Origin of the sequence: Streptomyces sporangiiformans (assembly GCF_005768555.2) — a bacterium.
In the GTDB taxonomy this organism is placed as follows: Bacteria; Actinomycetota; Actinomycetes; order Streptomycetales; family Streptomycetaceae; genus Streptomyces; species Streptomyces sporangiiformans.
On record NZ_VCHX02000070.1, the window covers coordinates 1 to 81,226 of the forward strand.

Consider the following 81,226-nt stretch of genomic DNA (forward strand, 5'->3'; position numbering starts at 1 on the left):
GCCCTGCGTACGCAGCAGGTGCTGGCGTACGAGACGGACGTGACCGCCACCGTGGACCCCTTCGCGGGCTCGTACGTCGTCGAGAAGATGACCGACGACGTGGAGGCCGCGGCCATCGAGCTGATGACGAAGGTCGAGGACCTGGGCGGCGCGGTCAACGCCATCGAGCACGGCTTCCAGAAGAACGAGATCGAGCGCAGCGCCTACCGGATCGCGCAGGAGACGGACGCCGGCGAGCGGGTGGTCGTGGGCGTCAACCGCTACCAGCTGGATGAGGAGGAGCCGTACGAGCCCCTCCGGGTGGACCCGGCGATCGAGGCCCAGCAGGCGGAGCGGCTGGCGAAGCTGCGCGCTGAGCGCGACCAGGGTGCGGTGGACTCGGCCCTGGCCGCCCTGAAGAAGGCGGCGGCGAGCGAGGACAACGTCCTCTACCCGATGAAGGACGCGCTGAGGGCTCGCGCGACGGTGGGCGAGGTGTGCAACGCGTTGCGGGAGGTCTGGGGGACCTACGTCCCCGCTGACGCTTCGTAAGCCGGAAACCCCTTGGAAGGAGCCCCTTGTGCTGCTCGAACCCCTCCGTGTCGTCGTGGCGAAGCCCGGCCTGGACGGCCATGACCGTGGTGCCAAGGTCATCGCACGTGCCCTGCGGGATGTCGGAGTCGAGGTCATCTACACAGGACTTCACCAGACACCCGCGCAGATCGTAGCCACCGCCGTACAGGAGGACGCCGACGGGATCGGTCTCTCCGTCCTCTCCGGCGCTCACATGACCCTGTTCACCGAGGTCGTCGAACTGCTCCGCCAGGCAGACGCCTCGGACATCACCGTCTTCGGGGGAGGGATCATCCCCGAGGCCGACATTCCCCCTCTGCTGGAACGAGGAGTGGCCGCCCTCTTCACACCTGGCACCTCCACGCAGCAGGTCGTCGAGTGGGTGACGACGAAGATGCGACCGCAGCGCGGTGCGCGCGTCACCGGCGCGACGGTGGGCTGAGGGAGGGCTGTCCTCACCACCGGGCTGCTGCGGCCGGCGCCGGCACCATTGGCGTCTGGCCGGCCGGTGGCGGGATGACCTGTCCGAAGTTCGTCGGAAACCCTCACTGGAACAACGGGAGACTGCAGTGACAGCCGATCTGGTCGCCGCGATCGAATCGCCGGATGTGGTGCCGTGCGACTTCGCGTCCCTGCCGGTCCCGGAGTCGTACCGAGCGGCCGTGCTCTACAAAGACGAACAGCGCATGTTCGACGGCATCCCGGTCGCGGACCGGGAACCCGCCAATGCCTTCCCTGACCAACCCCTAATAGCCCCTGACATGCGGTGCCCCCGGGCAAGATCGAGCCTGCGCACACGGGGCCGGAGGCCGGACCGTTCCCAAGTATTTGCGCGTCGGGGGTTACCTGACAGGTCGTAACGCTCTTGTCCCCGTATGTACCGTGAAAATGGAACACCTTGCATGGTGTGTGCGGTCGACAGGGCATTCGTCATCGGACGGAGAATTGCGGGACTTTGAAAAAGAATCACCGCCGAGCGCCGCGAGGACGGCGAGCGGGTTATCACAGAGTGTCGCCCGCCTCGTGCGCGTCATCGGCGCCGCCGGACTGCCGCTGTGCAGCGCCACACCACCACGGACCCGGCCGCCGCGAGGGCGGCGTCCTGCATACCGACCACGGCGCCCTCGCACGAGCCGGGCGTCCGCCGACGCCTGCCGCCAGGCGTGGGTGATCCAGAGCATGAGCGCCGTCGGCAGCTCGGTGGACAACGCGCTCGCCGAGTCCCTCAACGCGACATGCAAACGGCAGACACTCCAGGGCCGCAGGTCCTGGGCCGACGAGCGCGAAGTCCGCCTCAACCTGTTCCGCCGGCCGCACCGCTACAACACCCGGCGCCGCCACTCCAGCCTCGGTCAAGCCCCTCCTGCCGCCTCGCCCACACCGAAGCACAGGCCGACCACGCCGCGGTCGGGTGAGGAGCGGCTGTACCGGGCCGGCGCGGCGCGCGGGTAGTTCGCAGTCAGCGCTCTTGGTGGAGGGCTGTGGTGAACCAGGTGTAAACGGGGGCGAGAGTCGGGGATGCAGGCCATCCATTGATCGTCGCCAGGAGTTGCCAGTAGCGCGCGGCGTGTGGGTCGGCGGTTACCTGCAGGCGGGCGAGAAGCCATCGGCGCAGATCACCCTCGCCGGCACGCTCGAATGCGTGGCCGTAGAGGCCGCTCAGTGAGTCGGCAAGGGGTGCGGTTTTGGCGGAGGCTGGGAGAATGCCGGCGGATACGGCTTCGTCGATTCGTTCACGCATCGCTTGGTTGAGACCGTCGTGCAGACCGCTGACGTCCTGCTGGGAAGGCTCTTCCGCCTGGTCCTCAGCGATGCGTCGCACCACCGCACGGAAGTCTGCGTTCTGGCAGAGTTCGGCGAGTTCCACCCAGGCCCCGACCTGTTCAGGCGTGGGATCGTCGGGGAGTTCGGGCATGACGGATCGCATCAGGGTCACGAACTCGGGGTTGGCATCAAGGTCCCTGAAGGTGTCGTCGATGAAGTCGGCTACCAGCCGGCGTCGTTCGGCCTGGGAAAGCGTTGCGAGTCGGTGCATGAGGTCCATCTCCATGGTGGTGGGGCCGCGTCTGGCGACGGCGCGTAGTACTGCCCGGCGCAGGCGGAGGGTCTGGATCTGTACATCCAGGGCGTCGGCGTGTGCTTCCGCGACTTCCGGTATGGATGCCTCCCGGTCCAGCACCTTGCGCACGGTCGCCAGGTCGAGCCCGAGATCGCGCAGCGTGCGGGCAAGGTCCAGGCGTGCGAGTGCGTCGAGGCCGTAAAGCCGGTAGCCCGCCGGGCTCCGGTCGGTTGGCGGGACGATGCCCTGGTCGGAGTAGAACCGGATGGTCTTCACCGTCAGTCCGGTCCGGCGGGACAGTTCTCCGATGGAATAGAGCGTGTCGCTGTCCATGCCCCCCAGCTTGATGTCTCCCCCCACGGGAGACTCAAGCGGGGGCCAGGACTTGCCGCGGGGCTTTTTGTGGGAGGGCCCCAAGACCGCGTAGTCAGGGCCTGCCGATTGTTGGCTCGCCGTCTTGATCTGTGGCGTCGGCGTGATGACTGAAGCGAGGCGAAGTCCGCGGGAGCCGGTCGACGAGGGTGACGCCAGGGCGCCGACCGGTGTAGAGGCCGGCTGCGGGGACCTTCTGGCGGGTCGCCGCCGCGCCGCCGGTGCAGTCCTCTTCGCATGTCCGGGGACCTCAGTTCGGCACGGACCGTCATCCCTGCAAACATCGGTGCGATCGTCCAGTTCTCCGTCTTGTTCTGTTTCTGTTCTGTTCTGTGCTGACCTGGCTCGTCGTCTTCGTTTTTGTCGAGAGGTGAGTCTCTCCTCGCGTCGAGTCAGCCCTGTCGTTCTGGCCGGCCCGGCCGTGCGCGCCGTCCGAACAGCAGGCCGCGCGGTTCGGGTGGCGGTGGGGTGCCCCGGCGCAGGGGCCAGGCGAGGATCATGCCCGCCAGAAAGCCGGCCACGTGGGCCAGGTAGGCGACGGTGCCGGCCGCGGAGACGCCCGCGCCGGACGAGTACACCGCCTGCAGGACGAACCAGGAGCCCAGGACGATCCAGGCCGGCAGGCGCAGCGGCAGGAAGATCAGGAACGGCACCAGGACCCAGACCCGGGCCTTCGGATACAGCACGAGGTAGGCGCCCAGGACACCGGCGATCGCGCCGGACGCGCCGATCAGCGGGTCGTCGGAGGTGTTGTTGGCGAGGGCGTAGACGTACGCCGCCGCGTAGCCGCATGCCCCGTAGAAGAGCAGATAGCGCACGTGCCCCAGGCGGTCCTCGATGTTGTTGCCGAAGATCAGCAGGAAGAGCATGTTGCCGAGCAGGTGCAGCCAGCTGCCGTGCAGGAACATCGCGGTGACGACCGACAGCGGGGGCGACTTGTCGTAGTCGGGCGGACCCACCACACATCCCGGACCTTGCGGGCCCAGGCCCACGTCGCCGGTCGGCACGACGGGCGGCGTCTGCTGGTGGATCATCTCCTGGGGCACGGCTGCCCACTGGTCCAGGAACGCCTGTAGGCGGCACAGCTGTGCCAGACCGCTCTCGCCCGTCAGTGAATCGACCACGCCCGGGGTGGCCAGGAAGACCACGAAGTTGGCGCAGATCAGCGCGTACGTCACGAACGGTGTGCGACGTACCGGGTTCACGTCATGGACGGGGATGACCACGAGGGTCTCCTGCCCGCGACACGGCCCTTCTGAACGGCGCTGAACACGACAGCGGGCGCGTGCGTATGTCTCGGCAACCGCCCGTGATTCCAGCAACACGTGAGGAACAGGTCATGAACGACCGAGTCACTCCGCCGATGATCGCCACGCCGGATGGCGAGGCGGAAGTCGCCATCGTGCTCAGACTGCCGTGGGAGGACGTGGCCGCGCTCGGCCAGGAAGCTGGTCGGCTTGCCGCGAGCATGCAGCGGCCGGTGACCCTCGACGAGGCCGCGAGTCACCGGTTGCGCAGCCGTCAGCCCGGTACGCACGCGCGGCCGCAGGCGGCGCCGCAGCCGCCGCAGGTGTCGTCCGTGTCGTCCCTGCCGCGCTCCCCGGGAGAGCAGGCGCGGCAGGCCATAGAGAAGATCAACGGCACGGCTCCCGGGACCGCTCAGGGAGCCTGAGGCGCCCTGAGCGCATCCGGCTCAGGTGTCCTTGGGCTCGGGGCGCCTGGGTCGGTTGTCGTGCTGCACGCGCGCGTGGCCGGCGCGGAGGGCCACGCGCGCGTGCGACTGCCTCCGGCCCGTACCGGGAGGGGGTTCGCATTTCGGCTGCGGGTCGGTCGTGGCTGGTCGCGCAGTTCCCCGCGCCCCTAAAGGGCGCTCAGCCGCAGTCGCCGGCAACACACCCCAAGGCGCGCGGTCACCGCCGGAGGCGTACCGCTGTTACCGCCTTGCGGGCCGCCACCAGTACCGGGTCCCAGACCGGGGAGAACGGCGGGGCGTAGCCCAGGTCCAGGGTCGTCATCTGTTCCACCGTCATGCGCGCGGTCAGCGCCACCGCCGCGATGTCGACGCGCTTGCCCGCCCCCTCGCGTCCGACGATCTGCACTCCGAGGAGCCGCCCGGTGCGCCGCTCGGCGAGCATCTTCACCTTCATCGGCGCGGCGTCGGGGTAGTAGCCCGCGCGGCTCGTCGACTCGATGGTGACCGTCTCGAACTGGAGGCCGGCCCGCCGCGCGTCCTTCTCCCGCAGCCCGGTGCGGGCGATCTCCAGATCGCAGACCTTGCTGACCGCCGTGCCGACGACGCCCGGAAAGGTCGCGTACCCGCCGCCCACGTTCGCACCGATCACCTGCCCGTGCTTGTTGGCGTGCGTGCCCAGCGCGATGTGCCGCCGGCGGCCCGAGACCAGATCGAGGACCTCCGCACAGTCGCCGCCCGCCCACACGTTCTCGTACCCACGCACCCGCATCGCCTGGTCGGTGAGCAGCCCCCCGTAGTCGCCCAGCGGCAGCCCCGCCGCCTTCGCGAGCGCCGTTTCCGGCCGTACGCCGATGCCGAGGACCACCACGTCCGCCGGGTACTCGGCGTCCTCCGTGGCGACCGCGCGCACCCGGCCGTCCTCCCCCGTAAGGATCTTGGTGACCTCGGCGTCGTTCACCATCGTGATGCCCAGGCCCTCCATGGCCTCGTGCACCAGACGCCCCATGTCGGGGTCGAGCGTGGCCATCGGCTCCCGGCTGCGATTGACCACCGTCACCTCGTACCCGCGTTTGATCAGCGCCTCGGCCATCTCCACGCCGATGTAGCCCGCGCCGACCACGACCGCGCGCCGGCCCTGCGTGCGGGCCAGCGTGTCGATCAGCGTCTGTCCGTCGTCGAGGGTCTGCACGCCGTGCACACCGGGAGCGTCGACACCGGGCAGCGGCGGCCGGATCGGGCGGGCGCCCGTCGCGATCACGAGCTTGTCGTACGACGTCCACTCCTCGGCCCCGGACTCGAGGTCACGGGAACGCACCCGGCCCCCCGCCACATCGAGCTCCGTCACCTCCGTACGCATCCGCAGATCGATCCCGCGCTCCCTGTGCTCCTCCGGCGAGCGCGCGATCAGCTGGTCCCGTTCGGCGACGTCACCGCCCACCCAGTACGGGATGCCGCACGCGGAGAAGGAGCTGAAGTGGCCGCGCTCGAACGCGACGATCTCCAGCTCCTCCGGGCCCTTCATACGGCGCGCCTGGGACGCGGCGGACATGCCCGCCGCGTCCCCTCCGACGATCACCAGTCGCTCTCTCGAACTGCTCGTACGGCTCATGCTCATACGAACACGCTACGAGGGCGCCGCATTTCAGTCCCGTTCGCCGCCCTCTTCCCGCACGGGCGGAGCGACCGGCAGGGAACCGGCGCCCGCACCCGCGGGCGCCGTGGCGGGACGGCGCGGCAGCCGAGTGCGCAGGAAACGCGTCCACAGCAGCAGAAGCAGGGCCGCGCCCACCACGAAGGGCAGCACCGCGCCGAGCGCCAGCGCGATCCAGCGGAACATCGTGACGAACGCGTTCCAGCCGCCCGCGAGCGCGTCCACGAACCCGGGGTCCTCGTCCTCGGCCGTCTTCTTCACCGGGGTCTCGGACAGCGACAGGGTGATGGTGGCCAGGCTCGTCCGGTCCTTCAGGGACACCTGCTGGGCCAGCAACGACTCCAAGTTGGCCTGACGGCTGCTCAACTCGCCTTCCAGGGTGACCACGTCGCTGAGCTTGGTCGCCTGGTCCATCAGCTCACGGATGCGGGCCACGCTGGCGCGCTGCGACTTGATGCGGCTCTCCACGTCGACGACCTGCTCCGTGACGTCCTGCGCCTTCGCCTTCCGGTCTATGAGCTTGCCGGAGCCCTCCAGGTCCGCGAGTACCTCCTCGTACTTGTCCGAGGGCACCCGCAGCACCACCCGCGAGCGCTCATGGCCCTTGGCGTCGCGGTCCGTGGTCTCGCTGCCGACGACGCCGCCGGCGTTCTCGACCACGGTGCGGGCCTCGTCGAGAGACTTCGGCACGTCCTTGACCTGCACGGTCAGGGACGCCGTGTGGATGATGTGGGCGGTCAGCTTCGGCGGGGCGGCGGCATGGTCGCCCTTGCCGCCGCGCGCGTCGCTGCCGGACTGCGCGCCCGCCCCCGCGTCTTCTCCCTGCGCGGCGGCCTTGTCGGCCGATCCCGAACTGGCGCCGCTGTCGCTCGCGCCGGTGCACCCCGTGAGGGCGAGGCCAACGGCCAGCAGCAGCGCCGAGAGGGTCTGCACAGGTCGTACGAATCGGTGCCTGGACGTGGTGCCACGTGTCTGCATGTCGGCGTACCCCCGAGGGTGTCGTGAAGTCTGACGCTCCTACGACGCCCGAGCGGTTCGCGGCGTTGGACGAATCCGGTCCCGAAGAGGTCACGGTCGGGACTCGTCCCGGACACCGGCACCCGGGATGGGGCTCGGGGCGTGGTCTGAAACAGTGGAGGCATGCACGCAGACACCCATACGGGCACGGGTCATGTCGTCGTCATCGGGGGCGGCATCGCCGGCCTGGCCGCCGCCCACCGGCTGCTGGACGGCGGAGCGCGCGTAACCGTCCTGGAGGCCTCGGACCGGCTCGGCGGCAAGCTGCTCCCCGGCGAGATCGCGGGCGCGCGGGTGGACCTCGGCGCCGAGTCGATGCTGGCCCGCAGGCCCGAAGCCGTGGCGCTGGCCCGCGAGGTGGGCCTCGACGCCCGGCTCCAGGCGCCCGCGACGGCGAGCGCGTCGATCTGGACGCGGGGCGCGCTGCGGCCCATGCCCAAGGGACACGTCATGGGCGTCCCCGCGGACGCGTCCGTCCTCTCCGGAGTCCTCTCCGACGAGGGGCTGCGCCGCATCGAGCGCGACCGTGACCTGCCGCGCACGGAGGTGGGCGACGACGTGGCGGTGGGGGAGTACGTCGCGCGGCGGCTAGGCCGCGAGGTCGTGGACCGCCTGATCGAGCCACTGCTGGGCGGTGTGTACGCGGGCGACGCCTACCGCATCTCCATGCGCTCCGCCGTCCCGCAGCTCTACGCGGCGGCCCGTACGCACACGTCGTTGACGGAGGCGGTCCGCGAGATCCAGGCCCGGGCTGCCGCCGCCCAGCAGACCGGGCCGGTCTTCATGGGCATCGAGGGCGGCGTCGGCCAACTGCCGCTCGCGGTGGCGGAGTCGGTGCGGGCGCGAGGCGGCGAGATCGTCACCGACTCCCCTGTGACCGAGCTGCGCAGGGCCGAGCCGGCGCAGCCGCGCGCACTCTGGCGCATCGTCGCAGGCGGCCGCCTCCTGCACGCCGACGCCGTGATCGTCGCGGTCCCCGCCCCCGCGGCCGCGTCCCTGCTGCGCGCCGAGGCGCCCGCCGCCGCTGCCGAGCTGGCCACCGTCGAGTACGCCTCCATGGCCCTGATCACCCTCGCCTACCGGCGCGGCGAAGTCCGCCTCCCCGAAGGCAGCGGTTTTCTCGTGCCGCCCGTCGACGGGCGCACCATCAAGGCGTCGACGTTCGCGTCCCAGAAATGGGGCTGGATCGCCGAGGAGAACCCCGACCTCGTCGTGCTCCGCACGTCCGTGGGGCGGTATCAGGAGACCGAGGTCCTTCAGCGTGCCGACGCCGACCTGGTGGACGTCTCCCGGAAGGATCTCCGTGCGGCGACCGGTCTGGACGCCGAGCCCGTCGAGACGCGGGTGACGCGCTGGTACGACGGACTTCCCCAGTACCCGGTCGGGCACCACGCGCGCGTGGCGCGGATCCGCGAGCACATCGCCAAGCTGCCGGGGCTGGCCGTGTGCGGAGCGGCGTACGACGGCGTCGGTATCCCGGCGTGCATCGCGAGCGCGAACGCCGCCGTGGACCAGCTGAGGGGCGACCGCGGCGGACTGGACGAGTTGATCATCAACCCGGTGCAGAGCTTGCACGGCGGCGCGGGAGAATAGCCTCATGAGTGACGACGCCCCCACCACCGGCCCCGCCAAGATCCCGAACAAGGGCAAGCTGGCCAAGGACCTCAACGAGGTCATCCGCTACACCCTGTGGTCCGTCTTCAAGCTGCGAGACGTCCTCCCCGAGGACCGCGCCGGCTACGCGGACGAGGTGCAGGAGCTCTTCGACCAGCTCGCCGCCAAGGACGTCACGATCCGCGGCACGTACGACGTGTCAGGGCTGCGGGCCGACGCCGACCTCATGATCTGGTGGCACGCGGAGACGGCCGACCAGCTTCAGGAGGCGTACAACCTCTTCCGCCGCACCAAGCTGGGCCGTGCTCTGGAGCCGGTCTGGTCGAACATGGCGCTGCACCGGCCCGCCGAGTTCAACCGCTCGCACATCCCGGCGTTCCTCGCCGACGAGACGCCCCGCAACTACGTCAGCGTCTATCCGTTCGTGCGCTCCTACGACTGGTACCTGCTGCCCGACGAGGACCGCCGCCGCATGCTCGCCGACCACGGCAAGATGGCTCGCGGCTACCCGGACGTGCGGGCCAACACGGTCGCCTCGTTCTCCCTCGGTGACTACGAGTGGATCCTCGCTTTCGAGGCCGACGAGCTGTACCGCATCGTCGACCTCATGCGGCACCTGCGCGCCTCCGAGGCGCGTATGCACGTGCGCGAAGAGGTCCCGTTCTACACGGGCCGACGCAAGTCGGTGGCCGAGCTGGTCGCCGGGCTCGCCTGACAGTCGCGGGCGCTCAGCCTGTTACCGCGCGTCCCGCGGTGCGCTGGGCGCCGGTTCCGGGCGCGGTGCGCATGCCGCGCGCCGCTCCGGAAGCCGGCCCTCCAGCAGATACGCCTCGAGGTGGCCGTTGACGCACGCGTTGCCGCCGCCTCCGATACCGTGCGTGCCCGCCGCCCGCTCGGTCACCAGTACCGAGCCGGACAGCCGGCGGTGCAGCTCCAGCGCCCCGGCGTACGGCGTGACCGCGTCCCGCTCGGCGGCAAGGATCAGCGTCGGCGGCAGCTCACCCGGTGATGTCCGTACGTCAAGAGGCTTCTGGTGGGGCACCGGCCAGTACGCGCACGGCAGGTTCGTCCAGACGTTGTCCCAGGTCGCGAAGGGGGCCACGCGCGCGAGGCGCGTGTTGTCCCGGTCCCAGACGCGCCAGTCCGTCGGCCAGGAGGCGTCGTTGCACTCGATGGCCGTGTAGACGGCGTTGCCGTTCTCCTGCTCGGTCACCGCCTCCGGATACGGCCCCGCCTGCTGGATCAGCGGCGTGGGATCGCCCCGCAGATACGCGGAGAGCGCCAGCGCGCGCTGCGGCCAGTAGTCGTCGTAGTCACCGGCCTGCCGAAACGCCGCCTGCAACTGCCCCGGACCGACCTTGCCGCCCGCCGGCTCGGCGGCGAGCCGCGCCCGCGCCTTCTCGTAGCTGAGCAGCACCTGCTCGGGCGTGCTGCCCAGTCCGTACACCTTGTCGTGCCGGGCGACCCATGTGCGGAAGTCCGCCCAGCGTCGTTCGAAGGCGGCCGACTGGTCGAGGCTGTTCCGGTACCCGATCCGCTCGGGGGCCGGGTTCACCGCCGAGTCGAAGACCATCCGGCGCACGTGTGAGGGGAACAGCGTCGCGTACAGGGCCCCGAAGTACGTGCCGTACGAAGCGCCCATGAAGGTCAGCTTCCGTTCGCCGAGCGCGGCGCGCAGGACGTCCAGGTCGCGCGCGTTGTTGAGCGACGAGAAGTGCCGCAGCCCGCTGCCGGAGCGCTGCAGGCAGCCGCGGGCGTAGGTCTTCGCCTGCGCGATGCGCTCCTTCTTGTACGACTCCGAGGGGGCCGTCGGCAGCTGCGAGGGCCCCTTCAGGAGCCGCTTCGGGTCCTGGCAGGACAGCGGCGCGGAGCGGCCCACCCCGCGCGGGGCGTAGCCGACGAGGTCGTACGCCGCCGCGATGCGTTTCCACTCGGGGAGCAGGCCGGCCAGCGGGAAGAACATGCCGGAGGCGCCGGGACCGCCCGGGTTGAAGACGAGCGAGCCCTGCCGGGGGACCTTCAGCGCGTCGTTCCCGCCGGTGGCCCGTACACGGCTGACGGTCAGTTCGATCTTCTCGCCGTCGGGGTGCGCGTAGTCGAGCGGCACCGTCACCGTGCCGCACTGGAGACTGCCCGGGGCGTCCTGCTCCTCGGAGCACTTCCCGAAGCGGATCCCTTCGGCGGCGGCGCGCGCGGCGGCGACGGCCACGCCCTGTCGCTCTGCCGGGCCGGGCAAGGGCTCGGCACTGCCCGCGGGAGCGGCGACGACGGCGGCGGCTGTCATGACCAAAGCCCCGGCGACCCCGTAAAGCGCGGCAGCTCTCATCGCGTATCCCTTCGGCGCACGGCGCCAACACCAACACCAACGACAACGACAACGCCAACAAAGGGATATTTCTTTTGATATGGGGCAAAGTAAAGCACCGGTCTGCCGGTGTCGTTTCCATGACCCCGATGCCCAGCTAGCGGTGCGGCTCCCGCGGCGTTCCGGCCGGCGCTGTCCGTGAGCTCGTGCCCGAGTCCTTGTCCTTGCTCGCTCCCTGGCTCTTGTCCTTGCTCTTGCTCTCGCCGGTGCCGGGGGCTTTTTGCTGTCCGGTCTTCTCAGGGGGTGGGCTGCTCGCGGCCGGCGGCAGCGAGTAGCTCGGTGAGGGGGACATCGGGACGGCCGGACTGGGGGAGGACGTCGGGCCGGGCGGGGCGGGGGAGCTGGTCATCGGCGGAGTGCTCGCCATGGCCGCGTCCTGGGCCAGGGCGTCGAAGTCGACCAGCCCGGTGGCCTCAAGGACCGTGATGTGGTCCAGGACCGTGATGTTCGCGTCGTCGGCGAGAGCGCGCACCAGTGAGTTGCGGGTGTGCGCGCGGACCTGGGCGACCAGGCCGAAGACCTTGCCGTGCGCCCTGCGCAGGATGTTCGCGAACTGAACGTTGTACTCCTCGCCCCGAGCCTCACTCAGCGTGCTGAGCCATTCCCGCTGCTGCTCGTTGGGCTGGTTGGGCAGTTCGAGGCTGAGTCGAGCGGCCACGTCGCGCACGCGGGCGTCCAGGAACGTGTGGCCCTCGATGAGGTGTTCGCCCGCCGTGCGTACGGTCCGTGTCGTGCCGCGCTCCTGCGCCTGCTGACCGGCGGGCAGCTCCCACAGACCCGCGAGCCGTACCTTGGTGATGAAGTCCCGGTCCTGGGCGGACAACGGGCCGAAACGCGTCGGCACGGTGTCGGCGTTCAACGTGTCCAGGCCGGTTCCTGAACGGTCCGAGTACGACCACAGTGGAAGGAACAGGGCCACGAGGGTCGCCGCCAGACCCGTGATGATGAGCCCGGTACCGCTGAAGACCGCGCGGATGTTGATGGATCGCATGGTGCCTCCTGTTGCGGCACCGCACGTTAGTGGGCTTTGGGTGCGGCTTGGCACCTTAATCCCAGGAGTACGCCAACTGAGGTAGGGCGTTGGACGGCTGGGACGAGAACGCGCTCGTCGGTTCGTGCACCGGGTGTTTGCGCAGGTGGAAGGCGGAGTAGCGGCGGGCCATCGGTGTTGGTGCGGACTGGCGTTCGACCGTGGCGGGCTGGATCTCCGCCCGTGCGCGGGCGCGCGGACCGGCGAGACCGGGGCCGCGCTGAGCAGGCAAGTGGCTTGATTTCTCGTACGGTTGGGCGTCTGTATCGCTCGAGTGAGCGATATCACCTGCCCCCGACGGCAGTTACGCCTCCGTCGAGAGCCCCTCGACACCTGCTTCGTTGTGTGCCTTCGGCACCGGAGGCGGCTCAACGCCTCAGCAGGACCCGCCGGGTGGCGCGCGCCAGCCGGGCCGCCGGGCGCCGCGACAGCGGGGCGGGGCCCGAGCGCTCCAGCCACCAGTCCCGTACCTTCCGGTGTACGTCCGCGTCTTCGAGCCGGCCGTCGAGGAGCAGATATTCGGCGAAGGCCATCGCGTCGTGCCGGTAGCCGTCGGTCATGGGGTGACCGTGCGTATACGCCAGAAACGCCGTCCGGTACGTCCCCGCCAGGATCTCCGGCAGCTCCGGTGCGACCTTGGCCACCACGTCGGCCCGCTTCGAGGCGAGTGCGCGCGCCTGCACGGCCAGCCGCGCCCGGTCGAAGCCCTCGGGCACCGGGGTCCCGGCGACGAGCGCGGAGAGCAGCGCGGCCTGCGCGAGGGCCAGGCGCTGACGGGCGGGCTCGGTGCCCGCCTGCTGCGATGCGTCTTGGGTCTCTTGGGTCTCTTGGGCTTCTTCGGCCTCGTCGGGCGAGGGAGACGGCGCGTCGGCGGAGGCCTCGGATGCGGCGTCGCTGGAGGCTGCGGTTGCGGCGACGCCGCCCTTCTCCGTGGGAGCCCCCTTCTCCACTGTCTCCCGTATCGCCCTCAACTCCCGCTTCAGCTCCGCCGGTTCGGGGAAGTTCTCGTCCCGCTCCAGGAGCACTCCCGGCGGGCGTACCCGGGACGCCAGGTCCGCGAGGATGTCGAGGACCGCCGGAGGGACGGCGTGGGCGTGGCTGTCGTGCCAGACGCCCTCGCGTTCGAAGCCGCCGGCGACATGGACGTAGGCGATGGCCTCGACGGGGAGCTCGTCGAGGGCTTTGGCGGGGTCCTCGCCGCGGTTGACGTGGTTGGTGTGGAGGTTGGCCACGTCGATGAGGAGGCGTACGCCGGTGCGGTCGACCAGTTCGTACAGGAACTGCCCTTCGGTCATCTCCTCTCCGGGCCAGGAGATCAGTGCCGCGATGTTCTCCACGGCGAGCGGTACGGGCAGCGCGTCCTGCGTGATCCGGATGTTCTCGCACAGGACGTCGAGGGCGTCCCGGGTGCGCGGGACGGGCAGCAGATGCCCGGCCTCCAGCCGCTCGGAGGCGGTGAGGGCGCCGCCCGCGCGGACGAACGCGATGTGCTCGGTGACGAGGGGCGAGCCCAGCGCCTCGGCGCGCTCGGCAAGGGCGGTGAGGCGACCGGCGTCGGGCCGCTCCGCACCGCCGAGGCCGAGCGAGACACCGTGCGGGACGACGGTGACCCCGCGCTCGCGCAGGCGCACCAGCGACTCGGGGAGATGTCCCGGGCACACGTTCTCCGCCACGGCCTCGACCCAGTCGATGCCCGGCATGCGCTCGACGGCGTCGGCGATCTCCGGCCGCCATCCGATTCCCGTACCCAGGTGCTGCATCGTCCCCTCCTTCACCACGGTTTCACCAGGACGTGTATGTCGTCTCCTTCGACGGTCCTGTAATCCGGTGACCGGGTCATGGCCCCGGGACGTGGAGCCGAACCCATCGGCGGGGACGTTCAGAGCAACATTTGAGGTTCCGGCAGGACCGCCACGGCTGCCGGGAAGCCCCACTTGGCCAGCACCAGGGGATACGTACGGAACGTTGCCGATGTTCAACCTGAGGTTCAGCCGTTGTCGGCAACGCGAACTCCCGGTCTTGCACGCCCGGTTGACGGAAGGCGGCGAGTGCCGCCATCGCCGCGCCCCGGTAGGTCCGCAACGGTTCGCTCATGTCGTCCGGCTCGCGCCAGTGCGTCAGGTCCGCGCCCGCGCCCCGGGCGGCGGCCGCGAATCCGCGCTTCGGCAGCCTATCCGTCCCGCCGGTATCGGCCCTGCGCTCGACGTACCGAGAAGACCTAGACCCGTGGAGTGGTGGTGCCGGTCGGCTCGAAATCGGCGAGCATCCGTTCAAGTGCCTGCTGGTCCGGGCCGACGAAGGGGTTCGCGCCCGGGGCCTCGCTGATCGTCTCGAGTATCCGCCCCGTCAGCCCGAGCGCCGGCGGCAGGTGGGTGCTCAGGACGGCCTCGGGGGCCATGGCCCGCAGGGGCTGGATCGTGGCGAGGTACTGGTCCTGGTCGACCATCTGGACCCATGGGCTGTCGACCGTGGCCCACAGCAGTTGCCCGTCGCGCAGCTCCTCGGCGGGTACGACGGCGACATCGTCGGCGACGGCGAGTTCCGGGCTCGGCAGTGGGGCGCCGAAACAGTCGGAGCTGAAGCAGGTCGCCGATCGGTCGTCGTAGAAGCCGACGGTGGCGGGGTTGTCGAACAGCGGCGGCCGGAACGCCATGAGGGTGCGGTCGCCGACGTCCAGGGTCTGGCCCGGGTTGACCAGGCGGACCCGGTCAAGGGGCAGGGGCCGCTCGGTGGACATGATGCCCGCGCCGATGAAGGTGGTCACCACGCGCGCCCGCGGTGCCGCGGAGAGTAGGTCGAACAGCCCGCCGGTGTGATCGCGGTCGGGGTGGGTGAGCCAGATCCAGCGGACGTCGGCGGGGTCGAGGACCGAGCCGAGGGAGGCGACGAAGTCCCGGTCGGGGAGCCCGAGGCCGGTGTCGACGACCACCGGCTGGCTTGCGTGCAGAACGAAGGCGTTGACGGGGAGGAAGCCGATCCCCGGCACCTCGATGAAGTCGCTGAGTACGGTGCTGTCGCGTCCGGCCTTGTGAATGCTCATGGCGAGTCTCCGGTGAGTCCTCCCGGGGGACGGTGCGGTATCGCGGCCGTCCAGAGAACCGCGGCGGCGGTCGGCCTCGCGCCCCGCACGCCACGGGTGGACACGACTACGGAGCCGCGGTGCCCATGCATCCAGGATGTGCTCGTGCGGCCGCCCACGCACCCGTAAGCCTGTGCGGGACGCCAAGCACGGAGGGCCGCTGAGGCGGCGGCGGGCGGCGGACAGGGGCACCGCGGCAGTCGTGCGTGCGGGCCATCAGTCGGTGCCGAGGCCGTCGATCAGGCGGTTGAGGAACCGGGCGAACGTCGCTTCGGGGGCGAGAGGGCGTCCGGGCGCGGAGAGGACTTCGGCGAGTTCCGGGTGGTGGCCGTCCGCGGCGACAGCGGCAAGGTAGCGCGCCTCGGCCGCGGCCCGGTCGGGCGACTGGGCGGCCGCGGCCTGCGTGATCTCGTGGGCTACGTGCCCGGCCACGAAGGCGGTGAGCTGGGCGAAGACCTCCAGCTTTGCCGCACCGTCCAGCCCGGTCGGCCGCAAGGCGGCGAGTGCGTGTTCCAGGAAGGCCAGGGAGTTGGGGCCGAGGCTGCGGCGGGTGGACAGAGCGGCGGGCAGCCAACGGTGCCGCAGCATGAGGGCGCGCTGGAGGTGGGCGATGGTCTTCAGGTCTCCGCGCCAGTCACCGGTGAGGGTCCCCGCCGTCGGCAGTTCGCCGCTGACGTGGTCGACCATCAGTTCCAGCAGCGTCTCCTTGTCGGGGGCGTAACTGTAGAGCGACATGACCCCCGCTCCGACCCGCGCGGCGACCCGCCTCATGGTGACCGCTTCGAGGCCTTCCGCGTCCGCCAGGGCGACGGCGGCCGCCGTGATCGCTTCGCGGCTGAAGGCGGGCTTGCGGCCCCTGCGGGACTGGCCGGGGCTCAACCAGAGCTGTTGAGGGTCGACGCCCGTGGCGCCGGACCCGCCATCACGCGTCACGGTCTTCGTGCTCCTTCTCCCGATCACCGAGGCCCTTGCGTGTGTCATCCAAGCATCCTCTATTCTCGTACTGTGTACGAGAATAGAGGAGAGGGACGAGGAACCATGGCATCACGCACACACGACGCTGTGCCGAGCCCGGTCTGGGCACCGTCTTCCAGGAAGCCGCCGCTGTCCTCGCGGATCATGAGAGCGATTTGGCGCGGTCTCCCGGCCAAGCGTTACGACGTCGGCTGGGAGCCGGGACTGGTCGTGCCGGCCGCCGACGGCAGCCCGTTGATCACGGACCACTACTTCCCCCGGGCAGACGGCGATTTCCCCACCCTCCTGGTGCGCTCGCCGTACGGCAGGGGCCTGCCGTGGTCGCCCCAGTACGGCTTGCTCTTCGCCGAACAGGGCTTCCACGTGGTCCTGCAGAGCTGCCGCGGCACCGGCGGCTCAGGGGGTGAGTTCGATCCGTGGCGCAACGAGGCCGCCGACGGACAGGCCACGGTGTCCTGGCTGCGCGAGCAGCCCTGGTTCAACGGAACGCTGGGGACGATCGGCCCCAGTTACCTGGGATACGTGCAGTGGGCGCTTGCCCTGGACCCGCCGCCGGAGCTGAAGGCGATGGTGGTGCAGGTGGGTCTGCATGACCCCTACGCCCTGTTCCATGCTGACGGTGCCCTCCGACTGGAGAACGCCCTCGTGGTCGGCGTAGGCATGGCGTACCAGCACCGGGGGATCGCACCCTTCGCGAGGGCGGTGATGCGCCTGCAGCGCCGACTGCGCGGCATCAGCACCGCGCGGCCGCTGCGCAAGGCGTACCTCTCCGCCTTCGGAGACGAAGTGCCCTGGCTGGACGACGTGATGACGCACCCGGACGCCGACGACCCCTACTGGAGCGGTGTGTCCCTGGCCGGGGCGGCCGAGCGGCTGAGCGTCCCCACCAGTCTGATCACCGGCTGGCACGACGCTCTGGTCGACCAGACCTTCGAGCAGTACGACCGACTGCGCCAGGCCGGATGCGACGCCGCCCTGCTCGTCGGCCCCTGGACCCATACCTCCGCACTGCAGCAGGGCTGGCCCGAGGTTTTCGCCGAGAGTCTCGCCTGGCTGCGCGCGCACCTGTGTGCCGATCGCTCCGGACTGCGCCCCACCGGCGTGCGCGTGCACATCGGCGGCGAAAACGCATGGCGTGACCTCGACGACTGGCCGCGCTCCCCGGCCACCGGCTCATGGTTCCCCACCCCGGACGGGCATCTCACCCGAGAGGCGCCCACGAACTCCGCCCCACTGACGTCCTTCCGTTATGACCCGGCCGACCCCACCCCGTCCCTCGGCGGCCCGCTGCTCTCCCGCACCGCCGGCCCCCGGGACAACAGCGCCCTGGAGGCCCGGGACGACGTCCTGACGTTCACCGGCCCCCCGCTGGCCGAACCCGTGGACATCCTCGGCCCGGTCTCGGCGCGGCTGAGTATCTCCACGGACACCGGATACGCCGACGTCTTCACCCGCCTGTGCGATGTGGATGAGCAAGGCCGCTCCACCAACGTCTGTGACGGGCTGGCTCAGCTGCGGACGGTGGGGCAGGCGCCCTCGGAGGTCACCGTGCCCATGAGTTCCACCACCTACCGCTTCCTGCCCGGGCACCGCATTCGCTGGCAGGTCAGTGGAGGTGCCCATCCGCGCTACGCCCGCAATTCCGGCACCGGAGCGTCGCCGGTCGACGCCGTCGACCTCACACCGACACGCATCAGCCTCCATGCGGACTCGGCATTGATGCTCCCCCACGGTTCCTCGAGTGCGGAGCCCTTCGGCGTTGGACACCCGGACGCGTAGGCGGCGCCCGCCGCGGTCACGCGCCCCGCAGCGCCGGATGGTCGGCGACCACCGTGCAGGAGCCCGGTGCGATCTCCGTGAAGCCCGCGTCGCGTACCAACGGCAGGCCGCTCGTGGTGAGTTGGGACCAGTGGGTGGGGTTCGGGGTGCGGACGGCGAGGGGGAAGCCGGCGTCGCGCCAGGCCGCTCGGGCCTCGTCCGGGAGTTCCCACCACGCCAGTTGGGCGCCGTGGCCTGCCTGGGCCATGGCCTTGCCGGCCGACATGTCGACATCGGGGCTCAGCCACAGCACGGGGGCCGTGGTGTCGGCGTCCGCCGGTGGTTCCGGGTCGTCGAGGTCCGTGCCGGAGACCTGGAGGCGGGCCAGGTCCTTCGGCCAGCCGTTCAGGGGGACGGGAGGAAAGACACGTACCTCCGCGGACTTCCCCGTCACCGTGATGCCGGGCAACGCCTCGGCCCGCCGCCACTCGGCGCCGCGCGCCCGCCGCACCACCTTGCGGATCCGGGCGTCCTGCCAGTCCCGCACGGCCTGCGCCCAGTCGCCGTCCCCGAGCGACCGCTCGTCGCTGAGCATCACCAGAACCGCACGGGCCGCGGTTTCGAGAGCGTCCGTGCGGGCCGGCGGCTCGTTCCGCTCGATGCGGACCACGAGCGGCAGCACGAACTGCGGTGCCTCGTCGCGGGTGGTCGCCTCGTGGCGAAAGGGGCTGTCCTCAGTGCGGGGCCCGCCGCCATGGGGGTCCCCCCTGTTCGAGCGAAGCCGAGAACTTGGGGGAGTGGTCGTCTCGTCGCTGCTCACGCCCTCCAGTCTGCCAGGCGGAAGATCGGTTCCGCCGCGCGCGGCCGAACGCACGCGCGAGCCTGTCCCGGGCCGCGCCCGCCGGGCCGCCGCGACCTGCGCGCTCACCACGCGCCGGACCTGATCACCCCGAGCAAGCGGTGCGCTCCGCCTCCCGCCACTCGCAGACGGGGCAGAGCGTGATCCCCTTGTACGACTCCGGGTACTCGGTGGGCTCGCGGCACAGGACGCACTCGGCGAAGGGCGGGCCGCCGTCGGGCGATGGCTCCGGCGCCCCGGTGGCGCGGCGATCGCTCATCTCCTCGCTCATGACTCCAGCGTAGGCCGGTGGGCCGGCAGGCCGGGCGGCGACGGACGTGGACCTGCCCAGGCCGATCGGTCCGGCCTGGGCACTGGTGTCCTTGATCGCGGTGCTACCTGTGCCAGGGGCCCGTCACCGCGAACGTGGTGCCGGGCGTGTAGCAGTTCACGTACATCGTCCTGCCGTCGGGGGAGAAGGTGACGCCCGCGAATTCGCCCCACTCCGGCTTTTCGGGAGTGCCGATGTTCTGCCGGTTGCGCGCCATCGCGTACACCTCGCCGCGCCGTGTCACGCCGTAGACGTGCTGCGCGCCCTCGCCGTCCTCGCAGACCATCAGGCCCCCGGTGGGCGCGAGGCAGATGTTGTCCGGCTCCTCGCCGGGCAGCTGTACGTCGGTGTCGGGGCCGAAGACGATCACCAGGGTCAGTCGGCGCGCACCCGGGTCGTAGCGCCAGATCTGGCCGAAGTGGTCAGCCGCCGACCCCTCGGCGCTGCGGGCGAAGGACGAGACGAAGTACACGCTCTTCCCGCCCCAGTAGCAGCCCTCCAGCTTCTGGGCGTGGGTGATGCCCTTGGGGCCGAAGTCCTGCAGACGGATGGGGGTTTGGGCCGCGAGCGGGTCCGGTACGTCCACCCACTCGATACCGTCGAAGGTGGCGCCCGTCTCCTGGATCGTGGAGAGGTCCGGTACGCCCGGCACGCGCATCGCCTGGAGCCGCCCACCCGCACGGAGCGAACCGCGGCCGCCCTCGGGCTTCTTGGGCAGGAAACGGTAGAACAGGCCGAAGGGCTTCTGGAAGGCGTCCTCGGTTTCATAGACGATGCCGCGCCGCGGATCGACGGCGATCGCCTCGTGCTGGAAGCGGCCCATCGCGGTCAGCGGTACGGCCCCGGTGCGGTGCGGGTCGGCCGGATCGACCTCGAAGATGAAGCCGTGGTCCTTGGTGTAGCCGTTCGTCCCGGCCTTGTCCTCGGTCTCCTCGCAGGTCAGCCAGGTGCCCCAAGGGGTGGGCCCGCCCGCGCAGTTGACGGCCGTCCCGGCGATCGCGACGCGTTCTGCGAGTACCTTCCCGCGCTCGTCGAGCGTCAGCGTCGTACAGCCGCCCTTGCCCATCGGGTCATAGGTGAGCCCCTCGACCGTCGGGACCTGGAGCTTCGCGGTGGCACGGTTCTCGTGGTTGCGAACGAGGTGGACCCGGCGGTGTCTGCCGACAGAAGCCCCGGCAAAGGCGGCCATGCCGTCGTGGTTGCTGGGCACCGGGCCCTCACCGGAGCGGAGCTCGTCGCCCTCACGCGACAGCACCCGGTAGCGGAAACCTTCCGGCAGGTCGAGCAGGCCGTCCGGGTCGGGAACGAGAGGGCCGTATCCGGAGTGGCCCAGCGCCGCTGCCGTGCCGGCGAAGAGTTCGGACAGGGCCCCGGAGAACGCGATGCCCGCTCCCAGGGCACCGGAACGGGCGAGCAGTTGCCGTCGTGTGGCGGACATGGAGCAGCCTTCCTGTTGGCGGACAGGATGTTGACCCGCCTGTGTGTATCACGCGGCCAGGACGGCGTGAACCACGCGCGTAGCGTGGCGCTCTCACTGATCGTCGGATGACGTGGACCGTGGGGGAGTCAAGGGGCTGACCTGATCCTCCATGACAGGTTCTTCGACGATCGGTTCTTCGATGACCGGTTCCTCCACGATCGGTTGCTCCACGGCAGGTTCCTCGAGAACCGATTCCTCCAGGACTGATTCCGCCAGGACTGATTCCGCCAGGGCCGATCCATCCGCGCCGGCCCGCTGTTCCGCGTCGGCCCGCTGCTCCGCGTCCCGCGGCTTGTCGGTCTCCAGCCCCTGGTGCGCCCGTTCCAGGAACCGCAGCAGCTCCACCGGGAAGGGCAGTACGAGCGTCGAGTTCTTCTCGGCGGCGACGGCCACCACCGTCTGCAGAAGGCGGAGTTGGAGCGCGGCGGGCTGGTCGGACATCACTCCGGCGGCCTGCGCCAGCTTCTTCGACGCCTGGAGCTCGGCGTCGGCGTTGATGATCCGGGCACGGCGCTCACGGTCGGCCTCGGCCTGCCGGGCCATCGACCGCTTCATCGTCTCCGGCAGCGACACGTCCTTGATCTCGACCCGGTCGACCTGCACGCCCCAGCCCACCGCCGGACTGTCGATCATCAGCTCCAGGCCCTGGTTGAGCTTCTCGCGGTTCGACAGAAGGTCGTCGAGGTCGCTCTTGCCGATGATCGAGCGCAGCGAGGTCTGCGCCATCTGCGAGACCGCGAAGCGGTAGTCCTCGACCCGGATGACCGCGTTGGCCGCGTCGACCACCTTGAAATAGACCACCGCGTCGACACGCACCGTGACGTTGTCCCGGGTGATGCCCTCCTGGGCGGGCACAGGCATCGTCACGATCTGCATGTTCACCTTGCGCAGCCGGTCGACGGCGGGGATGACCATCGTGAAACCGGGCGGACGCGGCTCTCCGAGCAGACGCCCGAGGCGCAGGACCACACCCCGTTCGTACTGCTTGACGATCCGGGCCGCCGCCGCGACGTAGACCAGCCCGGCAATACCGACCGTCACGCCCGCGGCCACCAGCTCCTCAACCATGATGACGACCCCCTGCCCTTCGCGCTGCCAGAGCTGTCGTTCGAGTCGCCGAAATGTCCGACTGTGAACTTGTTATCACAATATGCCTGGCCCGGGGCTCCGGTCGAGCCTCGGGCCAGGTGTGGGGGCGGGTGCCGCGGCGGATATCGGGCGTGCCCGCCAGGGACTCAGGGCGGGCTCGCCAGGAGATCGCCCTGAGTCCCGGGGTGACTACGGCGTGGTGACCTTCACCGGCTCGGTCGCGCTGTGCCGCTCGGCCCAGTTCTCCAGGGCGGTACGGCAGGCGTGGTCCAGGTGGTGCAGGCCGGACATGTCAAGCTCCACCGGCCGGTCCTGGGGCAGCGACTCCAGGTTGTCGAGGATCTTCGGCAGCCGCAGGAAGGTGGCGTTGCCGGACAGGTACGCCTGCACCGGCCCCGCTCCCTTGTCGATGACCTCCAGCTTGATGTGCGAGGCCTCCCAGGCCGTCTTGGCGATCGCCAGGCCGAGCCCGATCAGGACGCCCTCGAACATGTTCACCGCGACGATCGACACGGCCGTGACGACCAGGATCAGCGCCTCGCCCCGGTGCTCGCGCCACATCGCCGCGATCTCCCGCAGCGGGATGAGCTTCCAGCCCGCGTGGACCAGGATGCCCGCGAGCGCCGGCAGCGGAATGTAGGCGAGCGCGGCCGGCAGCAGGACCGCGAACAGCAGCAGCCATGCGCCGTGCATCACCCGGGACGCCTTGGTCCGCGCCCCCGCCTGGACGTTCGCCGAGCTGCGCACGATCACGGCGGTCATCGGCAGGGCGCCGAGCATGCCGCAGACGGTGTTGCCCGCGCCCTGGGCCATCAGTTCCTTGTCGTACTCGGTCCGCGGCCCGTCGTGCAGCCGGTCCACGGCGGCGGCGCTGAACAGCGACTCCGCCGAGGCGATCAGGACGAAGGCCGCGACCGTGCCGAGCACCGCCACATTCCCCAGTTCACCGAAGGCGTCCATCCCCGGCGGCTGGAGCGAGCCGAGGAGACCCTGTACCTCGACGGTCGCCACCGGCAGTGCGAACACCAGCGTCACGAGCGTGGCGAGCGCGACCGCGGCGAGCGGCCCCGGCACCGTACGCACCCGCTTCGGCAGGCGCCTCCACAGTACGAGGACGGCGATGGTGCCGGCCCCGAGGCCGAGCGAGGCCAGCGCCTCGGCGGATCCGGCGGCGTCGGCGAGCATCGCCGGCAGTCCGCCCAGCTTGGCCAGGCCCGAGGCGGGTGCCTCCATGCCCGCCACCGAGTAGAGCTGTCCCGCGATCAGGACGAGCCCGATGCCGGCCAGCATGCCCTCGACGACGGCCACCGAGATGGCCCGGAAGTATCGCCCCAACTTCAGGGCGCCCATGAGAACTTGGATCAGACCGGTGGCCAGCACGAGGACACCGAGCACGGGCAGTCCGAACTCGCGTACGGCCTCGAAGACCAGCACGGTCAGGCCCGCGGCCGGACCCGAGACCTGCAGGCTGCTGCCGGGCAGGAATCCGGTGACCAGTCCGCCCACGATGCCGGTGACCAGGCCGAGTTCGGCCGGTACGCCGGAGGCGACCGCCACGCCCACGCACAGCGGCAGGGCGACGAGGAAGACGACGAGCGAGGCGGCGAAGTCCTGCCGCAGGTGAGGGAACTTCATCCGGTTCTCTGAGAGGTTCGAGCTGGTCTTCGAGCTGTTCACGGAATCACTCATCGGGGCGCTCACAGCGTCGTGAAAGCGTCGGAGTGCACGTCATGGGCCAGTACGGATCCGGTGTGGATCTCGTAGAACCAGCCGTGCAGGCGGAGTTGACCGTCTGCCAGGCGCTGGGCCACGCACGGGTAAGAGCGGAGCCGCAGCAACTGGGTCAGTACGTGGGCCTGAACGGCGTCGGTGACGGTCGGGTCCTCAACCGTGCCTTCCGGACGGGGCGTCGCGTGCGCGAGCCAGTCGCGCACGGCGGGCACGGCGGTCAGGTCCTCGTCGCGCACCAGCGCGCCGACGGCGCCGCAGTGGGAGTGGCCGCAGACGACCACGTCGCTGACGCCGAGAACCTCCACCGCGTACTCGATGGTGGCCGCCTCGCTCGTGGGCTGCCCGGAGGCGTACGGGGGGACGATGTTGCCCGCGGTGCGCAGTTCGAAGAGTTCACCGGGCCGGGCTCCGGTGAACAGGGCCGGGACGACCCGGGAGTCGGAGCAGGTGATGAACAGGGCCTGCGGGGACTGGCCTTCGGCGAGGCGGGCGAACTCCTCGGGGCGCGCAGCGGACTGCTTGCCGAAGGAGCGTGCGTGATCGATGAGGGGCTGCATGTGTCAGTTCCTCCTGGCGCGCCTTGTTGGCGCGTCGGTGTACAAAACGGAGCGCATGCGGGCACGCCGACAGGACCCCCACGTCGACGCGCTCGGCGGACGTGGCGTGGTGAGGGTAGGTCGTGGTCGGCTGGGGCCCGACGGTCACATCAGCAGCGGAAGACCTGAAGTGCCGCTGCGGAATGGGCGGCTGATGATCTGGTCGTGCGGAGAGACGCGGCGCCCACCGTGTGTGAAGTGCCCCCGTCGGTGATCGTGGGATCCCGGGTCAGCAGGGGGCGCGTGGGCGTCTGGGGTGTGGAGTCCGCGGAGCGCTGCCGGTCGCGGACCCTGAAGGGCGGCGTCTTGCCGTCGAGATGCTTGTTCGTACCGCAGCTGACCGATTCGGTGTCGACCGAGCTCTTGGTGCTCTCGGCGGCACGGGCCTGGGTCTCAGATGCGGTGCGGTCCTCGGACGAGATGACGTGGGTGGGGTGTGCGGACGCGAAGGAAACGGTGGGAGCGAACAGTTGCAGGGCCAGTAGGACGGCGGCGAGAAGGACGCCCTGCGTCCGGGCCGTCGTGCCTCGTAACATGTGCCCCCTCTCGGTCGCATCCCATCAGTACTTCTCTCGTCAACACCTAGGTTAACCCGGGAAGTTGTTTGCAGGGTTAACTTAACGTTTCACCCTGAAGAGAACCTGAAGCAGGCTGAAGGAAGCTGAAGCGGGGCCCGGGGGCCCCGAAGCGGAGGGCGTGCGGTTGGTCCGGGCGATCCGGGAGATCAGCCCTTCACCAGACCCTTGGCGTCGCGTGCCAGCGCGGTGAGCCGCGAAATCGCCCGGAAGTACTTCTTCCGGTAACCGCCGTTCAGCATCTCCTCGCTGAACAACTGATCGAAGGGCCGCCCCGAGGCGAGCACCGGCACTTCGCGGTCGTACAGCCGGTCGGCGAGCACGACGAGCCGCAGCGCGGTCGACTGGTCCGGGACCGGCTGCACGTCCGTGAGGCAGACCGCCTTGAGCCCGTCGGTGAGCGCGCCGTACCGGCTGGGGTGGACGCGGGCGAGATGGTCCAGCAGATGCGGGAAGTCGTCGAGCGAGGCGCCCGCGGTGGCGTACGCCGCCTTCGTGACCTGCTCGTCGGAGTACGGCGCGGGGGCCTCGGGCAGCCCGCGGTGGCGGTAGTCCTCGCCGTCGATGCGCAGCGCACGGAAGTGTGCCGACAGGCCCTGGATCTCGCGCAGGAAGTCGGCCGCCGCGAACCGGCCCTCGCCGAGCTTGCCGGGCAGTGTGTTCGACGTGGCCGCGAGCGCCACGCCCGCCTCGACCAGCTTGCCCAGCAGAGTGGACACGAGGACGGTGTCGCCGGGGTCGTCGAGCTCGAACTCGTCGATGCACAGCAGGCGGTGGCCGCTCAGCGTCCGCACGGTCTGCTGGAAGCCGAGCGCGCCGACCAGGTTCGTCAGCTCCACGAACGTGCCGAAGGCCTTGAGCGCCGGCTCCGCCGGGGTCGCGTGCCACAGGGAGGCGAGGAGGTGCGTCTTGCCGACGCCGTAGCCTCCGTCGAGGTAGACACCGCGGGGGCCGGCCGGCCGGCTCTCCGGCTTGCGGGAGAACCAGCGGCGCTTGCCGGCACCGGTGGCGTGCGCGCCGCCCAGACCGGCCGCGAAGTGGTCGAGCACCGTGACGGCCTCGGTCTGGCTGGGCTGGTTCGGGTCCGGGATGTACGTGGCGAAGCGGACCGAGTCGAAGCGCGGCGGCGGCACCATCTCGGCGACCAGCCTGTCCGCGGGGACGTGCGGCTCACGGGCGCACAGGGACAGTGGGGACTCGTCGGCTATCGGGTCGGTCGCGGAGGCGGCGGTGGAGGTGGGCACGGTTCCCCACTCTACGGGCCGTGCAACACTGCACGATATGCGACGCCTGTTCCCTGTGACCGACGAGACAGTGGCCGGGGCCTCCGGCGGGGCCCGTGGCAGGGACGCGCTGGACGACGCCACGGACCGTGAGTGGGGGCTGGAGGAGCTGGCCGAGGCCTACGCCTACCCCGACGTCCACGAACCCTGGCTGCGCGCCAACATGGTCTCCACTCTCGACGGAGCCGCCCAGCACGAGGGTCACTCGCAGCCCATCTCCAGCGAAGCCGACATGCGGATCTTCGGCACGCTGCGAGGGCTCGCGGACGTGGTGCTGGTCGGCGCGGAAACGGTACGCCAGGAGGGATACCGCCCGGCACGCGCGCGTGAGGCATTCGCCGCGCTCCGGGAGGCGGCCGGGCAGGGGCCGGCGCCCGCCATCGCCGTGGTCAGCGCGAGCCTCGACCTGGACTTCGCGCTTCCGCTGTTCACCTCCCCCCTGGTGCCCACGCTGCTGCTCACGGGAGCCGCCGCCGCGCCCGACCGGATCGCGGCCGCCGAGAAGGCCGGCGCCCAGGTGGTGATCGCCGGGGACGGCATGGGTGTGGATCCCGCTCGGGCCGTACGCGCTCTGGGCGACCTCGGTCTGCGCCGGCTGCTGACCGAGGGCGGGCCGCGCCTGCTCGGCCAGCTGGCCGCGTCCGAAGTCCTGGACGAGCTCTGCCTGACGATCTCCCCGATGCTCACCGTGGGCGACGCGCAGCGCATCGCCGGAGGGCCCGCGCCGGCCGTACCCAAGAGGTTCGAGCTGGTCTCTCTGCTGGAGGAGGCCGGGTTTCTCTTCAGTCGATACCGTCGAACCTGACAAAACGGACCTGTCGCTACAGACCTGTCACTACGGACCTGTTATTACGGACCTGCCGAAGGGGCGCCTGTCGTGTTCACTAGCGTATTGATGATCGAGAAGGCCCTGACGTCCGCCGACGTGGAGTTCGTCACCACGTTGCACGGGGACGAGAAGGTCGCCTTCCACGTGCTGCTCCAGCCCCGCGGCGACCAGGCGGACCGGCTGCTGCGGGCCATCGACGACGTGGCGCTCGGCGAGCTGGACGAGGCGGCCCGCGAGCACGAGACGCCCGAGGGCGAGGAAGCGGCCAGCCAGGGGCAGCAGGCCCTCGAAGTCTCTCTGGTCGCCCTGCGTGCCTCGGGCAGCCAGGCCGAGGGGCGGCTCATCGAGGACCACCCGCTGGACGCGCTGAAGTCCCTGGTCGACGAGAGCGACGCCGACGAGGTGATCGTGCTGACCGACCCCCACTACGTGGAGGAGTTCTTCCACCGCGACTGGGCCTCGCGGGCGCGCCACAAGGTGGGCGTACCGGTGCTGAAACTCTTCTCGCACAGCAAGGTGTAGCGGTGGCGCTGCCGCTGGGCTGGGCCGTGGGCGACGTGGGCGCTGTCGTGGTTCGTCGGGTGCGGGATGTGTGTGGCTGGTCGCGCAGTTCCCCGCGCCCCTTGCGGGGCGACCCCCGCCCCCTTGCGTGGGCGGTCGCCCCTCGGCACGGAATAGGGTGGGGGCGCGCTCTTTCCACGAGCGCCAGCCTCGTCGTATCGGATCTTGGGGAGAAACACGCATGGCAGCCGGCCTTCCTACCGCCATGGACCGACCGCACTTCATCGGCATCGGCGGCGCCGGAATGTCGGGCATCGCGAAGATCCTCGCCCAGCGTGGGGCCAAGGTGGCGGGGAGCGACGCCAAGGAGTCCGCGACGGCCGAGGCACTGCGGGCACTGGGCGCGACGGTGCACATCGGGCACGCCGCGGACCATCTGGCCTCCGACGCCAGCTGCGTCGTCGTCTCGTCCGCGATCCGCGCCGACAACCCCGAGCTGGCCCGCGCAGCCGAGCTCGGCATCCCCGTCGTCCACCGTTCGGACGCCCTCGCCTCGCTGATGCACGGCCTGCGCGCGATCGCGGTGGCGGGCACGCACGGCAAGACGACGACGACGTCGATGCTCGCGGTGTCGCTGTCGGAGCTGGGACTGGCCCCCTCCTACGCGATCGGCGGCGACCTGGACGCCCCCGGCTCGAACGCGCTGCACGGTGAGGGCGAGATCTTCGTCGCCGAGGCCGATGAATCGGACCGCAGCTTCCACAAGTACGCGCCCGAGGTGGCGATCGTGCTCAACGTGGAACTGGACCACCACGCCAACTACGCGTCCATGGACGAGATCTACGAGTCCTTCGAGACGTTCGTGGACAAGATCGTGCCGGGTGGCACGCTGGTGATCGCGGCGGACCACGAGGGGGCGCGCGAGCTGACGCGGCGCGTCAGGGCCGGTGACGTCAGGGTGGTGACGTACGGCGAGTCCGCGGACGCCGACGTACGCATCCTCTCGGTCACCGCCCAGGGTCTGAAGAGCGAGGTGAAGGTCCTGCTGGACGGCGTCGAGCTGACCTTCGGGGTCTCGGTCCCCGGCCGGCACTACGCGCACAACGCGGTGGCCGCGCTGGCCGCGGGCGTGGCGCTCGGCGTGCCGGCGGCCGAGCTGGCGGTGTCGCTGGGGGCGTACACGGGCGTCAAGCGCCGTCTCCAGCTCAAGGGCGAGGCGGCCGGCGTGCAGGTCATCGACTCGTACGCGCACCACCCGACGGAGATGACCGCGGACCTGGAGGCGATGCGGGCGGGTGCCTCCGGCCGCATCCTGGTGGTCTTCCAGCCCCACCTCTTCTCCCGCACCCAGGAGCTGGGCAAGGAGATGGGCCAGGCGCTGTCCCTGGCGGACGCCTCGGTCGTCCTGGACATCTACCCGGCGCGCGAGGACCCGATCCCGGGCGTGACGAGCGAGCTGATCATCGAGGCGGCGAGGGCCGCGGGCGCCGATGTGACGCCCGTCCACGACAGGGCGGACATCCCTGCCGTGGTCGCGGGAATGGCCGAGCGGGGTGATCTCGTTCTCACCATGGGCGCGGGTGACGTGACGGACCTGGGCCCGCGGATCCTGGACCGCCTGTCGGCGTGAGCGACTGGCGAAGCAAGCGACTGCCGAAGTAACCGTCCGCCGAGGGAAGGGGCTGGGCTTCATGTCGTACGACGTCGAAAAGCCGGACGAGCAGTGGCGGGCGGAACTGACCCCGGCCGAGTACACCGTCCTCCGCCAGGCGGGCACGGAGCCCGCGTTCACCGGCGAGTACACCGACACCAAGACGAAGGGCGTCTACTCCTGCCGTGCCTGCGGCGCCGAGCTCTTCACCTCGGAGACGAAGTTCGCGTCCCACTGCGGGTGGCCCTCCTTCTACGACCCCAAGTCCGCCGACACCGTCGAACTGATCGAGGACCGCTCGCACGGGATGGTGCGGACGGAGGTGCGCTGTGCCAGGTGTGGCTCTCACCTGGGCCATGTCTTCGAGGGCGAGGGTTACCCGACGCCGACGGACCAGCGGTACTGCATCAACTCGGTCTCGTTGCGGCTGACCCCCGATGAGGGCTGACCGGACCGGTCAACGAAACCACCGTCATTTCACCCGTTGAGCTGGAGAGATCGACAAGCCGGCGGACGGCGGCCCCCAAGGGGCGCCATAGAGCGCCGCGCACGATGCCCTGCCCCCGGCGTGCACCGGGCACGAGTGGGGCAGGGCACCGTGGAGTGCTGTGAACCTGCTGGGAAGCGCGAGGAACGGAACGGTCAGTCCCGGTACATCCGCGGCTCGTAGGCGTACGCCGAGCGCTTGCCGGCGGCGGCGAAGTTGTCCTCGACGGCGGCCCGTTCGGAGGCGTCCGGGTCGGGGTTGGTGCAGCCGACCCCGGCCGAGGAGCCGGACATGAGGCTGCTGCACGGGCCGGGTTTCACGTCGGGCAGCCCGAGAATGTGGCCGAGTTCGTGCGCGGCGATGCGGGTGGTGTCGTAGCCGTCGTTCACCGCCTGCCGCCCCATCCACACGGTGCCGTTGCCCAGGCTGGTGGTTTGGGCGCGCGGCCAGCCGTCGTCCGCGAGGATCTCGATGTTGGCCTCGTCACCCGCGGCCACCGGCTCCAGTTGGACGTTGGCCACGCTCTCGTTCCAGACCTCCGCACCGCTGCGGACCGCGTCGACGAACTCCGCGGCCCCCTCCGTTTCGTACGTTAAGACGACCGCGGCGGTGGCCGCCGGAGACGCGGGCGCGGCCGAGGCCGTGGCCTGACCGATGGTCCACGACAGCGCCACCACCAGCATGGTGATCAGCGCCCGCGCGGCGTTTCTGAGTGTCACGGTGATCCTCCTGTGGGGGGAGAGTGTGCTCATCATGCCCATGACATGATGCCGGTCCTCTGCCCCTCCCTCGCCCCTTCCAATCCGTCCGCCGTTCACTCGGCGCGCTGTTGGGGGGCGGCGCCTGGCCGTGACGACGGTGCGTCCCGACGCCCTTTACCCCGGAGGTAATTGAAGGCGCATGCGCTTCGGCGGCAGCCTCCTCGTCATGTCTGCCCTTTGGATAGGTGTCGTCGCCCTCTTCTTCCTTGGCATGGGTTTCTTCGGCCTCATCGCGCCCGCTGCGCTCATCCGGCCCTTCGGTATCGAGCTGACTGCCCCGGAAGCACGTGCCGAGGTCCGCGCCGTCTACGGCGGGTTCGGTGTCGGTTTCGGAATCCTGCTCGGCTGGGTGGCTCTTGGTGCTTCCGGTGATCTGCGACGGGGGATCGTGCTGGCGGCCGCAGTGGCGCTTGCGGGAATGGCTCTTGGGCGGCTGGTGGCCCGTGCAGTGGAGGGTCCGTCGGCGTTCTATCCGGCGTGGTTCTATTTCTGGGTCGAGGTGCTGGGAGCTGGGCTGCTGGTCGCGTCTGTTCTCGGGTGACCTCAGAGCCACATCTTGAAGCGGAGCCCGGGCACCTCGGAGAACGCATACGGGCCCTGCCCGGTGAGGACGTCACACACGGTCCGGTCGCTGTGGTGGGTGGGGCGGCCAGGGCCCGAGAGCGGGCAGCCCCTCCGCCGACACCGGTGAGACCGCGGGCGTACGTCCGGCCAGCCAGGCCGCCAGGTCGCGCACGCGTCCGGTGACCACCGTGCCCGGCGGCCCGTCGCCGACGGACCATTGGCGGCGCACGTCCTCGGCACGGACGCGGGTGCCTGCCGGAACGCGGCCGAGCAGGAAGTCGATGGCGTGTACGGCCAGGTCCTCGGGCCAGTCGTCCGGCCGCACGCCGAGCTCCAGGTCGACCATGTGGATCCATGCCTCGCGCCAGCGTGCGAAGACGGTGGCGGCAAGGTCCGCGTTACGGAACGTGACCGGACGGCCCCAGTCCATTTCGACGGCCCGTGCCCAGGCTGCCTCCAGCCCGGCCGCGTGTGCGGCGAGTTCCGCGCGGTGCTCGGCGGCGCTGCGGCCCGCCGTGGCCTCGATGATCGCGTTGCGCTCGTCCACCCCGCCGTCGTAGCCCGCTACGAGTTCACCACGCAGGGCATGCTCCGCGAGACGGGCGAACATTCTCGCGTTGTCGGTGAGATGCGCGAGAACGTGACCGCGTGACCAGCCCGGAAGGGCGGAAGCCTCGGCGACCTGCTGGTCGTTCAGTCCGGCCACGAGCCTTCCCAGCGTCCCGTGGGCTTCGATCACTGCCGCGACAGGAGGTTGCATGACCCTCCGTCCTACAGGGCCGGGGTCTGGCCCAGGTCAGCCGGGACCTGGGCAGCGAGTTCCCTGAGGGGTTCACCGCTCAGCCGGCATACCGTCCACTCGTCCAGGAACTCCACGCCGAGCGACTTGTAGAAGTCGATCGCCGGCTCGTTCCAGGCCAGGACCCACCACTCGAAGCGCTCGTAGCCGTGTCGCTCGCAGACCGCGGCCAGGGAGGCGATCAGGGCCTTGCCGTATCCACCGCCTCGGGCGTACGGCCGTACGTAGAGGTCCTCCAGGTGCATGCCGCGCGTGCCGGTCCAGGTCGAGAAACGGGGGAACCACAGGGCATAGCCCACAGCCTCGCCCGTCTCGTCGTCTTCGGCGATCAGTGCGAACGCGGCGGGATGTTCTCCGAACAGCGCCTCACGGAGCTGCTCCTCGGTAGCTCGGGCCTGCTCGACAGCCCGTTCGTACTCGGCGAGTTCGCGGATCATCGCGCGAATCTCCGCGACATCTTCGACAGTTGCGGCCCGGATCATGCCGGAGATCATCTGCCACCGTACCGAGCCGTGTCCATCCGTTTCCGCGCCTTCTCAGCGGCGTGAACCCCGACCGCGGCAACCAGTTGTCGTGGCAGTCATTCCCCTCGTCCCTGTCGCCGCGTGAGACTACCGCTCCTCCAGCAGTTGGTGTTCCACGAGGTACAGATGAACGTCTTCCACAGCGGGTGCGCCGGGCCACAGGGAGTCCAGCGCCTCCATGAACCGGGCCCAGCCGTCGTAGGCCTCGCAGGTCCGCAGGAGTGACACCGCCTCCAGGTGCTGGTTCGGCTGCCGGCTCGTCATGACCCCGATCCCGGGCAGGTTGTCGAGCAGCTGCTGCCAGGAGGTGGGACTGGTGAGCCCCGGCACCTTGAGCAGCAACCCGGCGAGGGTGCCGAGCTGGCGGGGGGAGAGTCGACGGCGAGCCCGCTCTTCCGCTCCCGGTGACGACGCGGACCGCCGGCTGGTGTCCGACACGGAGATCAACTCGAAGGCGAACGCCGCCGCATGACGGGCCGCCACCGGCTGCCAGAGGGCGTCGTGCGCCGCGTCCTTGTCGCCGAGCAGATCGGAGATGCCCCGTACGACCAGGGCCTGCACGTGAGGGTTGATCCGGGCGGCGGTGAGCAGACCCAGCCCTTCCATCTCGACGGCCAGCGTGTCACTCGCCATGTCGCTCAGCAGGCGGCCGGAAGCCGACCGGGCATGGGCGACCACCTTGGCCCCGGCCGCGACCGCGCCTATGTGCGCGGTGGGAGTCACCTCGGGAGGAGGCACGATACGGCGCTGCCACCGCTTGTCCGCCGCGATCAGACGGGCCTTCTGCACCAGGGCGAAGGACGACGGCCATGACTTGATCCGTGGCAGGAAGCCGTTCTCCTCGTCACGGCCGGTCTCATAGCCGTAGACCGTGTCGGCCACCACCACGTCACCGAGTGCCGCGTCCTTGCGGCCTCCCGCCACCCCCACAAGGAGCACAACGGCCGGACGCAGCAGGGCGATCGCCCGCTCGCACAGAGCCGCCGCCATCTCGTTTCCGGGTCCGGCCAACTGCACGCCGACCGTCACGCGGCCGTGTTCCCCCGAGAAACTGCCGATCTCATAGGTCGCACCATCAAGGGTTCGTCTGACCCGGCCCGGATCGAGGTGATGAGCGGCGGCCGTGTACTCGGTCTCGATGGCAGTGAGAATGAAGACGTCGATCTTCTCCGCATCCACAGACCGTCCCCCCCTCCACGATCCGGACCTCCATGGTGAGGGATGCGCGCGGCCAGGGGAACCATGCGGACGGACGGTGCGCGCCCGCGAGCCGCCCCCCCTCACATGGTCAGCCCTGTTGGGGTACGTGGGTGGAAGAGGCGATCAACTGGTCGATCAGGGCGATCAGTACGTCCCGGCACGACTCGCGTTCTCGTGCGTCACAGAGCAGCACATGGGTCCCCTCCGGCAGCGCCAGCGCCTCGCGGATCTCCTCGGGCTCGTACGGATGCATCCCGTGGAAGCCGTTGACGCCGACGACGAACGGGATGTCACGCCGCTCGAAGAAGTCGATGGCGGCGAAGCTGGACTCCGGTCTGCGGACATCGAGGAGGACCACGGCTCCCAGGGCGCCGAGGGCCAGGTCGTTCCACATGAACCAGAAGCGCTGCTGGCCCGGGGTGCCGAAGAGATACAGGATGAGCTTCGGGCTGATGGTGATCCGGCCGAAGTCCAGCGCCACGGTGGTGGCGTGCTTCTTCTCGATGCCGTCGAGGTCATCGATCTTCAGCCCGGCCGAGGTCAGTGGTTCCTCGGTGCGCAGCGGGACGATCTCACTGACCGACCCGACCATGGTGGTCTTGCCCACGCCGAATCCTCCGGCGATCAGGATCTTGACCGTGTCGGGTGCTGGCGTCCCTCGGGTGTTGGGGTCAGAGCCGGCCAAGGCCGTCCCTCACTTTCTGCAGCAGGTCCAGGTCCGGGGTGTTCGAGACGGGGTGGGGCGGGTGGATGGTGATCCGTTCCGCCTGCAGCAGGTCGCAGAGCATGATGGCGACCACGCTCACCGGGAGGTCGAGATGAGCGGCGACCTCCGCGACGGCGATCGGTCGCGCGCACAGCCGCAGGATCCGGGTGTGCTCGGGCTGCGGCCGGGCGCCCCAGGTGGGCGGTGGGTCCACCGCGGTCACCGTCGTGATGAGGGTGAAGTCCGTGCGGTCCGGCCGGGTCCGGCCGCCGGTGAGGGCAAACGGCCGTACGAGACGGCCGGCCGCGTCGCCTCCGCTCACCTCATTCGCCGTTGCCGGCTGGGACTGTGCCACGTGGCGCCGCGCTGAGGTGCTCGCCGATCTTCTTCACCAGCATGTTCATCTGGTACGCCACCACGCCGACGTCCGCGCCCTGGTTGGTGAGCACCACGAGGTGGGCGCCGGGTCCGGCCGAGGTGAGGATCAGATAGCTGTTGGCCATCTCGATGAGCGCCTGGCGTACGGGGCCGCCGCGGAAGTCCATGCTGACGCCCTTGCTGAGACTCATCAGGCCGGACGCGGTCGCCGCCAGCCGCTCGGCGTCGTCACGCAGGAAGCCCAGCGACTTGCTGACGACCAGCCCGTCCTCGGAGAGCACGACGGCGTGGTTCACCTCGGCGACCCTGTCCACCAGGCCGGTGAGCAGCTGGTCGAGCTGGCTGTGTGTGGCGGGGATGGGGCGTGTCATTTCTCTGTCCTTCATCAGCTGTCTGCGGGCGGAGTCGAGGATGGGGGTCCCCCCTGGTCGAGCGAAGCCGAGAGCTTGGGGGATGACATGTCTGCGGCGGGAACCTGCGCGTCCAGGTCCTCCGGTGCGGTTCCCTCCCCTTCGTCGTCCTGCGTTCGGGCGTCGTCGTCGCGGGCCTGGAGCGTCCCGCGCTGGAAACCCGAGAGCGAGGAGGCGGCCCGTTCCGCGGTGAAGTCCTCGTAGGCGTCGTCGGCCTGGGCGGGCCCGGAGTCCTCCCGCAGCTCGGCGGCCAGGCTGGTCTGCGGTACGCGGCGCGGCAGCGGAGCGATTCCGTCGCGCCGGGCGGCGCCGGGCTCGGTGCCGGTGCCGGTGGCGGTTCCGTTGGCGGTGGCGGAATGTGACGCGGAGTCGGCCGCGGGGGCTTCGGCCGCCCGCGCCCGGACGGGCGAAGGCTGCGCCTCCGGTGTGCGTTCGTGGATCTGTCTGCCCGGGACGGAGGTGCCGGTGGAGCCGTTCACGGCCACGAGCGGCTCCGGCGCCGGGGAGTCCGCCGAAGAGCCCGCCGGGAAGGCCGGGCCGGTGACGGCGGTCTCCGTGTCCGGGCGTCCCTCCGTGGCAGGCTGGTCAAGGTCCTCGCGCACCACGATGTCGTGCGGGACCAGCACGATCGCGGTGGTCCCGCCGTACGGCGAGGAACGCAGGGTGACGGCGATGCCGTGCCGTGTGGCCAGCCGGGCCACCACGAACATGCCGAGCCGGAGGTCGTCGGCCAGCGCCACCACGTCGAACTGCGGCTCCACCGCCAGCTGGGCGTTGAACGACTCGTAGTCCTCCTCGGACATGCCGAGGCCGCGGTCCTCGATCTCGATGACCAGGCCCTTGGCCACCAGCCCGGCCCGCACACTGACCGGGCTGGGCGCGGGGGAGTAGGCGGTCGCGTTGTCGATGAGTTCGGCCAGCAGATGGATGACGTCCGCCACCGCGGGTGGCGCGAGGCACACCTCCTCGTCGGTGTGCACCTCCACCCGCTGGTACTGGGCGACTTCACCGATGGCGCTGCGCAGGATGTCGATCAGCGCGACCGGTTCGGTCCAGCTGCGCCGGGGCTGCTCGCCACTGATGATGACGAGGTTCTCCTCGTAGCGGCGGAGCTGGCTCGCGGTGGAGTCGAGCTCGTACAGGCTCTTGAGGATGTTCGGGTCCTGGTGCTCGCGTTCCAGCGCGTCGAGCTTGCTGAGCTGCAGATTGACCAGGTTCTGGCTCTGCCGGGCGATGCCCAGGATCACCTTCTGGAAGCCGCGTCTGGTGTCGGCGAGCTCCACCGCGGTGTGGACCGCGGTGCGCTGCGCGGTGTTGAACGCCTGGGCCACCTGGCCGAGTTCGTCCCGGCCGTAGTCCAGCTCGGGTGTGGCGGAGGCCATGTCGACCTTCTCGCCCCGGTCGAGCCGTGCCACCACGTCGGGCAGCCGCTCCTGAGCCAGGCCGAGTGTGGCCACCCTCAGCCCGCGCAGCCGCCGGGAGAGGGAGCGGGTGATGCGCCAGGACAGGACGACACACAGCAGCAGCGCGACGAGTCCGCTCGCGCTCAGGGAGGCTGCCTTGACCAGCAGGTCGTCGGCCTTTTCACCGCTGCGGTCGAGCAGGTCGCGGGTCTGCTGCCGGATCAGACTCGAGTACTGGGCCGAGAGGCTGTCCAGCGCGCCGTTCCACCGTTGCCGCGCGTCCGGCAGGTCGACCTTCCGGGCGGCACCGCTGCCCGTCGTACGGGCCGCCAGCACCTGGTCCTCGATGCTCTCCAGGGTCTTCCAGTCCGGACCCTGGAGGATGCGCTCGGTCCGGGCCTTCGCCGTGCCGCTCAGGGAGGGCACGACCTGGTCCTCGATGAGCCAGCGCCGGGCGTTCACCAGCTCGACGAAACGGGCCCGTGCAGGCTCCTTCAGCTGCCCCGACGGCCAGGCCAGGGTGAGCAGCGCGTCCTCCTGGGAGACCAGTTCCGCCGCGTGTTCCAGTCCGACGAGCGGACCGGCCTGCGAGGTGAGGTCCGCGTCGTCGATCTGGGAGAGTTCCTGGAAGGCGTGGATCTGGTCGTCGATGATCGACGTGTACTGGCCCAGTGCCTGCTCGCCGGTGATATTCGTGGGCTTGTCGACCTGGCTCCGGTAGTACTCAAGGCTCCCCACCCCGGCCATGACCGAGTACAGCCGGTCGCCGATCCGGTCGGGAGCCTCCTTGATCGCCTCCGACCGGCCGACGATTCTCGCGACCTCCGCGTCCGTCTCTTTCCGCTGCTTGTCCAGGGCGGTTCTGGAGCCTCGGGGCGAGGCCAGCCACATGGCCGACAGGCTGCGCTCCCTCTGCAGCGCGAGCGTCGCGTCGGTGCCCATGGCCCCGGTCGACTTGCTCAGTTCGGTCTGGGCCCGCAGCCGCAGTCCCTCCGAGAAGATCTGCGCGGTCGTCAAACCCCACATGGCGGCGAGGGTGACGCTCGGGACCAGCGCCAGAAGGATCAGGGAGAGACGTATGGAGCCGAGACGGCGTCGGGGACCTGTCCGTGGAGACATCGTCGTCCTAGAGCAATGAAATGAGCGGTGAGCGGATGGGACAGCGGGGAAAGGGGAAGGGGTTGACGGGGACGGGCGCGGTGGGGGGCCACGCGTCCAGTACGGCAGAAGGGGGTGCGCAGGATGCTATCCGTACAAGTGCCCGTACGCACCGTGAGAGACCGAAAACCTTGGTGATGGTCCAGTAAGACAGCGCCCCGATCAGCGGCTCCGTCGGCCGTGCGGCACACTGTCGCAGTCGTATCCTCGCGGTTTGGCCCGTTTTCGCCGTGCCGAGTGCGTACTTGGGCCCCACCACGAACACTTCGCGGTTTCTCCACCGTCTTCTCCACTGTCCGCACGGTCCGCACTGCCCGCGAGGTCGACCGCCCGGGCCGGCACCTGCCCGCGAACTCAACTGCCCGAGGTGCGTGCTTCGTCGAAGCTGGCGTAGTACGCGGCGGCCATGTCCTCGTCGCCGTGCCCCTGCGCGGCGGCGCGAGTGAGACGCTCGGCGCCGGCGGCGGCCACGTCGAGGCGGATGCCGTGCTGCTCGCCGGCCCGCACGATCAGGTGGGCGTCCTTGGCGGCGGTGGTCACCGCGAAGTCGGCCGGTGAGAGGCGGTCCTCCAGGACGAGGGCGGACTTGGCGCGCAAGTAGCCCATGTCGAGCGGGCCGCCGGCGATGGCGTCGAAGAAGCTCTGCGGGTCCACGCCGAGGGCCTGGGCCAGGGCCAGGGTCTCCCCGGCCGCGGTGGTGGCCGCGAGGACCCAGCTGTTGGCCACGAGCTTGAGACGGGTGGCGCTGCCCGCCGCACCGTCCTCGCCGGTCCACACGGTGCGGGCGCCGACAGCCTCGAAGACGGGCGTCACGGCCTGACGGCCCTGGCTCGGGCCCGCCGCCAGGACGAGCAACTGACCGGCCTCCGCGGGCTGGCGGGTGCCGAGAACCGGCGCGTCATAGAACACCAGACGATGCCCGGCGGCGAAGTCGGCCAGTTCGCCGACGGCCTCGATGCCGGCGGTGGTCGACTGCACCCAGGCGGTGCCGGGGCGCAGGGCGGGAGCGGCCTGCCGCATGACCTCCAGGGCGGCGGGACCGTCGTACAGCATGGTGAGGACGACTTCGGCGTCCTGGACGGCTTCGGCCGGGGTGTCGGCGATGTGCGCGCCGTCGGCGGCCAGCGGCTCGGCCTTGGCCCGGGTGCGGTTCCAGGCTCTGACGGTGTGTCCGGCCCGGACGAGGTTGCGGGCCATCGCGACCCCCATGATCCCGGTGCCCAGGACGCTCACGGTGAGCTTGTCGGTCATGCGGTGAACCTTCTGTCCCTTTGCTGAGTGGGCTGATTGCTGCGTGCCTGCCCACGATCCATCTCGTCACGCGACTGGTTCCCCGCTTTAGGGTCATCGCTCATGGGGGCAGACATGGACGGTGCGATCGAGGTCCGCTCGGCCGCGGGATGCTGGGAAGTCGAGGTCGACCTGCCGGCCTTCCGGCTGGGGCGGGACCGCGACGTGTGGGACTGTCTGTTCGGCTTCGGCGGGACGGGGGATGTGGAGCGTCCGCTCTTCGCCGACCGCGGACTTCCGGACGACGTCTCCGATCCGGTACGGGAGACCGGCGTCGGCGACCACCAGCACAGCCATACGTACGCCACCTGGGCAGACGTCGCCGCGGTCGACTGGGACGCGCCACTGGCCGACCGGCCCGCCTGGTCCTGGGCCGGCCGGTGGCGGCCGGGGGAGGACGGCGAACTCGTCCTGCATGACGTCGTGGTGGCAACGCCCGACCTGGGCGACGCGGCGGCCGACACCTTCGGCGGGGATCTTCTCCTCGCACCGTCGCAATGGCCGCCGGGCGGCGAGGTGCGCCTGGACGGCGAGGTGTACCGGCCCGTGGTCCTCACGGCGCGGATGCAGGCCCCTCCGGATGACGAGCGGTGGGCCCCGGTCTGGAAAACGATGGGGGACCTCGCCGCCGAGCACGGGGACGAGAACGTACGCCTGGTCGTCTGGTTCGGCTGAGACCGTGGCCGACGATAAGTGAGTGACGAGGGGGCCGCCCCGTGGGAGCGTGGGGCCATGACCTTCGAAACCACGGACGTCCTGCGCTACTCCGCCTTCACCCCGGGTGACCTCGCCGAGTCGGGCGCGGTCGGTGGCAACCCCGCCGGCATCGTCCTGGACGCCGCCGTCCTCGACGCCACCCGCATGCTGGCCATCGCCGCCGAAGTGGGCTACTCGGAGACGGCGTTCATCACGGACCGGGACGACGCGAACGGCCGCTTCCGGGTGCGCTACTTCAGCCCACTCGTCGAGGTTCCGTTCTGCGGGCACGCCACCGTCGCGACCGCCGTGGCGCTCGCCGAACGGATCGGTCCCGGGACGTTCGTCTTCGACACCCCGGTCGGGGAGATTCCGGTGTCGACGGCCACCGGCGCCGACGGGGCGGCGCGCGCCACGCTCACCAGCGTCCCCGCGAGCTCGCGCCCGGCCACACCGGAGGAGACCGACGCGGCGCTCGCCGCGCTGCGCTGGGCGCCGGGCGACCTGGACCCGCGGCTGCCGGCGCACGTGGCCTTCGGCGGGGCGGAACACCTCGTGCTGTCCGCAGCCTCCCGCGCCCGGCTCGCCGACCTCGCCTACGACTTCGACGGCCTCGCCGACGTGATGCGGAAACACGGCTGGACCACGCTCCACCTGGTGTGGCGCGAGGCGGACGACCTGTTCCACGTCCGTGATCCCTTCCCGGTCGGCGGTGTGGTGGAGGACCCGGCGACCGGAGCGGCCGCCGCAGCGTTCGGCGGCTATCTGCGGACCCTCGGACTGGTGCGGGAGCCGATGACCCTCACGCTCCGGCAGGGCGAGGACATGGGTAGCCCCAGCGAACTGCGGGTGGACGTCGACCCGACGGATCCGCGGGTACGGGTCACCGGACGGGCGCGGTCCATCGGGGACCCGCGCTGACCGACCAGGAGCTGCCGTAGCCGGCGGGGCGGCTGCCGGCTGAGCCCTGGGGCACGACGCGGGCCCCCGATGACGTACCGCGACCGTCCCTACGGCAGACCCCAGGGCTCGCCCTTTTCGCCCGGGGCAACCGGGGAGATGACGAGGTCGGGGCGTTCGCCGGCGTACAGCAACACCTCGCGGCCCTTGGGGAGTTCGACAGCGAGGGTGCCGTCGTCCGTGGGACGGGTGCGGGCCCGGCTTCCGTCGTCGAGGAGTGCGGTCACCGGGCCGCCGGTCAGACCGTGCCGAAGTTCGAGCGGCTCGCCCGCCAGACTCCGTACGCGGACGAAGCGCGTGACACCTCCGGTGCGGACCGCGCTGACGAGGAAGGCTCCCTGGGCGCGGAAGTCGTGCAGGGTGACATCGGCCCAGGAGTCCGGCACGGCGGGGAAGACCCGCAGCACGCCGCCCCAGCTCTGGCAGAGCATGTCGTGCAGGGACTGCGACGCCGACAGCGGTGTCTCGATGACCGGACCGGCTTCGGTGTAATGGGTGTTGGCCCGGCACGGGTAGCGCGTGGTGGTGTCGAAGAACTTCTTCAGATACGACAGGGCCGTGTCGCCGCGGCCCATCATCGCGTACAGCGACGCCGCGCCCGTGTAGCTGTAGCCGCGGTGGGAACCGGTCAGCGCGTGCCAGTGGACCACCGACTTCTCGATCAGTTCACGGCTCTCCGGCTGGTCCCAGTTCACGAGGTACAGCGGATACACCATCAGCAGATGGGAGTAGTGGCGATGGGACTGGGCGTAGGGGGTGTCCGCGCCGATCATGAACCCGTTGTCGTCCACCGGATACGGCGTGAGCCTGGCCAGTACCTCCTGCCACCGCGGCTTCAGCGGATCGTCGACGCCGAGCCGCCCCGCCGCCTCCAGGAGCGCCGTACAGCCCCAACGGATCAGCGCCAGGTCGTAGTTGGTGTCCTTCGGAGGCACGACGGGATACTCCGGGGACAGCGTGCTCGGCAGATGCAGCTTGCCGTCGCTGTCCGGCTGAAGGAAGTGCAGGTAGTAGTTGATCGCGCGGCGCAGCAGCGGGAACACCGTGTCGCGCAGCAGCGCCTTGTCCATGCTGTGGCGGTAGCTCAGCCACACGTTGTGCAGCGCCCAGGTCAGGTTGCCCGCCTCGCCGCCGCTGCCCGGGGTGCTGACGCCCCGGTTCGCGAACATGTCGGAGCTGCGGCCGACTCCGGCGCTGTCCGCCCGGTAGGCGGTGGGCACATTCGCGATGAGCTGTTCCTGGTTCTGGCGCAGAGTCGTGGCGAGCGAGTCGAGTTCCAGGTGGTTGGAGCCGTGGATGAGCCAGTACTCCAGCTGGACGTTGAGGTTCCACCAGACGGCCGGCCAGGGGGTGGGCTCCAGCCAGGGCCCCGAGGTGGCCATCACGGGGCCTCCCGCACGACTGGCCGACGCGATCTTGTACAGCTGGATCCAGTGGAAGCTCTGCAGCCGCTCGTCGGGGATCGAGACGAAGCTCTTGCGGTAGAACGCGTGCCACCAGCGGGTGTGTTGCCTGCGGAGCTCTCCGTATGAAGCGGCGCGCTGGATCTTCCTGAGCGAGGCCTCGCCGGCCCGGGTGCCCGAGGGATGGCTGTGGGCGACGTTGAGCAGGAGTGAGCCGCCGGAGCGGCGGTAGGCCGTGGCGGTCTGGCCGCCGCCGGCGAGCGGCTGCAGCACCTGTTCCACGTCGCCGTCGGTCCGGGTGGTCCAGGGCGGGTTGGACACGTATCCGGCGGGCGGCGCCTCGCTGATCTTCCGGGGGCTGATGGCCTCCTCGGGGTGGAATGTCCAGCGGACCTCCTCGTCGCCGTCGGCCGTCACCCGCGCGGCGAGGATCCCGTCGTGGATGAGGGCGGAGAGGGTCAGGGAGCCCTTGTCGGTGGTGATCGTGCCGGTGAGCTCGGCGTTCCACAGACTCAGGCGCCAGTCGACCGCGCCGATGGTGCCGACCGGGTCGAGGGTCAGATGCCCGACGGGCAGCCGGCAGGTGCCCCAGCCGCTGCCGAATTCAGGGCGGTGGTCCTGCACTTCGCCGTGCTGGACGGTGAAGCGGATGCTGTTCGCTCCCGGTTGCCGGTACACCATGCTGCCCAGCCGCCCGTCGCCGAGGAACGGCCCTTCGTGCCACAGCGTGGGCATTCTGCGCCACACCAGGTCCTGTCGGCGCAGGAACTCGGCCCACGCGCCGTCCGAGTCCATACGGTTGCGGAGCCGCCAGCGGCCGTTCCCCGGATCGGCCGCACGGGAGGGGGCGGCGGCCTGCGAGGGGGTGGCGGCGTGGGCGGCTTCGGGCAGTGCGGCCAGCGCCGTGCCGACGGCCGCCGAACCGAGAACTGCTCTCCGTGAGGTCATGCGGGTGCCTCCAAGACGGGTGCTTCCAAGAGGGGTGACGGTGGCTCAACGGACCGGATGTGAACCGGCGGTTCTCCTCGTCGCGCTCGATCGAGCCGCACGCTCACCGCGTCCAGTACGTGATGTTGCGGAAGCGGGCCTCGGCTCGGCCGCCGCCGTGGTGGTAGACGCCGTTCTTGAAGTGGCGGGTGGCCTGACCGCGGTCCTGGGTCGTCAGCACCAGCTCGTCGTCGAAGTAGACGTTGACGCTGCGGTCGGAGGCGTTGTGCGCGAGCTTGACGTTGAACCAGGTGTCGTACGCGTCGGTCTTCAGGACCGTGCGGTCGTACGCCCGCACGGTGCCGCCGCTCGCCTTGTACGCGTTGAGCATGAAGTCGGTGGCGGGGGTGCCCGAGGGGTGGATCACCCGGAGGATCTGTACGAAGGTCGCGCCGTCGGTGCCGGACGGGATGTACACGTCGGCGTCCCACATGTGCCGCCCGGACGTGTACTCCTGCTTCCAGCGCATCTCGGTGCGCGGATCGGTGGAACTGCCCTGCGACATGGGTTGGTCGGTGCTGTACACCCACATCCGGTGGACGCCGCCGCTGTTGCTGTAGCGGTCGCTCAGGCCGAGGTTCCACGGCTTCTGCATGCCGTAGGTGAACGTGGTCTTCTTCCAGCCGTCCGTGGGGGACGAGGGTGCGGCGGAGGACGTCGACGGGCTCATCGCCCAGGCGGCGCCTCCGGCGAGTAAGCCTCCGGCTGCGAGAACCGTCCGTCTTGTTGGGTTCATGTCACAAGCTCCTGTCGGTGGATGTGTGAGATTCATCGGAGCTATTGCTTGGGCGCAACGTAGAACTGGTCCAGCAGTGCGTCAATATGGCGGACGTGCGGTCAGAGATCCGATGTGTAGCCTGCTTGGCCTGGACCTGCATCTATGGGTGTGATGCGGGTTGACGGAACATTCCCTTTGAATCAGCAATCCATCGGATCATTGACTTTCGGCTGAACGAGCCAGAGGATTCCCGGGGTGACCCACTCCGAGCACGCGTCCGTCGGACCGGCCCTGCCCCGCGACCTGGACGAGGCCGTCCATCGCTGCCTCGTCGCGGGATTCGAGGGCACCACGAGCATCCCCGACACCCTGAAACGGCTCATCGACCGAGGTCTCGGCGGAGTCATCCTGTTCACCCGCAATGTGCGCGACGTGCGGCAGGTGCGGGAACTCACCCGGGCGCTGCGCGCGGTCCGCCCCGATCTGCTGGTGGCCATCGACAACGAGGGCGGCGGCATCGGCCACCTGGTGAACGCGGGCGCGCCCGAGGTTCCCGGCTCCTGGGCGCTCGGAGTCGTGGACGACACCGAGGTCACCGCCCGGTGCGCCGACGCGCTGGCCGGACATCTGGCCTCGCTCGGCATCACCGCCTCGTACGCCCCCGTCGCCGACCTTCAGCACCATCCGCGGAACCCGATCGTGCGCACCCGCTCCTTCGGCGCCGACCCCCATCTGGTCTCTCGTCATGTGCACGCCTGGATCACCGCGACCGAGGCGCGCGGCATCGCCTCCTGCGCCAAGCACTTCCCCGGGCACGGCGGCACGGTCACCGACAGCCACCACGACATGGCGGTCGACCCACGGCCGTACGACGAACTCGATCTCGACCTCGCCCCCTTCCGGGCCGCCGTCGCCGCGGGTGTGCCGATGCTGATGAGCGCCCATGTCGTCTTCCCGGCGCTGGACCCCGACCGCCCCGCCACCCTGAGCCCCCGCATCCTGAGCGGCCTGCTCCGTGACGAACTCGGCTTCGACGGCGTCCTGGTCAGCGACGCCCTGGAGATGAAGGCCATCGCCGACCGCTACGGCGAGGCCGCCGGCGCCCGGCTCGCCCTCGCCGCGGGCGCCGACCAGGTCATCGTCGCCGTCCCGGACCTGGAGACCACGGTCGCCTGCCGGGACGCGGTGCTCGACGCGCTGCGCACGGGGGCCCTGCCGGAGCAGCGGGTACGGGAGGCCGCCGCGCGGGTCCTCCGGCTGGCCGAGCGCTACTCGACCCCGGCGGACTCGGTGTACTCGGCGGATCTGGCGGATCTGGCGGATCTGGCGGATCTGGCGGGCCCGGCGGCCCAAGCGGCCCCGGGTGCGGTCGCCGGCTGGGACTCCGGGACCGGGCTGGAGGCCGCTCGCAGGGCGGTCCGCGGCCGGACCGCATCGGCGCCCGCGCCCTGGCCCGTGCGGGGCGCCCATGTCGTCGACCTGTTCCCGCCGCCGCACCCCGCGCTCAACTGGGGCGGCGAGGACCTGCTGACCGAGGTGCTCGTCATCGATCCCGCGGCCACGGGAACGGCGCTCACCGAGGCTCCGGCGGACCCGGCGGGCCTCGTCGCCGGGATCCTGCGCCGTGCCGAGGGCTCCGCGCTGGTGGTCGCCGTGCACGATGCGGAGCTGTACCCCTGGCAGGCCGAGTTGCGCGACGCGCTCCTGGCCGGGCGGCCGGATGCGGTACGGGTCTCCACGGGGTTGCCGGAGGCCGGTGACGCGGACGATGTGCTGTGCTCGTACGGGCGGGGGCGCGTGAACCTGCGGGCGGTGGCGGAAGTGCTGGTGGGTGGGTGACGAGCATGCTCATCGCCCTCCACCTCCTCTACCTTCCCTCGCTCACCCGAACCACCTCCCTGATCCCCCGCGCCGCCAGGTACCCCCCGTCGTCCGCCCGCGCGGCCAGGACCACCGCCGGCCGGACGCCCTCGGTGCGCAGCCTCATCCACGCCTCGAAGCAGGCGCCGCCAGGCCCGGACACCGACCGCGTGCCGGGCGTGCAGTCGAGGATCAGGGCCGTGTCGCGCGGCGGCACGGAACGGGGCTCGGCGCGCAGCTCGGCGACGGTGTCGGCGAAGGCCGTGGCGATGGGCTTCGCGTGGCCCGCGGAGTCGAACAGGCCCAGGGTGTACTCGAGTTCGGGGAAATCGGCCAGGGAACGGTCGACGTCGTGGGAGCACCACCAGGTCACCCCCCACAGTCCCGTGCACCCGGCCGCGTTCCGCACGGTCGCGCGGGCGAACTCCGGGGCGTCGCCTGCGGGGATGTGCGGTTCGGGCGCTCCGGTCTCCTGGACCCAGACCGGCCGCGCCGGGTCGTCGGCGTAGGCCTTGGCGATCTCCACCCCGTACTCGGCGAGATGCAGCACCTGCGGGGAACGGGGACCGTAGCGGCGCGCGCAGTCGCCGGAGAACACCCACGGGTGGACGGTGGTCAGGTCGCCCTTGCGGGCGGAGGCCTCGGGGGTGAACGGGTGGTCGTCGCCGTACCAGGCGGCGTCGTACGCCGAGTGCGTGACCAGGTGGCGGTGGCCGGGCGCGGCGCCGGAGAGGCCGTCCCTGGCGGCGGCGAGGAGGGTGTCGAGGTAGTGGTCGACCTGCTGAACCGTCACCGGGTTGTGTTCGACCATGTTGTTGAGCTCGTTGCCGAGCTGGAGCCCGATGAGGTGCGGCCGGCCGGCGAGGGCGCGGCCCAGCACGCGCAGCAGTTCGGCCTGCGCCTCGACGGCGTCGGGGTCGGTGAAGACGTTGCGGTGGTGCCAGCTCCGGGTCCACTCCGGGTAGAAGTCGAAGCTGGAGAGATGCCCCTGCACGCCGTCCACGAGGACATCGAGGCCGGCCTCGGCCGCCAGATCGACCAGCCGCACCAGCTGGTCGACGGCGGCCGGGCGGACGAGCGTGCGGTTGGGCTGCAGGAGCGGCCAGAGGTGGAAGACCCGGACGTGGTCGAGACCCAGCCCGGCTATCTGTGCCAGGTCCTCGCGGGCCTGCCCCGGGTCGAAGTCGTGCCAGGAGTGGAACCAGCCGCGGCGCGGGGTGTAGTTGACGCCGAACCGTAGAGCCGGTGCGGGCGCGGGGGGAGTTCTGATGGGGTCCTCCTCGATGGGGGAGTACGCGGCTGTACGTACGCGAAGGCTGTACACGAAGGCGCCCGGCGGGCGATCAGGGCTTGTCCTCGGGGAATGTATCAACCACCATGGTCGCCGATGAGCAATGAATTGAACCAGGACCTTGTGGTCGGCCTGGACGCCGGCGGCACCCGCACCCGTGCTGTCCTGGCGACCGCCGAGGACGGGCGCCCGCTCGGCGAGGGCCTGGCGGGCCCCGGCAACGCCCTGACCGTCCCCGTGCCGCAGCTCACCGAGCACCTCGCCGAGGCCGTCGGCCAAGCGGTGCCCGAGGGGGCGCGCGGCAGGGTCGTGGCCGTGGCCGGCGGTTTCGCGGGCGCCACGGGAGCCTCCCCGGACGAGCCCGGGCGCCTCAACGCGCTGGCCGCCCTCACCGCCGCGCTGCGCGGCCTGCACATCACGGCGGAGTCGGTGGGGATCAGCAGCGACATCGAGGCCGCGTTCGCCTCCGCTCCCGGCGCCCCCGCCGACGGCCTCGCCCTGGTGGCGGGCACGGGCGCGGTGGCCGCCCGTATCTCCGGCCGCCGCTGCGCCGCCACCGTGGACGGCGACGGCTGGCTCCTCGGTGACGACGGCAGCGGCTTCTGGATCGGCCGCAGCGCGGTGCGGGCCGCGCTGCGCATGGCTGACGGGCGCGGCGACCCCACGATGCTGGCCGCGTCGGTGGGGCGAGCGCTGGAGCTGCCGGAAGAAGTACTGCCGCACGAAGCCGAGGGGCTGCCGCACGAGGCCGGGGGGCTGCCGCACGAGGCCGGGGGGCTGCCGGACGAAGCCGATGTCCTGCCGGACGAAGCCGATGTCCTGCCGTACGCGGGGGAAGGCGCCGTCCCGCGGGAATGGACCCGGCACCGGCGCGAGGCCTACCGCATGCACCTGCTGCCCGCCGTGATGGCTCAGCCACCGATCCGGCTCGCCCGGCTCGCGCCGCTGGTGGTCGAGGCGGCCGGGCGCAAGGACGCCGTCGCCGGGGCGATCCTCGACGGGGCGGCGGACCAACTGATCGAGGCCGTCCGGGCGTTGGCGCCCCGCCCCGGCGAGCGGATCGTCGCCACCGGTGGCCTGCTCGGCCCGCACGGCCCCTTGACGGCACCTCTGACCGGCCGGCTCCAGGTCCTCGGCTTGACGCTCGACTGGGTGGCGGACGGCTGCCGGGGAGCCGTGGCCCTCGCCCGCCTCGGCGCCACCTGAACCGCACGCAGGTACGGGACGACACGCCCGTACGGCACGACCATCACGGACGAAGGGACCGGCCGCATGCCGACTCCGGACCACGCGGCCTCCCTGGCCGAGCAGCGACCCGGGACCAGCGCCCCGCTCTACCGGGACCCCGGCCTCCCCGTGGACGCCCGCGTCCGCGACCTCCTCTCCCGGATGACCCCGCGCGAGAAGGCCGGCCAGCTGAACCAGCGCATGTACGGCTGGGACGCCTATCGCCGCACCCCGGGCGGCGCCTTCGAGCTGACCGAGGCCCTGCACGCGGAGACCGAGCGTTTCGCGGGACTCGGCGCCCTGTACGGACTCTTCCGCGCCGACGCCTGGTCCGGAGTCGACCACGCCACCGGGGCCGGTACGGCCCACAGCGCCGCCCTCGCCGATCTGGTGCAGCGTCATGTCGTCGCGTCGAGCCGCCTCGGCATACCGGCCCTGTTCGTCGAGGAGGTCCCGCACGGCCACATGGCCCTCGACGCCACGGTCCTCCCCGTCAACCTGGCCGTCGGCGCCACCTGGGACCCCGATCTGTACGAGCTCGCCGCCGCCCACGCAGCCGCCGAACTGCGCGCCCGCGGCGGCCACGTGGCCCTGGTCTCCGCGCTGGACATCGCACGCGATCCGCGCTGGGGCCGCACCGAGGAGTGCTTCGGGGAGGACCCGTACCTGGCCGCCCGGCTCACCGAGGCGCTCGTCCGCGGCATGCAGGGAGAGGCGGGGGAGGCCCAGGACGGCCTCTTCGCCGACGACAAGGCCCCTGTCGTGCTCAAGCACTTCGCGGGGCAGGGCGCCACGGTCGGGGGACGCAACTCCGCCGAGTCGGAACTGGGGCTCCGGGAGCTGCACGAGATCCACCTCCCGGCCGCCCGCGCCGGAGTCCGCGCCGGAGCCGCCGCCGTCATGGCCGCGTACAACGAGGTCGACGGGATGCCCTGCTGCGGCAACCGGGCCCTGCTGCACGAACTGCTCCGCGAGCGCTGGGGTTTCCACGGACTGGTCATGGCGGACGGCCTGGCCGTGGACCGGCTGGCCAGGATCACCGGCGACAAGGTCTCCGCCGGCGCGCTCGCGCTGAACGCGGGCGTCGACCTGAGCCTGTGGGACGAGGGCTTCACCCACCTGGAGGAGGCGGTCGAGCGGGGGCTCGTCGGCGAGGACGCCCTCGACGCCGCCGTCGCCCGCGTCCTGAACCTGAAGTTCCGCCTCGGACTCTTCGAACGGCCGTACACCGCCGATCGTTCGGCGCCGACGCCCTCACCCGCCCGCGGGCGCGTCCTGAGCACCGCCCTCGCCCGCGGCGCCGTCACCCTCCTCCACGACGACGGCGACGTGCTGCCCGTACGGCCCGCGGTGTCCCGTATCGCCGTCCTGGGCCCGCACGCCGCCACCCCCGCCCACCAACTCGGCGACTACACCGCCCCCCAGCGCCCCGGCACCGGGGCCGGCGTCCTCGACGGACTGCGTCGCCTCGCCCCGCCCGGTCTCGCCGTCCGCCACGCCCGCGGCTGCGCCCTCACCGGGGACGACCTCGCCGACATCCCCGAGGCCGTCGCCGCGGCGAGCGCCGCCGATCTGGCCGTCCTCGTCCTGGGCGGCAGCAGCGCCCGTACCCCGGACACGGACTTCGACGCCAACGGGGCCGCGCGCACGGCCGTCTCCGAGATGACCTGCGGCGAGGGTGCGGACCTCGCCGGACTGCGGCTCGGCAGGGCCCAGCACGCGCTGCTGGACGCCGTCACCGCCACCGGCACGCCCACCGTGGTCGTCCTGGTCCAGGGCCGCCCGCACGCCGTCCCCGAGGCGGCCGACCACGCGGCCGCGCTACTCACCGCCTGGTACCCCGGCCCCTGGGGCGGCGACGCGATCGCCGAAGTACTGCTCGGACACGCGGAACCGGGCGGGCGGCTCCCTGTCTCCGTCCCGCGCTCGGCGGGCCAACTGCCCGTCCACTACAACCACAAGGACACCGAGTACGGGTCGTACGTCGACGACAGCGCCGAGCCGCTCTACTCCTTCGGGCACGGGCTGACGTACACGAGTTTCGGCTACGGCCCGCCGCGCCTCGCCCAGCACACCGTCGAGGTCGACATCACCAACACGGGGCAACGCCACGGCCGTACCCTCGCCCAGCTCTACATCCGCCGCCTGCAGACCCCCGTGTGGCCGCGCACCCTCGAACTGCGGGCCTTCCAGGGCGTCGACCTCGCGCCGGGCGAGCGGCGCACGGTCACCTTCCCCCTCGGCGCCGGCCAACTCGCCCAGGTCGGCGCCGACCTGGAGACGGCCGTGCTGCCCGGCACCCTGGAGATCCGGGTCGCTCAGTCGTCGCGGGCCGCACTCACCGCCGTACCCCTCACGTTGGTGACGGATCGTCAGAACTTCACGGCCCCCGCCGAGACACCCTTGTAGAACCACCGTTGCGTGATGAAGAACAGCACCAGCACCGGGACGATGGAGATCACCGACCCGGCCATGACCACCCGCTGGTCGTAGCCGAACGACGAGCTCTGCAGTCGTGAAAGACCCAGGGTCAGCGTCATGCTGCTCTCCGAGCGCAGCACGATCAGCGGCCAGAGGAAGTCGTCCCAGGCGGCGATGAAGGTGTTGATGACCACCACCATGATCGCGCCCCACGCGGACGGCAGATAGAGGTGCCGGAAGCGCTGCCACTCGCCCGCGCCGTCGATCATCGCCGAGTCCTCGAGCTCGCGCGGCACCGCCAGGAACGCGCCGCGCATCAGCAGGACGTTGATGGCAGCGACAAACCCGGGCAGCCACACGCCCACCAGGCTGTCGACCAGCCCGAGGTCGCGGATGCTCAGGAACAGCGACACCATGATCGACTCGAAGGGGAACATCATGGAGGCGGCCAGCAGAATCCAGACGGCCTTGCGGCCCTTCCAGGCGGGCTTGGAGAGCATGTAGCCGGCCGTGGTGGAGAACAGCAGCTGGCTGGTGACGGACAGGACGACCACGATCACGCTGTTCCAGATGTACGTGGCCACCGGCACCTGCTCGAAGACCGCCCGGTAGGCCCGCAGCGTCGGGTCGTGCGGCAGGAGTGTGGCGTTCGCCCCGAAGACGTCCTCGCTGGTGCTCTTCAACGACGCGAGGAACTGCCAGATCAGCGGCCCGACGGTGATGCCGAGCACGAAGAGCAGCAGCAGGTAGCGGACGATCAGTTCCCGGGGGCGGCCGTAGTCCCGCCAGCGAGGCAGGCGCGGCCGGCGCGGGCGACGAGTCCCGGTGGTCCGGGGCGCCTTCCGGGGTGCCTCGGCGGTGGTGAGGCTCGTCATGACTCGTCCTCCTTCGTCAGGCGCTGCGCCAGCAGGGTCAGCCCCAGCGTCAGCAGGAAGAGCGCCACACTGACCGCGGACCCGTAACCGGCGTTGCCGGTCAGGGGATCCAGGCCGACGTCGCGGATGTAGAAGGGCAGGGTGCGGTCGGCGCCGCCGGGGCCTCCGGTGGAGCTGCCGAGCATGTAGATCTCGGTGAACACCCGCAGCGATCCGATGCCGGTGAGCGTGCCGACCAGCATCATCGCCTGCCGCACGCCCGGCACGGTGATGTGCCAGAAGCGCCGGACCGCACCGGCGCCGTCCATGGCCGCCGCTTCGTGCAGTTCCTTGGGCACGTTCCCCAGAGCGGCCAGGTAGAAGATCATGTACCAGCCGAGTCCCTTCCACAGCGTCAGGCCCATCGCGGAGAACAGGATCAGCCACGAGTCGGACAGGAAGGGGATGGCGTCCTTGATCAGATGGGCCTTCTCCAGCGAGGTGTTGATCAGCCCTTCGTCGGCCAGCAGCCACTGCCAGCTCAGACCCACGACCACGCTGGAAGCGAGGACCGGTGTGTAGAAGGCCGACCGGAAGAAGCCGATGCCGGGCAGGTTCTTCTCCACCAGGATGGCGAGCAGCAGCGGCAGCAGCACCATCAGCGGCACCACGATCAGCGCGTACAGCAGGCTGTTGCGGGTCGCCAGCCAGAAGTCGGAGTCGTCCAGCATCCGCGTGTAGTTGGACCACCCGACGAAGCTCGCGGCGCCGCCGAGCGGCTTGGCGTCGGTGAACGACAGCAGGAGCGTGTTGAGGAACGGGAACACGCCGAAGACCGCCGCGCAGATGATGGCGGGCGCGGCCCACAGCCAGGGCTGCCACCAGCGGCGGTACAGCGCCGCTCCGTTGGCGCCCGGGGAGGGGCCGGGCCTGAGGGCCCGGCCCAGTCGGCGTATGCGGGACGGGGCCGTGCCCGGCACGGAGGCTGTGCGCTCCGTACCGGGCACGGACACCGGCTTCGCGGTGTCGGTCACCACGTTCAGCCGCCCTGCTTCAGCAGTTCGTTCGCCTTCTCCTGGGCGTCCTTCACCGCCTGCTCGGGGCTCTTCTTGCCCTGCATGGCCAGCTGCACCTGGGACACGATGGCCTTCTGCACCGCCGGGGAGATGACGGTCTGGTAGGCGGTGGCGGTCTTGAGCTGCTCGGCGACGAGCTTGCGGGCCTGCGCGAACGGGTCGTCACCGGTGGCGTTCTGGAAGAACGGGTCGTCCAGCGAGGCCGAGGTCGTCGGGAAGATCACCACGTTCGGGTCCTTGCACCAGGCCGTCTGGTTCTCGGCGTTGGTGAGGAACTTGGCGAACGCGAGCGCCGTGGGGGCGTTCTTGCTGGTCGAGGCGACCGAGATGTACTGCGGGGCACCGGTGGTGTGGCCGAGCGCGTCGAAGGGCTGCTGGCCGACGCCGGTCTTGTCGTAGACCGACGGGCTGTTCTGCTTCACGAAGCGCACGAAGCTCGGGTTCGTCGAGCCGTACGCGACCTGGCCCTGGCTGTACGGCGTGGAGGGGTCGTTGCTGGAGGACAGCGAGTCCTTCGGCATGGCGCCTTGCTTGTACAGCTTCGCCATCCAGGTGACCCACTGGGTGGTCCTCGGATCATCGGCGAAGGTGGCGGTCTTGCCGTCGGCGGACACCGTCTTGATGTCCATCTGGTCCCAGTCGGCCGGTATCCGCCAGATCGGGTTGGCCATCGTCGCGTAGTACTTGCCCTTGGCCGATTTGGCGATCTTCTCGTAGTCGGCGAACAGTCCGAAGATGGTCTTCGGCGGGTTCGCGGGGTCGATCCCGGCCTTCTTCAGCATGCTGGTGTTGTAGGTCAGCAGGACGCCGCCGGTGTACCAGGGGAACACGGTGTGCACGGACGCGCCCTTGGCGTCCTTCATGGTGCTGGACTTCCAGAACGCCGGGACGAAGGGCTTGGCGGAGGAGGGGTCCTTGGTGCCCAGGTTGAGCAGGTAGCCGTGCTTGGTGAGGGCCGTCGCGGTCTCGGCATTGAGGTTGATCACGTCCGGCAGGGTGCAGCCCTGGGCGTCGGCGACGTTCCGCTGGGTGAACGTCGCGTCGCCGGGGTCGTCGATCCACTTGACCTTGGTGCCGGGGTGGGCCTTCTCGAACGCCTTGATGACTCCGTTGAAGAACCCGCCGAAGTCTTTCTTCAGGTTGGTGGTCTGGAAGGTGATCTTGCCCTTGATGTCGCCGGAGAGCTTGCCGGAGCCGACGTTGCCCTTGTCGACCTTGCAGTTGCCCACGGCGGCCTCCCCGTCGCCGGAGCTGCTGCCGCCCGACAGGCCGCAGCCCGCGGCCGTCAACGACACGACGACGAGACACGTCAGGGATCTGGTGAGTCTTCTTGCGCGCATGCTGCCCTCCTGGGACCAGCGGCTGCTGGTTCAAATCACCAACTTGGAGTCCGATTGATGAAAAGGTGGACCAGAATTCATCGGAGGTCAATGGGTTGCCGTGTTGCGTTTCGGTTCCGTACGTGACTCGTGTATGCCGTCTGCGTACGTGAATCCGGTGTGTAAGTCCTGCGCGAGTCCGGTACGTGAGTCCCGTACGTGGGTCGGCGCACGTGAGATCCGCCGCTGATCAGTGCCGGTGCTCGTGGTCCGGGTGGGAGGGGTCGCCGGGGTGCTCGTGGCCGACGGCGTACACCACTCCGGCGCGGGCCCGGTCCAGCCAGTCGAAGAAGGCCCGCCGGCCCGCGGTCCGCCGCAGTTCGCGCGCGATGTCCTCGCGGGTCTGTTCGTACGGCAAGAAGTCCCCCGGCGCCGCCCCGTGGAAGGGGTCGACACCGCGCCGCAGCGCCTCCGGGGTGAGGAAAAGGTCCTGGTTGCGGTCGTAGTAGTCCCGCACCGTCTCCTCGGGGACGGCCTGCTCGGCCTCCAGCGCGACGAGCAGAACGCGCGCGGCCGGGGAGTGGGCGAGCGCGGCCGCGACGATGCTGCCGAGATCGGCGACGTCGGCCTCGGCCACGGCGAGCACCTGGGACGGTGACACCTCGTCAGGGACCTTCAGCCCCCGCTCCGCGCAGGCCCGGCGGGCGAGCTCGTCCGTGACCACCACCTGCGTCGCCCACCGCCGCCGCTGCCGCTCGGCCCGGGCGAAGGCATCGGGGCGCGTTGCGCCGTCGCGCGGCGGGACGACCTCCAGCAGCGCGTCCACCCGCTCTTCGGCGAGGGCCGCACCGTTCACCAGAGCGGCCGTCCCGCGGGGAGCGTGGGGAGCGCCGGGAGCGTGGGAAGCGTGGTCCTTCACAGCGTCACCTCCAGTGCGACGGCCTCCGTGTAGGCGACCCGGCCGTGCCAGGCGATCTTCGCCATCAGCCAGTACGAGCCCGGCGGCACCGCACCTCCGTCCACCTCGATCGCGCACTCCAGCCGCTGACCGGGCGGCACGGTGAACCCCTGGCAGCCAGGACCCACTCCCGGCCAGGTGCCCCAGGAGGACACGGCCCACAGGGCGCCGCTGACCGGGTCGCGCGTGGTGTTGTGCACGGTCACCGGAACCCGGCCCCGCTCACCCCTGCGGACGCTGACCCGCTCGACTCCCAGCTCGGACACCAGCGTTGGGCCGGTGCGCCCGTCCGGCTCACCCTCCACAGCGGTGCCCGGCACATCGAGGGCCACGACGTCCTCGTACGTCTGACCGCCGTACGACAGCCGTGCGGCGAGCCAGTGACGGCCCGGTACGGCGTCGGGGGCGGGCGCCACGGTGACCTGGGCGAGTGTGAAGCCGCCGGGGCCCAGCGCGTACGGCAGTTCGGCGGGCTCGGCGGACCAGCCGGGCGGCACCCGCAGGGTCACGGTGCCCGAGACCGGGGCGTCGGTGAGTTCCGAGGCGACCCGGACGGTCGCGGTGACGGGCCCGGAAACGGTGAGCGCGGTGGGCGACACGTACACCGCCACCGGCATGTTGCCGCGCGGCGCGGGGCCGGAGTTGTGCAGCCAGTAGCGCGTGTGGACGGGCTGGGCGGGCTCGTGGGCGGCGACGCCGGGGCCGGTGGACAACGTCGCCGGACGGTCCGGTGTGGCCAGGACGGTGGCGACCTCGAAGCCCGTCAGGTGGGCTCCGAGGCCGCCGTCCTCGACCGGGGCGAGTGGCTCCCCGGGCGTCTCCAGGAGGTCGGCGCGGGCACCCTCGGTCCACGCCCTCGGTCCGCGCACGCGCGGTCCGTGGACGCGCGCCCGCACCGGCCGCCCATTCACCTCGTGCATCCGTACGACGACTCCGCGCGCCGGGTCGGCCGGGGCCACGCTGCCCCGGGCGAGCGGGGAGCCCGCCGGCTTGAGGGCGTCGAGGAGCACCTCACCGGCGGGCTCCAGGCCCAGCAGGGTGGTGGTCCTCGGCAGCAGCGCGGCTTCGCAGGTGGTCCGCGGCCGTGTGGTGAGCGGATGGTTGAACTCGTGTCCACGCGCGGGCAGTCGCAGCTCCCGCCAGTCGCCCTCGCCCGCGACGACGGCGTACTCGAAGGTGTGCGACCAGCGCTGGAGCTGGAACGCCGAGCCGTCCGGTGCGGTGCGGCGCGGCGGGTCGATCCAGATGCCGGACGGCCAGCCGGTGCAGGAGCGCATCAGGGACATGTAGAGGTCGCCGGAGGCCGTGACCACGCAGCCGGGCGTGCCCCGGTTGAGGACGGCGAAGCTTCGCCCGTCCCAGGCGTCGCCCGGCGGCAGCGCCTCGCCGCCGCCCGCCGCCGTGGCCGTGACGGTCGCGTCGTCGAGGTCCGCGATCAGCGTGTCGACCGCCTTGGCGTCGTCCTCGGGCCCGCCGCCCGCGACGACGAGCAGGGGGAGGCGTTCGAGGTCGCGCAGGTCGGCGCCGGGCACCCACTCCTCCCGCAATCCGGCCCGTGGCGCGACCCACACCGCCGCCACGCCCCGCTCGGCGAGCTGCCGCCTGAGCTCGCGTCCGGCCGCGGGGTCCCAGCCGAGGGCCTCGGCGACCAGGGAGTTGCGCTCGGGCGATCCGACGGCGATGCGGATGTCGGGGAGATTGGAGTCGACTTCGAGGTCGCCGTAGCGCGGCCCCCCGGCGATGGTCGAGGTCGCCGTGACCCCGGCGCGCACGAGGGCCGCTGCGAGCGGGGTGCCCAGTTCGCCTGCGTCGTCCCAGTCCGCGTACACGAGTTCGGCGACCCCGATGGACCGGTGCCCCAGGAGCGCGCCGGAGTCGTCGTGGACGGCCACCCGCGCGGTGGACCCGAGCCCGAACCAGGTGTTGGCCGGGTTGTCCAGCGTCCACGGGAACCGCTCGCTGTCCACGTCCACGAACCCGAACCCGCGCCCGATGACCGCGTCGGCCACCTCGTGCACCGGCAGCCCGCCCTGGACGGAGGACGGCCACCGCACCCGGATGAGCCGGTCCGCACCGTCGTACCCGTCGATCGTGGTCGTCAGGTCCAGCCGGTCGACGCCCTCCCACAGACACAGCCGCTGGGTGTACCGGAACAGGCCGAGATCGGCGGTGACCGTGATGCGGGAACCGCCCCCCGAGCGCTCCACCGTCACCTCGGCCGGCACGTCCCGGCCGCGGGCGACGGTGGTGCCGGTCGGGGTCAGGTGCCAGGGCCCCTCGCCGAAGCGTGGATGCCTCGGGTACTCCTCCTGGATGACGAGTTCGTTGCCGACGTCGCCGGGACGCAGTAGTTCGCGTCCGCCGTCCGCGCGGGCGCGCAGGCTGCTGACGGCGCCGCCGCGCGCCGGGTCGACGGTCACCTCGTAGAACTCGTTGCGGATCGTCGTGCCGTCGCGCGGCGTCCACCCGGACACCGAACCCTCGGCCAGGGGAAGGGCCTTGAGACCGAGACCGGGCACGTCCGGTACGACGACGCGGAGCCGGCCGTCCTCGTCGTGCACGGCGGGGAGGGGCAGGCCGGTGCTGTCGTCGAGCGGGAGGAGGTTCTGGTCGTCGATGGTCACCACGTCCCGCCGCGGCCAGGTCGAGGAGTTGAGGACGACGAGGTCGGGTGTGCCGCCGGGCAGCGGGGTGACGTGGTCGGTGAGGGCCTGGGTGGCGTCGGCATGCACGGTCTCGGCGAGGTCGTACAACTCCCGCCAGCCGGTGAGCAGATCGATGTAGACCTGGTCGGACTCGGAGCCGGTGATGGCGTCGTGGTGGGCACCGTAGACGAGCTGCCGCCACGCCTTGTCGAGCGCGGCGTCCGGATACGGCCGCCCCGTGACGAGGGAGGCGAGCGTCGCCCAGGCCTCGGCGTCGGCGAGCAGCGCCTCGCCGTACCGCTGGGCCTGCTTGGTGTCGATGTACGAGACGTCCTTGCCGGTGTAGACCGGGTTCATGTCCCGCGTCTGCGGCGAGGCCTTGCGCCCCTCGGCGTCCAACTCCGCCCGCACGGCGGCGAAGAAGTCCCGCGGTACGGCACTGATGAACCGTGGCCAGACGTAGCGGGCGTTCCAGTCCCGGTGGATGTCCATCATCCAGCGGCACGGCGGCGCGTAGTCCCCGCCGACCGGGAGCAGCACATTGCGGGTGAGCGCGACCTGCTTGAGTCCCTTGAACAGCTTGTACGCGGCCCGCTCCGCCTCGGGGAGGGTGGGGGCGTTGTCGATGGCCCAGCCGGCGCCGTAGTGGTTGACCATGTAGGCGGTCAGCAGGCCGCGCCCGGACGGGGCGATCCAGCTGAACTCGGCGGGGAACTGCATCCGGTTCGGATCCCGTGGCTCCTCGCCGAACACGGAGAGGGTGGGCCCCCACTGGTGGAAGGGCCCGCGCGCCCACGAGCTGGAGGAGAGGCCCGCGTCGGCCATGAGCCCCGGGAACTGCGGGTCGTGCCCGAACGCGTCGAGCTGCCAGGCGGTTTCGGGCGAGGCCCCCAGGATCGCCCGCTGGAAGCCGTCTCCGTACAGGGCGTTGCGTACGGTCGCCTCGGCGCCGGTCAGGTTGGTGTTGGGCTCGTTGTAGGTGCCGCCCATGATCTCGACGCGGCCGGTGCGGATCAGCTCGCGCAGGAAGGCCCGCTCCTCGGGGAAGGCGTCCCAGTACGGCTTGAGGTAGTCGACCTCCGCGAGCACGAAGGTGTACGCCGGGTCGCGGCGCGCCAGATCGCAGTGGGCGCGCACCAGGCTCATGCCGGACTGGCCGCGCGAGTCGAAGGTGCGGGCCGGCAGGCCGCTCGTCGCCGGGTCGTCGGCGACGTCCCAGGTCTCCGTGTACGCGCCCTGCGTGTTCCACCAGACGGGGTCGTAGTGGAAGTGGCTGACCATGAACATGGTCCAGCCCGGTTCGGCGGCGACGAACTCACCGGTCCGCTCGGCGGATCGCGTCGGATCGTCGGCGTCCCGCGCGGTCACCGTCACCGGGCAGCGGGCCCCGGAGGCGAGGTCGGCGGCCATGGGTATCTCGGCGCGGACGGTGCCGTCGTCGCCGACCGTGGCGAGCGCTTCCCCGGCGCTGCGCACGCCCTGGCCGACGGCGCTGAGGCGGACCGTACGGCCGGGGTCATGGCCGATCTCGGCGATCAGTACCTGGTGCGGCTGCTCGGGGGTACCGACGAACAGCTCGGTCGACTCGACTGCGGTGACACGCATGGGTCTCCTACGAGGGCTCGGCTGAGCCTCATCCTGACACCGCCGGGATGGTTCAAACAACCATGCGTGTGCTATTCCGGTGGTTCATCTATGCAGATCGCCCGCGGTGATCACCGCGGGCGGAAGGGATGGAGGGGATGGCTCAGCGGGCGCGGCGGGACTTCACCGCGTGCTGACCCGCGATGTGGTCGGTCAGGGCCAGGGAAGCGCTCGCGCGCTGGTACGACAGCTGCGCGACCCGTACGTACAGGCAGTCGATGAGTACCAGCACCGAGTGCCGTGCGCCGATGCTGCCGGTGCGGAAGCTGGTCTCCGACGACGAGGAGATGAGCCGGACGTCCGCGGTCCGGGCGAGCGGCGAGCGCGGGTCCGCGGTGAGGGCCACGGTGGTGGCCCCGCGCTCCTTGGCGAGTTCGAGCGGTTCGAGGGTCTCGCGGGTCGATCCCGAGTGGGAGATGCCGATGGCCACGTCCGCCGGGGTGAGCAGGGCCGCGGAGGTGACCGCGGCGTGCACCTCGTTCCACCCGCGCACCGAGCAGCCGATGCGGAAGAGCCGTACCTCGGTCTCCTGTGCCACCGCGCCGCTGCCGCCGACGCCGTAGACGTCGATGCGCCGGGCGCGGGCGACGGCCTGCGCGGCGCGCTCCACGGCGTCGAGGTCGATGCGGTCGATCGTCTGCTGGACCGCGCGCAGGTCGGCGCTGCCCACGACCGCGACGACCCTCTCGAGGTCGTCGTCGGGGGAGATGTCGGGACCGATCTCGGCGGTGCCCCAGTCGGATACCTCGCCCCGGCCGCGCTCCTGGGCCAGTTCGATCAGCAGGTGCTGGTAGGAGTCGAGCCCGATGGCGCGGCAGAAGCGGGTCACCGTCGCCTGGGAGGTGCCGGTGCGGCGGCCCAGCTCGGCGGCCGAGCAGTGGGTGACACCGGCCGGATCTTCGAGGATCAGCTCCCCCACCTTCCGCAGCGAGCCGGCCAGGCGGGGCAGCTCGGTGCGGATGAGTGCGGTGACGTCCGTCGGGGGCATTCCGTTGCCGGCGCCGGTCCGTTCCATGGGGTTCCCGATCTCTTGGATGCTCAGTGCTGAGAATGTAACAGCCACCGTACGACCCCCAGATTGAAATTCAGGACCGGCGGTCAGGGAGACAGCGCCTAGGTGGTCGGGAGGCGGTCGTGAGGGTGTTCGGCCGAGGAGCGCGACCGTGATCGGATGTTGCCCGCCGCTCCCAGCGTGTGTTTTATTCATTCACAGAGAGCTGTATGCGATGGTGGTTCAATCCACCAGTGGGGAGTGCCGCGTGTCCGTCGAGTCCGTGAACGCCAGCGGTTTCGCGCGTGAGAGCCTGGCCGTCCTTGACCGCATCACCGAATCGGCCCGTGACGAGGTGCGGCGAGCCGCCGAGCTGATCGCCGACTGTGTGGGCGCGGACGGCGTCATCCAGGCGTTCGGCACCGGACACTCCCAGGCCATCGTCCTGGAGGTCGCGGGCCGCGCCGGTGGACTGGTGCCCACCAACAGACTGAGCATCGCCGACCTCGTCCTGTACGGCGGTGACGACCCCAGTGTGCTCGACGACCCGCTGCTGGAGCGCAAGCCCGGTGTCGCCGAACGGATCTACGACCTCGTCTCGCCACGGCCCGAGGACCTCTTCGTCATCGTCTCCAACTCCGGCGTCAACAGCGTGATCGTGGAGATGGCCCTGCACGCCAAGGAACACGGTCACCGCGTCCTGGCCGTCACCTCGCTGACCCACACGAGCGCGGTCCCCGCCTCCCACTCCAGCGGCAAGAAGCTCATGGACATCGCCGACGTGGTACTCGACAACGCCGCTCCGCGCGGCGACGCCCTGCTCGAACTCCCCGACGGAGGCGCCGTGTGCGCCCTGTCCACGCTCACCGGGGTGATGCTGGTTCAGATGGCCGTCGCCGAGGCGACCTCACTCCTCCTGGCCGCCGGGCACCGCCCACCGGTCTACGTCTCGGCCAACGTCCCCGGCGGCTTCGAGGGCAATCTGGAGCTGGAGAAGCGGTACGCCGGCCGTATCCGCCGCACCGCGAGCTGACCCGATCCGCACGCACCGCCGCACCGCCCCACCGCCCCACCGGCCGTGACCGTCAATGAGCCTCCGGCCCGGCCCGGTCAGTCCACGGGGACCGGGCTGAGGGCGACGGCGAGCGGATAGGCGCCGGTGGGCAGGGGCGTCCCCGGAGTGCCCGTCGAGGTGTCGACCGGTACCAGGACGTTTCCGTCGGCGGTGGTGACGTACGCCTCGGTGCCGTTCCAGTTCAGGGCGATGTCGAACGCGGACTTGCCGACCTCGACCGGGGTGCCGGGGGCGCCGGTGACCGTGTCGACCGGGGTGACGGTGTCGCCGGTGCTGGGGCTCACCCACAGGGTCCGCCCGTCCGGGGACAGGCCGAGACCGTAGGCCTGGCCGGAGACCAGGAGCGTCGGCTCGGTGTCGTGGGTGGCCGTGTCGATCGGAGTGACGGTAGAGCCCCCGGAGTTGGACACGTACACGGTCCTGCCGTCCGGCGCGGCCACGACGTTGAAGGGGCGGGGCCCCACCGGGATGGCAGCCCCGGCCTGCCGGGTGGCGAGGTCGACCGGGGTGACGGTGTTGTCGTGGATGTCGGCCACGTACAGCGTCCCGCCGTCGGGGGTGATGGCCATGTTCTCCGGACCGGAGCCGACCGCGACGGGGGTGCCCGCCTTGAGATCGGCGGTATCCACTGGCTGGACCGTGTTGTCGGAGTAGTTGGCCACCCAGAGCGTGTCGCCGTCCGGGGCGAGCGCGAGGCCGGCCGGGACGCGGCCCACGGCGACCGTGGCCGTGACCGTGCCGCGCGCCACGTCGATGACGCTGACCGAGTTCGACCCCTGGTTGGCGGCGTAGGCGGTACGTCCGTCCGCGCTGAGGATCACCTCACCGGGGTTGCTGCCCACGGAGATGTTCGTGCTCTTCCCGGAGTCCAGATCGATCGAACTGACCGAGGCGCCGCTGAAGTTGGCCGTCAGCGCCCTGTGTGTGCCCGTGCCGTCGCTGACCTGGACCGGGATCGCGCGGTCCAGGACGGCCGTGCCGTCCACCGAGCCCGTCGCCACGACGGAACGGACCCCTGCGGGGGCATCCTCCCGCGCCGTGAAGGTGACGGTGGCCAAGGCGCCGCCTCCCGAGGGGACGGTCAGGGTGCCCTCGTCGGGTGAGGCGGTGACACCGTCGGGCACGTCGAGCTTCCAGGAGACCGTCCGGGCGGAAGTGGACTGCTTGTCGGACAGGGTCAGGGTCACCGTTTTTGTGCTGCCGGGCTTCAGGGCGAGGGAACCGGGATCGAAGGAGACGTCGATGCCGGGATCGGGCGCGTTCTCGATCACCGTCGTGTAGAGGAACTGGTCCATCACACCCGGCGACACCTGCTGGGGTATCGCGTCCAACTCCTTGCGCTGCGCCCGGAGTCTCTTCCAGTACGTGGTGACCGCGTCGGCGTCGCCCCGCTTGTTCGCCAGCAGCAGGTCCACGGCCGTCAGGCCCGCCGTGCCGTAGCGGCCCAGCTTGTCCAGCCATGCGGAAGTCTCCGTGAGGAAGCCGGGGTTGTCGAGGCGGGCGCGCAGTTCACGGGGCGTGGCGGCCATGTCGGTGAAGTACGCCCTGAGCGCGTCGGCGGCGTGGTCGAGGCCGCTGTCCTGCTCGTACGCCTTGCGGAAGGCGGCGATGAGCGGGGTGAGCGTGGGCGATTCGGTCGCGTCGAGCTGGGAGGAGTAGTTGTTCTCCGCGAAGATCCGCAGCCATTTGGCCGCGGCGGGTCCACCGAGGTCGCGGACGGAGGCGAGGAAGGCCGTCCGCGGGTCGTAGGCGTCCGGGTTCCAGAGGTAGTCGGCGGAGGTGAACAGGGCGATCCGGCTCGCCTGACCCTGGATCATCGGGTTGGCGGTCACTCCGGTCGCCACGTTCGCCACACCGGGTTCGCGGCCGTTGTAGGGGCCGAGCAGCAGGCGGCTGGTGACGTAGTCGTTGACGGGGTAGTTGTCCCAGATCAGGATCGGGTGGCCGTACACCTCGCGGGCCCGCTCGACCTGGTCGGCGGTGATGGTCGGTGCGATCACGCCGACCCCGGTCCACTCCACCACCACGGCAGGGTCCAGCTTCTCCCGCAGGGCCTTCTTGTAGGGGGTGTCGGTCAGGTCGGAGTACTCGGTGGGGACCATCTCCAGCGGTTGCAGACGGGAATGACCGGCGGAGAAGTCCTGCCACACCCGGTTGAGCAGATGTGCCTGGGCCGTTCCCGCCGCGCCGCCGCCGGTGCCGAACTCCTTCTCGTCGGCGTCGCAGTTCCACTTCGTGTAGCTGATGTCGTCGAGCGGGATCGCGAAGGAGCGGACGCCTATGGCGTAGAGCGAGTCGAACTTGGCGGTGAGGGCCTTGATATCGGCATCCGAGGAGTAGCAGACCGACAGCCCGGGCGACAGGGCGTAGGTGAAGCGGACGTGGTTGGCGTCGGCCCGGTCGACGAGTTCCCTGAGCCGGTCCAGCTCGGCGGGCGGATACGCGTCGCGCCACCGCGCCCGCAGGTACGGGTCGTCCTTGGGCGAGTACACGTAGACGTTCTGCTTCGTACGACCGTAGAAGTCCAGCTGGTCCAGCCGCTCGGCCTGCGTCCAGGGGGTTCCGTAGAAGCCCTCGATGACTCCGCGCAGCGCCGCCGCCGGCCAGTCCCGCACCGTCACTTCGGGGACCACATAACGGGATCCACGGGTCTTGGTGACGAGTTGGCGCAGGGTCTGGGCCGCGTAGTACGTGCCGGTGGTGTCGACGCCGGACAGGGCGACGACGGCCCGGCCGTCCGTGCGCCCGGACGCCAGGACATACCCTTGCGGAGCCAGGCCTGCCGGGGACTCGGCGCCCAGGCGTTTCAGTGCCTTCCCCGTGGCGCTGTTCTCGCCGGGGCCGCCCACGAAGACCGTGAGTCCGGCCGCCGGAGGCTTGTCGCCTTCGCCCACAGTGATGATCTTGCCGACTCCGGCGCCCCGCAGGACGGTTTCGACGAGACGCCGGGCCGACGGATCGGTCCGGGGCCCGACCACCTGCACGACCCGGTCGGGGACAGTGAGACGGCCCGAACCCGCCTTGACACTCCGGGGAGTCGGCCACACCTTCGGAACGGTGGTTGCCGGCCCCTCCACCGCCGCCGACGGCGGGGCCGTCACGCAGACGGCCGTCAGCAAAGCGGCGACCAGCAGCGCCGGTCGCCGCGTCCATCTCCTGACTCCTACACGAGTGACACGAGGGGCACGAGTGGCTGAGAGCACGGGATCTCCTCGATGGGTGAATGGACCCACCGGGGGATGCTAGAGATGCTGAATCAAACATTCAATGGGGCCCGCGAGGTCGACCGCGCCCCGTGGGGGCGGCGCGGTCCGCCACATCAAGGTTTGCGGGCCACCGCCCCGTACATCGCGATGTCCTCGTCCCGGATGGGCTCCGTGCTCGATCCGTCCGGGTGCCACTTGTGGACCTGGGTGATGCCGGGCTCCACGAGTTCGAGGCCCTCGAAGAACTCCTCGGCCTCCGCGAACGTACGCAGCCGCATGGGCATGTTGCGGGCCGCGTACTCGCGCGCGACACGCCCCACCTCCTGAGGCGCGAACTCGGCGGTGCCGATGGACATCGCCAGGTAGCTGCCCGAGGGGAGGGGTTCCAGGAGACGGCGGACGATGCCGACCGCGTCGTCCTCGTCCAGAACGAAGTGGACGATCGCGATCACGGTGAGGGCGACCGGCTGGGTGAGGTCGAGCGTCTCGCGGAACTCCGGGGCGGCGAGGATGCTCGCGGGGTCGAGCATGTCCGCCTCGACGTACGAGGTCCGGCCCTCGGGGGTGCTGGCCAGCAGGCCCTGGGAGAGAGTGAGGACGATGGGGTCGTTGTCCACGTAGACCACCCGGGACTCGGGGGCCACCGACTGGGCTATCTCATGGAGGTTGGGGGAAGTGGGAATGCCGGTGCCGATGTCGAGGAACTGGCGCATCCCCGCCTCCTCGGCCAGCCAGCGCACGGCGCGATTCATCCAGTCGCGGTTGGCTCGCATGTGGATCGGCAGGGCGGGCCACTCCCGCGACATGGCGTCGCCCGCTTCCTTGTCGGCGGGGTAGTAGTCCTTTCCGCCGAGGATGTAGTCGTAGATGCGCGCGGAGTGTGCGCTCTCGGTGTCGATACGGTCGGCCGGCCATCCGTTGTCGGGCACGCAGCCCCTCCCATCAAATCGTCGGTAACTGGCGCGCTCACATGCGAACGATGCGAATGATGCGAACGCTCAAGAAAAACAAGGGTGTTCAGAGAAGACAGGGGTGTTCACAGGAGGAAGTCGGCGTCACCCGCCTTCACGCCCGCCAGAAAGCTCGTCATCTCACGCGGGGTGAACACCAGGGCCGGGCCGTCGGGGTCGGTGGACTGACGCAGCGCGACCCGTCCGTCGCGCAGCTTCTTCACCTCGACGCAGGCGCCTCCCGCGTCGTCGCTCCACGGCTTGTACCAGTCCTGCGTGCCGAGATCCCGGGACGGCATCCCGCTGTGTATGTGGTGGTGCACTGTCAGAGCTCCTTGCGTATCGCACCGAGGAGAGCCTCGGTCTTGCCGGCGGGCGCCGACTGGGCGCCCAGCCGGTCCAGGGCCTCGCGATAGACCAGGACGTCGTCTTCCTTGTCGAGATAGACAGCGCCCACCAGGCCGCTGAGATAGACGATGTCGGGCAACTCGCGGGCCCTGAACCGGAAGAGATGGAACGCGCCGGCCCGCATGGCCGGATGCGGACCGTTCCCGAACGGCATGATCTGTACCGTCACATGGGGAAGCGCGTTGACCGCGATCAGATGGTCGATCTGGGCGCGCATCACCTCGGGCCCGCCGACCGGCCACCTCAGCACCGTCTCGTCCATCACGATCCACACGCGCGGCGGCTTCGGACGGGACAGCAGTTCCTGACGCTCCATGCGCAGCGCGACCCGGCGCTCGGTCGCGTCGGCCGGAGCATGCGGATTGCCCGCACTCAGCAGCGCACGCGCATAGGCCTCGGTCTGCAGCAGGCCGTGGACGAACTCCGCCTCGTACGCACGGATCTGCAGCGCCGCCTGCTCCAGACTCAGATACGCGGCGAACCAGTCCGGCAGCACATCACGGTACGTGTGCCACCAACCGCGCTTGTTGGCCTCGCGGACCGACTTCAGGAAGGTGTCGATCTCCTGCTGGTCCCGCACGCCGTAGACCTGAAGCAGTTTCTCGGCGTCCGTGAGCCTGAGCCGGGCCACCTTCGCGGCTTCCATGCGACGGATCGTGGAGTGACTGACCCCGATCGCCGCGCCCGCCTGCTCGTACGTCAGACCGGCCCGGGTCCGCAGCTCCTCGAGCTGCCTGCCGAGGATCATGCGCAGCACGGAAGGGGCGCCGCCCCACTCGGTTTCCGCGGTCACGACCTACCCCCTCACGCTCACGCTCGGGCTTCTAGATCGCAGTCTGTCACGATCATCCGTCTCCGGGGCGGCTCTGTGCGCTACAAAATGCAATTTTCAAGTTGTTGGTTGCGAGGTGTAGTTGGCAGGTGTCACAGTGGTCGTATCGTCCCGGCCCGGTGAACGAAGCGGTCGCGCGGCCCAGTTGGGGGAGCAGGGGCCGCAGCTGGTCGCTCACGGCGAGTAGTTGGTCGCATCGTGCGACGAGGCCGGACGGTGCGACACCGGCACGCCGCCTGTGGTGCGAAGGCAGACGAAAGGCGAACGGCGATGGCTACGCCCTCCCTCCCCCAGCCGTTGGGCCGACTGCCCGAGGACGAACACCTCCACAAGACAGCCGTGTTCGGCCTGCCCGCGAACCCCGCGTCGGTGGCAGTGGCCCGCCGCAATGTGCGCGAGCTGCTGAGCGAGTGGGGCACGAGCCGCGAGGCCGGTGACAACGTGGTCCTCGTGACCTCCGAACTCGTCACCAACGCCATCATCCACACGGCGAGCGACCTGATCGTGTGCCGACTGCGCACCTCCGGAGAGCTGCTGCACATCGAGGTCGAGGACCAGAACTGCTCCCGCACCCTCCCGGAAGCGCGCCGGCCGAAGCCCGACGACCAGAATGGACGCGGGCTCATGCTGATCAGCGAACTGAGCAGCGACTGGGGAGTCACGGACACCGCCGACGGAAGCGGCCGCGTCGTCTGGGCCGAGCTCCCGTCGTAGACAAGGGCCAGGTGAGGGAAGTCGCGGGAATGAGCGGGCGGTCGCGCGGGGAAGCCGCCACGGGGACCGGAACCACCCACCGGGTCTGATGTCAGCGGTGGCACACGGGCTGGAGCCGGTGCGAGCCGCCGAAGTACTGGTGAGCCGGCCCGGTGCGGAGCCCGGGCGGCGCGGGTCGGGCTACCGGGTGGGAGCGCGGTGCGTGCTGACGGCGGCGCACGTGGTGGCGGGGCCGGTCACGTCGGTACGGGTGCGCGTCGATGCCGATCGACCGGGGGAGTGGAGCGCCGACGCCCACGTCGTGCTCCTCGCCGAAGCCGCCGATGTCGCCCTGCTGGAGATCACGGGCGCGCCGTCCGTGCCCGGAGGCAGCGAGCACCCCCGCTACGCCGCGGTGCCCGACGCCGACGTGGTGCTGCCTTTCAGCGCGATAGGCTTTCCACGGTTCAAACTGCGGACGGACAGCATGCGCCTCCTCGACGACGACGGCGCCGTCGGCCAGTACCGGGACTCCTGCCACGTCACGGGAACGGTCTCCGTACTGTCCAACCGCCGGGAGGGCACCCTCGAACTGGCCGTCGTCGCGCCGACGGACGACAGCGAACCGCAGCGCTCGCCCTGGGAAGGCATGGCGGGTGCCGTGGTGTGGAGCGACGGCGCCGTGATCGGAGTGGTGGGCGCCCATCACCGCTCCGACGGGCGGGGGAGGCTGGCCGCCAGCCGTGTCGAGCACTGGTACGACGTGCTGTCCGCCACCGAGCTGGAGCGGTTCCACCAGTACGCCGGCCTTCCGGCGCGTGAGCGGCTCGGGTCCGCCGCGGACCCCGTACACGCCCCCTGTGTCACCGGTCTGGCCGCGCTGCCCGCCGATGTGCCGCTGCGCCAACTCGCCGACCTCGTCGATGCCTTGGTGGAGCTTCCCTCGCTGCGCAACGCCAACAGCCTGGCCCTGGTGCTGGACAGCATCGACGCTCAGGTCGCGGCCAACAGCCCGCGGGATCCCCGGCTGAGGATGGACGTGTACGGGATCGTGCGCACCTGTCTGCGCTATCCGGGCACCCTCGATCAGTTGCTGGAGACCGTACGTCTGCTGGAGGGGCCGTCCTCGGAAGTGGCCCGTGTCGACCATGAGGCGGCCCAACTGGCCCGGCATTACGGCTGACTTGATCTCGCGGCGCGGCCTGGTTGCGGGGTTTCGGCTTGCGCCGCGCTGGGTCATCATGATGAGGGCACGGACCGCGCGGACAAGGAAATTACGGGAGGGGACTTGGCAGCCGTGGAGCAATCGATTCCTGCCGTCGAGTCCGGTCTCGTAGATCTCTCGGGGGTTTCTCTTGAAGCGCTGCGCTCCATGGACAGCACGGCCATCGCCGAGTCACTGGAGCGGCTGCTGCACCACATCGACGACCCTCAGTCCATCACGGAGTCGGGGCACAACCCGTCACGTCCCGACTGAGGGGATCGGCTCGGTGGTGGGGAGTCCCTATGCCGGGTGAGCCCACGGCCTCGGCGGACCTGCCGTTCCACCAACTGTCGGCGGTGAGCTTACGGACCCTTGTCCGGGGCGAAGGCGGCGGCGCCGCGGCCGCGGAGATACTGGCCGCCGAGCGCAGCCGTCGACTGCTGCTTCTGCGGGCTCTCGACGAGGGCGTTTCCAAGGGCGAGCCACCGCAGGCGTATGGGACGGCGCTGTCGCACCGGGATGCCTGGTCCCTCCTCGAACGCGTCCAGCGGCAGGCGCCCGAGGTGTTCGAGGACGTCCTGATGTCCCCGCCCACCGGTATGTGGGTGTCCCTCGCGCTGCGTCAGATGCGAGGCAAGTCCTCAGAGGACGCCCCCTTGTGGGTGGTACTCGGACACCTGTCGGCGCTGGCCGCCGCGGCCGGTGCCCGGGCCGGTCTGGACTTCTCGTTGGCCGTACCCGTGCGCCGTGGCCTGGTGCCGCTGCCGACACTGGGGTGCGCGGTGCTGCCCGTGCGTGAGCCATGGAGCGTGGCCCAAGTCGAGGCCAGGCGACGTGAGTTGACGATCAGTGGCGAGCACGGTCAGGTGCTGGTTCCGCGGGATGCGGAGACGAGCGGTCCTGGCTGGCATGCGGTGCGCCACGTCGTACTGGAGTCCGGAGAGCGTCCCAAGCGCCTGCCCCTCGAAGAACTGGACCCCTACCGGACGTTCCCCCGCCCGAGCGAGCCCCGGCTCCTGTCCGCTGCCGAGGCTGAGGCATGGGAGGGCATGCTCGCCGACGCGTGGGAGATCCTGCTGCGGGACGAGCCGGAGAGCGCCGAGGGAATGCGGCACGGGCTGCTGTCGATGGCTCCCACGCCGACGAGGGAAAGGTTCCGGCCGTACAGCGGGACGGCCGGGGACGCGTTCGGAGGTGTCACGGCGTCCTGTCCGGACGACGTGCCGCAACTCGCCGCCACGCTGGTGCACGAGTTCCAGCACACCAAGCTGGGCGGCCTGATCCACCTGCAACCGCTGAGCATCGCCCAGGCCGCGCAGGATCCACAGGAGCTGTTCTACGCCCCTTGGCGGGATGATCCTCGTCCGCTGAGCGGCTTGTTACAGGGGATCTACGCCTTCACGGGGGTCACCCGTTTCTGGCGCGTCCATCGGTACGCCGCTGGTGCCGCGCAGGCCTCGTCGGCGCACTTCGAGTTCGCCCTGTGGCGTGCGCAGGTATGGGCCACGTTGAATCTGGTGCGCGGTCACGAACGGCTGACACCCCTGGGGCGGCACTTGATCGAGGAGCTGCGCGGTCAGTGCGCACAGTGGCTGGCCGACCCGGTTCCGGACGCCGAGTCGGAGCTGGCCCGGGAGGCGGCAGCCGACCACCGGGCCCGCTGGCGTGCGCACCATCTACGGCCTCCCGCCGCGGCCGTGGAGGAGACTGTGCGGGCCTGGCAGCGGGGCGATGACCGCGCGCCGGCCGGCCTGACCGCCGAGCCCGAACTGGTGCCGGACAGTGAGTTCCGTTTCCTGGACACTGCGGCCGTCCTGATTCGGCATCGCCTCAGCGAGCCCGACGGGGCCTGGCGGCAGGCTGCCGCCCAGGCCTCCCAAGATGCCGCTGGGGTCGAGGGCGCCACCGCGGCGGACGTCCTGCTGGCCTGCGACGACCGGGCCGGAGCCCGAGCCGCCTTCGTCGCGCAGCTCTCCGGCAAGGGCGCACCCGTGGCAGCCTGGGTCGGTCTGGGGCGGGCACTTGCCGGTGAGGGGCAGGTCCGGAAGGCCGCCTCCCGCGTACTGCTCCGCTTTCCGGAGCGGGCCCGTGCCGTGCACGAAGCGGTCGAGGCCGCCACGGACCGGGCCCCGGACCCTGTGCGCCTCGCGGAGTGGCTGGGGCAGGGCCAGGGCTAGGACTAGGCCAGGGCTGGCGGACGGAACGTCAGTGTCCTGAATCGAACTGACGATCAAGGACACTGGGTTCTGCGCATGCCGTCGAGTCGCCCCCGGCCCTGACCGGTCACAGCCTCAGCGGGTCGATGTCGCAGTTGGCCCGCTGCCCTTCCTTGGCCTGCAGCGTCGCCGGGTGTGCGGTGCTCGGGTCGGCTCGCAGCCGTGGGGCGTCGAGAACTCGCTCCATCCGCTCGAGAGTGTCCTGGCGGAGCGCGGTGCCCTCCTCCTCGGCGCCGACGGCGATGAGGTCCATCGCCAGGTTCCCGGCGCACGCCAACGTGGTCGGGTGGTCCGCGCCGAAGGTGGACAGGCACAGGGGCAGCGTCGCCTCGCCCCGGGTGCGGGCCTCGGCGTGGTTGCCGAGAGCGGCGAGGTCACTGGCGAGGTTGATCGCACAGTTGAGGGTGGTGGGGTGAGCCGTGCCGAGCCGCTCGGTGAGGGATGCGAGAGCGGCCTCGTCCAGGCGGTGCGCCTCCTCCGGCTGGCCGAGCAGCCGCAGGGTGACCGCGAGGTTGATGTCCGAGGCCAGGACATGCGGATGGTTCGGGTCGAAGACCTCGCGGTAGTCCTTGCAGGCGTTGACGCCGCGCGCGCGGGCCGCCTGCAGATCGCCGTTCTGGCGCAGGGCCACCGACAGGGCCAGCGCGGCTGACAGCGACTGGGGGTGGGCGTCGCCGTAGCGCCGGGTGAACTTTCCGTAGGCCTCCGTGGCCAGTTCGAGAGAGCGGGCGTGGTCGCCCGCCTTGCGGCAGGCCTCGCTGAGCTGGCGCATCACAGCGATGGTGGCGGGGTTTCCGCGGCCGAACACATCGCGGTACGCATCCAGAGCGGCTTCCTGGAGGGAACGCGCACCGACGTAGTCTCCCGTCTCGCGCACATCGATGGCGACGGAGTTCTCGGTGATCAGGGTCCGTTGGTCGTCGCGGCCGAACAGCCGCAGCTTGAGTGCCAACGTGTGCTGGTCCAGTTCCAGGGCCCGGCGGAACTCTCCGGCCGAGCGCAGGCTCACCCCGAGGTTGTGGGCGGTGTTGAGGGTGGTGGGATCGTCCTCGCCGAAGGCCCTGCGGGCCCGCTCGTACGCGATCTCGTCCAGCTCGGCGCCGGTGGCGAACCTGCCTTCGACGCGGCGTACGGCGGCTTCGAGGTTGATCGCGTCCAGGGCGTCCTCTCGGGTGTCCTCGCCGTCGGCGGGGGCGGTCCGCACATAGATCTCCCGGAGCTGGGCCACCAGCGTGGCCGCGTCGTCGAAGCGGCCCACGACCAGATACATGAAGCAGAGCCACTGCCCCATGAGGAGCGTCTGCTGGTCCTCCTCGCCGAAAATGGTGCGCCAGGAGTCCCAGGCCTGCTCGGAGAAGTCGAGCGAGACCTCGTGGTCGCCCCAGTAGTAGAGGTAGTTGGCGATATTCATGACCAGCTGCCGCACCCACGGCTGGTCGGACTTGACCGCGTCGGAGGCGATGACATGACCGTAGAGCTCGGCATACCGGGACCAACTCCCCGGGTTGGCCGGGGATTTCGGGTCGGCGGCGGCCAGCAGGGTGTGGGCGCCGTGGCGCATACGGGCCTGCTCTTCGGCGGTCATGCGGTTGTTCAGCACGAGCTGGACCAGGCGATGCATCTCGATCGAGTTCGTGCGGTGGTCGATCCGCGCGAGGGAGTAGCGGTTCACCTCCCTTATGGCGCGCGCGAGCTTCATCGGATCGTTCAGCGTCGCGTCCAGTTCGGGGAAGATACTGCTGTTCCCGAGACCGGAGAAGATGGAGCGGGAGATCGGGTCCGGGGCGAAATAGGAACACAGCTGCAATAGCCGGAGGGCGGCCGGGCTCCGGGTTTCCAGATGGTCGAGGGAGACGTTCCAGGCCGCGGCGACTGGCAGCTGGTAGTCCGGCGGCGGAGCCACTTCGAGGAGTTCGGTGCGCTTGTTCTCGAACAGCCGAAGGTATTCAGCGGCGGGCATACCCGTCTCCGCCCGCCAGGCGGCGGCCTGCTCCAGCGCCAGCGGCAGGTCTCCCAGCGCCTCGGCCAGCTGATCGGCCTCGTCCTCCTGGAGAGGCGGCCCGGAGCGGCGCAGCAGTTCCTTGCTCTCCTCGCGGGTGAACACATCGACTTCGAGGGAGCCGCCGACCAGCCCCCACCGCCGGTTGCGGGAGGTGACCAGGATCGTTCCGTTGCCGCCCGTCGGAAAATAGTGACGTACCTGCTCCGGATTATCGGCATTGTCGAAAATGAGCAGCCAACGGGAGAAGGGCCGCCCCTCGCGCAGCGCCTCGCGGACCGCGGGACCCGCGATATTGGCCTCGGTGCTGGTCTCCAGCCCCAGGCGTCCGGCAAGCTCGACCAGCGCCTGCCCGATCTGGCCGGGCCGTTCCGCGGGAATCCACCACACGATGTCGTACTCCGACTGGTGGCGATACGCGTACTCGATGGCGAGCTGTGTTTTGCCGACACCGCCCATACCGTGAATCGCTTCCGGCAGAACCGTGGTCGTGCCTTCTCGCAGACGCTCGTCAAGCCGTTCCAGCAGCGCCATGCGGCCGGTGAAATTGGGATTTCGGGGCGGCAGATTTCCCCAGACGCGCGGTTGTGATGTGCGGTCCCCCTCCACCGTTCGCTGGGGCGTAGTCGACATCTCCGATGCTCCTTCAGAAACGGTTCGAGAATGGGGGGGAGCACCGTGTTCAGCTGCCCCCGGCCCGGACGGTGCGGGACCTGACGAAAGGTGAGGTGTTTTCTCCAGGCTGACCGCGTATCGCCGATCGTGCCAGTGCAACACCCTGGCCAACATGGCGGCACGCTGCGCGTACCGCCCCGATAGCGCTCGCAGCGCAGCGAGCTCCACGCGCAGGAATGCGATATTGCGACTGTTCACACGCGGCATGGCCAGGGTGTCCAGCGGTTCGCCGGGCGGTGGCAGGGGCGAGGCGGCTTCGTCGTCCGCGTTCGCGGTCAGTGACGCGCGTACGTCACGCAGAATTCGCGCGGTGTCGCTCCGGCGGCCCAGGGCCAGGAGTTCCTCGCGGATGTCGGGAGCGAAGGTGAACGCCACATCCGCCGGGCCCTCGCCGCGCACCCGGCCGGCCCTGACCAGACCGCTCATCAGCAGTTCCGACACATGGGCCGGGCCCGCGCCCGGAGTCGTCCCCACGATCCGCTGGATGACGGGAAGACTCAGCGGCGCGGCGGACAGCCGGGTCGCGAGCGTGAACGCCGTGGGGGAGGCGCCGGCCCGGAACTCCGAGACACGTTCCGCCGCGGGCACCGTGCTCTGCGGGTCCGGGACGTGCCCCACCCAGGGGAGGCCACGCGCGGCGTCGGGCCTGCGCTTCCACTCCCTGGCCTGAATGGCGGACAGATCCAGCCAGTCCGGCTCCCGCCCCGAGACCAGGCGCGTCAGGGCCGCCGCCCAGCTGTTGGTCAGAGCGAGGACCGGTATGACGACGGAGCCGGCGTCGGCGTCCCCGTCGGAGTCCCCTTCATCTCTTTCGTTTCTTTCATCTCTTTCGGTCTCGTGTTCGTCTGTGCCGGGTAATTCCACCGGGGCGACGCGCGGTTCCCAGTCGAACTCGCTGTTGGCCGCCCAGGCGCGGGGGGCACGGATCCGCACCCGGGAGACGTCGAGCCCCGTACGGAACCACAGCTGCTGGGGCAGCAGGTGGACGACGGCGACGGGGGACGTACGTCCCCAAGTACGCAGCAGGGGCTGTACCGCGCCCGATCTCCATCCGGCGGCCAGCCCGTCGGTCAGCATCAGCACCACACGGCGCACCCGCGCGCCGTCGCCGAGCGGTTCCTCCAGCCGCATCCGCGCCGGATCGGTCTCGTCCGTCCCCAGCAGGCGCACCACCCGGACCCGGGTGAAGTCCCCCGCACGGTCCAGTTCACCGGCCAGCTCGCCGACGGCCCGGTCCCACAGCTTCATCGTCAGGTGGGTGTCGATGACGAGGAGCGCCTCCGAGGGCTCCTGGCCCCCCGGTCGGCCGAGCCTGCTCAGGACGTGTGCGGCCTCCTGTCGGGCCCGCGTAGCCGGTGCTGGTCCCTGACCATCGTCATCGTGCATAGGTGCTCTCAAAGCGTCGAGGTGACGGTGAGAGGTGCGCGGAGTCCCGCAGACCGCGGGCATGCGTGACGTCCACAGGCAAAGCCTCGCAGTGCGTGAGCTCTCCGGGCAAGTGCGTAGGGGGGCTCATGCGAGGTGTGCGCAAAAGCATGCGAGGGAGCACGGCACCAGGAGGGAACGCATGTACGGCAGTGGAGGCATGCTGGTTCACGGCGCGGCCTCCTTCTCTCGCCGAGCGCACGCGGTCCATGGCCGTGCTTCGGTGCGGCCGGTTCAAGGCTGCACCGGCGCACGGTCCGGGCCTGGTGGACCGGGTCTGCGCTCCGCGTCGTCGACCAGAATCGCGAGATGGCGTCCCACGTGGTTGTCCCAGCGTTCGGGCCCCACCGCCAGAGCCTCCCTGCGCCATTTTCCGGCGCGCTCCACCAGACCGGCCAGACCCCTGTCCTGCACGATGTCGGCCACCGCCTCCTTGAAAGTGGGGTCGTCGCAGTCGCCACGGTGCCAGATCATCGCGGGCACACCCGCGCGCAGGCCTGCCATGAACTCCTGTTGGCTGGACGGGGAGTCGGTGCCCGGCGGCTGACTGAGCACCAGACAGACCGCATGCTCGTCCTCCTTCAGTTCGAGCTCCAGGTGGAAGTGCGACCGGCCGGGACGGTTCCAGTACGAGTGGCTGTCCGCCGGCTTCTCCTTGAGCTGCCGCCACTTCTTGTGCCAGGGCCGGTGCCAGGCGGCCTTGCGCAGCCGCTCGAAGCTGCGGACGAGGACGGCGTAGTCCATCACCAGCGGAGTCGGGGACGACGAGGACGACTCCTTGTGCCACCACTCCACCGGCTCTCCCAGCAATTCCCACGGAAGGATGAACTCGAGAACCACGGGTTGTCTCAGGTCCGCCCATCGCTCCTCGGTCTGCTCGATGAGCTGTTCGACCTCGCCAGGAAGGTCGTCGCGGTGAAGATGCAGCGTTTCGCCCGGAACGGGATGCCAGCCCTCCGCGTCCGACTGCCGCCAGTGGGAGAGGTAGTACCGGTCGCGGTCCACACCGTCCGGCTCGAACTGGATCATCAAGTAGGCCGGTACCAGGGAGGGCGGTACCTGGGCGACGCCACCGCGCTGCCAGTCGGCCATCTTGTCTTCCAGGCCCCACGCGCCGGCCTGCCGACGGTTCCAGCGGCGCAGCAGCTCCGCCGCCTCCGCCTGTCCGTCCTCCACGAGTTGATCGGCGGCCAGCGCCAAAAACGCCATGCTCACCGGCAGTTCACTGGCGGCCGAATTGTCTCCGGCCAGCCGCAGGAAGACCGCCCAGCCCGTATCGCACCACTCGGGCAGCTCCTGGATACGCGACCGGCTGGCCCGCCGCGCCATCGCCGCGAGACCCGCCGAAGACCGCATCTCGTGCAGCACCGGCCGCAGCGGATGCAGGTCCGCGCCATCGAAGAAATCCACTGCCTCCCACTCGTCCACCAGACGCCGTAACGACGCGATGGCGACGGACTGCTGTTCCACATATCTGAGACAGCGCACCAGACAGGACAGTCCGTCAGGAAGCTGCGCGCAACTCTCCACCAGCTGGAGCAGCCACGGACGCAACGCCTCATTGCGCAACGGCTCCACCGGCGTGGCCAGTTCCTGGCTCAGCATGCTCACCCACAGATCGGCACTGTTCGCGTGCCGCACCGTGGCCGACTCCTGTAATACGTCGACGACTTCGGCCACCAACTCATTGCGAACCCGCGCAGGGCTGCGCCCTTCCACCCCCGTGACCTCCCGATCGCCACCAGCTGTCATCGAGTTCGTCTTGTTCGTCTTGTTCGTCTGTTCCGTATCGTCCGTCTGGTCCATCTGGTCCGTCTTGATAGTGCGGACCAGCGTACGGCTACAGTTCCACCCCCGTCAGGGAGTCAATCAAGGCAAGGACGGGGGAGTGCCGTCGCCGCGGGACGCGGCGAGTTCATGGCGGGCGAGGGTTCTCAGCCATCGGATCGAGGGTTTTCCCCGTATCCGTGGGATCAGGGCTCCACTTATTGTTCGAGCCACAGCTGAACCACAGGTAACCCCTGGATGGTCGCTCGCGCCTGGCCGGCCGCCGCGCCTTCTCGAATGCACCCCCCGCCGCTTCGACGACGAAGCGATTCGACCGCTGCTCCGTACGCTGCTCCGCGCCGCTGCTCCGTACAGCCGCTGCGTGCTGCCCGGAGCCGGCCACGAAAGGCACACTCTTGCGTACTCCACGCCCTGCGAGACGGACGCTGATATCCGTCACCGCGATCTCCGCGACCCTGCTGGCCGGGACCACCTCCCTCGCGCTGGCCGGAACCGCGGGCGCCGCGGTCCCCGCCGAGAAGACCGCCACCACCGCCGCATCCGCCGTGGCCGCCCCGGCCGAGCGGCTGATCGTCGGCTACAAGTCGGGCGCCGCCGAGGCCAAGTCCAACTCGGCCGCCTCCGCCGACGCCAAGGCCAAGGGCCGCGAGGCCGACGAGAGCCTGAAGTTCCAGCGCCGCCTCGGCACCGGCGCCGCGCTGGTCGACCTGGGTGACCGGCTCGGCAAGGCCGACGTCGCCGACGTCGTCGCCGAGTACCAGGCCGACCCGCAGGTCGCTTACGTCGTACCGGACCGCCTCAACAAGCCGCTGGCGGACCCGAACGACACCGAGTACAGCAAGCAGTGGGACCTGTTCGAGACCACCGCGGGCATGCGCGTCCCGGGTGCCTGGGGCACGGCCACGGGCAGCGGTGTGACCGTCGCCGTCATCGACACCGGCTACGTCACGCACTCCGACCTCGCCGCCAACATCGTCGGCGGCTACGACTTCATCTCCGACACCGCGGTCGCGGTCGACGGCAACGGGCGCGACAGCAACCCGGCCGACCCGGGCGACTGGAACGCCGAGGGAGAGTGCGACGGCGCCCCCGCCAGCGACTCCTCGTGGCACGGCACCCATGTCGCGGGCACCATCGCCGCCGCCACCAACAACAGCAAGGGCGTCGCGGGCATCGCGTACAACGCGAAGATCTCCCCGGTGCGCGTCCTCGGCAAGTGCGGTGGCTACGACTCCGACATCATCGACGCCATCACCTGGGCGTCGGGCGGCACCGTCTCCGGCATCCCGGCCAACTCCAATGTCGCCAAGGTCATCAACATGAGCCTCGGCGGCGGTGGCGCGTGCAGCTCCGCCACGCAGAGCGCGATCAACGCCGCAGTGGGCCGCGGCACCACGGTCGTCGTCGCGGCCGGCAACAGCAACGCCAACGCGGCCAACTACTCCCCGGCGAGCTGCAACAACGTCATCTCGGTCGCCGCACTGAACCGCTCGGGTTCCAAGGCGAGTTACTCCAACTACGGCTCGGTCGTCGACATCGCGGCTCCCGGTGGCCAGACCAGCACCGGCACCGCCAACGGCATCCTGTCCACGCTGAACTCGGGCGCGAAGACGCCGAGCACGGAGTCGTACGCGTACTACCAGGGCACCAGCATGGCCGCCCCGCACATCGCGGGTCTCGCCGCGCTGATGAAGTCGGCGAGCACCGCGCTGACCCCGGCCCAGATCGAGTCGGGCATCAAGACCAACGCCCGTGCCCTGCCCGGCACATGCTCCGGTGGCTGCGGTGCCGGTCTCGCGGACGCGACCAAGACGGTGCAGGCGGTGAGCGGGTCCGGCGGCTCCACGGGGGGCACCACCTTCACCAGCACCTCGTCCGTCTCCATCCCGGACGCGGGGTCGGCCGTCGAGTCGCCGATCACGGTCAGCGGCCGCAGCGGCAACGCGCCCTCCGCCCTGCAGGTCGGCGTCGACATCACCCACACCTACCGCGGTGACCTGGTGATCGACCTGATCGCCCCGGACGGCACGGCCTACCGCCTCAAGGCCTCCAGTGGCTCGGACTCGGCCGACAACGTCAAGACCACCTACAGCGTCAACGCCTCCAGCGAGACCGCCAACGGCACTTGGAAGCTGCGCGTGCAGGACGTCGCCGCCCAGGACACCGGCACCATCAACAGCTGGAAGCTGACCTTCTGACGGCTGTCCACACCCCACAGGGCGGTCGACGCGAACGGGCGTCGGCCGCCCCGCCGTGCGTTCCGCCAAGGCGCGCCAGGTGACGCGCCTTGGCGGAACGCGCACGTCCGGGACACGATGCCCGGATGAAAGGNACGTCCGGGACACGATGCCCGGATGAAAGGTGACTTGTTTTCCAGCGAGTACATGGTGCAGCCCGCCACCACCGTGGGCATGAGCGTGCAGAACGCCAAGTCGATCAAGTACGCGGTCCAGGGCGAGATGTTCGCGCGGCAGGGAGCGATGATCGCCTACCGCGGCAACCTGAAGTTCGAGCGCAAGGGTCAGGGAGTCGGCGGCATGCTCAAGCGAGTCGTCACCGGCGAGGGACTGCCCCTCATGGCGGTGCGAGGACAGGGGGAGGCCTGGTTCGCGCAGGAGGCGCAGAACTGCTTCATCGTCGACATCGACCCCGGAGACGTCTTCACCGTGGGCGGCCGCAATGTGCTGTGCTTCGACGCCTCCCTGTCGTACGAGATCAAGACGGTGAAGGGCGCGGGCATCACCGGCGGCGGCCTGTTCAACAGCGTCTTCACCGGACAGGGCAGCCTCGGGCTCGTCTGCGAGGGCAACCCACTGGTCATCCCGGTCTCGCCGCAGCAGCCCGTGTACGTAGACACGGACGCGATCGTCGGCTGGACCGCCGGCCTCGAGACCTCGCTGCACCGGTCACAGTCCATCGGCTCGATGATGCGCGGGGGCTCCGGGGAGGCGGTGCAACTGGTGCTGCAGGGCGAGGGATACGTCGTCGTACGCCCGAGCGAGGCGACGCCGCAGAAACCGCAACAGCACTGAAACGAACGTTGTGAGGGCGTCGGGAGTGCGGCAGGGGGGTAGGCATGCCACATGACGATGCGTCAAGTCTGGTTAGAGAAAGGGAAGTTGACCGCCGCTGCGATCGCCCTGGTGATGACCGCCGTGGCCTGCGGCGGTGAGTCCCACTCCGACGGGCCCGCCCCCGGCGACAACGGGCTGGAGAAGTCGACCGTCACCGTCGCCGCGCTCCCGCTGGCCGACGACGCGACCCTCTACCTTGCGCAGGACCGGGGCCTGTTCGAGAAGGAGGGCCTCGATGTGCGCATCCAGCCCGTCCAGCAGAGCATCCAGGCGCTGCCCGCGCTGTCCAGGGGCCAGGTCGACGTCATCGCGAGCGCGAACTACGTCACCTTCCTGCAGGCGCACGAGAAGGGGACCCTGGACGTCCGCGTCCTTGCCGAGGGGGCCCGGGTGGCGCCGCACATGATGGACGTCCTCGTGCCCAAGGACTCGGACATCAAGAGCGTCGCCGACCTCAAGGGCAAGAAGATCGCCGTCAACATCCTCAACAACATCCAGTCGCTGACCCTGAACGCCATCCTCGACAAGGAGGGCGCGGGCCGCCCTGTCTACCGGCAGATCCCCTTCCCGCAGATGGGGCCGGCCCTGGAGAAGGGGCAGGTCGACGCCGTGCACGCGGCCGAGCCCTTCAACAGCGCCATCCAGAACGAGCTGAACGCCCGAGTGCTCGTCGACGGCGGCTCCGCACCCGTGGAGTCCATCCCGATCAGCGGATACGTCACCACGGGGCAGTACGCCGAGAAGAACCCGAAGACGGCGGCGGCCTTCCAACGGGCCATCGCCGCCGCGGCGAAGATCGCGACGCGGGATCCGTCGGCCGTACGGGAACAACTGCCCAAGTACGCGAAGGTGACCCCGAAGCAGGCCAAGTCGATCCGCCTGCCCGCGTATCCCGAGACGACGGATCCCGACCAGTTGAGCCGGCTCACCGAACTCATGCTGAAACAGGGCCTGTTGGACAAGCCGGTCGATCCGGCGACGCTCCTCGTCAAGTAGGACTGCTCGGTGCTCTGTCGGGTGCGGCGAAGGCAGGACCTGCTGCTCGGCGGGCTCGGTGTGCTGCTCGCGTTCGGGCTGTGCGAGGCGGTGAGCCGGGCCGGGCTGGTGCGCCGCAGCTATCTGCCGCCCGCCTCCGAAGTTCTCGCGCGGGCTGTCGAGTTGGCGGGCGACCCGGTCTTCTTGGACGGCGTCGGCGCCACCCTGCACGCCTGGGCGCTGGGGCTCGGCCTCGCCTGCGCCCTCGCCGTTCCGCTGGGTCTGCTCCTCGGCAGCGTGCCCGTGGTCGACGACGCCGTACGCGCGATCGTCGAGTTCCTGCGACCGCTGCCGTCCGTGGCGCTGATCCCGCTGGTGTCGCTTCTGCTGGGCTCCGGTACGGGGACGAAGGTCGCGCTGATCACGTACGCCTGCGTCTGGCCGATCCTCTTCAACACGGTCTACGGACTCGGCGAGACGGACCCCTTGGCCAAGGACACCCTGCGGGCCTTCGGCTTCGGCCGCCTTTCGGTGCTCCTGCGCGTCGAACTCCCGGGCACCGCCCCCTTCATCGCCGCCGGCATCCGCATCTCCGCGGCCATCGCCCTCATCCTGGCCGTCGCCACCGAGATCCTCGCCGGCTTCGGCGAAGGCCTCGGTATCTTCATCGCTCAGGCCGGCCTCGCGACGGACGGCACGCGCGATGTCCTGGCGGGCGTGGTGTGGTCCGGAGTGCTCGGGCTGGTGATCAACAGTGTGCTGGTGTGGGGTGAGCGGCGGTTGTTTCCGTGGGCTCCTGAACATCAGGGGCGGGGGTGAGCCGCTTGGAGGGTTTTCGCCCCCGCCGCCCCTACCCGTCCCATCCTGTCCCTGGGACTCCGCCCCAGACCCCGCCAGGGGGCTCTGC

General features: G+C 70.4%; 67 protein-coding genes and 1 pseudogene. 26 read left to right on the forward strand and 42 right to left on the reverse strand.

Translation table 11 applies throughout. The features are described 5' to 3' along the window. From FGD71_RS06500 to FGD71_RS47270, 3 genes are all read left to right on the forward strand, one after another. On the forward strand, positions 1-531 hold a 531-nt coding region (locus FGD71_RS06500), incomplete at its 5' end, for a methylmalonyl-CoA mutase family protein (protein WP_240436425.1). A gap of 28 nt (positions 532-559) precedes the next feature. Continuing rightward, complete coding sequence (locus FGD71_RS06505; RefSeq protein WP_119099426.1) at positions 560-994, forward strand: cobalamin B12-binding domain-containing protein; 435 nt, start codon at positions 560-562, stop codon at positions 992-994. Positions 995-1,731: 737 nt separating this feature from the next. After that, positions 1,732-2,004: an integrase core domain-containing protein gene (locus FGD71_RS47270; RefSeq protein ID WP_162931045.1), complete on the forward strand. Its 273-nt coding sequence runs from the start codon at positions 1,732-1,734 to the stop codon at positions 2,002-2,004. A gap of 7 nt (positions 2,005-2,011) precedes the next feature. On the opposite strand, the gene FGD71_RS06515 is transcribed toward FGD71_RS47270, so the two are convergent. Together FGD71_RS06515 and FGD71_RS06520 are read right to left on the reverse strand one after the other, a co-directional pair. Then, positions 2,012-2,944 carry a MerR family transcriptional regulator gene (locus FGD71_RS06515; protein WP_119099480.1) on the reverse strand — a complete coding sequence of 311 codons (933 nt, stop codon included), beginning with the start codon at positions 2,942-2,944 and terminating at the stop codon, positions 2,012-2,014. A 431-nt stretch (positions 2,945-3,375) separates the two neighbouring features. Continuing rightward, entirely contained in the window at positions 3,376-4,209 is an 834-nt protein-coding gene (locus tag FGD71_RS06520) for a rhomboid family intramembrane serine protease (RefSeq protein WP_119099428.1), read from the reverse strand. Positions 4,210-4,322: 113 nt separating this feature from the next. Between FGD71_RS06520 and FGD71_RS06525 the strand changes: the two genes are divergently transcribed. After that, positions 4,323-4,655, forward strand: a complete 333-nt coding sequence (locus tag FGD71_RS06525; protein ID WP_119099429.1) for a hypothetical protein — start codon at positions 4,323-4,325, stop codon at positions 4,653-4,655. 238 nt (positions 4,656-4,893) lie between these two features. Here the strand turns inward: FGD71_RS06525 and FGD71_RS06530 are convergent, their stop codons facing one another. Both FGD71_RS06530 and FGD71_RS06535 read right to left on the reverse strand, forming a co-directional pair. Beyond that, positions 4,894-6,291, reverse strand: a complete 1,398-nt coding sequence (locus tag FGD71_RS06530) for an FAD-dependent oxidoreductase (protein WP_119099430.1) — start codon at positions 6,289-6,291, stop codon at positions 4,894-4,896. A gap of 27 nt (positions 6,292-6,318) precedes the next feature. Further along, positions 6,319-7,305: a DUF4349 domain-containing protein gene (locus FGD71_RS06535; RefSeq protein WP_119099431.1), complete on the reverse strand. Its 987-nt coding sequence runs from the start codon at positions 7,303-7,305 to the stop codon at positions 6,319-6,321. Between the two features lie 162 nt (positions 7,306-7,467). On the opposite strand from FGD71_RS06535, the gene hemG reads away from it, so the two are divergent. Together hemG and hemQ are read left to right on the forward strand one after the other, a co-directional pair. Further along, positions 7,468-8,937, forward strand: coding sequence for a protoporphyrinogen oxidase (hemG, locus tag FGD71_RS06540; RefSeq protein ID WP_119099432.1), 1,470 nt, complete (start codon positions 7,468-7,470; stop codon positions 8,935-8,937). A 4-nt stretch (positions 8,938-8,941) separates the two neighbouring features. Further along, on the forward strand, positions 8,942-9,673 hold the full coding sequence (gene hemQ / locus FGD71_RS06545; protein WP_119099433.1) for a hydrogen peroxide-dependent heme synthase: 732 nt from the start codon (positions 8,942-8,944) through the stop codon (positions 9,671-9,673). A 21-nt stretch (positions 9,674-9,694) separates the two neighbouring features. Here hemQ and FGD71_RS06550 read toward each other — a convergent pair whose 3' ends face one another. The 6 genes and pseudogenes from FGD71_RS06550 to FGD71_RS06575 form a co-directional block, all read right to left on the reverse strand. After that, a complete protein-coding gene (locus FGD71_RS06550; protein ID WP_119099434.1) occupies positions 9,695-11,284 on the reverse strand; it encodes an alpha/beta hydrolase in 1,590 nt (529 codons plus the stop codon). A 277-nt stretch (positions 11,285-11,561) separates the two neighbouring features. After that, positions 11,562-12,314 (reverse strand): annotated as a pseudogene (locus FGD71_RS06555) (DUF4142 domain-containing protein); the annotation flags it as partial. A 55-nt stretch (positions 12,315-12,369) separates the two neighbouring features. Then, positions 12,370-12,585: a hypothetical protein gene (locus FGD71_RS06560; protein ID WP_140935836.1), complete on the reverse strand. Its 216-nt coding sequence runs from the start codon at positions 12,583-12,585 to the stop codon at positions 12,370-12,372. Positions 12,586-12,721: 136 nt separating this feature from the next. Then, the gene (locus tag FGD71_RS06565) at positions 12,722-14,113 is read right to left on the reverse strand and encodes an MbnB/TglH/ChrH family RiPP precursor modification enzyme (RefSeq protein WP_119099436.1); all 1,392 of its coding nucleotides are present in this window, start codon (positions 14,111-14,113) and stop codon (positions 12,722-12,724) included. Positions 14,114-14,571: 458 nt separating this feature from the next. Further along, positions 14,572-15,393, reverse strand: a complete 822-nt coding sequence (locus FGD71_RS06570; RefSeq protein ID WP_119099437.1) for an MBL fold metallo-hydrolase — start codon at positions 15,391-15,393, stop codon at positions 14,572-14,574. A 255-nt stretch (positions 15,394-15,648) separates the two neighbouring features. After that, positions 15,649-16,365, reverse strand: coding sequence for a TetR/AcrR family transcriptional regulator C-terminal domain-containing protein (locus FGD71_RS06575; RefSeq protein WP_119099438.1), 717 nt, complete (start codon positions 16,363-16,365; stop codon positions 15,649-15,651). Positions 16,366-16,551: 186 nt separating this feature from the next. On the opposite strand from FGD71_RS06575, the gene FGD71_RS06580 reads away from it, so the two are divergent. Beyond that, positions 16,552-18,186, forward strand: a complete 1,635-nt coding sequence (locus tag FGD71_RS06580; RefSeq protein ID WP_240436426.1) for a CocE/NonD family hydrolase — start codon at positions 16,552-16,554, stop codon at positions 18,184-18,186. 16 nt (positions 18,187-18,202) lie between these two features. Here FGD71_RS06580 and FGD71_RS06585 read toward each other — a convergent pair whose 3' ends face one another. From FGD71_RS06585 to zapE, 8 genes are all read right to left on the reverse strand, one after another. Further along, a complete protein-coding gene (locus tag FGD71_RS06585) occupies positions 18,203-18,985 on the reverse strand; it encodes a peptidyl-tRNA hydrolase (protein WP_119099440.1) in 783 nt (260 codons plus the stop codon). 124 nt (positions 18,986-19,109) lie between these two features. Continuing rightward, entirely contained in the window at positions 19,110-19,295 is a 186-nt protein-coding gene (locus FGD71_RS06590) for a hypothetical protein (protein WP_119099441.1), read from the reverse strand. Positions 19,296-19,398: 103 nt separating this feature from the next. Continuing rightward, on the reverse strand, positions 19,399-20,772 hold the full coding sequence (locus FGD71_RS06595; RefSeq protein WP_119099442.1) for a PhoX family protein: 1,374 nt from the start codon (positions 20,770-20,772) through the stop codon (positions 19,399-19,401). A 93-nt stretch (positions 20,773-20,865) separates the two neighbouring features. Beyond that, positions 20,866-21,882 (reverse strand): slipin family protein, encoded by a 1,017-nt coding sequence (locus FGD71_RS06600; RefSeq protein ID WP_240436427.1) that lies wholly within the window; start codon positions 21,880-21,882, stop codon positions 20,866-20,868. Between the two features lie 210 nt (positions 21,883-22,092). Beyond that, the gene (locus FGD71_RS06605; protein WP_119099443.1) at positions 22,093-23,592 is read right to left on the reverse strand and encodes a SulP family inorganic anion transporter; all 1,500 of its coding nucleotides are present in this window, start codon (positions 23,590-23,592) and stop codon (positions 22,093-22,095) included. A gap of 8 nt (positions 23,593-23,600) precedes the next feature. Continuing rightward, on the reverse strand, positions 23,601-24,191 hold the full coding sequence (locus FGD71_RS06610; protein WP_119099444.1) for a carbonic anhydrase: 591 nt from the start codon (positions 24,189-24,191) through the stop codon (positions 23,601-23,603). A gap of 149 nt (positions 24,192-24,340) precedes the next feature. Continuing rightward, complete coding sequence (locus FGD71_RS06615; RefSeq protein ID WP_119099445.1) at positions 24,341-24,766, reverse strand: hypothetical protein; 426 nt, start codon at positions 24,764-24,766, stop codon at positions 24,341-24,343. Between the two features lie 188 nt (positions 24,767-24,954). Next, positions 24,955-26,049, reverse strand: coding sequence for a cell division protein ZapE (gene zapE, locus FGD71_RS06620; RefSeq protein ID WP_181359132.1), 1,095 nt, complete (start codon positions 26,047-26,049; stop codon positions 24,955-24,957). 37 nt (positions 26,050-26,086) lie between these two features. Here zapE and FGD71_RS06625 point away from each other — a divergent pair, with 37 nt between their 5' ends. The 4 genes from FGD71_RS06625 (at position 26,087) to msrB (ending at position 29,517) form a co-directional block, all read left to right on the forward strand. Further along, positions 26,087-26,893, forward strand: a complete 807-nt coding sequence (locus FGD71_RS06625) for a pyrimidine reductase family protein (protein ID WP_119099446.1) — start codon at positions 26,087-26,089, stop codon at positions 26,891-26,893. A 72-nt stretch (positions 26,894-26,965) separates the two neighbouring features. After that, positions 26,966-27,439 (forward strand): indole-3-glycerol phosphate synthase, encoded by a 474-nt coding sequence (locus FGD71_RS06630; RefSeq protein WP_181359133.1) that lies wholly within the window; start codon positions 26,966-26,968, stop codon positions 27,437-27,439. Between the two features lie 220 nt (positions 27,440-27,659). After that, positions 27,660-29,048, forward strand: a complete 1,389-nt coding sequence (gene murC, locus FGD71_RS06635) for a UDP-N-acetylmuramate--L-alanine ligase (protein WP_119099448.1) — start codon at positions 27,660-27,662, stop codon at positions 29,046-29,048. Positions 29,049-29,109: 61 nt separating this feature from the next. Next, positions 29,110-29,517: a peptide-methionine (R)-S-oxide reductase MsrB gene (msrB, locus tag FGD71_RS06640; RefSeq protein WP_119099449.1), complete on the forward strand. Its 408-nt coding sequence runs from the start codon at positions 29,110-29,112 to the stop codon at positions 29,515-29,517. Between the two features lie 194 nt (positions 29,518-29,711). Here msrB and FGD71_RS06645 read toward each other — a convergent pair whose 3' ends face one another. Continuing rightward, positions 29,712-30,275, reverse strand: coding sequence for a snapalysin family zinc-dependent metalloprotease (locus FGD71_RS06645; RefSeq protein WP_420878244.1), 564 nt, complete (start codon positions 30,273-30,275; stop codon positions 29,712-29,714). Between the two features lie 181 nt (positions 30,276-30,456). Between FGD71_RS06645 and FGD71_RS06650 the strand changes: the two genes are divergently transcribed. Further along, positions 30,457-30,858: a DUF4345 family protein gene (locus tag FGD71_RS06650; protein WP_240436428.1), complete on the forward strand. Its 402-nt coding sequence runs from the start codon at positions 30,457-30,459 to the stop codon at positions 30,856-30,858. 72 nt (positions 30,859-30,930) lie between these two features. Here the strand turns inward: FGD71_RS06650 and FGD71_RS06655 are convergent, their stop codons facing one another. From FGD71_RS06655 to FGD71_RS06690, 8 genes are all read right to left on the reverse strand, one after another. Further along, on the reverse strand, positions 30,931-31,641 hold the full coding sequence (locus FGD71_RS06655; RefSeq protein WP_119099450.1) for a maleylpyruvate isomerase family mycothiol-dependent enzyme: 711 nt from the start codon (positions 31,639-31,641) through the stop codon (positions 30,931-30,933). An 11-nt stretch (positions 31,642-31,652) separates the two neighbouring features. Further along, entirely contained in the window at positions 31,653-32,162 is a 510-nt protein-coding gene (locus FGD71_RS06660; RefSeq protein WP_119099484.1) for a GNAT family N-acetyltransferase, read from the reverse strand. A gap of 129 nt (positions 32,163-32,291) precedes the next feature. Then, positions 32,292-33,383, reverse strand: a complete 1,092-nt coding sequence (locus FGD71_RS06665) for a 5'-methylthioadenosine/S-adenosylhomocysteine nucleosidase (protein ID WP_162931046.1) — start codon at positions 33,381-33,383, stop codon at positions 32,292-32,294. Between the two features lie 109 nt (positions 33,384-33,492). Further along, positions 33,493-34,089, reverse strand: coding sequence for a GTP-binding protein (locus FGD71_RS06670; protein WP_119099452.1), 597 nt, complete (start codon positions 34,087-34,089; stop codon positions 33,493-33,495). Continuing rightward, complete coding sequence (locus FGD71_RS06675) at positions 34,076-34,432, reverse strand: DUF742 domain-containing protein (RefSeq protein ID WP_119099453.1); 357 nt, start codon at positions 34,430-34,432, stop codon at positions 34,076-34,078. The genes FGD71_RS06670 and FGD71_RS06675 overlap by 14 nt, the downstream gene beginning before the upstream one ends. 1 nt (position 34,433) lies before the next feature. After that, the gene (locus FGD71_RS06680) at positions 34,434-34,859 is read right to left on the reverse strand and encodes a roadblock/LC7 domain-containing protein (protein WP_119099454.1); all 426 of its coding nucleotides are present in this window, start codon (positions 34,857-34,859) and stop codon (positions 34,434-34,436) included. A 14-nt stretch (positions 34,860-34,873) separates the two neighbouring features. Further along, complete coding sequence (locus FGD71_RS06685) at positions 34,874-37,420, reverse strand: sensor histidine kinase (RefSeq protein ID WP_119099455.1); 2,547 nt, start codon at positions 37,418-37,420, stop codon at positions 34,874-34,876. Positions 37,421-37,813: 393 nt separating this feature from the next. After that, positions 37,814-38,710, reverse strand: a complete 897-nt coding sequence (locus tag FGD71_RS06690; RefSeq protein ID WP_119099456.1) for an NAD(P)-dependent oxidoreductase — start codon at positions 38,708-38,710, stop codon at positions 37,814-37,816. Positions 38,711-38,812: 102 nt separating this feature from the next. Here FGD71_RS06690 and FGD71_RS06695 point away from each other — a divergent pair, with 102 nt between their 5' ends. Further along, the gene (locus tag FGD71_RS06695; protein WP_119099457.1) at positions 38,813-39,424 is read left to right on the forward strand and encodes a hypothetical protein; all 612 of its coding nucleotides are present in this window, start codon (positions 38,813-38,815) and stop codon (positions 39,422-39,424) included. A 57-nt stretch (positions 39,425-39,481) separates the two neighbouring features. Further along, a complete protein-coding gene (locus tag FGD71_RS06700) occupies positions 39,482-40,366 on the forward strand; it encodes a PhzF family phenazine biosynthesis isomerase (protein WP_119099458.1) in 885 nt (294 codons plus the stop codon). Between the two features lie 89 nt (positions 40,367-40,455). Here FGD71_RS06700 and FGD71_RS06705 read toward each other — a convergent pair whose 3' ends face one another. Together FGD71_RS06705 and FGD71_RS06710 are read right to left on the reverse strand one after the other, a co-directional pair. Continuing rightward, positions 40,456-42,756: a glycosyl hydrolase family 95 catalytic domain-containing protein gene (locus FGD71_RS06705; protein WP_119099459.1), complete on the reverse strand. Its 2,301-nt coding sequence runs from the start codon at positions 42,754-42,756 to the stop codon at positions 40,456-40,458. 103 nt (positions 42,757-42,859) lie between these two features. Beyond that, the gene (locus FGD71_RS06710; RefSeq protein ID WP_119099460.1) at positions 42,860-43,531 is read right to left on the reverse strand and encodes a polysaccharide lyase family 7 protein; all 672 of its coding nucleotides are present in this window, start codon (positions 43,529-43,531) and stop codon (positions 42,860-42,862) included. 237 nt (positions 43,532-43,768) lie between these two features. On the opposite strand from FGD71_RS06710, the gene nagZ reads away from it, so the two are divergent. Then, the gene (gene nagZ, locus FGD71_RS06715) at positions 43,769-45,352 is read left to right on the forward strand and encodes a beta-N-acetylhexosaminidase (RefSeq protein ID WP_119099461.1); all 1,584 of its coding nucleotides are present in this window, start codon (positions 43,769-43,771) and stop codon (positions 45,350-45,352) included. A gap of 28 nt (positions 45,353-45,380) precedes the next feature. Here nagZ and FGD71_RS06720 read toward each other — a convergent pair whose 3' ends face one another. After that, positions 45,381-46,697 (reverse strand): glycoside hydrolase 5 family protein, encoded by a 1,317-nt coding sequence (locus FGD71_RS06720; RefSeq protein ID WP_420878245.1) that lies wholly within the window; start codon positions 46,695-46,697, stop codon positions 45,381-45,383. Positions 46,698-46,760: 63 nt separating this feature from the next. On the opposite strand from FGD71_RS06720, the gene FGD71_RS06725 reads away from it, so the two are divergent. Both FGD71_RS06725 and FGD71_RS06730 read left to right on the forward strand, forming a co-directional pair. Continuing rightward, positions 46,761-47,870, forward strand: coding sequence for an N-acetylglucosamine kinase (locus FGD71_RS06725; protein ID WP_119099462.1), 1,110 nt, complete (start codon positions 46,761-46,763; stop codon positions 47,868-47,870). Between the two features lie 66 nt (positions 47,871-47,936). Continuing rightward, entirely contained in the window at positions 47,937-50,300 is a 2,364-nt protein-coding gene (locus FGD71_RS06730) for a glycoside hydrolase family 3 N-terminal domain-containing protein (protein WP_119099463.1), read from the forward strand. On the opposite strand, the gene FGD71_RS06735 is transcribed toward FGD71_RS06730, so the two are convergent. The 6 genes from FGD71_RS06735 to FGD71_RS06760 form a co-directional block, all read right to left on the reverse strand. Beyond that, positions 50,264-51,187 (reverse strand): carbohydrate ABC transporter permease, encoded by a 924-nt coding sequence (locus FGD71_RS06735; protein WP_119099464.1) that lies wholly within the window; start codon positions 51,185-51,187, stop codon positions 50,264-50,266. The two genes, FGD71_RS06730 and FGD71_RS06735, sit on opposite strands and share 37 nt — an antisense overlap. Continuing rightward, positions 51,184-52,203 carry a carbohydrate ABC transporter permease gene (locus FGD71_RS06740; RefSeq protein ID WP_119099465.1) on the reverse strand — a complete coding sequence of 340 codons (1,020 nt, stop codon included), beginning with the start codon at positions 52,201-52,203 and terminating at the stop codon, positions 51,184-51,186. Before FGD71_RS06740 ends, FGD71_RS06735 begins: the two co-directional genes overlap by 4 nt. A 2-nt stretch (positions 52,204-52,205) precedes the next feature. Continuing rightward, positions 52,206-53,582: an extracellular solute-binding protein gene (locus FGD71_RS06745; RefSeq protein WP_119099466.1), complete on the reverse strand. Its 1,377-nt coding sequence runs from the start codon at positions 53,580-53,582 to the stop codon at positions 52,206-52,208. Between the two features lie 229 nt (positions 53,583-53,811). After that, complete coding sequence (locus FGD71_RS06750; RefSeq protein WP_119099467.1) at positions 53,812-54,480, reverse strand: peptidyl-prolyl cis-trans isomerase; 669 nt, start codon at positions 54,478-54,480, stop codon at positions 53,812-53,814. Next, complete coding sequence (locus FGD71_RS06755; protein ID WP_119099468.1) at positions 54,477-58,769, reverse strand: glycoside hydrolase family 38 N-terminal domain-containing protein; 4,293 nt, start codon at positions 58,767-58,769, stop codon at positions 54,477-54,479. Before FGD71_RS06755 ends, FGD71_RS06750 begins: the two co-directional genes overlap by 4 nt. A 142-nt stretch (positions 58,770-58,911) precedes the next feature. Then, positions 58,912-59,796 (reverse strand): MurR/RpiR family transcriptional regulator, encoded by an 885-nt coding sequence (locus FGD71_RS06760; protein WP_119099486.1) that lies wholly within the window; start codon positions 59,794-59,796, stop codon positions 58,912-58,914. 271 nt (positions 59,797-60,067) lie between these two features. Between FGD71_RS06760 and FGD71_RS06765 the strand changes: the two genes are divergently transcribed. Then, on the forward strand, positions 60,068-60,832 hold the full coding sequence (locus tag FGD71_RS06765) for a sugar isomerase domain-containing protein (RefSeq protein WP_119099469.1): 765 nt from the start codon (positions 60,068-60,070) through the stop codon (positions 60,830-60,832). Positions 60,833-60,909: 77 nt separating this feature from the next. Here FGD71_RS06765 and FGD71_RS06770 read toward each other — a convergent pair whose 3' ends face one another. From FGD71_RS06770 to FGD71_RS06785, 4 genes are all read right to left on the reverse strand, one after another. Then, on the reverse strand, positions 60,910-63,975 hold the full coding sequence (locus FGD71_RS06770) for a beta-N-acetylglucosaminidase domain-containing protein (RefSeq protein WP_240436429.1): 3,066 nt from the start codon (positions 63,973-63,975) through the stop codon (positions 60,910-60,912). Positions 63,976-64,193: 218 nt separating this feature from the next. Next, positions 64,194-65,009: an SAM-dependent methyltransferase gene (locus FGD71_RS06775; RefSeq protein WP_119099470.1), complete on the reverse strand. Its 816-nt coding sequence runs from the start codon at positions 65,007-65,009 to the stop codon at positions 64,194-64,196. Between the two features lie 107 nt (positions 65,010-65,116). After that, on the reverse strand, positions 65,117-65,329 hold the full coding sequence (locus FGD71_RS06780; protein ID WP_119099488.1) for a DUF397 domain-containing protein: 213 nt from the start codon (positions 65,327-65,329) through the stop codon (positions 65,117-65,119). A gap of 26 nt (positions 65,330-65,355) precedes the next feature. Then, a complete protein-coding gene (locus FGD71_RS06785) occupies positions 65,356-66,231 on the reverse strand; it encodes a helix-turn-helix domain-containing protein (RefSeq protein ID WP_119099471.1) in 876 nt (291 codons plus the stop codon). A gap of 309 nt (positions 66,232-66,540) precedes the next feature. Here FGD71_RS06785 and FGD71_RS06790 point away from each other — a divergent pair, with 309 nt between their 5' ends. The 4 genes from FGD71_RS06790 to FGD71_RS06805 all read left to right on the forward strand — a co-directional run bounded on the left by FGD71_RS06790 (position 66,541) and on the right by FGD71_RS06805 (position 70,344). Next, positions 66,541-66,984 carry an ATP-binding protein gene (locus FGD71_RS06790; RefSeq protein ID WP_181359134.1) on the forward strand — a complete coding sequence of 148 codons (444 nt, stop codon included), beginning with the start codon at positions 66,541-66,543 and terminating at the stop codon, positions 66,982-66,984. A 97-nt stretch (positions 66,985-67,081) separates the two neighbouring features. Continuing rightward, positions 67,082-68,146, forward strand: coding sequence for an effector-associated domain 2-containing protein (locus tag FGD71_RS06795; protein ID WP_162931047.1), 1,065 nt, complete (start codon positions 67,082-67,084; stop codon positions 68,144-68,146). 114 nt (positions 68,147-68,260) lie between these two features. Continuing rightward, on the forward strand, positions 68,261-68,440 hold the full coding sequence (locus tag FGD71_RS06800) for a hypothetical protein (protein ID WP_140935837.1): 180 nt from the start codon (positions 68,261-68,263) through the stop codon (positions 68,438-68,440). A 29-nt stretch (positions 68,441-68,469) separates the two neighbouring features. Next, entirely contained in the window at positions 68,470-70,344 is a 1,875-nt protein-coding gene (locus tag FGD71_RS06805) for an HEXXH motif domain-containing protein (protein WP_119099473.1), read from the forward strand. Between the two features lie 106 nt (positions 70,345-70,450). Here the strand turns inward: FGD71_RS06805 and fxsT are convergent, their stop codons facing one another. Both fxsT and FGD71_RS06815 read right to left on the reverse strand, forming a co-directional pair. Further along, on the reverse strand, positions 70,451-74,443 hold the full coding sequence (fxsT, locus tag FGD71_RS06810) for an FxSxx-COOH system tetratricopeptide repeat protein (RefSeq protein ID WP_162931048.1): 3,993 nt from the start codon (positions 74,441-74,443) through the stop codon (positions 70,451-70,453). Positions 74,444-74,716: 273 nt separating this feature from the next. Continuing rightward, a complete protein-coding gene (locus FGD71_RS06815; protein ID WP_140935838.1) occupies positions 74,717-76,288 on the reverse strand; it encodes a VMAP-C domain-containing protein in 1,572 nt (523 codons plus the stop codon). A 377-nt stretch (positions 76,289-76,665) separates the two neighbouring features. Between FGD71_RS06815 and FGD71_RS06820 the strand changes: the two genes are divergently transcribed. The 4 genes from FGD71_RS06820 to FGD71_RS06835 all read left to right on the forward strand — a co-directional run bounded on the left by FGD71_RS06820 (position 76,666) and on the right by FGD71_RS06835 (position 81,138). Beyond that, positions 76,666-78,468, forward strand: coding sequence for a S8 family peptidase (locus FGD71_RS06820; protein ID WP_119099476.1), 1,803 nt, complete (start codon positions 76,666-76,668; stop codon positions 78,466-78,468). Between the two features lie 156 nt (positions 78,469-78,624). Beyond that, entirely contained in the window at positions 78,625-79,302 is a 678-nt protein-coding gene (locus tag FGD71_RS06825) for an AIM24 family protein (protein WP_119099477.1), read from the forward strand. 87 nt (positions 79,303-79,389) lie between these two features. Then, positions 79,390-80,340: an ABC transporter substrate-binding protein gene (locus tag FGD71_RS06830; RefSeq protein ID WP_119099478.1), complete on the forward strand. Its 951-nt coding sequence runs from the start codon at positions 79,390-79,392 to the stop codon at positions 80,338-80,340. A gap of 21 nt (positions 80,341-80,361) precedes the next feature. Next, positions 80,362-81,138: an ABC transporter permease gene (locus FGD71_RS06835; RefSeq protein ID WP_119099479.1), complete on the forward strand. Its 777-nt coding sequence runs from the start codon at positions 80,362-80,364 to the stop codon at positions 81,136-81,138. Positions 81,139-81,226: the final 88 nt, after the last annotated feature.

Coding starts and splice junctions, on each gene's coding strand:
- FGD71_RS06580 (WP_240436426.1), top strand. CDS start 16,552: ATGAGAGCGATTTGGCGCGGTCTCCCGGCCAAGCGTTACGACGTCGGC.
- FGD71_RS06710 (WP_119099460.1), bottom strand. CDS start 43,531: ATGAACCCAACAAGACGGACGGTTCTCGCAGCCGGAGGCTTACTCGCC.
- FGD71_RS06745 (WP_119099466.1), bottom strand. CDS start 53,582: ATGCGCGCAAGAAGACTCACCAGATCCCTGACGTGTCTCGTCGTCGTG.
- FGD71_RS06700 (WP_119099458.1), top strand. CDS start 39,482: ATGACCTTCGAAACCACGGACGTCCTGCGCTACTCCGCCTTCACCCCG.
- FGD71_RS06690 (WP_119099456.1), bottom strand. CDS start 38,710: ATGACCGACAAGCTCACCGTGAGCGTCCTGGGCACCGGGATCATGGGG.
- FGD71_RS06535 (WP_119099431.1), bottom strand. CDS start 7,305: ATGCAGACACGTGGCACCACGTCCAGGCACCGATTCGTACGACCTGTG.
- FGD71_RS06655 (WP_119099450.1), bottom strand. CDS start 31,641: ATGCAACCTCCTGTCGCGGCAGTGATCGAAGCCCACGGGACGCTGGGA.
- FGD71_RS06605 (WP_119099443.1), bottom strand. CDS start 23,592: ATGAGTGATTCCGTGAACAGCTCGAAGACCAGCTCGAACCTCTCAGAG.
- FGD71_RS06595 (WP_119099442.1), bottom strand. CDS start 20,772: ATGTCCGCCACACGACGGCAACTGCTCGCCCGTTCCGGTGCCCTGGGA.
- murC (WP_119099448.1), top strand. CDS start 27,660: ATGGCAGCCGGCCTTCCTACCGCCATGGACCGACCGCACTTCATCGGC.
- FGD71_RS06805 (WP_119099473.1), top strand. CDS start 68,470: ATGCCGGGTGAGCCCACGGCCTCGGCGGACCTGCCGTTCCACCAACTG.
- FGD71_RS06525 (WP_119099429.1), top strand. CDS start 4,323: ATGAACGACCGAGTCACTCCGCCGATGATCGCCACGCCGGATGGCGAG.
- FGD71_RS06660 (WP_119099484.1), bottom strand. CDS start 32,162: ATGATCCGGGCCGCAACTGTCGAAGATGTCGCGGAGATTCGCGCGATG.
- FGD71_RS06570 (WP_119099437.1), bottom strand. CDS start 15,393: ATGAGCATTCACAAGGCCGGACGCGACAGCACCGTACTCAGCGACTTC.
- FGD71_RS06530 (WP_119099430.1), bottom strand. CDS start 6,291: ATGAGCATGAGCCGTACGAGCAGTTCGAGAGAGCGACTGGTGATCGTC.
- FGD71_RS06565 (WP_119099436.1), bottom strand. CDS start 14,113: ATGCAGCACCTGGGTACGGGAATCGGATGGCGGCCGGAGATCGCCGAC.
- FGD71_RS06515 (WP_119099480.1), bottom strand. CDS start 2,944: ATGGACAGCGACACGCTCTATTCCATCGGAGAACTGTCCCGCCGGACC.
- FGD71_RS06650 (WP_240436428.1), top strand. CDS start 30,457: ATGCGCTTCGGCGGCAGCCTCCTCGTCATGTCTGCCCTTTGGATAGGT.
- hemG (WP_119099432.1), top strand. CDS start 7,468: ATGCACGCAGACACCCATACGGGCACGGGTCATGTCGTCGTCATCGGG.
- FGD71_RS06725 (WP_119099462.1), top strand. CDS start 46,761: ATGAGCAATGAATTGAACCAGGACCTTGTGGTCGGCCTGGACGCCGGC.
- FGD71_RS06610 (WP_119099444.1), bottom strand. CDS start 24,191: ATGCAGCCCCTCATCGATCACGCACGCTCCTTCGGCAAGCAGTCCGCT.
- FGD71_RS06680 (WP_119099454.1), bottom strand. CDS start 34,859: ATGACACGCCCCATCCCCGCCACACACAGCCAGCTCGACCAGCTGCTC.
- FGD71_RS06685 (WP_119099455.1), bottom strand. CDS start 37,420: ATGTCTCCACGGACAGGTCCCCGACGCCGTCTCGGCTCCATACGTCTC.
- FGD71_RS06615 (WP_119099445.1), bottom strand. CDS start 24,766: ATGTTACGAGGCACGACGGCCCGGACGCAGGGCGTCCTTCTCGCCGCC.
- FGD71_RS06705 (WP_119099459.1), bottom strand. CDS start 42,756: ATGACCTCACGGAGAGCAGTTCTCGGTTCGGCGGCCGTCGGCACGGCG.
- FGD71_RS06755 (WP_119099468.1), bottom strand. CDS start 58,769: ATGCGTGTCACCGCAGTCGAGTCGACCGAGCTGTTCGTCGGTACCCCC.
- FGD71_RS06735 (WP_119099464.1), bottom strand. CDS start 51,187: ATGACGAGCCTCACCACCGCCGAGGCACCCCGGAAGGCGCCCCGGACC.
- FGD71_RS06550 (WP_119099434.1), bottom strand. CDS start 11,284: ATGAGAGCTGCCGCGCTTTACGGGGTCGCCGGGGCTTTGGTCATGACA.
- FGD71_RS06760 (WP_119099486.1), bottom strand. CDS start 59,796: ATGCCCCCGACGGACGTCACCGCACTCATCCGCACCGAGCTGCCCCGC.
- FGD71_RS06625 (WP_119099446.1), top strand. CDS start 26,087: ATGCGACGCCTGTTCCCTGTGACCGACGAGACAGTGGCCGGGGCCTCC.
- FGD71_RS47270 (WP_162931045.1), top strand. CDS start 1,732: ATGAGCGCCGTCGGCAGCTCGGTGGACAACGCGCTCGCCGAGTCCCTC.
- FGD71_RS06730 (WP_119099463.1), top strand. CDS start 47,937: ATGCCGACTCCGGACCACGCGGCCTCCCTGGCCGAGCAGCGACCCGGG.
- msrB (WP_119099449.1), top strand. CDS start 29,110: ATGTCGTACGACGTCGAAAAGCCGGACGAGCAGTGGCGGGCGGAACTG.
- FGD71_RS06790 (WP_181359134.1), top strand. CDS start 66,541: ATGGCTACGCCCTCCCTCCCCCAGCCGTTGGGCCGACTGCCCGAGGAC.
- FGD71_RS06590 (WP_119099441.1), bottom strand. CDS start 19,295: ATGAGCGAGGAGATGAGCGATCGCCGCGCCACCGGGGCGCCGGAGCCA.
- hemQ (WP_119099433.1), top strand. CDS start 8,942: ATGAGTGACGACGCCCCCACCACCGGCCCCGCCAAGATCCCGAACAAG.
- FGD71_RS06695 (WP_119099457.1), top strand. CDS start 38,813: ATGGGGGCAGACATGGACGGTGCGATCGAGGTCCGCTCGGCCGCGGGA.
- FGD71_RS06600 (WP_240436427.1), bottom strand. CDS start 21,882: ATGGTTGAGGAGCTGGTGGCCGCGGGCGTGACGGTCGGTATTGCCGGG.
- fxsT (WP_162931048.1), bottom strand. CDS start 74,443: ATGCACGATGACGATGGTCAGGGACCAGCACCGGCTACGCGGGCCCGA.
- FGD71_RS06815 (WP_140935838.1), bottom strand. CDS start 76,288: ATGGACCAGACGGACGATACGGAACAGACGAACAAGACGAACAAGACG.
- FGD71_RS06825 (WP_119099477.1), top strand. CDS start 78,625: ATGAAAGGTGACTTGTTTTCCAGCGAGTACATGGTGCAGCCCGCCACC.
- FGD71_RS06780 (WP_119099488.1), bottom strand. CDS start 65,329: ATGCCGTCCCGGGATCTCGGCACGCAGGACTGGTACAAGCCGTGGAGC.